The organism is Maribacter polysiphoniae (genome assembly GCF_003148665.1).
Taxonomy (GTDB): domain Bacteria; phylum Bacteroidota; class Bacteroidia; order Flavobacteriales; family Flavobacteriaceae; genus Maribacter_A; species Maribacter_A polysiphoniae.
The window spans coordinates 57,672-173,014 of sequence record NZ_QGGQ01000011.1; the positions used below are offsets into that span (position 1 = coordinate 57,672).

The window sequence follows — 115,343 nt, forward strand, 5'->3', positions numbered from 1 at the left end:
ACAAATACCACTTATTTTTTTGGACAAACCCGATTTGATCAACTTGGAAGAATGTAGGGGAACCACCTTCAAAACATACCTTCCTCAACTATTCCCATTCAAAAATATAATGTTCCCGTTATTGTATATTCCAATTAAATGAGATTGAAAATGCAATCAAAAAAGTGATATCTTTAATCCTCCGAACAAGGATAAATCGGCAAGAAGGCGTTATTTTCAATAATGGTTTTTCTTTGGCAGGGTTAATTCTTAAAGTTTTACCGGGAAATATCCACTTTGAACAATATGTTTTCCGTTTTTAAAGACAACACCTTTGGAACATTTTAGTTAGATTTAGAGAAATATCAATCCAGACCAACCCTATATCGAAATGCATAAAATCACATCATTTTCAATCATCTTTCTTTTTGTTATCCCGACGTTGGCAATTTCCCAAGACATCGATTTTAACCCAAATGATTGGCAAGACCCCGGTATTTTTGAAAAAGGCCAAACAGCGCCCCATGCCTTTCACATTCCCTTTGACACTGAGACCGAGGCTTTAACGAACGACCCTTCCCAAAATGGCAATTACCAATTACTGAACGGTCAATGGGATTTTAAATGGGTAGAAACCCCCAATGAAGTGCCCAATCGATTTTGGGAACCCGCATTCAATACCGAGGAGTGGGACAAAATACAAGTACCTAGCAACTGGCAAATGGAAGGCTATGGCCACCCAAAATTCAGGAACATAAGCCTAACCTTTGAAAGTAACCCTCCGAACATTCCCGATTATTACAATCCGGTCGGGTGTTATCGCCGCTCCATTACCATTCCCGAATCATGGGAAGGCAAGAGTGTGAAATTACGATTTGAGGGAGTTAAATCCGCAACTTATGTTTGGTTGAATGGAAAACGTGTAGGATATAACCAAGGGGGGTTTGAACCAGCTGAATTTGACATTTCACCATTCCTTGAAATAGGAGAAAATACGTTGGCCGTTCAAGTTATACGATTCAGTGACGGGTCTTATTTGGAAAACCAGGATATGTGGCGTTTATCCGGTATTTTCAGGGATGTAAAACTATATGCACAACCCAAGACCATGATCAAGGACCATTATATCGTTACTGATTTGGATGATACCTACAAAAATGCCACCCTTAGCGTGTCGGCTGTTATCGGCAATGAAGAAAACCGGAACAGAAAGATGCTTTTTGATTTTGATGTATTCGATGACAATAACAACTCCATCCTAGGAAGAAAGGCCGAATCCGGTCTCTTGAATGTACATTCGCATTCCTCCGAAAAGGTCAATATCGCCATACAGGTGCGTAATCCCAAAAAATGGTCCGCAGAAATGCCAAATCGCTATACGATCTTAATTCGATTAAAGGATGAAGCTGGGACTATCCTTGAGGCTTTTTCACAAAAAATAGGTTTCCGCGAAGTGGAGTACGACAACAAAATACTAACAGTCAATGGAGTTCCTATTAAATTGAACGGAATCAATAGTCATATGCACCACCCTGAAAAAGGGCAGGCCGTACCGTTGGCAACCCTTAGGAAGGATCTTGAGATCATGAAACAGTTCAATATGAACTGCGTAAGAACCTGCCATTACCCCCCTACCCCGGAATATTTGGACCTTGCCGATGAATTGGGTATTTACGTGGTTGACGAAGTAGGTGATGAAGCCCATAGCAACCTTCAATTATCCGAAGACCCCAAATGGACTGAAATGTACAAGGACAGAACAAGGAAATTGGTTTATCGCGACCGTAACCACCCGTCTGTAATCATGTGGAGTGCCGGCAATGAATCCGGAAGTGGGGAAAACATAAAAGCCGTTATTGAAACCGGAAAAGAAATAGACCCAAGCAGGCCCGCTTGGATGTATGGAGGGAACACTTTCTATATTCCATTTGAGGATATTGTCGGACCCCGATATTACATCCCCCTTGGATTACGTCATATTGTCAAAGGTGATATGTTGCCCAAAGGCGATATACGTTCCTCCTTCATGGATGAATATTTGGCCGCAACCGGAAACAGTTTGGGTGGATTGGATGAATATTGGGAAATAATACGACGTTCCCCACGCTCTATGGGCGGTGCGATCTGGGATTTTGTAAGTCCCGGAATTAAAACTCCCCGTTGGACATTACCCGATAAATCACCCAAGAAGAATGACGGACAAATTATGGGAAGACCCACTTTTGTTGAAGGAAAGCATGGTAGGGGACTTCAATTCACAGGACATGACGATTGGGTGGAGTTTTACCGTGACCCATCCCTTGATATCACGGGAAATGCCCTTTCCATAGGGTTCTGGATAAAACCATCGAAAATTCCACAACCGAATATCTTTTTGGGTAAAGGGAAGGAACAATACGGGATTCAAATGCAAGATCCCGAAACTTTGGAGTTTTATATCAATTCCAAAAGTGCAGACAACTACCTGATCAACGATAGGATTTCGGCAAAAGTGAAGGTTGGACCCAATTTCTATGGGAATTGGCACCATATTGCCGGAATATATGATGGCCAAAGATTGAAATTATATTTAGATGATACCGTAGTGGCAACAACCGAATTTACTGGAAATATATCAACAACAGCCTTTCCTTTATGCTTAGGTAGGGAAGCTGAAAAACAAGACCAAGGGGAATTAAGTGGACGTATGTCAAGTATGGTCTTGGACGACGTTCGGGTTTTTGACCATGCGGTAACCCTTACCGACTTGAAAAGCAAGGTTGACGATGCTGTTTTAGCACTCGATTTTGATACGGACAGCAAGGGTGAGGACTTTTATGCCGTTGGTTTGGGTGGAAGAACCTATGGGGTCATTTGGCCAGACCGTACGATACAACCAGAGATACATCAAATCAAAAAATCAGGGCAGCCGATTGGTTTTGAAATGGTCGATAGTAAGGAAGGACTTGTAAAGATCACAAATTACCATCATTTTAAAAACCTGAACCAATTGAATGGGTATTGGTCGCTTCAAGAAGATGGTAGGGAAATTGAAAATGGCATCCTCCCATTAGATCTACCGGCACAGCAATCCATGGAAGTCAATATCCCCTACAAAACAAAATCAAGCCAAGGGGAACGGATTTTGACTATCGGATTCTCCTTAAAGGAAAAGGTCGATTGGGCTTCTGAGAATTACGAGGTGGCCTGGGAACAATTCATCTTGGAAAAAGCGAGTGCACCATTCACCGAAATACCTTTTGGGAATAGCTTACAGATTAAGGAAACCGCATCGGACCTAACGATTTTCAACAAGGACTTCACCTACGTTTACAATAAGGAAGCGGGTAAATGGAAATCCATATTATATCAAGGTACCGAATATTTAGAGGGAGGTCCGGAATTTAAGATATGGCGTGCACCACTCGCAAATGACGTTGACCCTTGGGGTGCCTATAAATACAACAGTAATAAAATGACAACAGGGTATGGGCGTTCCATAGACAACCAGTTACGGACTTTAGGTCTTCGGGACATGCGTAACCTTGTGGATACGGTGCGTGTTTCCAAGAATGCCCAAGAGGTTAAAATAAAAACAAAGGTATGGTCTAGTTCGTCTTTGGATCCTCGAATAATGATGCTGGTCAGTAATGATCTATCTGCCTTTGAACGCGATGAAACATGGACGATATATCCCGATGGGACCTTGGAATTAAACCAAGAAATAACCCCCCACGGTACCATGCCGGAAATACTTCCGAAAGAAGGGCTCCAATTTCAATTGCCCAAGGAATTCAATCAAGTTTCCTGGTATGGCAAGGGACCTTTTGAAACCTATCCGGATAGAAAGACAGGTGCGAAGTTCGGAATTTACAGTTCCAATGTGGATGATATGTATGAACCCTACCTACTACCCCAGGATTATGGCAATCGTACCGATGTTCGATGGTTAAAGGTTAGCAATAAACAAGGTAAGGGACTTTGGATTTCCGGTGATACACCATTGAATTTCAGTCTGCACAAATACGATACCGATAATCTTTCACGTGCCGTTTACACCTATCAATTAAAGGAGGCCCCATTTACTATTTTGAACATTGACCGCAAAGTATCGGGAGTTGGTGGTACCGCCATAAGACAATTACAGAATTACAGGGAAAAAGCTATAAGCGGCCATTATCAACTAAAAATAAAACCATTCTAGAGGTTTGTGGAAATGAACCCATGCCCATTTTAAATCATTCCTTGGCAACGAAGACATTGGCCACCAAGGCGCCGATAATCATAAGAATACCCAACAAGCTCCATATGGTATAGACATCCCCGAACCACAAAATGCCTACGGTTATCGTAAAGATAACCTCAATATACTTTAATGGGGCCACCAAGTTGGTTTTAGCAACTTGAAATGCCTTGGTCATAAAGATCTGTCCGAAAAACCCAAATATCCCTAAACTTAAAAACAACCACCAATCGTTACCTACAGGATTTTTCCAATCGAACATACTTAGGATACCCCCGATTACAGTTCCCACGAACATGAAATAATTTACGATGATTATGGGTGAATCACTTTTCCCTATCCTACGGATGGCCACATATACCAATCCGCTAAATACCGAGGCAGCCAATATTAAAGCAAGTCCCGTATTATCTACAGCCCCATCAAATCCCTTAAGGACCAGGACCCCAAAAAAGGCCATAAAAAACAAGGGCCATTGAACTGGCTTCAGTTTTTCCTTCAATAATAAAACAGCAAAAAAGGTAGCGAATATAGGGGACAGATACCGCAAGGATACGGCCGTACCCACAGTTAAGTATTTAAGGGACATAAAGAAAAGACTCATAGCGGTCAATCCTATAATAGACCTTACCAACATTAAGGTCCTTTTGTTTCCCCATATATCAAGACCTTTCCATAAGATATAGGTGGTCCCCAAAACAAACGACCCCAAAGATCTAAAAAAGACAATCTCAAAAGTCGGAAAACTAGCCAGATACTTTACTACCGAATTCATTAAGGTGAATGAAAAGGTACTGATAATCATATAAAGGATAGCTTTTTTCACTAGTCATGTTTTAGGCTATATCAGCCTAATCCATACCTTGGATATTATTGGCTAAAATAAACTGATCTTTAAGGAAATGAAGGTTCAAAATTACGGTTAATTCCCCACTTGAATGTACTATTTCGGTTGTTTTGGAATTATGATAAAATCCCATTACTATATCTTATATATTTTAATAAAGACAGATGTTGTTTGACAAAAAGACAATCTTGTCCAAAGGGATATCCATAAAAAAGCATCTTTCTAGGGTCAAATAAAAATAAAAAACAATGAAGAATCATCTTAATGGCAACCCCAAAACCTTGATTTTATGGAACAACCAATCTATGGCCCCTAAAAAAACCATTCCGCTTGGCAACCAGTAATATATTTTTTTATTGCTCTTGATATGGGTGCCCAAGATCATCACAGGCTCTTTTCAAACTATCCCTCCAATAGGGTATTTCAATTTGAAGCACATTTTTAATCTTGGATTTATCGAGCACGCTAAAACTCGGTCTTTTAGCTGGAAGAGGATAAGCTTCCGTACGTATTGGCAATAGCTGGACAACAACGTCATTGATATCGAAAATGGCCTTAGCAAAGTCGTACCAGCTCGCTACGCCTTCATTACTATAGTGATATATCCCATAATCATCAATTCTATTCAAAACAAACAACAATATCACTTCCGCAAGGTCCTTCGCATATGTCGGTGTTCCGATCTGGTCATAGACGACGGAAAGGCTCTCTCTTTCCCTACCATATTTCAACATTGATTTCATGAAATTGGAACCATATTCTGAATACAACCAAGAAGTTCGAATGACAAAATATTTTTTACACTTGGATACAACCGCCTGTTCCCCTTTTAACTTTGAACTGCCGTAAACCCCTAATGGATTCGTTACTGCTTGTTCCGTATTCGGCGTACTCTGACCTCCATCAAAAACAAAATCCGTAGAAATGTGAACCAAGACCACATCGTTTTTTTTACAAGCTTCCGCTATATTTTTAGGGCCAACTCGGTTTACCAAATCCGCTTTACCTTGATCATTTTCCGCACCATCGACATTTGTGTAAGCCGCGGTATTGACGCAAAAATGATAGCCTCCCCCCTCAAACTCCTTGAAAACGGCAACTTTATCGGTGATATCCAATTCTTTGGATGATTTATATATAAAAGTCAAGGTATCCAAGTGTTGGGAGGATACCTCTTTAATACAGTTCGCCAATTGGCCATTACCACCTGTTACCAATATTTTTAGCATAGAAACCGGCTTAAGATTTAATGATGTCTTCCGTCAATTCCTTAAAAGTAGGCAAAACCAGGTCTTTTTCCGAAATGATAAGTTCCTTCTCTGGGAATTTCCAATCAATATTAAAAAATGGATCATTATATAGTATCCCGGCCTCGGAATCTTTCTTATAATAGTTGTCACATTTGTATGAGAATATCGCAGATTCACTTAGGGTGACAAAGCCATGGGCACATCCCCTCGGCATAAATATTTGGGTATTGTTTTTATCGGATAACTCCATAGCGAACACTACCCCATACGATACAGAATCAGGTCTAATATCTACGGTTACATCGAGTACTTTTCCTTGGATAACCCGTACTAATTTAGCTTGGGCAAATTCACCTTTTTGAAAATGCAGCCCCCTTAAAACACACCGTGTTGAAAAAGATTGATTGTCCTGTATAAAGTTTACGTCTTCTCCAATTGCCGCCGTAAATTTTCTATGATTATAACTTTCAAAAAAATAACCCCGCCCATCGTTAAAAACGTTTGGCGTGATGGTATAACAACCCTCTATACTCGTTTTTTTTATATTCATATGGCTAAGTTAGGGAATCTAATAATGTCTTACTAGAACCACCTTCATCCAAAGGTATTGTAAGTTTTTCATATTGTTTCTTTGTAATGAAACCCATCTTGTAGGCTGCTACCTCAATAGCTCCTACTTTAAGCCCTTGTCTTTCCTCGATAACCTGCACAAATTGCGCCGCCTGCATTAATGAATTAAACGTGCCGGTATCCAGCCAAGCTGTACCCCTATCCAAAATACTTACTTGAAGATTCCCCCGTTTTAGGTATTCCTTATTGACATCGGTAATTTCGATTTCACCACGGGCACTTGGTTTAATACTCTTTGCTATTGCTACAACATCATTGTCATAAAAATATATTCCCGGTACGGCATAGCTCGATTTAGGATTTTTAGGCTTTTCCTCAATAGATATAACCTTATTATCCCCATCAAATTCAACTACCCCATATCTTTCGGGGTCAGTAACATGATAGGCATAGATAATACCCCCATCTGGGTCTTTATTGGCCTGTAAAAGCTTTTCTAATCCGGAACCATAGAAAATATTATCGCCAAGTATCAAGGCCACCTTATCCTTGCCTATGAATTTTTCACCAATGATAAAGGCTTCGGCCAAACCGTTAGGTTCTGGTTGTATGGCATATTCAAACGTACACCCATATCGACTACCATCACCCAAAAGTTTTTTGAACATAGGAAGGTCATACGGTGTTGAAATAATCAATATTTCCGAAATACCCGACCCTATCAAAGTGGACAGCGGATAATATATCATTGGCTTATTATAAACCGGCATCAATTGTTTGCTTACCGCCAAAGTACATGGATGTAATCTTGTGCCGGAACCACCCGCTAAAATTATTCCTTTCATAACCGTTTATTCTGATGTTTTGGGGACATTGGCCCATAAATGTTTTAAAATATCATCAGTCTAATAATCCAAAGTAAGGGAGGGATTTCCCGATTTAATACCCTTTTACTCTATCCTATATTCTTTGCAACGATTATTTAGGGCCACAATTGTACCTTTGAAAAGGTACGCTTCAGCTTCATAATCATTATATAGTCACCTCAACAAAAATAACACGTATCGCTTAATGTATCCCATTAAAAATCCAAAAGTAAAAATTAAACAATTAAAATTTATTAGGCATAGGTATTTGGATATTTAGTGTCAACTTATCGCATTAGTGAATCATTGATTTCGAAAATCGATATTACGTATAATCATAGGGTTGTTTTTATGGCAGTTGTTACCAAACAAAGTATATTTGTGACCCTAGTTATTGCTACTTTTAATTAGCTCTTGAAATCGATTACCCGTTAAAGCCTGTAGATTATTGGTGATTTTCCCAATCGGCCAGTCCCACCAACTTAGTTTCAATAATTTCTCGATTTCGGTATCCGAGAATCGTTTCCGAATCAACCTTGCAGGATTTCCCCCAACTATGGCATATGGTTCCACATCCGAGGTAACAGTGGCATTACTCCCTATTATGGCCCCATCCCCGATTTGTACTCCAGGCATAATCGTGGCGTTGTACCCTATCCAAACATCATTGCCAATAACGGTGTCCCCTTTTGATGGGTAAGATTTTCCTTCCATCGCATCTTTCCAATCCGCTCCAAAGATGGCAAACGGGTAAGACGAGATGGCATCGGTCAAATGATTGGCCCCGTTCATTATAAAGGTTGTACCGGAAGCTATCATGCAGAACTTACCGATCAACAATTTATCACCGATAAAATCGAAATGATACTTAACATTCTTTTCGAAATTAACAACATCTTCAAAATCATCATAATAGGTGTAATCACCTACACTGATATTTGGGTTTTTAATACAGTTTTTCAAGAAGCAAAGACGGTTGTAACCTTCTAATGGAAATGGGTTGTTTTTGTCTGGAATACTCATAGCCTATACAAGGATTAAAGTGCTGATTGGATTTTGGAAATAGATTATTTGCCTAATTTAAAAAGAATCCATCATTCATCACGTAATGCCTCTGTGCCTTTATTGTTATTTCTTTTTTAGGGTATCCATTTCTTTCTGAAAGAAAGTGGACAAACGATGGCTGCCATATCTTGGTGCAATGGCATCTTCGGCCATTAGGGTAAGGAAGAACTCGATAGGACCATAAGTCTTTGAGGAAGTAAACGTTCGTAAGGTCCAAATAATCAATCGCCTTAACCAATGGGGTAAATGAATGATATTGATGGGATTGCCACTCGCCAAAAGGGCCATTTCGGCAACCTCATTCTGGGTCATGATATCCGGTCCGCCGATATTGATTTCGATATTTTCGTTTTCAATCGCATCTACACAGGCAATGGCCAGATCTTTCCCGTGAATGGGATTGAACTTTTGTTCACCATTTCCAAAGAGGTACACCTTTCCTTTTCGGGCCATCTCCAAAAAATCTTTCATATCGGAAAAAAAGCCGTTGGGCCTAACGATCGTATACTGCAGTCCCGAGGCTACCAGTTCATCTACAAAAGATTCCTTGGCTTCCATTATTTTAAGGTTTCTATGAAGGTTTCCGTTCAAAACCGATACGTAAATGAACTTGCTTACCCCTGAGGCCATAGCTTCTTTCAATAAATTCACATTGACCTGGTAATCAACGTCCCAATAGGTCAATCCGTCTTTTTGCCGAGTGATTCCCACTGTTGAAATCACAGTATCCACTCCGCTAAATAGCCCTTTCAAAGTTTCTGGCTTGGTAACTTCCGCTTGTATTACCGTAGCCGATTCAGAACTGAGTCCCTTTGCTTTCCCTGTATTACGAACCAGTATTCTGGTTGAAATATTGCGTAATTCAAGTTCTTTGGCAATATGCCTTCCGAGATACCCCGTAGCTCCTGCCAATAAGACTTTGGTTTTTAAGTTATCTGCCTTCATTTCCTCGTATTTATTAAATGATATGACCATTGTCATTATTAAAAAATCATGACACAAATCTATTCGTCAAATAGCATTTGGTCGTTCTGGATTATGAAACCGAACCTCTTGGAAGGGCCATTATTTACCGTAACCAAAGTCCCTCTCCCATTCTTACCAGGGTGGCCAAATAATTGTTTCTTTTATAGGCCTTCTCCTGAAACAGCAAAAGTTTGCCCGCATCTAGCAAATGTCCCCTAATAAAGACTTTTTCAGGATTCGCCAAGGTTCTTAAATGTATTAAGGGGTTTTCACAAGACAGCATAGGGTTACTTTCCCGGGGGGAGAAAATTTAGTTTAAAAATACCAAATTTCATGAAAGTATGAAGCAATTTGAAATATAGAACCCTTTTGTGATCATCCGAACTTTTATAGGTTTCTGTTCAGGTAAATTACCTTCGAAATCAACTGAAAGTATAAAAAAACCACTAAAAAGTGTGATTTTTTCTAAAAACCACGAATCATATAACAAACATTTAAAATCATCAATCATGAAACGAACAGTCATAAACTTTATTTTTCCGGTCTTATTACTCATCCCATATTTAGTAAAAGCCCAAGAAACAACAACTCAATTTGAAAAAGTCAAGATAGCGGTTATCGATCTTTTGAATACCCCGGACCCGACTTTTGAACCCGTAATCAATCCAGCACCTATGGATGCCAAAACCATGAAGGATTTGGGCTTTGAACAGATTTACAAAAACAGTCCCCATAAATTTATGATGCGAGATGGGAAACAATTGTTTTCCTATTTGTACGAACAACAAAGTGATACTACGATTCTATTGCTCCATGGCGTTCTATCAAGTGCCTATATGATGAATAAAACAGCAGGGTTATTGCGAAAAAACACCCATAGCAAAGTAATCGCATTGGATTTAAGGGGACATGGACAATCGGAAGGCAAGCCGGGAGATGTCGACTATATAAATCAGTATGTAGATGATATAGTAGATGTCTTATTATCTATAAAAAAAGACAATCCACACCAAAAAATCATTCTAGCCGGTCATTCTATGGGTGGTGGCCTTATTCTACGTTATGCTTTGGAAACAAAAGTCCCTAATGTTGATGGCTACCTTCTTCTTGCCCCCCACCTTGGGGCAAATGCACCAACCCTTAGAAAAGAACCCCTAGGAACCGAAACAGAACCTTTTATGAAAATGCATATTAATAGGATTATCGGATTAAAAATGATGAATGCAATCGGGGAAACAAAATACAACGATCTACCCGTCCTGTTTTTTAACCTTCCCGCTGCAATGCCCATTACAAAATATAGTTATCGAGCCAATGAGAGTATGTACCCAGTTGATTATAAAAAAGGATTGAGCTCAATAAACAAACCTTTATTGGTTGTGATCGGCAGCAATGACGAAGCCTTTGATGCCAATAAATATCATGAGGCAATAAGCACATATACCAATGGGGAGATACATATCATAAACAATGAAACCCATAATGGCATACGGCATAATGCCAAAACCATGGAAATTATTTCCAATTGGGTAAATAATCATAAATTACAATAGCCTCAATAGAATCGCATGGAGCTAAGCAAAAAAGACAGATTTATACAACTTATCGATGAGCATAAAAAGATCATCTATAAGATCGTGAATTCGTACTGCCCAAATAGGGTTGACCGCAAAGACCTTGAGCAAGAAATCATCATACAACTATGGAGTGCCTTCGATGCTTACAATACCGATTATAAATATTCCACATGGATGTATCGTATTGCCCTAAACGTTGCAATATCCTTTTATAGAAAGGAAAGAAAGTGGGCGTTGAAACGTGATTTTATCGATGAAGTTTCCATTTTCAATATGGAGACCAACAACCTCGAACAGGAATTGGAACGAGACCATGACATAAAGTTGCTGCAACAATTCATAAACAACCTGAATGAACTTGACAAAGCATTGATCCTTTTGTATTTGGACAACAAAAAACATAACGAAATGTCTGAAATACTCGGTATTTCAAAAACCAACGTGGCGACCAAAATTGCCCGTATCAAAATAAAATTAAAAAAAGAATTTGAAAAAAACAGAGATAATGGAAACAAGTGAATTAAATAGAATATTGGAAACCTACAATACCAAATTGGACCAAAACCTAAGTCTAAATAAGACCGTGCTAAAAAACATTCAACTTGAAAAATCAAGGAAGAAAACCCGAACAATACTCGTCTACCGAACTATTGAACTTCTTTTCTTTGCTTTCTTAGCCTTATTTGTAGGTAATTATGTTGCAACACATTGGAGTCAAACACATTTAGCGATTAGCGGAAGTATAGTCGGTGTATTTGTATTAATAGCCCTATCAGGGAGCATTGGCCAAGTGGCATTATTACAACAAATTGATTTTTCAAAGCCTTTAGTGGATATCAGGAAAAAAATAGAATTGGTAAACGTCCATGAATTGCTATTTGTGAAATTGGTTTTCCTTTCGGCTCCTGTTTGGTGGTCCTATTCACTTGTTGCCCTTGATGCTTTCCTTGGTTTTGACCTTTACCCCCATCTAGATTCTGCTTTTGTTCAAAGATATCTGGTTTTAAATGCGGTTTTGGTCTTCCCTATTATCTGGTTATTCAATAAATTGACCTATAAAAACCTGCATATTCAATGGGTTGGAAAAACAATACGGTTTATTTCTGGTACGAAAACCATAAAGGCCTTGGAGTTTTTAAATGAAATCGAGGAGTTTGAGGGGTAATATTACCTTCACTGAGGACTCTGAAACTATTGGAACAATATATTTCACGACGCCTTTCATAAAAAAGGACAATAGGATTTAATTAAAAAAGTGGGGCTTTCAACCAATAGTGGATATCTTTGAATAAAATATTGACTATTGGAAGAAGAGTTGATCAAAAAATTATCGCTGGATGATTTTATTCAGATAATGGGTGAAGAACCCCAATCTGAAGGCCTTCATGTATTTATTTCCAAAAATTTCACCCAAATCCCTATTACCTATCCTTTTAGAAATTTGGGTAACGATATCCTATTTGTTGAAAAAGGCAGTTTAAAAGTTTCAATTAATCTAATAACCCACACCCTAAAGAAAAATGAGTCTATCGCAGTTGCCCAAAAATCAGTGATTCAAATGCTAGAAATCAGTGATGACCTAAGCGTGATCAATATCAATTTCTCCACAAAGTTCATCGTCGATAATTTTTTCAAAAGTAACAGTATAGATGCCTTTAGTTATTTCACTCATAATAATGCCCCTAAATTAAAGCTCAGTAAACAAGAAGGAAAGATGTTCAAAATAATGGCACGTATCCTGAAGGATTATAATAAAAAAGAACAAGCCATATTCAAAGAGGAAATCATAAGAAATACTTTCGGTGTTATCGCCTACAAATTTGCCGAAATTTTCAAGCGAACGTATCCCGACCTTAAAGTAGAGTTGTCCAGACAAGAAGAATTGGCCATTCGTTTTTGGAATATTCTTCAAGAAAATGTAAAAATTGAGCGATCGGTCCAATTTTATGCCAACACCCTAAATGTAACCACGGGCCATCTTTCCAAAACCCTAAAGGAAGTGAGTGGCAAGACCGCTTCACAATTGATCGAAGCGGCCGTAATCATTGAAGCCCGATTGCTTTTGCAAGATCCAAAACTTTCCATTTCCCAAATTACCGAAGAACTGAACTTTCCCGACCAATCTTTTTTTGGAAAATACTTCAAGAAACAAATGGGCCTATCCCCTTCCGCTTATAGAAAGGAAAATAGAAAATAGACCAATTTTTTGTCTAAATTTCAAAATATTCAAGCTCCAAAAAGTCAACATAATCGAATTTGACCAATTTCAACTTTTTTATTACCTGTTGAGATCCTTTAAATAGTTTCAATTTTGCGCCTTAAAATAATGATAACGCAAAAGATTTAAACTTAAAAAAGGTATTTCAAAATGAAAGTCTACAATTTATTTTTTATAACAGTACTTCTCATACTTTCCAGTTGTTCCGAAAAAAAGGAAGAAGCAAAAGAATCAAAGATTCTTAAGGTTGGGGTTACCAAAATTGCTGCCAACACAGAAAATGAGACGTTAAGCTATAGTGGAACCATTGAAGCCGACAATACCGTTTCTTTAGGATTTATGGTCGCAGGAAGGGTTGCCGACATCCATGTACAAGAAGGTCAAAAAGTAAAAAAGGGACAACTACTGGCCGCTATCGATGCTACTTCCTATAAAAATGCATACGATATCGCCGATGCGGGACTCGAATTGGCCAATGACAATTACAAACGCTTAGACGAACTATATAAGAAAGGGAGCTTACCTGAACGCGATTATATCGCGGTTAAAGTCGGTGTGGCACAAGCCAACGCCAATAAGAACATGGCCGCTAAAAACTTATCAGACACTAAATTATACGCACCATTTTCCGGTATGGTAACGGCCAAACTAACCGAAATAGGTGCTACGGCAGCTCCCGGGGTACCTGCATTTACCGTTATGAAAACAGATAAAGTGTATGCCAAGGCCTCTATCAGTGAATCGGAAATCTCAAAACTCAAAGTAGGTTCCGAAGCCGAGATAGAAATTCCATCAATGAATAAAAGCTTTACTGGAAAGGTTGCCATTTTAAATCTAAGTGCAGACACTGTTACCAGAACCTTTAATGTCAAGGTTCGTGTGGACAATAGCGAAAACCAACTGCTTCCCGGAATGATTTCCTCTATCAAAATCAATACTGATAATCCCCAAGAAGTTATTAGCATACCCGTACAGTCCATTGTACGCGATGTAAATGATATTACCTACGCCTTTATCGTTGAAAACAATAAGGCCATAAAAAAACGTGTCGACACGGGAGACTTTAAGGGAAACCAAGTGATAATCACCAAAGGTCTATCAGCCGGGGACTTATTGATTTCAAAGGGATACACCACTGTAAAAGATGGTCAGGAAGTAACCTTCTAATACAAGCAAAGTAAACAAACAATGAAAAAAGTAAAGATTAATTTTATAGAGGCAGCAATGAAATACCGTGAGGTAACCATTGTGTTTACACTGCTTTTAATGGTTTTCGGACTCTATGCCCTGTTTACCATGCCACGAAGCGAAGACCCTGAAATTACGGTCAGAAAAGGGTTGGTCATTGCCGCATACCCCGGTGCGGATGAACTTCAGGTAGAGCAACAGCTCACTGCAAAAATAGAACAATACCTCTTCAGTTTTGAGGAAGTAAAAAAAGATGAAACCATTTCTGACACCAAAGCCGGACAGGTGGTCATTACCGTTGAATTGAATGAAAACGTAAAGGATAACGATAGATTTTGGGCCACCTTGCAAAATGGATTGAACACTACCTTCCGAATGAACTATACCCTGCCCAATGGAATGGTCGGCCCTATCGTAAACAGTAATTTTGGTGATGTTGTTGCCCAAATGATCACTGTTTCTGCTCCCGGCAGAAACTATGCCGAAATAGAATCCTATTTGGATAAGCTGGAAGACGGACTAAAAACGATTAATGAGACCTCAAAAATCAATCGGTATGGAGAACAAAAAGAACAAATTTATGTTACCCTGAACAATGAAAAACTAAAACAGTGCGGGGTCAATATTTCCAATATCGCGCAGATCATCCAGACCCAGAATGCCACAGGCTATGCCGGAGAAATAAAGTTACAGCATGCCAATGCCAATGTATTCGCAAAAAACCAATACAAGAATGCAACGGATCTGGGAAATCAGATTATTTATAGTGACCCCAAAGGCAAAATAGTCCGCTTGAAAGATCTTGCGACCATAGAACGCAGATACGAGGAAGAGAAAAGCTACATCCAAGTAGATAACCAACGTGTAACCATGTTGTCCGTTGAAATGCAGCCCGGCAATAACATTGTGAAATTCGGAGAAAAAGTCGAGGAAAAAATAGGCGAGATAAAACAACATTTACCCCAGGATGTTCAAATCAAGACCATTGTAAATCAACCTGAAGTGGTCAAAGAAAGCATAAATCATTTTATGCTGGAATTCATTATTGCCATTTCCGCGGTTATTGTCGTAGTGATCCTTTTATTGCCTTTTAGAGTAGCTGTCGTTTCGGCATTGGCATGTCCGATTGCCATTGTCATTACCTTTGGCATATTGAATATGTTGGGAATAGAAATCCACCAGGTTTCCCTTGCCGCTTTGATCATTGTACTCGGTATGGTGGTTGACAATGCCATAGTCGTAGTCGATAATTATATTGAAAAACTGGATGAGGGTCTTGATCGTTGGACTGCTGCTTGGCAGGCTGCCACCCAATTGATGGTCCCAATTTTCACGGCAACCTTAGCCATTATTTTCGCCTTTCTTCCTTTAGCCCTTTTCTTGAACGGTTTGGCCAAGGAGTTTATACAATCATTACCTATTGCGGTTGCCATTGCCTTGTTCACTTCCTTTTTAGTGGCCCTCTTACTAACCCCATACATGTGTTATGTATTCATTAGAAAAGGACTGAAACACAAGGTAAGTAAGCGACCTCCAAAATTAACACTGTTAGATCGGCTGCAAATGCGTTTCAACAATTGGCTGGACTATAGTTTTCGCTATCCTAAAACCACATTGGCCATAGGTACCCTTTCGATTGTCCTTGCTTTCATCATAGCCGGAAACACCGAGCAGGAATTGTTTCCGACAGCCGAAAGAAACCAATTCAATATTGAAGTTTGGTTGCCCAATGGCTACCCCTTAAAGGAAACCGAAAAAGTCGTCAACCGTATAGAAGAGGATATAAGAAATGATGAACGCATTGTCACTATAGCCAGTTTTGTAGGCACCAGTTCCCCGCGTTTTCATACCACCTATGCCCCGGAAGTTCCCCGTGAGAACTTTGCACAGATATTCATTACCACTGTAGGTAATGATGAGACCGATGAACTAGCGCAGGAATACTTGAAAAAATTTAATGGTTATGTTACTGATGGATATATACGGGTACGTCAATTAGCCCTTAAAGAATCCCCCGCCCCCATAGAGGTCCGTATTGTAGGTGAAGACATGACCGATCAAAAAAAGGTGGCCGAGCAAGTTAAAACGATTTTGGAAAATGCAGAAGGTACGAACTGGACCAGAACCACCTATCAAGACGATTACTTTGGAATTAAAGTGAATTTAGATGATAATAAGGCCAATCGGGTTGGGGTGACCAACGCTATGGTATCCCAGACCTTAGCAGCCGGTTTAAGTGGTTATCCCGTTTCAACCCTATACGAAGGCGATAAACCTGTAGCTATTCTATTGCGCTTGGATGTGGAAAACAGAAACGACATCGGTGATATTGGTGAAGTCAGTATTCCGACCCTATTTGGGACAAAAATCCCATTAAAGGAGATTGCCTCGATTTCACCTGAATGGCATACAGGTGTCATTGCGCGAAGAAATGGATTAAGGACCTTGACCGTACAGACCGAGACCCAAATGGGAATCAAGGCCTCAACCATTATGAAAAAGATAAAACCTGCTATAGACGATCTGGAACTCCCCGAAGGAACAACCCTTCATTATGGGGGCGAATATGAAAGCTCTGCCGAAACAATGCCGCATATGGCAACTTCCTTAGCGGTTAGTTTGGTTCTTATCTTTTTGGTCTTGTTGTTCCAGTTCAAAAACTTCACGAGGGTTCTTATTGTCTTGGCAACATTCCCTTTAAGTATACTGGGTGCATTCCTGGGGCTACAGCTTACTGGCAACCCCTTTGGTTTTACAGCCTTTATGGGTGTTATAAGTTTAATCGGAATTGTGGTACGGAACGGAATCATTCTAGTGGATTATGCCGATGAACTGGCCATTGACCACAACTATTCCATAAAAGGAGCTGCCAAAGCCGCCGGTAAAAGAAGAATGCGCCCCATTTTCTTGACCTCCGCTGCAGCCGCAGTGGGAGTGATTCCAATGATTATTGGCAAATCCCCACTTTGGGCACCACTCGGGAGTGTATTGGCCGTAGGATTGATCGTGTCCATGGTTTTGACCCTGTTCATCATCCCTATTCTATATTTCAAATTCGCTAAAAAGGAATACCCACGGGACCATGCCAGACCAACGAATGATGAGATTCTTTACAAACCAAACCATTTCAGTAAACTAAAGATGAAACTACACAAGATTATGCCACTGCTTGTGTTCTTTATGGTTATTCCGTTCAGTTTTGGGCAAGAAAAGCCTTTGAGCTTAGAAAATGTCAAGGCACTTGCCCTTAAAAACAACAAGGAGATAGTCAAGGAACAATACAATCTTGATGCCGCCAATGCAGCTCAAAAAGCAACACAAACGGCCGATAAACCATTTTTGGATGCCAGTGCCATGGGCATATACCTCGACAATCCCCCATTGGGACTATTACCCGATTACACCCTATACTCATCGTTAGGGGTTTCCCAAGTGCTTTACGCCGGGGGCAAGGTCAATACGGCAAAAAAATTGGCCAAAACGGGCGTAGCCCTTCAAACTTTCCAAAAACAATTGACCCAAAGTAATGTTTTATTACAAGTGGAAAACACCTATTGGCAACTTGTAAATGTAAAAGGTAAGGTAGATCTGGCTCAGAAATATCAAAAATTGCTGAACGAACTATTGAACGATTTAACCAATTTGTACGACGCCGGGCTCACCTATAAAAATGACCTCTTGAAAGTGCAGGTCGAATCGAACCAGGCCGAACTTAATTTAATAACCGCCTATGACAACCTTCAGATACTCAAACTTCAATTGGCCCAATTGGCCGGATTGCCCAACACCAATTTTGAGGTTGATGGTTCCACGAATGAAGGGCTGGGTTTGGTTGAAGAAACCTTGATAGATACAGCCGTTGAAAATAGAGCTGAAATAGCAATGCTGCAAAATGCCGTTGAACTGGGCGAATTACAAACCAATTTGTTACAGGCCGAAAGAAAACCCACTTTGGGCATTAGCTTTTCTGGGTCCTATTTATATGGAGACAATCTGAACGCCACTGAGGCTGAGGACCATTTGACCAACTTCGTGGGATTGGCAAGCCTTAATATACCCATTTTCGATTGGGGCGGACGAAAGCAGAAGGTGAAGGAACAGCGATTTAAGGTTGAAGCTCAAAAAACAGAATTGGATAGGACCAAGGAATTGGTGGCTATTGAAATTCAAAATGCCTATTTGGAAATGCATCAGGCTATTAAAAGGGTTGAAATCGCTAAAAAATCGATGGAGCAAGCCGATGAAAACCTAAAACTGCATCAAGACCGATTCGATGCCGGAACGATAAACGGAAGCGATGTATTGGAAGCCCAGGTATTATGGCAAAAAGCCTACTCTGATTTGATTGATGCAAAAGCCAATTTCAATATTCGCAAGGCAACATATGTCAAAAGTATAGGGGAATTAAATCGTTAAGAAGGTATGGAGACGGCGTCCTACAGTAAAAAGTATATCATTTTAGAAAAGGCATCCCTAATGTTTACCAAATATGGTACCCAAAGCTTATCCATGGACGATATTGCAAATGAATGCGGTGTTTCCAAAAGGACAGTATATAAATATTTTCAGAATAAGGCAGATCTCATAAATCAAATTTTTGGAATAAGGATTACCCGGTTCAGTGAAAATTTAGGGGATATTACCATGAAGTCGGAAAATGCCGTTGTAGAACTCCATTGGTTTTTTAAGTACTACAAAGAAGTAATATCCTCTTATTCACCAACGTTTATCCGTGATTTTAAACGCTATCACCTTCAATTTTTCCTAAAGTATTCGAAGGTCAATAACGAAATCATATTACCTTTCTTTTTTAAAAATATTGAAAGGGGGCAACTTGAGGGACTTTATAAGGAAGAATTGGATCGGGAAGAACTGAGCCCATCCATAATGAACATGTTAGGCTACATTTTCAATGATGATTCATTGACCAATATTGAAAATGCCCATGGCACCTTGGATTTCTTTGGAAAACTATTGATGCATAGATTGGTAACGGTGGAAGGATTGGATGAGTTAAATTCACAGAATTTATAAACCATCTTGTAGAATTAACAATATACTTACCCAAAGCCTTTTCCTGATAAAAACCCCTTGTATTCTAATCATACAAGGGGTTTGGTTTTTATTTATGACCCTGCCTGGTCGAGCATGGCTAAGCTCCCTTTAGTTCATCTAATCCCAAAAGGCATTTCTTTATTTCAGATTACATCCTTAATTTAATGAACACCTCGTGTGTGCCATTCGATTGTGACGCGATCTCGTTATCGAACGGTGCCTCATAGGCATAGCCCATATTGATCCAATTGGCCGCATTGAAGATAAACAATCCCCCTATTCCTTCTTCATACCTATACGTGGGGCCTATCTCAACCCTATCATTAAAACTGAACGCTGCGGTAATATCCACAGAAAGCGGGGTAGCCTCTACATACCTGAACATGGTGGAGGGCTTGAACATTATACCCTTGGAAAGCTCAAAATCATACCCCCCGGCCAAATACACATGTGTCTTACCTGCCGCATACGTTGCCAGACCTTCCTCTTCCTCTAACCGGTCATTGCTTAATAGTGCCGGTACCGACAGGGATGCAAAAAAACGTTCCCCTTTGAGCAATGCCCCGGCACCTATGTTCGGTTTAAAACTACCATCGATATTGTTTAAATTTGGATCAGATCCAATACCGAATGTCGTTAACCCCGAAAGATTGGCATCATAGGAATTGGCCCCTGCCTTTACCCCGAAATAGAGTTCGGTTAAGGCCGATAGTTGTAATTTATAGGATACATCCACATTTATGGTGGTGCTTTTCTCAATGAACGTTTGGTCATTGATAATAGACACCCCCAAGCCCAGGTTCTTGCCCATTGGGGTCCCGAAAAACACACTTTGACTTTCCGGCGCACCTTCTACACTTACCCATTGACTCCTTATGTTCAGCCCCACTTCGGTGCCCTGGGATACCCCAGCACCCTCAACACCCAAAGCGGCACCCGCATAGGCCGGGTTCACCAAGTTCATCGTATAACGGTAAAAGGCTCGGTTGGGGTCTTGTTGCCCCATGACACTCACCAGTGTTAAAAATCCCAGTAAGCATAGAACGGTTGTTTTGATCGTGTTTTTTCTCATATTATATTTTTTCGTTGCTTAATGAAGGCCGGACTTTTTTGTGGGAACACATTTTGACCCGACCTTCACCGATGCAACAGTATTGGTTTTTTGTTTTTCTTAGTAGTTGATAAAAATCCAGCCGTCTTGTGGTGCTGAACCATCATTTAAGTTAATGATGTAATAGTAGGATCCCGTAGGTACCTTCTCGCTCTTATTGTTATAAATAGCGCCCCAATCATTTTGGTAACCTATTGCCGAGAATACCTCATGGCCCCATCGATTGTACACTTTTACGATTGAGTTCGGGTAATTTTCGATTCCGTTTATGACCCAACCATCGTTGATACCATCGCCGTTCGGGGTAAAGGCCTGTGCCGAAACAACAGTTGCCGGTATTTCAATGCTATCGTCTTCTTTCTGACTATCGGAACAGCCCTCCGCATCCACGGTTTCACCAATACGTGTATCGGCACATTGATCCACATCGTTAGGAACACCGTCCGCATCATCATCTTTCTGAGCATCCGAACAACCATTGGCATCCACTGCTTCATCTTCTGGGGAATCCGGGCATTGGTCCTCGGCATCGCTTACCCCGTCAAAATCGGAGTCTTTTTGACTTTCGGAGCAGCCTTCCGCATCTACCGTTTCCCCTGTTGGGGTATCTGGACACATATCCAGGGTATCGTTGATACCATCACCATCGGTATCAGCATCTTTTTGACTATCGGAACAGCCATTGGCATCTGTAGTTTCGCCTGCCGGTGTATTTGCGCAAGTATCATTTTCATCTAAAACACCATCGTCATCATCATCGGTATCGGCATTATCCCCCGTACCGTCAGCATCGGTATCGGTATCCTCATTTGCATCCAATGGGAAAGCATCTTCGGTATCCAATACGCCATCATCATCATTATCGGTGTCGGCATTATCTCCCGTACCATCACCATCGGTGTCGGTATCCTCGTTTGCATCCAATGGGAAAGTGTCTTCCGCATCCGGGGTACCGTCATCATCATCATCGGTATCGGCATTGTTGCCTATACCGTCACCATCGGTGTCGGTATCTTCATTTTCGTCCAATGGGAAAGCATCTTCCGAATCCGGGGTGCCATCATTATCGGCATCTTTTTGAGAATCGGAACAACCATTGGCATCTACGGTTTCACCTACAGGAGTATCTGCACAGTTATCCATATCATCCGACACACCGTCTTCATCCGAATCAACATTATCGCAATTTAGACCGGCATCGATAATGGTCCAACCATAGGTGTCAATTAAAGATTGTCTTGCTGGTTCTCCTTCACAGTAGATACTATTACCGCCTTCGAATGTGATTCCTGTTGGTATTTGTGTTTCCCCTGCGGCTGTATCTAAAGTGTTCCAGCCTATTAAGGTATTGTCGTAATTCTCCTGTGATAAGCTAGTAGCATCGAACATTTCCTCCATATTCGTTACATTACTAATATCCCAACTACCTAAATCTTGGTCAAAAACGGTTGTCCCTTGAAACAATCTGGACATATTCGTTACATTGCTTACATCCCAACCACTGATGTCTTGATCAAAAGCTACAGCATTAGAAAACAAACCACGCATGTTAGTCGCATTACTAACATCCCAACCACTAATATTTTGGTTAAAAACAGTTGTTCGTGAGAACATATAATTCATCTCAGAAACATTACCGACATCCCAATCGCTAATATCTTGATTAAAAGCATCAGTGCTATAAAACATAGACGACATATCGGTCACGTTGCTCACATTCCAACCACTAATATCTCCATTAAATTTAGTAGCCCTATTGAACATGGATTCCATGTTAGTTACATTACTTACATCCCAGCCGCTAATATTTTGGTTAAATCCTGATGCCTCTTGAAACATATAACTCATATTGGTCACATTGCTCACTTCCCAACCGCTGATATCTTGGTCAAAATTTGAAGCACCGCTGAACATAGATTCCATATTGGTTACACTGCTTACATTCCATCCAGCAATATTTTGATTAAAAGCTGTAGCATTAGAAAACATAAAAGCCATATCGGGCACATTGCTCATATCCCAACCGCTAATATCCTGATTAAAAACTGCTGCCTCATTAAACATGGCACGCATATTATTCACATTACTTACATTCCATCTACCAATGTCTTGATTAAAAGCTGTTGCTCCGTTAAACATAGCAGGCATGTTGGTTACATTGCTTACATCCCAATCACTGATATCCTGATTAAAAACTGTTGCATTTTGGAACATATAACCCATATCGGTCACATTGCTCACATCCCAATCACTGATATCTCCATTAAATTTAGAGGCGTAGGAGAACATACTATTCATATTATTAACCAAAGAAAGATCAGGCACTTCATTGGCATTATATTCTAAATTTGAACAATTTATAAAACTACCGGACATACTTTTCCATTGTTGCGTTCCCCATTGTTCTATGGATACTATTTCTTGTGACCCGTTAGTTTTCGCAAAATTAATTTGTGGGAAGGTACCCGTAATAGTTACAGTATAAATGCCCTGTTCAGCATAAGTATGACTTACATCACCATTATAAGTTGTATTATCCTCAGAACCATCACCCCAGTCTACTGTATAATTATAATAAAACGATGAGCTTGTAGGAATTGTAATCGATTGGTTCGGGTTATCCGTTTTCCAAGTGGTAATAAAAGGTAAAGAACAATCCTTGCCACCATCGGTAATGGTCCAGCCATGCGTAACTTCTAAATTTTGTCTTGCAGTTGCTCCTGTACAATATATACTATTACCACCATTAAAAGTAATATCTGTTGGTATTTGGGTCTCTCCAGCAGCGGTATCCAAGGTGTTCCAGCCAATTAGGGTGTCATCATAATTTGCATTGGAAAGTCCTGCATTAGTATACATGTCGTACATCCCGGTAACACTGCTTATGTCCCAAGCACTTAAGTCTTGATCAAAAGAAGTTGCTCCTTGGAACATTCCTTGACCAATTCGAAACCCTGGTGGCATCATAGATTCCTCTACAGACCCCATATTTGTTACGTTACTAACATCCCAGCCACTTATGTCCTGATTAAAAGCTGTTGCGTCTGCAAACATGCCACCCATACCTAAAACATTGCTTACATCCCAATTCCCAATATCTTGGTTAAAAGCAGCTGCTCCTTCAAACATTCCCATATAAGCCATTGCCATCCCCATGTATGGATCTAAATAAGTTCCCATAGATATTACATTGCTTACATCCCAATTACCGATGTCCTGGTTAAAGGAAATAGCATCTGCGAACATACCGGACATATCCTGTACAAGACTTACATCCCAATCACCAATGTCTTGATTAAAACTGGTAGCATTTTCGAACATACTCCTCATATCCGCTACTTTCGAGACATTCCAATTCCCGATGTTTTGATTAAAGTTGGTTGCATCATTAAACATATCATCCATATCCTCAACAATCGATACATTCCACCCACTAATATCTTTATTGAAAGCTGTGCTATTAAACATGTTAGCCATGGTTATTACCTTGCCTACATCCCAATTGGAAATATTTCCGTTAAAAGAATCAGCCGATAGAAACATACCTTCCATAAGGGTAACGTTGGACACATCCCAGCTATTTAAATCCTGGTTAAATGTTTCAGCGCCGACAAACATTCTAGACATTTCAGTAACATTACTAACATTCCAGTTATCTATATTTGAATCTATTAATTTTGCGTAACCGAACATACTCTTCATATTGGTCACTTGCGTAAGATCGGGTGCGTCAGAAGCATTGACTATCATATTGGAGCAATAGTAAAAACTCTTTTCCATGGATTCCCATACTTGATTTCCCCATTGCTCTACAGTAAGTAGTTTTTCACTATCTGTATTATAATCATTTCTTAAATGCGGAAAATCCCCGCTGATACTTACGGTATACGTACCGGCAGAGGAATAGGTATGGGTCGTAGAACCGGTATACACCGTGGCATCTGTTGTTCCGTCGCCCCAGTCAACCGTATAGGCAAAAGAGCCCGTACCGGTGGGAATGGTTATTTGATTATCGTTGGAGGCCCCTGTATTATCGGTTTTCCAGGTGGTGATAAATTCTCCTTGGGCCTGCAATAATCCGAAGCTTAAAAACGCTAGCAGGATAAGTAGGGGATGTGTAAATTTCTTTTTCATAAATGATTTAATTGGTTGTTAATTGATTTGCACATACTTTATCGGCATTACATTCTATGTAGGAAAATGCCGATAATTTTTTTTAATGGGTTTAAAACGGAGTATAAAAGAGAATGATATATAGGGAACTTGGCGAATATGGGCCAACATCCGATTTGGACACCGTCATAAGCCCACAAAAAGAAAGAAAAGAAAGAAGTTTCTTACAATGTAAAACATTGTAAACAAGTAATTTAAATGTCTATTCTACCACATGTAAAAAAGAAACATTTTTATGAGCTCGATGTCTTAAAAAATTATTCATAAATATGTGTCCAAATACGATATGGACACATAAATAGGTATATGAGCGTCAAAAATGAGTGGATTGACGTGTTTATTTTAAGCGGAACCATATGATAATCCAAGGGCATTGTTTCGATATCAGGGCAATAATTATTGGTCTTATCTGCATCTAATAGGGTACTTTTTACGATAGTTGTTAGGTGGTTATTGAGGTCTCGACTGCGCTCGACCTGACAAACCTCGACTGCGCTCGACCTGACAAACCCCGACTGCGCTCGACCTGACAAACATCGACAAGGATATTTGATTTGTAGTATTCCTAAAAAATATTGATTGGTGATCCTGCCCGGTCAGTAGAAATGGATAACATACCGATGAGGTCTCGACTGCGCTCGACCGGACATACCTCGACTGCGCTCGACCGGACATACCTCGACTGCACTCGACCTGACAAACATCGACTGCGCTCGACCTGACAAACCCAAACCAAGCTCGACTTGACAAACATCTTCTTCTTTTGGATTACAATCGCTATATCATCGTTGGTTTTTACGCTTTAAAAGTCTTATTATTTCTATAAATTATTAAATTACATGCATGTCCGGTCGAGCGCAGTCAAGACCTTTTAACGGGTCAGCCCTAACCAAAAAAACTGGATCACCTTTCTTTCACTGTCCATAATGGCATATAATTAAAAAAGTCATTAACTTATAAATCTGTCCGGTCGAGCGCAGTCGAGACCTTTTAACGGGGCAGCCTTATGAAACCCTATTATGTATACATACTTCTTTGTTCCGACGGATTAACCTATACCGGTATCACAAATGATGTGGCAAGAAGGTACCACGAACATCAAATGGGATTGAACAGGACTTGTTTTACATTTAAAAGGAGACCAATAGAATTGATCTTTGAACAAGAATTCAATGATGTTGTACAAGCCATATACTTTGAAAAAAAGTTGAAAAAATGGAGTGGAAAAAAGAAATTGGCCCTAGCTAACGGCCCATTTGACCTACGCCAAATTTTATCGGAATGCAGGAATGCCACACATTCCGATTATAATCCTGAGAAAGACAATTGAGGTCTCGACTGCGCTCGACCTGACAAAACCAAACAGCGGTACGGTTGAAAAACCTTCTACAGGAATAACCCAACACAATTATTACTTAAAAGAAAGGGCTTTTATCGACTATTAGCGCTAAATTCGGTAACGTTCATAGAGGTAATCTTTTTAAACGTTTTACTAAAAGAACTTCTATTGGCAAAACCACATTGCTGTGCAAGGGCTTCCATCGTATTCCTCTCCAAATAACCGAGGGTTATAAGTGTCTTTCCTTTTTCTATACGTAGATTGTTCCTATACGCCGAAAAACTGAGCCCTAAGTGCTGATTTAGAAAATAGGATAAATGATGTGGTGGGATTTCCAATGCCTTGGCACAACTGGTCAAATCAAAATCCTGTTCATAGAACGATCCACTTTCTTTTATAGCATTTAACTGACTTAACAATCCATCAACATCCAACCCAAACTTCAATTCTTCTTGCCTCGTTGTGGTTGATAATACTATTTTGTTTTTTTTGCTCCTAGGATATCCATACAAAATAGAAGGAAAATATATGGGCATTATACCAATTGCGAATAGCACCACATAAAATACAAAATTGACGGTCCGTAATATTGGTCCCGTAGAACGTAAGAAATCGATCTTCAGCAATTTTTCAAATGCGAACATTGTCGCCAATATGGACATTAAAATAAATAGGACATATAAGAAAATTACCCAAATAAGCAACTTACGATCTTTTTCCTTCAATAAGTTTCGAATAAAATCCAACAATAAAGGCAATAGGCTGATCAAGGCCAAAAACTGCCATAGAAAGCGCATTGCATAATGTTGGTTTATATTAAATAATCCATATTGCACGGCAAGTCTTTCCCCTGGTTTTGCATACGCATTTTCAATAATAGTATCATATACCTCTTGTGGTTTGACATAAACATTCACAACATCTACAAAACCGATTATAAAGGGTATAAACACTAGCAAATACCTCCAACGCCAAACAAACCCATCTTTGATCAGGGTTAAAAAATAAAAAAATATGGGTACGGCTATTAAATTATACAAAGGCAATGGCCACACGTAGAACCATTTAAACTTCAACAGTAAACCGGATTCAATAACGTAGGTTTGAAATGTATAAATAGAGAATATCGCATAAAATGCCCCTAAAAAGAAGGTAGAATATCTATTAACGGACTTTCTCGCAAAAAAGGAAATTGCCAATACCATTCCGAAAACACCGAGAACTAAGAAAAAATTTTGCAAATTGTAGGTTATTACATATTCGTGGTAATAATCGTAAAATTAATTTTTTTTCAATGCAAACAAACTACCCCTAACATTTTATTTCCGTTTTTTTGTTTTACCGAATTCGGTTTACTAAAACCCCAATCGTATAAAATACAATCTCTATAAATATCAAAACGCGAAAATGTATGCTGTTTCTTTCATTTGAATTTGACAAAACGCATAATCGACAAACCTTTTTATACCTTAAAGTAATATCCCGTTGAACTGAACAGATTTAAACTATCGATTTTATCGAATATTGGCTTTTATATAGGTAGGCATATAATCAGTCTAATCACAACTCTACTAAATATCTAAAAACAAGCCAATTACAGTAAATTGTGATTTAAAAGTAAAACCTTTGTTATTGTCTTCTTACTTTTCAATATCCACGGAATAAATTAAACCAGCTTTCATGTCTGGCAACAACAATCGGCCTTTATCCTCTTCCAGATAAAAATCGGCGGCGGACTGAAGGCCTTCTATCAAAACTACGGCCTCTTCCGTTTCTCCATTGATTTTCCAGACTTTACCTTCGACCCAACTGCTTATATAATAATTCCCCTTACTATCCTGTTCTACCGCATCACCTCCCCGAAAAATCCCTTTCAATGGTCTGAATTCGCCATCTTTATGCACCAAAAAATTACCCAGAAAAAAAGCACTGACCATAATGTTTCCTCTATTATCGACCCCCACACCATTTGGATTCAACATTAACGGGGAAGTATCCTGTTCAATGGTGATTTCACCTTCCATGGTAATATGGAATATACGCCCCAATTGGGGTATTTTTTTCGCTTCTTCACTTTCAAGAGGCCAAAGATTGCCGTTGTCATCACGCATATAATTTGAAGCCCCCATGTCCGCAACATAAATTCCTTTTTTATCCGCATCCAAAGAGACATCGTTAAGATATAAGGCTTCCACCGGAAATTGATCTTTTGAAACAAAAATGCTTGCCTTTCCATTTTTATCAACTTTCCAAATACGGTTGATATCGGAAAAGTATAGATGGTCGTCCAAATAAACGATTCCTTTGGGTTCATCAAATCCTGTCGCGAATACCTTAACACCTTCATTAGAAATTTCAACCACTTCACCATCCCCCTCTTCCTTACCGTTCATTATGGTCACATAATAGTTACCCTTAAAACCCTTGGTTATACTTTCCGGTTTCACCCCTACTTCTATAGGGAAGGTAATTTGGGGTGCTTGGCCATAACCAAATGTTAAACATAATAACAATAGAAAAAAATTGATTGACATCGTTCTTGCTTTAAACCCTAATTTTAAAGTGTTCATGGTTTTATGTTTACTTATTATTAATGGTCATTTTATCCTTGGGTCCTCATACCTTCATAAATCAAATTAGACCATCCCGAACCACCTTCTTTATAAAAGTAGGTAATTTGCCTATTTTTCAATATTCATTATTCGCCTCTTTGCCATTTACAACCCAATAGAGTCCGCCATAAATATGCTCTAAGAACATTTGGCTTAAAAAAACTTCTGGCTTATGCCCCAAGGACGTGTAAAAAGAACGGCCACCATCGTACTCTTGATACCATGCCACTGGGTGCACTTTACCCATCCCCATAAGTGGTGTTTCATCATAACCTAACGTAGTGTTATAAGAACTTTCATCAACGGTGAGCACTACACGAAATGCTTGACTTTGTAAATGGGTGAAATTATACCATTCATCGCTCCAAAGGAATTGTTCGGGCAAATGTAGATTGGACGGAAACAATGGTGCCACATTATGCACTATACCCGTTTGTAATTTTGGGTGATCTTTAAACACCCCTCCAATAAGTTTATCGAACCATGGTTTTCTTATATCCCCATTGGAACAGGCATGTATACCCACAAATCCGCCCCCGGCATTCATATATGTTTTAAGTCCGGCCAACTGTTCCTTCGTTAAGCTATCGGCATTCGCATTTAAGAACACCACTGCGCCATAGGACGAAAGGTCTTGGGTAAGATCATCTGCATTTTGGGTCCATGAAAAATCGAATTGATGCTGTTTAGACATCTTCCTGAAAGCTTCAATGGCCACAGGAATGCTCTCGTAATGCCAGGCATCTTGCCTAGTATACAATAAAACTTTAAACTGATCTTGGGCCCAAGCCCCATTAATAAAAGCCATAAGGAATATAATCGAAAAAATATTCTTTTTGTTAGGATAGTACATTGATCTATAGATTTACAAAATAGAATAGTAAAGATAGCTCCAAGCGCGTTCCACACTAAAAAGTGGTGGAAAACTATAGTCCTCAACCTCGGCAACAACATATTGAAGTCCAGCGGTATCCGCATATTCAAAATAGCGGGAAAAATCCATCTTACCACTTTCTCCGAGCTCTTGGTAATCTTTAACGTGCCAACTAAAAAACCTTCCTGGAAATGCCTTTAAATAATCGACAGGGTCGGCTTTACCCACATGCATCCAATAGAGGTCTGCCTGAAAGGAAACCACCTCGGGATCGGTGTTTTTTAAGAGAAAGTCATAAATAGTCTTCCCTTCTATTTTTAGAAATTCATCTGCATGGTTGTGATAGGCAAACTTCAATCCTTTTTCCGCACACATTGTACCAATGATGTTATAATAGCGACAATAGGCCCTTAATTCTTCCAAAGAATCCAAATCCTTTAAGTTGGTATTGGAGGTGGTTAAGTATTCAACCCCTGCGGATAAATGATCATCAATACAATTGGCCCACCATTGCAATGCCTTGTCCCAGTCCTCCCCATTCTTTGGTAAATCATAAAAAGTCATGGACCCCCTGAACTCCAAATGGTTGTCATTTACCATTTTTCTAAATTCACTGGGGGAAAACCCATAAAAACCACGGTCTTTATAGACAAATGTCTCTATAAAACTATAGCCCAACCGATCTAATAACCGTAAGATTTTGTCAGGATTCAACTGCATTTGCTTATGTACGGAAACCAATTGGATACCGATATTCTTGTCCTTGGGATTCTGTTTAACGTATCGGGTAGACCAAAGTTTTTTATGTTCTGGCGTTGTACCTGTTACCAATACATCGGTTTGATCATAGAATTTAAAGTCGACAAGCAAGATTTTGTTATCAAGCATATCGGTATCTTCCATATGCCAATTGTCTGGATTTGAAAAGCTTCCTTCACCATGGAACATTTCCCCTAACCCATTTTGACCTGTTGCTATTATTGCATTAGTCTTAATATCATACCCAATGAATTCTGAGAGTATGGGATCATAGGTGCCATCTTTCCATTGTTCTACGGTAACGAACATGGCACTTTTATCCATTGTTGGGGTGTTGGTCATCCTTAATAATGGATTCGCCGCGATACTGTCCGTTTGGGCATCGATACTACTATACCAAAGCCCCGAATACTGTTGCAACATATCCTTTTGACGCTCCAATGGTTTTTGGGGAAAAAGAGAGGCTATATAAAGAAAGGTGCAAATTGTAGTAATAAAAAAACGATTGTTCAAGGAGGAAATGGATACGGTCATCATAAATTGTTTTCTAAATACATAATACTCTCAAAAATATCGATTTATAACAATGTCATTCTAGGAGAATGGAAGCAAAAAATATAACTTTTGATGCATTGGGCGATTGAATTACAACTCTGTCCAATAATTTATGAATATCCCTAACCGGAATTCTATTCGAAAGGATTCAAGTCGTATCGATTATAAACCATTGTTAACCGGAAAGGCTAAATCCCTTCCTCTTTCTTGGCCGGCAGGATTAACATCGGGATTTGTTGTAGAATTGAGAAACTGTAAAGCATCCTTCCCGTAAGAAGAGGTAAGAAAAAATAGCGGCCAAGGGAACCGAAATCAACTTTTATATCAAGGCCGCTATTTACAAATACTATAATTTACTGACTTTTAAAGGGTTATTTATTTTTTGGGCAAAATCCTTTAGGTAAGCATTCCAACTTTCCTTAGTGGTAAATTGTCCACTTTTTTTCCAACCAAAACCAGCGTAATACGTTACACGGCCATCAGCAAATGCACCAGATTAATTATGGTATTGTTTTCCCAATTCCCAGGGTTTTCAGCGTAAGGGCCCAATCGTTCAGAGATATCCCAACGTAAAAGAAATTGTCTAATATCAATATCCCCACTCATACTCCCGGCAACACCCCAGATATCGGTATGCCTAAAAGCTAGATATAGCGCCCTATGACCCCCCATACTCAAAACTGATATTGCTCGATTATTGTTGGTTGCCCGTGTGTTGTAGGAGGCATAGATTTTTGAAACCAGTTCTTTTGATTTATAGATCCCATACTGCATTGTAACATCAATAGGACTATCAAAATACCAACTCGTTTTTAGCCATCGGGACAAACAATTATAACATTATACAGGTCGGCATACGATTTAATATTCGGGGCTTTTTTCAACCAATCCTTATGATCACCACCTGCTCCTTGCAACAAATACACCTCCGAATATCCTTTACCTTTCTTGGAATATGAATCGGGGGTAATGACCACATTTTTAAGGTCTTTCCCCATAGACGCACTATGAACCACAAGCGTATCGACCCGTGAGGCGTACGTAAACGTCGATATGCCTAAAAACAGGATTAAACCAATAGCTTATTTAACTGTCATCGTCATACTTTTCAATTATTTCTTCATCAAGATTATTTTCTCCAACTCTTCCAAGGTTTTCCCTTTGGTTTCTGGCATCATAAAGGCTACAAACAATAATTGCAGTACCATCATTATTGCAAAACAAAGGAATACGACTCCAGGCCCTATCATGGGCTGATTGAATAAATAAGGGATCAACGAAGGGATTAGAGCTGCCAAAATCCAATGCGTGGAACTACCGAAAGACTGTCCTGAAGCCCTTAAATGATTTGGGAATATTTCGGAAATAAACACCCATATTACCGCACCTTGACCAATGGCATGTGCCGCTATGAACATAAACAAAAAGATAGGAACAGCCATTCCCGACCAACCTAAAAAGAATGCCGATGACACTAAACTTAGGGATATGATATAGCCTATCGAACCTATGTACATCAATGTTTTTCGCCCTAGTCTATCAATAAGGAAAACCCCCAACAACGTAAAAACAAGGTTGGTCACACCTATTCCCACACTGCTTAACAAGGCGGTACTTTCGCCCAAACCGGCTTCTTCGAAAATTCTTGGGGCGTAATATAAAAATGCATTGATTCCTGAAAATTGATTGAAAAAAGCGATCAAAAAAGCCAATGTCAAAGGAAATCGATACTTTTTCATAAAGATAGTCTCCGTAGTATCCGTTTCTTCGCTATCACTATGAAAAGCCTTTAATTGCTCATCCACGGGAACATCGGGATTGATAATCGCCAATACCTTTTTTGCCTCTTCAATTTTGTGCTTAGCATACAACCATCGTGGACTTTTAGGTACTTTAAGTGCAAAAAGAATATAGAGCACTGCGGGTATGGCTTCAACACCCACCATCCAACGCCAATCATTTTCCCCAATACCACTTAAAAGGTAATTGGATAAAAATGCAATCAAGATTCCAAAGACGATATTGAATTGGTACATCGCCACCAATCGGCCCCTATTTTTCGCAGGAGCAATTTCCGAGATATACGCCGGTGCCGCAATGGTCGAGGCGCCTACCCCGACACCTCCTATAAAACGAAAGATCGCAAACATCCATGGCCCTGTGGCTAGTCCCGAACCCAATGCTGAAATGGCAAATAAAATACCGATAACGATCAATGTATTCTTTCGCCCGTACTTGTTGGTCGGTATACCTCCGAAAATGGCACCTATTACCGTACCCCAAAGTGCCATACCCATGACCACCCAACCATGATAAGCGTCGGATGACTCCCATAAGGCTTGTAATTTTTTATCAGCTCCGGAAATAACGACTACATCAAATCCGAATAAAAATCCTGCCAGTGCTGCGGTTATGGACCATAAAATTATTTTCTTGTTCATTTTTATATTGATCTTTGTTGGTTTATAAGTGATTAAAGTTATTCTATTGTAATGGAATTACCATATTCCATGTTTTTTTACCGTTACCAAAACCTCCAGGACCATCCATGGTAGCAAAAAATATGTGGGTGAGCTTCCCCTTCTCGACAAAGACAAAGGGCCTTTCCAACCGTCCTTGGCGAATGGTTTTACCATTATCCCATTTAATTGTTTTGGTATATACTTTCGGATTTTTATCTATGAACCAATCAATATCGTTTTTTGAATGTGCTAAAAGTCCATCGCCTTTGCCCACCGTTATTTTCCCCTTTGGTCTTTTGCAATTATATGATCCCCTGCATCGTCACGCCAAAGGTGGGGGGCTCAATTTCACCAAAACGCTCCATGGAAAACAAGGGTTCATCACCTACGACGGTATATTCCCCATTGTATTTGGGAGCCGTTGCCACACCGATACCCATATCACTATGTTTTATGCCATCTTCCTTATAACTTCGCCCCTTAAAGAGTAGCACCACTAAGCCATCTACCGTATCTAGATTCTCAAATTTGAAGTTGTTGAATTGACCTATCCCAAAAAAGTGTGTTGCACAACATAGGACAAGCATATAAATTCTCAAGCTCATTTATCGTTCAGTTTCTAGTTTTTCCCATAAAAATCAGTATTTGACCAACAATACGATTAAAACCAATAAAACCTCAAAATAGCGAAAATTGTCTGATCCATTATGGGAAGCACCTTAAATTTAACATTCCTTTCCCCTAGAAGACCCAACTGTTTAAAAAGAATTGAAAATGTCTAATCAATATTGTCAAAATTCGGGCTTTGCCTATTTTATAAATAACGTTTCATCAATAGGGCGGCTCCTAGTGCACTGGCATTTTTTATTGTAGGGAATTCAATTTTTTGTTCAGGCATCATTTGAGTGAGGTTTTCAATAAAAATATCGTTTTTGTTGAAGCCTCCCGTGACGAAAACCTTTTTAAGATCACTATCTGAATCCAAGATAAGCTGAATACCCTCATATACAAAATGACTTATTTCATAAATCAATTGATGGTATGCCGATTCAAAATTATCGTAATGTTTCAATTGGTCCAAATCTGCCATATAATCATTGGGAACGTTATTCGGGAAAAACACCCGCTTTGCCTCCACTATGATATCTTTACATAATCGTTTGTCCAATGCAACATTAAGAAAGTAATTTTCAGGAAGATCGAAATGGGTGCAAAATGCTTTTGTATTAATCTCATGAACATGCCCTAAAAATTGCATTGACGATTTTACTTGTTGCCTTGATGGCGTCATAAAACACAAACAATTGTTCTTAAGCTGATGCGCTGTCAAGGTTTCCTTACTGAACGGATTCATGGTAATGATCCAAGTTCCTGTCGAAAGCAGCACAAAATCCTCATCCCCACTGCTCTCCAACATCGGGATCAAAGACGATGAACTATCGTGTAAACCTGACCCTACGGCAATAGCCTCCCCATTGACCTGTGCCATTATCGCCTCTTTGCCATTACAAGGTTCGGGTAGCACAATACCTTCTTCCTTCAACCACGTATGGTATCGCATATTGTCAAAATCCCATATGACAGTATGTGCCCCCAGCGAAGTGAAATCTGCCGTTATTTCCTTAGTAAACAGGTAACTTAAATACTGCGGGTAGTGTAAAATCGATGCTACATTTTTCCAAACACTGGGCTTTTTGTTTTTCAACCACAACATCTGTAGACCAACATTCAACATGCCATACGCCGGAGATGCCGTTTTCCTTGAAAACTCGGCCACCCCCCCATTGGCTTCATACAAATAGTTATAATCGGCCAGATCCAAAGGTTTCAAGTAATTGTATAGTGGGGTTAACCGTTTTCCATTTTTATCCAAATAAACCAAGGAAGCGCCATGTGTGGAAAAATTTATGGCCTTGATCTTATAATGTCCACCAACCTGTATTTTATGGATTTCCGATAAAATCCATTTTTCAATCGCATCCAAATCATCGCAGGGAAAGCCGTCATCATCCGCTACTTCCTCAAATTGAATATAGTTTTCATATACGACCTCAAAAGATTCATCAAATAAAAATATTTTTTTATTTGTCTTACCAATGTCTATAACTGCTATTACTTTCTTCACACTTAAAAACTTATAGATGAAAAAGTTCCCCTCTTAATCGTTTTAAAAAACAAGAGGGGAAAACTTAATCATCGCTTATGGAGGAAAATCGGTGCTTAAAAACTAATTCAAACTAATATAACTCAACATATCGCACCTATTTTCTTTCCATATTCCTTATCCTTTAAAACCGTATAGTGGTCCATAATTCTCACAAGCCCGATAATCGGCCCCTTCAAGACCTTCACCGAAAGCAGACCATGCACTAGGCCTAAATACATCATTCTCATCAACGTTGTGCATGTTTACGGGTATTCTTAACATTGATGCCAGGGAAATTAAATCAGCCCCAATATGGCCATGGGAAATTGCACCGTGGTTAGCTCCCCATTTAGCCATTACAGTATATACATCCTTAAAGAAACCTTTTCCCGTAGTTCTTGGCACAAACCAAGTTGTTGGCCAGGTTGGGTCGGTTCTTTCATTCAAGACTGTATGAATATCCTCTGGCAATTCCACACTCCATCCTTCAACCAATTGTAAAACCGGTCCAATCCCTTTAATCAGGTTAACGCGACACATGGTTAACGGCATAGTGCCCTTAGTTAAAAACTGGGATGAAAATCCACCGCCCCTAAAATATTCAGTGGTAGCTGGTGGCCATTTGGTGTTATCCAAACATCTCTGAACATCTTCTTCCGTAATATCCCAAAATGCTTTCATGGTTGGGTTCCCATCAGCATCCAATTGTTGGGCCGTAGCATCTAAAGTGGTAGAACCCGAGTTAATCAAGTGAATAATACCATTTTCGGCAAGACCCGTTAATTTTTTTCCTGTTACACGTTCAACAGATTCCGGACTCCAATAGGTACGTACATCGGAGAACAACTGTGCTTTGTTAGTCAATAAATGACCAAACAACATGGAAATAGCGTTCAAACAATCGTTTTCTGTAGCGAATATATAGGCCTGACGAATACCGTTCCAGTCAAAGGATGAGTTTAAAATAGACTCTGTAAAATCAGCATTGGGTTGGTAATCGGTCCATTGACGTTGTCCTTGGAAACCTCCCATAATGGCGTTTCGTCCCTTGGATTCCTCACCAAATCCCATCTCTTTCAACTTAGGGTTTCCGTTCATTAAATCTTTACAGATTAAAGTCATTTTCACAACCTTCTCCCACTCTTCATCTTTTTGTTCACGGGATTTCTGACTTTTAGGATTGTTCCTATCTTCACCTTCCTTACAATTTTCTTTGGTCCAGGCGAGTGCTTTTGCATACTCCTCTTGGTCGAAAATATTATTTTCAATTCGTCGCAAAAGTTCAACAGATTCCACAAACTCTGCCCTAACCCCTAAATAATCCTGTAAAAAGTTCACATCGACCATGGAACCCGCAATTCCCATAGAGCTATAGCCTATGGATAAATACGATTTCCCTTTCATTTGGGCAACCGCCAAGGCACCCTTTACGAAACGGATAATTTTTTCAGAAACATCTTGAGGAATGGTTTTATCGCCACCATCCTGAACCTCTTTTCCATAAATTCCAAAAGCCGGTAATCCTTTTTGGGAATACCCCGCCAATGCAGCAGCCAAATAAACCGCTCCTGGCCTTTCGGTACCATTAAATCCCCAAACCGCTTTCGGTATTAAAGGATCGGCATCCATAACTTCGGTACCATAGCACCAACAAGGGGTTACCGTTAAAGAAACCTCTACACCTTCCCTTTTGAATTTATCCGCACAAACTGCTGCATCGGCAACACCACCAATGGTAGTGTCTGCAATAACACATTCTATTTTTTCCCCACTTGGAAAACGCAATGTGTCCTGTATTAATTTTGCAGCCGCTTTGGCCATATCCATACATTGAACCTCTAAAGATTCCCTAACTCCTAATTCACGTCCGTCGATTACAGGACGAATACCTACTTTTGGCAGTCTGCCTATTAGTCTACTCATATTTGGATAAGTTTTATGTTTCTAGGTGAATTGTTCCAATTCCACCAACTGTTCGTTCGATAATCCTGCAGGTTTAAAACCTGCTGCCCAGCACATCATTAACAATTTTGCGCCTTTGTTGGCCACGTCTAAAAAGTCCCAAGCTTTCATAACATCCGGGGCGGTAGTGGTTGCACCATGCTTTTCCCATAATGAAACATTCCTGGTTTTGAAGGCTTCAATCGTCACTTTTGCCAATTCTGCCGTACTGGACAAGGCATAAGGCGTACAGTGAATACCTTTAGGTACGAATACTTTTACCTCTGGACACATCATCCAAATTTGTCTATTCAACTCTTCCTCATCATCGAACAACTCGTGGTGACTCATACAGATCAACTCCAACGGATGCGTATGTACTACCGCTAAGTTCTCTGGGTGATGTTGTGAATTGAACAAATGAATACTGGCATGGGAGATCAACTCGCAGGTAGGCCCAAAATTCTCCTGTTTTCCGCCCCAAATAATCGAATAGGCCGTAGCATCCTCATTGATGTAAAGAATACAGGATACTTCATCAAGTTTATCTACTAAATCGCGTAAATAGCATCCAGTTCCTGTTATGTAAATAACAAACCCCGCCGCTCCTTTGGGAAAATCGAAAGCCACTTCCGTACCAATTCCCTCAACTTCTTCCTTTGTAAAAAAAGATGTTAGATTCATCGATATATTTCCAGCGTTTCGCTCCGCCCATTCGCGTTGCCATAAATAGCCTGCTACTTCTGAGACCTTTTTTAATTCTGTTTCTACCTGATTGGGGAGTTTTAAGGTTTTCATACTTTTTAAATAAGCTTTATACTAACAAAAATACCTAAGCAATAAGGTTTTAGAAATATGTAAAACATGTATTTTTGTATCTGATTTAAACATTGGGCACAAATGAAACTTGTTAAGGACATTGAATTGGGCGACCCATCATCCAACAAGCAAAATTTCATCGGCCTTAAATTGAACCTGTTGTGCTGCAGGTATTGGCTGCTGGACCTATGGGATTGCCACGATATGGTTTTCCCTTTTTGGAGGCTTTATTGGAATAAGAACGCGGGCGGTGAGTTAATACACCAAAACAAGGTGTACACCATGACCCCCAACTGCCTGTATATAATTCCCCCATTCACCTCTTTCTCATCCCATTATACCAAGAACCACAGGTACAATGACGGCATTCATGTTTCTGGGAAACACCTTACAAACGACTACATTGAAAAAGAATACGAAGACAACCATTTGATACACTTCTTCGTCCATTTTAACCTAGGTGTCCCCTTCGACAATGTATATCCCGGAGTTTTTAAAATTGAATTAACTGATTATCTTGAAGATAGGTTGCATTACTTGATAGAAAGGTTAAAAATAGAAAACAAGGATTTCAAACTAACCTTCAATTTGAAATTACACGCTTTCATAAAAGAATCACTCACCAATATCGGACCTGAACTATGGAAGGTCATCAATATGGATGAACGGGTGTTGAAGGTCATTCGCTATATTGAAATCAATATTGAACAAAAACTGAGCAACCCTAAAATGGCCGAGATTGCAAATATGGCCCCAAACTCATTTGCCCGACTATTCAAGGAAGAAATGAATATAACCATCCAGAATTTCATTCAAAACAGAAAAATGGCAAAAGCCTGTGATATTTTTGAGCAAACCAATGATTCCATAGAGGAGGTTTCCTTTAAACTTGGTTTTTCCGACAGGTATCATTTCTCAAGGGTGTTCAAATCCGTAATAGGATTGACCCCAGCCACTTATAGATCGGGAAGATATACCTAATCACCAAAAAGCCAAGTCCTTCATCCCCTTCCACAGCCTATACCCCTTCGGGTTACCCCCCTATGGAAATCACATATCCCAATCCTTTCCTTTCAACAATTGAATTGGGATAATCGTTCAATTAATTAGAATACCGACCAGGAAGCCCCTTGTTTAATGTTTGAATTCTTCATATTATTGATTGTAATAGATAAACACAAATATTGTGTGATAAATTAAATTTGTTAAGCCTTTTATTGCCAAATAATTGAAGATTCTTTATTTCATTAGGATAAAAGCATTAAAATATATTAGTCAGTTGCCACTTCGTGCCTGACGATTAACTAAAAACTTAACAAATGAAAGAATTCAATCAATTTATAAACGGAAAATTCGTGAAATCGACTTCTACCGAAACGATAGAGGTTGTAAACCCTTGTACCGAGGAAGTACTGGCACTTATTCCCAAAGGCTCTGCAACAGACGCCGAAAATGCACTACAGGCGGCCCAAGCCTCCCAACACGCATGGAAATCCTTGACGGCTATTGAAAGAGCTGGCTTTTTGAATAAAATGGCCCATATTATTCGCGAGAATAGGATCTTTTTGGCAGAGACCCTAGCTTCGGAACAAGCCAAAGTATTAGGCTTGGCCCAAGTTGAAATCGATGTGACTGCGGACTATTTTGATTACAATGCTGGTTGGGCCAGAAGAATAGAAGGCGAGATAATCCAAAGTGACCGTAAAAAAGAGCACATCTTTTTACATAAGGCCCCTATAGGGGTTGCTGTAGGTATTTTACCATGGAATTTCCCTTTCTTTGTAATGGCCAGAAAAGTAGCCCCCTCCTTGGTAACAGGGAATACCTGCGTTATAAAACCAAGTTGTGAGGCCCCTAATACCGTAATGGAATTTGCCAAGCTGATCGCTGAGATAGGCTTACCTGCCGGTGTTCTAAACTTTGTATGTGGCTCAGGAAGTATTGTGGGAAACACGCTTACCAAAAGCCCCATCACCGGAATTGTCAGTTTAACGGGTAGCGTATATGCCGGACAAAAAATAATGGAGGCCGCAGCTGAGAACATTACCAAAGTTTCTTTGGAATTGGGAGGGAAAGCCCCCGCCATTGTATGTGCGGATGCCAACATGGATTTAGCCGTTGAAGCTGTCGTATCATCAAGGGTCATATTTAGCGGCCAAGTATGTAACTGCGCCGAACGTGCCTACGTGGAAGATTCCATCTATGATGAATTCATGGATAAGGTTGCTAAAAAAATGTCCGAACTTAAGGTTGAGGATGCTTTTTCCACAAACAGTCCAGATATGAGTAGTTTGGTATCGAAAGATCAAGTGGACAAGGTTTCCGAAATTGTTGAATATGCCAAAAAGGAAGGCGCCCAAGTTGTTGTCGGAGGTACCCGTTCCAATCAATTTGACAAAGGTTATTTTTACCAACCAACATTGCTCACCAATGTTACACAGGATATGCAAATTATTAAAGAGGAAGTTTTTGGACCCGTACTACCTGTCATGAAATTCAGTAGCTTAGACGAGGCAATTGCTTTGGCCAATGATTGTGAATATGGCTTAACATCCTCGATATTCTCTGAAAACTTCAATAAGGTAATGCATGCCTGTGAAGAACTCGAATTTGGTGAAACCTATGTAAACAGGGAACATTTTGAGGCCATTCAAGGTTTTCATGCTGGATGGAAAAAATCGGGACTAGGAGGCGCGGATGGTAAACACGGCATGGAAGAGTACTTACAGACCAAAGTCATCTACGCACAATACAGATAGATGTACCCATAAGTTAAGAAACAAAAAGCACTTGTTAATTCAAAGATCCCCCAATCTATTTTCAAAACAGTGCTTTTTGTCTTTTTATCCTTAACCCAAATATTAAACCAGTGTTAGAATGAACGATACCAATAAAATCCCCGTAGTATCCAAAGAGGTGCTTTTACCTTTTATCATCATCACCTCTATATTTGCCTTATGGGGTTTTGCCAATGATATTACGAACCCTATGGTGGCCGCATTTGGCACCGTGATGGAAATTTCAACCGCCAAAGCCGCATTGGTTCAATTTGCTTTTTACGGAGGTTATGCGACCATGGCAATTCCAGCAGCTCTTTTTGTTCGTAAATACAGCTATAAGCAAGGGATTATCTTAGGGTTAGTATTGTACGCCATAGGGGCATTACTGTTTTTCCCTGCTGCGAAGTTCGAGGTTTTCGGTTATTTTTTGGTCTCCTTATATATCCTAACCTTTGGATTGGCCTTTCTTGAAACAACGGCAAACCCCTTCATACTTTCTATGGGTGACCAACAAACGGCTACGAGACGACTGAACCTAGCCCAGGCCTTCAATCCAATAGGGTCACTTTGCGGTATGTTCGTGGCTTCCAAATTCATTTTGACCGCCTTGGATTCCGATAAGAGAAATGAGGCTGGGGAGCTTATTTTCAATACCTTGGATTCTATTGAAAAAGCCGCGATAAGAACCCATGATTTGGCGATAATCAGGGATCCCTATGTGATTCTTGGTTTTGTGGTGATTGGTATGTTGATTGTTGTTTCGATAACCAAAATGCCCAGAAGGGAACACAAAGAAAATCAATCGAGTGCCCTTTCCTCTTTTAAAAGATTATTCAAAAACGGAAAATATAAAGAAGGTGTAGTTGCCCAGTTATTCTATGTAGCCGCACAAATCATGTGTTGGACATTCATTATCCAATATGCCGGAAACTTGGGAATACCAAAGGCCGAAGCCCAGAATTACAATATCGTGGCCATGAGTATATTTCTTCTCAGTCGATTTATCAGTACGTTTTTAATGAAGTATGTGAACTCAAGAAAACTTCTTATGATTTTCGCCATTTGTGCCATGGCAACGACAACAGGGGTTATTTTAATCGAAGGCATCTTAGGTTTATACTTTTTGGTCGCCACTTCGGCTTTTATGTCATTGATGTTCCCTACTATTTACGGTATCGCACTCAATGGTTTAAAAGAGGAGGATACATCACTGGGAGCTGCGGGATTGGTTATGGCCATCGTAGGTGGGGCTTTAATGCCTCTTTTACAGGGAACCCTTATAGATATGGAAAATATCGGCCCCTTTTCTGGCGTTAATTTTTCCTTTATCCTTCCTTTTTTATGCTTTGTTTTTATAGCGATCTATGGCTATAGGACATTAAAGGTTTATAACTAGATGCTATTAAATACACTCCTTAATCCGTATAGAAACGACTTCATGAAAAAAGCATATTTGAAGCTTTAAAACCTTTACAATCGTAACCTATCGGAATAAGGCCCGTGCACATAAAATTAATTTGTAATCCACGAATATGAAAGTAGGATTGTTCATTCCATGTTATATCAACCAATTATACCCACAGGTAGGGAAAGCTACTTTGGAACTTTTGGAAAAACTAAAGGTTGAAGTCGTGTACCCTTCTGGTCAAACCTGTTGCGGGCAACCCATGGCCAATTCGGGTTTTGAAAATGAATCTGAGGGGGCCTGTATTAATTTTGTCAACAATTTCAAGGATTTCGATTATATCGTCACCCCTTCGGGAAGTTGTGCCTATCATGTAAAAAAGCATTATAATATTATTCAGCAAACGGATGAGGTTGTGAAAGTTCGGAAGAATGTTTACGAATTATGCGATTTTATCGTGAACGTTTTAAAAGTAAAGCAGTTAGGGGCCTCATTCCCTTACAAAGTCGGTGTACACAAAAGCTGTCATGGCCTAAGAGGCCTGAGGCTGGGCTCTTCCTCGGAACTCGTAACGGCACCATACTCCTATATTGAAGCTCTGCTCAAAGAAGTAAAAGGTATCGAATTAATGACCTTGGACAGAAGCGACGAATGCTGTGGATTTGGAGGCACCTTTGCTGTCACCGAAGATGTTGTTTCCGCAAAAATGGGAAAGGATAAAATCCAGGACCATCTTAGAAACGGAGTAGAGGTCATTACGGCAACCGATGTGTCTTGTTTAATGCATTTAGAGGGATTGATCACACGAAACAAACAACCCTTACAAGTGCGCCACATCGCCGAAATCCTAAACAGCACGATCGAATCGAAAGTAGCACACCCCAAGGGTCAAAAACACTGAAATGAGTCATTCAAAATTAGCTGGCATTTTCAACAAAGATGAAAAAAAGGTCGATTGGCATGATAAAGCCTTATGGTTTGTCAGGCACAAAAGAGACCTTTCGGTTCATGAAGTAAAGGGTTGGGAAGAATTAAGAAACCTCGGACATGGCATTAAGGCCCACACACTATCCCATTTAGATGTATATCTAGAACAGTTCGAAGCCAATGCATTAAAAAACGGCGTACAAGTGCACTGGGCGGCCAATGGGGATGAGCACAATCAAATTGTGCATGGAATCCTAAAGGAGAACCATGCCAAAAAGGTGGTTAAGAGCAAATCGATGCTTACAGAGGAGTGTCATTTAAATCCTTTTCTTGAAGCAAACGATATAGAAGTCATAGATACCGATTTGGGAGAACGTATTGTCCAATTGGCGAAAGAACAGCCAAGCCATATCGTATTACCCGCAATTCATAAGAACAAGCTTGAGGTAGATGAATTGTTTCAAGAACATTTGGGGACAAAACCTTGTAATGGAGACCCTCAATACCTCACAGGAGAGGCTAGAAAGCATTTGAGGGAAAAATTCATCCATGCCGATGCGGCTATTACCGGGGTGAACTTTGCCATCGCTGAAAATGGCGGTTTCGTTGTTTGTACCAATGAGGGTAACGCCGATATGGGCGCGCATTTGGCAGCCGTACATATCGCCTGTATGGGTGTCGAGAAAATCATACCCAAACAGGAACATTTAGGCGTTTTTCTACGCCTCCTTGCAAGAAGTGCGACGGGACAGCCGATCACTACCTATTCCTCTCATTTTAGAAAGCCCCGAAAAGACACTAAAATGCATATCGTTATCGTGGATAACGGACGTTCCGAACAATTGAGCCGACCCGATTTCAGGGCCTCGCTACATTGTATTCGATGTGGTGCCTGCATGAACACCTGCCCCATTTATAGAAGAAGTGGCGGACACAGTTATGATGCCACTATTCCTGGACCCATTGGCTCCATACTATCCCCAGGTAAAGATTTGACAAAATACAGCACCTTGCCATTTGCCTCTACCTTATGTGGATCATGCTCCGATGTTTGCCCAGTGAAAATCGATATCCACACCCAATTATATAAATGGAGGCAAATCATTGGCAAAGAAACACCTCAACCTTTTATAAAAAAGAAATCAATGGCCGCGATGGGGAAAATTTTCTCAAAGCCTTCCCTTTATGGAAAAGTAGGTGCCGTGGCGCATTGGGCGTTAAGAACCCTTCCTAAATCATTGATCAACTCTTGGCCAAATATTTGGGGCAAGACAAGGGATTTACCTGTAGGGCACAAACAGAGTTTCGATCAATGGTACAAAGAGCGGGAAAACAATAAAAAGGACGACCAAAAATAAAACTAGGAAATGGACAGCAGAGACACTATTTTAAAAAAACTTAAGGCCAATAAGCCGGAATTTATAGCGTTGCCAAAAATAAACCTTGATATTTTCGATGAAAACATCGATATGGTCAAGGAGTTCATCCGTAAGGTAGAAGTCGCCGGAGGCAAGGTATTTGAAGTAACGGACAACAAGGAGGTCCTATCCAAAACACAAGAGGCATTTCCCGACACGAAAGTCAATTTTACGAACTTGGATGATTCCGGATTTTTCAACACCATTGATTACGAAACCTTAAAAAACCCACATAAACTTAACGACCTTGATGTTTTGGTTTTGGAGAGTACATTGGGCGTTGCCGAAAATGGCGCTGTATGGTTAACCGACAATGACATTCCGGTTCGGGTCATTCCGTTTATAACCAAACACCTGGTCTTAGTCCTTCCAAAAGAAAATATAGTACCCTATATGCATCAAGCCTATAATGCGTTAGACCCTGAAGTTTTGGATTACGGAATATTCATATCAGGACCTTCCAAAACTGCCGATATTGAACAATCCCTGGTTATTGGTGCCCAAGGTGCCATGAGCATGACGGTATTTTTGGTATAGACATAAGAGGAAGTATATGTCCTATAAAGGGTTCTTGTACCCCATCAATTTAGGATAATAAGCAGCGGATAAACCTATTTTCAGATATAATTTCCTTTAACAACCAATTGGTCCCCAGAAAATCGGATTTCATTTTTTTTGTGCAATCAAGATAAACAACGGATATTCCCTACCGTTTTCCTTGGTAATGGTATACGGTCTATTGTAGTACACGACAGAGAACCCATGCGTTTTGAGTTGGTCACATAATTTGGTTTTGGCAAACCCATGATGTCCATCAAAATTCAATTCGGGTTTGTGAAAGGTCCCATCTTCCTCAACGAGATCGGCAATACATAAATAACCATTCGGGTTTAGAAGATTATGGAATACGGAAAAAGCTTTATCCAAATCATGAATGTGATGCATGGTCATTAGCGTATAAATAACATCAATATCCTTAATATTGGGGTTATCTTTTAAAAGATCCGCCAATACGGGACTAAAATGGGCAATCTGTTGTTGTGCAATTTTTTCCTTTAAAACATCGATCATACCCACAGAAGTATCCACCAAGGTGATGTTTTTAAAAACATCTTTCAAAGCAAAGCTTAGCAAACCCGTACCACAACCAAATTCCAGTGCATTCAACTGCTTGTTCGGCTGCATAAAAACATTGATTTCGTCAGCGAATACTTTTGCCCGTTGTTGTTTGTCCAGATTAATATCCCATGTTTTCGCCTTATTGTCAAAATGATCCATTGCTTCTCTTTTTGGGTTATCAAAGAATCCAAATTACAACAATATAAAATTTTGGGGAGTAACTTACCTCACCATTTAAATCGATTTTTTCTGTTATGACCCCAAAACCATATTAGAAGACCTTTGGAAAGGCCAATCCGGAATTTCTGTTTAACACAAAAACAGCAACATTCAATTAGGTTAAACCCATTGAACGAGCCCTATTATGATAAAGAAGGTATTTCTCAATAAAAAAACACCCCTGCATAACTTTATTTATAGGCACTCGTTTCTTTAACCAACCATAAAGGATGAGTCAAAACCCTGGTTTCTTGCCTGTTAACATAGCAATAAATATTGCCGATCTATTAGAAAGTGTTGTTGGTCGATAAATTTTACAATTCCCGCCCCAATGCCATAGATTGCTATACGATTCCCTAAAGCATAAAAATGCATTGGGTGGTACTGAATATATAACAGCCTATCATCCTTGGTATCATAAATCTTGGTTATTCAAAAAAACAATAAATAAATGAGCAAAACCCTGAGTCTATTGTCTTTAGTCTTATGTATAGCGGCATGCAACCGACAGGAAGATCTCCCTGCATATAAGAACGCGACCTTGGAAATAGAAACACGCGTATCCGATTTGGTCTCCAGAATGACCTTGGAAGAAAAGGTTGGGCAACTGGATATGTATTCGGCGAATGACCTGGTTAACGACGGTAAATTATCGAAAGAAAAAACAAATGAGATCCTTCAACAAACAACCATTGGCTCCGTGCATGATTATTACCCAGAATCGGCAGAACTCTCCAATGAACTACAGCGATATGTAATTGAAAATAATCGTTTGGGAATCCCTGTTCTGTTTATCGAAGAGGCTTTACACGGATACCAAGGGAATAAATCCACTGCCTTTCCCGTACCGATTGGCATGGGTGGTATGTGGGATATAGAACTCATGGAAAAAATAGGTAAGGCTATTGGTGCAGAAACACGCTCGGTGGGTGTACACATGGTACTATCACCTGTATTGGGTATCGGTAGAGAGCCACGCTGGGGACGTGTTCAGGAAACCTATAGTGAGGATCCCTATTTAGCGGCTCGGAACGGGGTTGCCTTTATCAAGGGTATGCAAGGCGATGATTTATCAACTGATAATGCCATTGTCGCAGAGCCAAAACATTTTGGAATCCATAGTATTCCTGAGGGAGGAAAAAATACAGCCCCTGTTTTTATTGGTGAACGTGAGGCTCGGTCGAACTTCCTATATGTATTCGAAAAAGCATTCAAAGAGGCAGGTGCCTTAGGTGCCATGGCCGCATATCACGAATGGGATGGTGTACCTGCCGCTGCCGACCCTTGGTTGCTAAAGGAAGTGTTGCGGGACGAATGGGGTTTTAAAGGAATGGTTCTTTCGGATTTGGGGGCAATTGCCAAGCAAAATAATTCCCATTATACTGCAAAAACACCCAAAGAGGCTATTGCCAATTCCATCCGGGCGGGATTGGATATGCAATTCTATGATTATAGCCATGAACTTTTTCAGCAGTCGATCATAGATGCCTTAGATGACAATTCATTGGAAATGAGAGATATTGACAGGGCAGTTTCAAGTGTATTGTATGTAAAATTCAGTCTTGGGTTATTTGATAGCCCATATATCAATACCGCTTTAAAAGCTAAGCGATATCATTCAGTACCCCATCAGGCATTGGCTCTGGAATCGGCTCATAAATCAATTACCTTGCTGCAGAACAACAACGCCCTTTTACCCTTCGGGGATGATATTAAAAACATTGCCGTTATTGAGGAGTTGGCCAATAAAGTGTTGTTAGGAGGGTATTCCCCTAAAAATGTCGATGGTGTTTCAATTATGGATGCCTTTTTGGAAACCAGCTATAATGTGGACTTTGTCAATGTCGTGGTGCCCAGCAATGGCATGGAGGAAATTGACGCTCGCTTTCTAAGAACCCGAACTGGAGAAGAAGGTCTTGTGGCGGAGTATTTCAACAACACTACTTTCTCAGGTGAACCGGCCTTAACAAAGATTGAGACCCGATTGACACAGTATTGGCATAACCTGAGTCCGACAGCCGGAATTTCAAGCGATAATTTTTCGATTCGATGGAAAGGATATATCGTTCCTGAACTGACCGGCACCTATGGGTTTCAGCTTTGGGCCGATGACCTAGGAAGACTTTCCATTGACGATAAAGTGCTTATTGATAGCTGGGACCAGGAAAAGAAAAACTCATGGGCCAATCAGCAAATACGTCTGGAAAAAGGGAAGAAATCAATACAAGGAAAGTGGGGAATTCCGTTTTTCGGTCTTTATTATCGAATTCAGCCAATGTTCAGCAATAGACATCGCAACACTACTATTTTGTATATCACTTGAATTCGCTTAGGATCGATTTTATAAAGATACTATCAAACTATAACCTATAAAAAACCCAATTTACATCGGTCAACCGATCAACACTTATGACACTGTATTTTTTTGTTTTGTAATAAGGGATGTTTCCTACATTTTGGCTTCCATGAATGGATACTTTCACAAAGTTCCATCCTGCTTCAAACGAAAGGTCAAATTCATCGGTGATCTCGATTTGTTTTATAATCTCATTATAGTCCGTTGCCTCTATGTTTCGGGTGCAATTGGCCTTTACTGAGGTAGGGCCTTCAATATAAAACAATGCTATCCTAAAACCCGAATCACCTCTATATTTGCCCGCGGGTGAGTTGTTAAATGCCTGTTGTTTTGATGTTGCCATACTTAAGACCCCTATTTCCTTACCGTCCTGCCTAACACTGAAATAAGCAGGTATCGCGCCCATGTCAGGGTTATCGTGTATTGTTCCGATAGTTTGGCTACCCTCACATTTGAAAAAATCCTTGATTGTCCTGTCAAATGGTACCGGTTTCGATTTTTTAATAGAAAAACGCCCATCATCATTTATTATACCGACTTTTATTTCCGACCGGTTTTCCGGTTTGTAGGGCTGCGTTACCAATAGTATTTCCGCATTTCCATAGCCCCAATCATCAAAGACCATATCGTTTCCTGAACTTATTAGATAATTGGACAAATGTGCCTCGGTAGTTTCTGGTTGCGCAGCTTTTTCAGGTGTAATTTTTTTAGTCGTTTTTTTCATGCGCATTTCTTTGTCCAGCCTATCCATCTCATTCAAAATGCTATCCATTTTTTCTGGATGTTCGCCTAAAAACTGTGCCAATTGCTGTGATTTTTCAAAATACATCCTTTCATCTTCCGGGGTCATTTGTGCCCCTACAATCACTGGGAGGCAAATCAGAAATAACCATTGTAGTTTCATTGAGGTTCTCATGTTTTCTATTTTTTATTGGTGTTTTCTTTAAACAAATTGTCGTTCATTAGCACTGTCAACTTTCTAATGCTGTCGGGTGGTTCCTCTCCTTCAAAATTAAATTGATAAATCGTGTCTTTTGTAGCTATAATCAATAACCCCATAGGTCCATCATCACATCCTGGACAACCAAATGTTTTGGGTAAATTCTTTAGTTCTTCCAAAGAAAATGAAGCAAGCAACAAGTTCCATTCGCTAGGTCTTAATAAGCTTACCGTCCTTTTTATGTTATTCTCATTCTTCGATTCTGCGATTGTACCCGGAATTTCCATCATTACCTTTTTATTTTGGTTGGCAGTATACTGCACTGTGCAGTACCCTTCACATAGGGGTGAAAAATAGCGTACTGTAATGCCCAATACAGCAGTTGAGTTTGTTTTCAAATTGCAAAAACCTACTTGTAAGAAAAATAGGGTGGCTAAAAAATAATTCATTGTCGCTTTCATTTTATTTGGGAAAGGCCTTTTAGTTGACCCTTAGTTTCCTTCTATTTTGATAATAATCTGACCTTTCTTGCTTGATAACACCTTGGCTTTTGCTTCACCCATAATTTGTGGATTGGCAATGGACCATTCTTCCATCGGAAATTCATCTTCCACAAACATTTGTTTATGCGTGTATATGGTGACGACGGTATCGTTCAAAAGCACTATGGTATTATCATGTCGCCTATAGGTTCCTTTTAATAATCCCATGTAGAATTTTTTGTTGGGATAGGTATCCAATATTTTCTTTCGATCCATTTTTTCAAAATCCCCGAACAGACCGATTCGTTCAATCCCATTGGTTTTTGAGTCTATTACAATCACCACTTTGGTCCCTGTGGTTGAAAGCTCCTGGGCTGACACTAAGGCGGTCAGAAATAGTAAAAACGTGATTAGGACATACAATTTGTGTATCATAACTTGGCTTCTGATCATTAGATATTTCTATAATCCAATATTTCGGGTTTTTAATCGTATTACAAAATCACCTCCCCGCTAAAACAATCGTCAATTGAGATCAATGGTTCTCGTTGCATAATGCCTTATACATTGCGAACAGTATTATTGCTTGGTCATTCGGAACAACTATCTTCTATACTCCGTGTTGTTGCCCTTTTCTTTTTTGGTATAGCTTACATCCTAGATAAAGACAGACGCTATATCTATTTTAACAAAGTTTATTTATTTACTATAGGGATGAATACCCATAAAGTATTACTTGGTATTTCGTCTACAACAGACCAACCTCGTTCTATGAAGTGATAGGACTGACCCACCAAAAGGTTGTCGATAACATGAACATCAATCTGGTTCAAGCCTTTTTTTAATTCATAATCGAAGTATTCGTCAACAGGCACCTTGGTTTTAAAAGCAAAACCTTTACCATCTTCCATTTTTACTTTTTTAATGCAGTCAAGTTTTACTGTTGCATCACCACTGGCATAGATCGGCAAATAATAATGGCCTAAATGACCGTTGTTCATGATTCCACCACCCATGGTATTATAAGACGTTTTTACCGTGCTGGCAGGTATGATATACCCTATGAACCTATTATTCTGGCCTACCATTATGGAAGCCGGTGAGATTGTTACGGCATCATTTTTCACAATAGCCTCTTCTTTATTGGTGCATTCCGAAATAAAGGCCCGAATTGGTACTGAAGTACGTATGGAATCGGGCATCTGATAACTGAAACTGCCATTCTCCTTAATGCCCCCAATTCGTTCCGTACCTTTTTGAGTACTGTCCGAAGGGTGAAAAGACAGCACGATATCAGCCTCCCCAAGATCCCATTTTTTAAAAACCTGATCGTTTTCACTCACAAACATTCCTTTGAGCAATCCTTCGTGCTGTTCTTTCCCCAATACTTTTCCTTTTAGTTTTTTAAGGAATTGGGCGTTCCCGGCATGGGGAAATGCCATTGAAATGGCCAGTACAACAATCCATTTTTTCATTTTTAAAGTTTTTAATAATTACGCTACTTTCTATGCTTTTTTAACCCCTTGTTCCCATACGTTTCCATTGTTGTTGGCTACAGCGGAATGACGTGCGGTACATTCTTTGTTTTATTCATTATTGCCTTGCAAAATAATAGCTCCTTGAAGTATCGGTTCTGTTTGACGACTTATAATCGTTCTTCAAAGTGACCTTATATCGCGTACGTCTTGTTCGGTGTTGATAAATGGTTACCTGTCGTTCCACAAAGGATTCATTGATTTTAATAGGATGGTAATAGGGGATCCAATTGCCCTTAACCCGTTGTAAATATTCTGGGTAACTGATATCTTTCCGGGTTAAGAAATTCCCCCAAAAACAATCGTTTGGAGTACATTCTGCCCAGATTCGCACATAGACCCTATTTGCATTATGTTCTTCAAACTGCATTTTTGTGATTCCATTTGTGTTCGAATCTTTGTTGATTATGGTGTATTTGCTTTGGGCATTGGTTATAAAACCGACCAGCATAAAGAAAATGAAAGGCATTTTTTCCATCTTTTATTTTTTTAGTTACATGGAAAAGGACTGCTTTCTGGTGCAACCATTCCAATTAAATTATCCAATCCCGACATAATTTCACCGGCCTCACCAGTTGTCGCATACACCACTTCCTTGGCTACATTACAGGCAAATTGGGCCAACTCGGCCCTTATTTTATCATCCATACCAGAGGTATCCATGATCATAATGGTTTCGGAAACAATGCCATACAAGCGCACTAAAGTTTGCCCGTACATGGCCACCACACTTAGGGCAAACCCCCCAATAGGATTAAGAACACCTACACCGGATAGTTTTTCCATGATAGCTATTAAATTAGACAAGGCAGTATACAGATTGCCGAGTTTATCGGCATCATTTTTTGCGTCATCCGAAGCGCCTCCACTTCCATTATATAGAATACCATATAATTCCCCAGTGGTTTTATTGACATCCCAAAAAGCTTTGGATTGTAGGTTTTTGTCGAAAATCCGCAATGTTGCTGCGCGGTCAATTCTTTCTCTCCAATAAGGAAACTCGTCTTTAGATACCCCGCTTAACCAATTGTTTTTTCGTGCAGTCAACAAATTGGTCCATAATTTATCAGAAAGCTCAGTCAATGTACATGTATGGTACATTTTACTTTCCCGTATGGCCATCTGCGCCGTTTTCAAAAGGGTTGTTTTAAAGTTCTGTTCTGGATTCCTACCTAGGGTTGTATACTGGGAGGTCTGCAAATAATCAAAAAGCGAATGATACGTTCCTGTGATAAAGCCTGGTTTAAGTGTCTGCATACCCATTCGCAAGCCACTGGGGAACGTAAAAGAATTCTTGGTTACTGCATTTGATAGAGGTGCCATTAATGTCAAGGCACTTCCCGAAATATTCAATTGACCATTGGCAAGGGCTTTCTCTGCCTCCTTTACTTGGTTGTTCAAGAGTGCCTCGCCCCATTTTCTGGTGCTTAATTTTGCTTCCAACAAATCGGATAGGGCACTGGAAAAAGTGGGTCCACCTCCTTCAAAATAAAGCTGTATTCCCCCCAGCATTAAATCGTTGACGTCATTTGCCATTTGTTGGGTAGGTGCTTTATGTCTTTCTATAGTTGGCTGCCAACCTGCCAAAACCCGGTATACCCGATGGCCTGCATAATTAATGTATAAATACAAGCCAATAATTCTTGGGCCAATACTAGTTGGAGCTACTATTGATTTAAACTGATACGTGGCCTTTCCCAACACCTTGTTATTGTCTACACCTATGCTCACGTTTCTTTCATTAAGAGTACCTGCAGACCAATACGTAAATGTATAGGGCTGAATTTGAAGGTTTTTTAGATAGGCTTCTATTCCCGTCAAAGCAGCTTTCTGATCTTCTACGGCCAAATGAAGGCCCTTGGTGAGTTGTGCCATATGATCGAATGTTTTGGTTCGTCTAGCATTGGAAGTATTGTAAACATTCAGTATAATGGCTGGTGGGCCACTTTTATACAAATCCTCATTTTTAGGGTCAAAATCATCATTGTTGTCCCCATCGGTAGCAAAAATGATAAGGTCATTATCAGTTTGTGATCCTTTTAGAAGCCAAGTATAGAGTGCGGATGGGGTCTCCCAATACTGTACTATCGCAGCTGGATATTGACCTAAGATATTAGATTTCAATTCGTTAATGAACTGCACCATTCCTTCATTTCTATATTCGGTAGGCATGCTCATGGAAACATCGGCCATGATCAGGATTTTCGGAGTTCGTTGATTGGTTTCCATCACAGCCCGTACAGGCTTGCCATCCTCAACTATTGTGAAGTCACTGGCCGAAAGGCCTTCAACCAAATTTCCTGAGGCATCTTTTGGCGAGATACTTAATTTTACTCCTGGATACCCGGTAGTGGTTGCAGTTGCCGTTATCGTTTTTACCTGTTTTTGAAGATTCGGGTCCGATTTATCCAAAAGTGGCATCGCTATACTGTTTCCCTTATCCAATTGAAAACGTTTTCCCTCTAGGGTTATCGGGTTTGCCAAGATGGAGCGTTCCGACATATAATCTTCTGATTTCCCAATCGCCTGAAGTCCTAGCGCCGGTGTAAAAGTCCTAATGTTCGCGATAGGGGTTATCCGTAATTCCTGTGGGCTAAGGTTGTTTAAGAACATAACATCAACTTGTCTACCCACCAAGTCACTGGCCAACCATTCGTTACCAATAAGTTCTTTTTCCTCCAATGGTTTTATGGAATCCCGATAGGTTAGCTTTATGGTTACCTTTTCTTCATTGGGCTTTGGAAGGCCCGCCTCGCTTACTTTATTTTGCTGGTTGCGCAATTTTCCATAAGGTACTTTCGGATCGATAAGATGCGCATATCTAGTATTCCCCTCCCATTGAAATTCAACGGTAGGCGTTCTGGAATTGTCCCATCTGAAATCAAAACCACGATACTTATAGTCCTCCTTCAAATCCAATGTATTCCATATTTTCCCACCTAATTCATTGGCCAGTTCCAATTCGTCCTCAAAAATGACATCAGGTTGATATTCCATGTTCTCCATACCCATTTCTACCCCCCATTGCATTAAGGTGCGATCAGATATATTGGGAGAAAAAGGTCTTTCTGTAGGTCTAAAAAAGAATGTTGGAACTTCCTCTGGGGAAATGTTTGTATGTTCCCATACTATTTTGGCAGGAATATCCGCTTTGTTATACATGCGCTGTAACAATTCCGCTTTTTCCATGGCCGTTGCCATACCGCTGCGTAGGGCATAATCCACACCCCATTTCGTGGCATCGGTTCTACCAATGGACTTTTGGGTCATTGGCATTAAATAAATCTGGTCTCTTACAAAATGAAACATAGCCTCTGGATTACCCTCGACAATAAGCCTTTCCATCTGACCTTTAAGATGATCCGGACTGGTTTTCAATTCATGAAGAATCTCTTCCCAAATTTTATAGGGCAGTGCACCACTCCCCCTAAACCTCGCTTCTTTTTCACTACATCCCAAAACCATCGGCGGTAGTGAAGTCGCCAAGGATGCCATTACCAATTTAACGAAAAAACCCCTTCTACTCGGTATTTCTAAAGCTGTATTTATTTTTTTGACCTTCACTTATAAACTTATTTAGGAATGTTATAATTGTATGTCTATGCTACCGCTGATCGGGTATATTTTTGAAGCATCCAACGAGGGACCTCCCACACCGTCGAAGCTCATTTGTAAACGGTCATTTTTTAGATGCGCCTCAAGCTCCCCGGTTCTAAAAGTCCATGCCTCCCTACTTTTTCCTTCTTCTTTTACATAGAGAATGAAATTGATTGAGATGGGAAGTTTTCCCCTATGTATATCAGGCAGTTTAAAGGTGCTTTGTGCTGCCAACGATTCCTTCACTTCGGGAAACCGAAATTTAAGCTGTGGCATTCTTTCCTGAACAAGTGAAAGTCTAATGTTATCATCATATTTTACACGGCTCTTTTCCCAGTCTATGTCATCATATTGATAGGTTTTACCATCAATAACAAGCTTCATGGTACCATTGAAGGCGGTTTTCGTACGCTCTTTTTGGTCGAGTGGGGTTGAGTTTTCTGGATGATTTTTATCTTCTTTACAACTTAGGGACAAGAAGGTGATTACAAGTAAAAGTCTAAATGAAGTCATGATTTGTTTTTGTAAATATTAGTCCAATAACCCGAAGTGAATCCATGCTGCAGCTTTATTGCCCGGCTTAGCTAGTCGTATAGGCCCTTCCAAAGTTCCTCTATTGGTGTTACGTAGCCACATGGATTGTCCTGCGCTACCGAGAGGTTTAAAACTAATATTTGGAGCTATTGCATGGTCATAAAACTGTTCAGTAAACTGCCATGAAGAACCATCGGGATCTAAGAGATATGCTATAACTTGGTTAATATCAACATCGATACGCTCTTTTTCGGCGATTACCAAATCATTGTTCCCTGTAAATTCTTTCAACCAGCTATAAATACTGAAAGTTGTATTCTTGTCTTGAAAATCTTCTGGACTTACGATGAACGTGAGTGAGTTGCCTATATTACCATTTCTATTCACATTACTCTCCTCTACATGAATCTGATTGGTTTTATCACTGCATATGAGTATATTGGAATTATTATTAACACCCATATGATTGTTACAGTTGCTTAACTTTGGAAATACTTTAAGATCGGAATCTGCATAACTTTTATTTCTACCCTTGGACTTATATATAATCCACTGTTGAAAACCATAATCTTCTGGGTTGCCCTTACCATCCCTTCCGTCAATACATTGAAGATCGGTAAGGGTTACTTTTAGTTTTACTTCTTTGGTCAACGGTGGTACACAGGTCTTTACTGTTTGTTTAAAAATACTGCGCATACCAATACTTTCATTATTCATATTTTTGAGTTCATAAGCTATAGGCAATGCATAACTTGGATTTCCTGATTTTTTCTCTAAATAATCACTTAATTCGATTATATTTTTTTCTATAGTGGTCTGGGCTGAATTAATGGCCCCCGAGGATTCACCCCCGTAAAATAATGCCTTCACTTTAAAATTCTCTTCTTGTTTTAGGTAGTCAAACCCCATTTGTATACTGCCCTTTTGTATAAGACTCTTTAATTTGACATCTACGTTAGCCCCAAATTCTTTTAAATTCAAGTCTGATTCAACAACTACAATACCCCTTCTTCCATAGACCACCCGTGATACATAAACTAAATCTGAAACAGGTTGACTGGCATCAACAAATACTTCTGTCTTGTTTTTGGGATCAACATCAATAAAGAACATATTCTGAAAAAAATCGATCATATAATAATGATGTTTCTTCACGCTTCCATATTGCATTCCTAAAGTAGCAGATATTCCAGCAACTGAATTCGAATATTTGCCATTGACCTGAAACCCAAACTCTTCTAACGAATGAATTTCTTTATAATCAAAGCTTATATTAGCAGCGATGGTTCCTTTTATGGATTTAAAGGAATTAACGGCTTCTTGAAGATTGGAAATACTTTCAGGATGTTCTATTGTGATTGCTTTGCTACCCGTTATGTTGGATGAAAATATTACTGGATGCCTTTTAGACAAGACAGGGACATAAGATCCATTCAAAAACCCGGATGCCTTCAAGATCACTCCCGGTTTCATCCAATCAGGTGCCCCAGATGAGGTAAACTCCATAAACGATTTTGTGCTCGCTTTAATTTCTATTGGGGTTGTAGTACATACTTCTTTCGAATTTTCTTTAATACTACTACTCACTTCTTTTAAGTCGAAACGCTCTTTGAATGAATTATTTATGATTTCCAATTTCTTATATCCAGTTGGCCCAGAAGCGGTTCCACTGCTGGCAGTTTTAAAACTTTTTGACGCCAAATAATTCTGTATTGCCTGCCGCTGAGCTTGTTCCGAAGGTTTAACAGGCGTTTTTATGGTGTTTTCGTTCATTGAATTGATTTTCGAGGCTTTTTTATCCACCTTTTCAAATGTGGGTAGCTGAGCATAAGCCCTAGTGGATAGAATCACTATGATTAAAACTGTAATAATTTTTACTTTATTCATGATTTCTTGTCTGTAATTAATAAACATTTTGATTTTCCTCTTAGGTCTTTTTTCCACTTTTCGTATTTCAAAAACGCGGCAGGCAAAGTATATACCCATTGTATGGTTTAATATTGCAACACAGGTCATGGTACCAGTGCATCTACTTATCTTAGGTTAGGTTGGTGTCTTCCTCTCCTTTTGACCATAATGGCCTATCTCCCCTTTTTCCTCTTAAACTCTTGGTACAGGCTATTATTCAATGCGCCTTAAATTAAGATCTGTTTTGGTGTTCGAAACAATTTCGACTCTTGCTGCCCCAATATTAAAATGATCTCCCGGAAAAAAATGATCTCCCGGAAAAAACGGATCTTCCTCAAAAAATGGGCTATCCTTATGCATCATTATCAAAGTATTTAACATCGGTAAAATGCCTTTCTTGGTGATTTTGTATTTCCCTTTTAACATGCCTGTGTAAAAACTTGAATTTGGAAATGTTCTGACCGCTTTTCTTTTCATCAAAGGAAAATCACCATCCAATACAAGTTGGGAGACTTGTTTCGATTCGTTATTGACCACAAAGACCACCTTGGTTCCCAATAGGTCATGTATCTCCATTTTCTTGTTTACTTCACTGGATTTTCTGATCTGTGAATGTGTACCGTATTGTACTCCCCATATCAACATTACCGTTAGCCATATAATTTTTGTTTTCATAACTTTATATTTTAATAATCATCCTGATTCTCATATTCAGCCTTTTTTGCCCCTTTTTGGAATTCAAAGGAATACTCGGCGACTGGTATGTTTTTGGTTTCATTTTCCAAAGCCACACAAGTCATCGTGCCAGATAGCTTGCTTTTCTTTTTATTGGTATAGGTCATCTCCATCATTAGACTGTTGCCCCCAACCTTATCCAACCATTTTTCATTAAACCCTTTGGGTAGATTTTTGGACATTACCGCTTTGTAATTATTAAAACTCACAGGCGTATCAAATGCCACAAACATGACGATATGGTATTCTTCACCATCCATTTCAAAACCTTGGCAGGTGTACCCCAAAATTTCCTTGGTACCGATCTCATTAAAGGCAACCTCCGAAAAATCCTGTTCCATTTCTATTTCGTCCATTTTTGGTATGCCCATGGCCATTCCTGTTTTTTCCGAACCATTGTCCATGAACAGCACCATTAACTCCTTATCCATATCAAATACCATAAACATATTGCCCATTGATCCTGGACCTTTATCATTCGGAATTTCCGGTTGGTTGCCAAAATAATCGGCACCCTCGTTTAGATAGTAATGCATTTTAAGATTTCCTTCCTTGGTAGCCATTTCTAGGGTATACCGCCAATTAAAATCATAACTTGGGGGTAAGACCGAAGGATCTACCATTTTTCCTTTCCCCAGTCTCATATTGAAGATCTTCTCCATGGTCTGATCGGTCTCTTGTGCCACCTTTTCTTCTGATTTTCGCAGAATGGTTTCTTCTGCGGCATCTTTAGCCCGTTCTTTTAATTTTTTAAAAAATTGTGCTTGTGTGGTTAAACCCATTCCCATAAAAAGTAGGAGCAGTACTATTGTTTTTGTCTTCATAGGATGATCCATTTAAAGGTTCTTCTTCGGTGTTCTTCGAATTTCTAAACCAAAAGTATTGGACTGCCCCATATAAGGATACCACGTATGTAACAAAGCATGGAAGAAATGTATCCTTAATTTTAGATTACTGATTTTCAGCATCTTGCATGTATTCCAAGGGGGGTTTTTTGTACGTTTCCTTAAAACATTTTATAAAGTAGGAAGGTGTATTAAACCCTACGATGTACGCCACTTCATTAATGGTGGTATCGGAAGTCCTTAATATTTGTACCGCTTGTTTCAGGCGTTCAGAGCGTATAAAAGCAGTAGTGCTCAACCCGGTATATGCCTGTAGTTTACGATGTAGCTGCATACGGCTCATATGCACTTCTTTACAGAATCTGGCCGCGGTGAAATCAGGATCGAACAAATGCTTGTCAATTACTTCTTGGATCTTCTTCAAGAAAAGTTCATCTGTAGGTGTAACGGCAATATCCTTTGCCTTAAATATGTATTCTTGACTATATCTATTGCGCAATGCCCTACGGGTCGCTATAAGATTCTCAACCCGCTTTTCAAGGACCTTTAACTTAAAGGGTTTTGCCACAAAATCATCGGCTCCGGAGTGCAGCCCCTTTAATTCGTTCTCTTCGCTGGAATTTGCCGTAAGGAGTATAATGGGAATATGGCTGGTACGGACATCGGTCTTTAGGCTATTACACAGGGCTATGCCATCCCCATTGGGCATTTTAATATCTGAGATAATAAGATCCGGTATATTCTCCAATGCCTTTTCAATTCCTTCATTACCTGTATTGGCTTCCAATACGGTATACTTTACTTGCCATACGGATTTTAAGAAATCCCTGATTTCCTTATGATCTTCAACGATCAGTACAATGGGCAATGCCGAGGTAGCCAATTTTGACCTGAGGTCATTTTCATCCTTATCTTCCATATACGCCCCGGCATCGATAGTTTCTTCAAAAATAAACTTCGATTTGAAATTCGATTTTGCAACGGGCAGTACTACGTTAAATTGAATTTGATTCCCTTCTACCTTGGCGGTAATCTGCCCTTTGTACAGTGCTACCAATTCTTTAACCAAAAACAATCCAATCCCTGCGCCATCTGTATATTCGTCTTTTTGATAAAATCGGTTGAACAACTTGTTGGTATCCGAACTTAGATTCCCAGCCACAGAATTGATCACTACAATATGGACGGTATCATCCTCCCTCGTTGCCAAAAATTTACAAATACCCCCCGAAATGCCATGCTTAAAGGCATTTGAAAGGAGATTGGTCACTATCTTTTCAATGGCATCTTCATCATACCAGGTATCTCCCAAGTCATCTATCTCAATCCCATAGGTCATTCCCGCTTGTTCGGCTTGAAACTCAAATGATTTGGCAATGAGGCCCAAGAACAGTTTTAGGTCCGAATTGGTAACCTTTAACTTAATTTTTCCTTTTTCCAGTTTTGCCATATGAAGCAATTGATCAACCAAATTGACCAACCTCTTGGTATTGCGTTTTATTGTAGCGAAAATGGCATAATCAGTATCCGTAAGGCCTCCTGCCCCCAATTTGGCATCAATGGGTCCTGCAATTAGGGTTAAGGGTGTTTTAAACTCATGGGAAATATCGGTATAGAGTTTTGATTTTAACTGATTGAGCCTTTTAAACCTCAACGCCTCCGCTTCTTTCTGCCTTAAATCAAATTGCATTTTCAATCGCCATTTTAAATAATTGTAGATGGCAAATCCCAGACATAGCAGTAATAAAGCATAGAACGACTTTGACCACGAATTAAAATACCATGGGGGTGAAATGGTAAAATGGAACACCTCCGGGGTATCGTTCCAATATCCATCATAATTACTCGATTTTACTTCAAAACTGTACGCCCCGGGCGGAAGTTGGGTGTACCTTACAAAATTGGTATTTCCTGCCTCTACCCAGTTATTTTCATAATCAACAAGTCTGTATTTATATAGGTTTTTGTGTGGGAGTGAATATTGCATACTCGAAAACTTAAAGGTCACCGTGTTTTCATTGTACTTCAAACGAAGTCCGGATTGAATTTTTCGAGGTTTTCCAACAACGTTTAGTTCTGTAATGGTTGTTTTGGGGCTTATAGTGTTTTTTCTTATTTCATCTGGTTTAAACCAATAAAAACCTTCAAGGCCCCCAAAATATAATTGCCCATCCGGACCCGAAAAATAGGCTCCCGTATTGAATTCCGATGCCAAACCATCATAGTTTGTATAATTTATGATTGTTGGTGCCGAAGCGAGGTTCCTGCCCGGCGTGAATTTTGTAATACCCTTGTTTGAACTGAGCCATAAGCCCCCCCTCTTATCAGGTAGAATACCATAAACCACATTATTTGCAAGACCATCATGTTGATCGTAGTTGTAGAATGTATTCGTAGCTATGTCATAAACGTCCAGACCTGCTCCATATGTACCAATCCACAGTACATTATTAGGGGCGTAGTAAAGACTTTTGATACTATTTATAGATAATGAGTTGGCTATCGAATCATGTTGGAACATTGAAAATCTACCTTCATTTATATCAAATTTTGCGATACCGTCAGCATCCGTCCCCAGCCATAAATTTCCATCTCCATCTTCCGTTATGACCCTAATGTTCTTTAAGGCCATGCCTTTGTCTTTGTTAAGGATTGTATCATACTTTGCCATAATACCCCGTCTCTTATCGAATTGAACAAGCCCCTCTTCACCGGTCCCCAACCAAAACCTACCATGACCATCTTTAAAAATGTCCCATATATTGATAGCCTCTACCCTTATTTCCATATTTTCAATATAGTTGGTAATAGTTCCCTTCTTATCCAAAATAGACAGCCCCCCCCCCTGTGTTCCAATCCAGAGATCACCAGTACCGTCTGCATGAAGGCTAATAATGCGGTCAGAAAGAAGTGAATTGCCATTGGGATCATCTTTCCTAAAGGTTCGCCAACTATTGGATTGTGGTTGATATTGCGTCAAACCCTTCCCCGATGTCCCAATCCAAATAAAACCAGAAGCGTCAACGGCAATAGACCGAACCACATCAATATTGATATTCTCGGGAATTTGAAAATTGGTAAAGGAGTTGAACTTTTCAAGATTCACGTCATAATAACTTAGTCCTGCACCATCTGTTCCAAACCAAATGGTTCCTGTATAATCTTCATAAATACTTAGAATATCGTTATAATGAAGTGCCTTGGGATTGTACTTTTCCACCATGAATTGCTTGGCCGTATAATTCTTTAGGTCTATCAAAAAAAGGCCTTGACCATAAGTACCAATCCACAACCTTTCTTTGGAGTCTAGGTAAAGACATAGAATAATTAGATCTTGGGGTAGCGGTATATTTAAGGGTAATTCAGAAGAGCTGCTCAGAAATGCTTCCCCAGTGTCCCTAAAATACAGTCCACCCCCATAAGTACCAAACCACTGCCGACCATTGCCATCTAATACAATTGTGCTGAATTTATGGTCAATCCTTACTCCTTGAAAATTACTAGGGAAAACTATGGTGGACTTTGAATTCGATTTATTTACCTCAAAAATTCCAACATCGGAGGTAATAATCACCTTTTTACGTTTTTCGGCAATTGCATAAATACCCCCGGGGGCAGCCCCCAAATCAATCTTTTGTATTTGAAAATTCTCAGGGTCCATTTTATAAAACCCATTGGTGTAGGTGCCAATCCAAAAATTAAGTTCAGTATCTTGAAAAATGATACTGGCATTTTTTATTTCGGATATTGTTTCAAATTTATTGGTTGCCCTATTAAGTTTTTTTAGAACTTGGCTCGCAGGTATGCACCATATATTATCCCGTCTATCTACATATACTTTCCCTAAATGACTATAGGTTGGCCTAGTAATATCGATGAAATTAAACGGGTATACCTCGAACTTTTTACCATCATACCTATTTAGCCCATCTTGTGTCGCAATCCAGAGATAGCCAAGACTGTCCTGGTTAATGGATATGGCACAGTTCTGTGAAAGTCCATCCTTAATCGAAAGTTGCCTGAATGTTATTTGATCTTGGCCATGTAAGTATATCGTGAAAAGAACGGTTACGACATAGAAAAATGTCTTTGTTCGTTTCATGTTAAGGAAATTCGGCCATGGGTAGTTTTTCATACCCTAACAAAATAGTATCTTTATATGGGTACGTATTGTAAAAAAAGGACATTGTAAATGTCTAGGAAGCAACTTAAACTTATATAAGATGATCAAGGCTTTCGCTGAAAGACCAGAATTTGAAATTCCGGAGAACCTAAAACCTTTCTTGATTTCAGCTATTCACGGTCATACTGAAGATGCAATTCATTTAAGTTTTCCGAATTATCCTAATGGCTTCCCCGTATTCATCAATGTTTATGGTAGCTATCCAATATTGCATCTTAATGGTCGGGTTACAAGGGCTCCCTCTACATTGAATCTCGCGGGTCAGATATATGGGGAGATTCCAAAGATTGAAATACAGGGACGATTTGGACAGATAGGCTTTCTAATGCACCCAACCACTCCATATTACCTATTCCATTTGCCAGGGAATTTATTATTGAATAGTTGGTCTGCAATAGAGGAAATTTCCCCAAAAAACACAACTGAACTTTTTAAAGCATTGGATTCTTGTCAAGACCCATTACATAGATTACCCATACTAATGCATTATTTAGAACAACTTATTCCATGCAGATTGTCTCCAGTTCCTTGGCTCGACCAGTCCTTGACTGAGATATATGAATGTGATGGTCTTTTAAGCATCAAGGAACTTAGTGAAAGGGCTGGTTTGAGCTTGCGACATTTCAGAAGACTTTTTATAAAAATTATAGGAATACCTCCTAAATTTTTCTGTAAAGTGGTACAACTGAACACTATTTTTGAGAGTATAAACAATGCGAATACAGAAAAAATACATCATCTGGCCTATGACTGCGGATATTATGACCAGGCACATTTCATTAATGATTTTAAAAAACTGATTGGGGACAGCCCTGAAAAATTCTTGAACAGCAAATATGCCTATGTAAAAACCTATTTGGGCCGAAAAGGGTCATAAAACGCAAATGGCCAAGGGCTATCTGGCTTGATGTATTTTCCCCTCAATCGACTTAATATTGGTGCATTGACAAAATTGGGTTCGACCCAAATAAGGTTATAGGTAAAGTCTGTATTTATGATAAAAAATATCAGCTAGAAAATCCGGAAACATTTGAAATAAAATGGAATGCAACTTTCTAATGCTCCCTAACATCCAATATATATTTACCAATCCACTTACCGGGCTGGCTGGATATTTTGATTTACCCTGAAGAAATTCTCCGGATCGTATTGTTTCTTTATGGTCGTAAGTCGTTCATAATTACTTTTATAACTTGCCTTGATTCGTTCTTGACCTTCGTCCATTATAAAGTTGAGATAGGCCCCACCGGTCGAATAGGGATGAAGTGCTTCCCAATAGTCCTTGCACCAATCTTTAATTTTCTCTGCATTGGCCGGATCGGGATCAACCCCAACGATAACCCCAGCATATTTTGCGTCTCGGTTGGCCCAAGGCGTCTCTTCCTTTCCAACTCGGCTAGCGGCACCACTGATTGGATATAAATGCATTTGCGAAAGGGGCGTTGGAATTTTAGACCCAAACTCCAAATGTTTGGCCCTTACTTCCGAACCTAGGTCGTCGAAGTAGTCTGCCCTCCAGTACCATTGTAGACCAGGGGGCAACATTTCGTCGAACATGGTCTGAATAGCAGGATAAGGCATTTCCCCGACATGATGAAAGATGGGTTTCATTTCTAGGACCGGTCTGAAAACTTCTTCTTGTTTCTCAGGTCCTCCCAAATAAGACCAAACTATACCGCAGAACATTTTATTATGCAACTCTTCGGGAAAGGGCGCACCGGGGATAACCATGGTAGCTATAAAACCGTTAAGATCATCCGGGGCATCGTTGATAAAGGTATGATACCATTCCATAACCTCCTCGATTCTTTCAATGGGCCACAACGATGGCCCCCCTATGATATTCTTGACTGGATGCGCCTGAAACTTAAAGGAGGTTACAATCCCGAAATTTCCGCCACCTCCTCGGATAGCCCAGAATAAATCAGTGTTCTGTTTCGCGCTTACGGTCACAAAGGACCCATCTGCCAAGACCATATCCGCCTCCAGTAAATTGTCTATCGTTAGGCCATACTTTCTAGAAAGATAACCAACTCCACCCCCTAAGGTAAGACCACCCACTCCCGTGGATGAAATAATACCTGCTGGAACGGCAAGTCCAAATGGATGTGTGGCATGATCTACCTCTCCCCATAAATTTCCGCCACCAACCCTGACCGTACTATGCTCCACATCTATATGAACAAATTTTATTCCGGAAAGATCGATGACCATGCCATCATCACAAAGTCCGAGGCCACCCCCATTATGACCGCCTCCCCTAACGGCAACCAAGAGGTTGTTCTCCCTACCAAAATTTACAGCGGATATTACGTCTGCTACGTCGGTACACATGACGAACATTGCAGGGCGCTTATCTATCATTGCATTGTAAATTTTGCGCGTTTCGTTATAATTTGGGTCTTTAGGGAAAATGACTTTCCCCCTAATCTGAGCGGTAAAAGCATCTAAAACAGAGGCTTCCAATTCCTTAATCTTACCTTTTGTTGACATGATTGTTTTGTTTAATTAATGATGATTTGATTGTTGTTATTACTTCTATTTTTTGAGAAGTGTTTATTTCTCAATGTGCATTGGACTTCATCGTATCGATTACAAAATCCAGTGCAGTATTCCAAGCTTCCATAGTTTTTAACGTCTTGTACCCTCCCAATACTTCATCAATGGTTTCGATCATCGCTTGTTTCACCACAGGGTAGTATTCGGCCTTTACACCATATTGGATATGACTTTTACCCAATTTTGCCAGCCCTTTTTTGAGATGTTCCGGTCTAGATAGGGAATAGACGATTCCACCTAACATATGGGTAAGTAACCGCCCCTGATCGGTCATGTTATTACTAAATAACGCCCTGACAAAAGGGGCTATTTCAAATACTTTATCATAGAATGTTTTGGCGAATTTATCCTCGTCCTCCAACATAATGTTCATTGAAGCCTGTAATTCAAGTTGAAGATCCATCGCTTTAAAACCTTTCAATTCGAATAAATTCAAAGGATCTTCCTTCCCTGCCAATTTGTTGCAGAACTTGCGCCCAATTATCACTGTTTCTTTATTTACATTGTCCAAGATCGTTTCCGATATTAGAATATCCGTATTCGTTACCTTGGTTTCATTTTGGATACGACTAGCCACGTTTACTGGGTCTCCAATGACCGAGAATTGTTTATGTGTAGGATGTCCAAGATGACCTAAAAAGGCGGTCCCGAAATTGAGACCAATTCCTGATTTCAGTTTAATCTCTATGTCCTTTAAATCAGACCTGTTGAGGGAATCAAGGGCATATTGCATTCCTAATGCAGCACGTATTGCATCTTCACAATTCTTCTCGGCTGTACCACCGGTGGTACCAAATACACCGACAATCTCGTCTCCAACATATTGGTAGATAACACCATTGTTCATCAATATGGGCTCCCCTAATGCGGTATAGAACTTATTGAGCATATAGGCTATGTCATAATTGAGGTTTTTGGAAGAGAGGTTCGTGAAATTTCTTAAGTCACAGAAAAGAATGGCAATCGGTCTTTCTTCTGCCCTGCCCGTGGGGACTAATTCTTTTTGTAGATTGTTGACTTCTCCACTTGACCAAATCAGGCGTTGTAGTGTTACATCACCTTTAGGTCTTGCCTGACAGGCCAGTCTTATAGATGGATCCCACTTTCGGGCCTGGCTACTAGACTTTTCGAATTCTGTTTTGGGACTAAGATTACTTACCCCATCCAGGACCCTTACCCTGCAGGTGGTACAGATACCATTTCCACCGCACTCATGCAAGTGGGGAATTCTGTTCGCTATTGATAGGTCAAGTAGTGTATTGGTATTCGATTTGAACGTTACCTGTCGATTGATTGCCGAGTATGTTAAGGTTTTGACCATTTGATTTTGTTTTAATATGGTTGATTGGATAACTATTTGGCATTGGTCAAAATTAAATTTGAAGATTGATTTTTTTTACACCCTATTCTATGATTTATAAAAATCACACTTTAGCTAGAGACACTATCACACAATTGTGTGATACTGATAATCATTGTTTTAGGTGTTGTAATACACGTAGAATTGGATAACTTTGACAAAATGTAATCTTTGGTTGGGTATATCCGAATAAACCATTGGAATCATTGGAAGTTTGATTTTTGTATCACGAAAATTATTGACATGCTGGGTAAACAGCTATTCTTTTTATTAATTATAATCGGTTTCAAGTTCGCGACGGGACAACCTAACGAGTTGGATAGTCTGAAGACGGTAGTAAACCTGATGCCAGAGGATTCTTTGAAATGCGAGACCTATTTACGCATTGCCGATCTGCTATATTCAGGTGAGGAATCTGAATGGTATGCCAACAAGGCATTGAGGCTTTCCAAGAATTTGAATAGCCCTAGACTTATCGGTAGATCATATCATAGACTGGCTTGGTGTCATGGTCTGGATGAGATGGATAAGAAAACCGCCTATTTAGACAGTGCTACAATCCGGTTTACTTCGATAGCCGATAATTACGGTCTCGGAAGTGTATATGATACCAAAGGGACAATCCTAATGGCCTATGGTTCAATCAGCGAGGCTTTGAAGGCCTATCAACAAGCCTATGATTTCTATTCAAAAATACCTGACTCTGAACGACAGGCAGGTGTACTGAATAATTGGGCGATTGCAGAATATACTGGCGGAAACACAAAAGAGGCACTTTATAAATTTCAAAAGGCTCTGGACTATAGAATAACTGAGAAACCGATTTCGCATATCGATATCGCACGCCTCTATCAAGGCTTGGGGGAGTGCCATAGAATAAATGGGGATATGGAAATGGCGGCAACAAATTATCTCAAAGGATATGAGCACAGGAACGCCGTAGAAAATATTGGTGTGGTAGAATCGATGCTCAGTTTGGCTTCCCTGATTTATGAGGCCGCCGAAAGAAAAATGGATACATTGGCTATTGTAGGGCTAGTGAATGATTATGGGTTTGTTAGCTCGCTACACCTTATAGAAAGTGCAGAAAAGACAAGGGGAATAGCGGATAGAATTGGGATGAAAAACGCTATCATGGATGTGAGACGTCAACGTAATATATTGAATAAGGATTTTAAGGCTGCTTACGAAATTCTGCTGAAACAGAAACAACTACAAGAAGAGTATAAGCTCAGTGAAAGTAGTTTGGAGGCTATGGCCGATATGAAGGTCAAGTTCGAAAAAGACCAATTAAAGATCAAACTACTTGAGGAAGAGGTAGTCAATCAAAAAAGCCAAGATCGCATGACTATGTTATTATTTTCCCTCGGGGCGTTGTTATTAATCGCTATAATAGGGCTGCTCTATTACCAAAATCGTGTAAAGACGGGTCAACTCAAACTTAATGAAGCTCATAGGGAACAACAGATCGTCTCTATGCGTTCTATGTTGGAGGGACAGGAAAAGGAACGTTCGCGTATTGCCCGCGATCTTCATGACGGCCTTGGAAATTTATTGTCGACCCTGAAGGTGAACATAGGTAGCCTTCAAATCAATTTCGATGATAAGAATTCAAAAAAGATTTATGGTTCGGCCAGCCAAATGATCGATGAAGCCTGTATTGAGGTACGAAAGATCGCCCATGAGATGATGCCACAGGCGCTCAAGAAATTAGGACTCCGAAAAGCTTTGGAAGATCTTGTTTTAAAAATGGACGCCATACATGAATTCGATGCGGAATTCCATGTTCATGGAAAGGAAAGAATTTTTGATGACAGTACCAATGTGATGCTCTTCCGAATCGTACAGGAAGCATTGAACAACATTGTAAGGTATGCCAAAGCGAAAGAAGTCTCAGTGCAGATAACCTATAGTGAGGATTGGTTCGACCTCACCATTGAAGATGATGGAATAGGTTTCGACCCCAATGCATTGGATACCGACAAAGGAATGGGCTTAAAGAGTATCGCCTTCAGGACCGAATTCATTAAGGGCACCTATGACCTTACCAGTCGCCCCGGTGTGGGAACCTTGGTAACAATAAACATACCCCTGAACAATATTCCAGAAGCCTAGTATAATCAATCGAATATGACATGGAGATGATAAAAGTATTATTAGCCGATGACCATCAGATAATGCTCGATGGATTAAAAGCAATTATAGCCAAAGACAGATCGCTCAAAGTAGTCGGTACGGCTTGCAATGGACTGGAAGTACTGGAGTATCTTAAGAAAGAACCTGTTGATGTGCTGTTACTTGACCTACAGATGCCCGGCATGGATGGACTCGAGACCACTTTGCATGTTAAGAAGTCCTTCCCGAATGTAAAAGTAGTCATGCTTACTACAAATGACGAAGGAAGTATCATTATGTCCTTGTTCAAGGTGGGTGCCACTGGATATCTATTGAAGAATGCCTCAAAGGAATACCTTATTCAAGGGATCAAGGATGCACATGCAGGGAAAAGAGTTCTCAGTTCGCATCTTACGGAAAAGATGATCGAAAGCCTTACCGAAGAGCCGAAAATCAAAGAAGGAACCATACCCAAGATCACCAAACGCGAGATTGAGGTGATAAAATTGATCGCGCAGGAATACACCACGCAAGAGATTGCAGATACACTATTCGTTAGCACCAATACCGTGGCTACCCATAAACGGAACCTATTTGTTAAAATGGAGGTAAAGAACTCCGTAGGTATGGTCAAAAAGGCTTTGGAATGGGGACTATTAGATCAACGTTAGAAATTTGTTGACCCAGACACCCTTTCTTAAAGGTTTCTTTATAGGGAATATAAAGAAGCCCCTCAATGATATTCTAACGAGATTATCCACACAATTTTGCAAGACAGATTATGGGTTCAATTGCGGGTATTTAAAGCTACCATAGGCATGGTAAATCATTTTATCAAAAATCTACAAATGCATTTTAAATTTTGAATTCCCAATAAATACCTGAATTTAATATAACAACGATAGTTAAAATCGGTAAAAAGGCCTAAGTGCTCGTGCGCTTTTAATCCCTAATTTCCAGTAGCATATAAAAGTAAGCTTCCATATTAGGAAAAACAGATACCTATCTTAAAAATCTATATTCCCTTGGAATTTCACCAGAGATGTATTTATCGTTATTACAACTCACTCCTATAATAGTTTGATATATTTATTATTCCTTTATCCAAATGCATAACAAATTAACACACTTAAATGCCTTTGACCCAATAAATCAATGACACCTAATCATTGAACTTTCCCTAGATTCATAAGTGTCGATCTACTGCCCTACCCTAAATGTCATCACCAAAAGTGATGACATTTCGTTTTTAAAACGATATCCAATAAAACAACCTTTAAAAAGTATCAAATGAAAGCATACACCGTCCTCCTTATTTTTATTCTATCACTACTATCGGCTTGCGGAAATAAAAACTCAAGTCGTGCCAATACAAACTTTGACGACTATGGCAATGGGTATGAGGAAGGGTTCACTACCGAATCCAATTTCGAAAATGAACCTAACGAAACTGAACCAAAATCAGGCATCTTTGAAAAGTTTGGAAAAAAGAAGTTGAAGACCCATCAATTTCGGGATGCGCGAACAGGTCTTGTCGTGAGCAGCTCAAACTATCCATCCGAATGGACGGTAATATCGAAACCCAGTTACACCATTGACCAAAAACTCCCGGTTTTTTTGACACAGATTGAAGGTCCGAACAATCTAAAATCTTTCAATACGCCAATGAGTGTGCATATTTCATATCAAAACCCACAGACGTATCAGTTTATGAAAAATTCCGTTGCCGCCAACTTGCACCGGGCCATGGTAAGCAATCAACGTATTCTTGAAGAAGAAGTATCGCCACGAATGCAGAACAGTGGGTTCAAATTCATAGAGAATATCAGACTGCCCAAAATGGAAAACTACCTCCGGGAAAAAATAAGTGCAGAAAGTGGGGGGCAGGTTCAATTGGACATCATGGCAACGGTCTGGAAAAACAATAATGGCCAAAAAGCATTGGCCACAGTAGGTAAAATTTACATGCAACAGCCATTAAGTTTTATCGATACCATGACGCTCTGGATGTACAGTACCGATTATATGTTTGTCGATGAGACCTACTTTACCGAGACCATCTCAGCTTTTGAGGATGCGCTGATCACCTCAAAAGAAAATCCGAAATGGAAACAGTATGTCACACAGTTGAATCGGTTACGCGCACAAAAGGCAGCTCAACGCCATCAGCTAAATATGCAGAACAGGCAAGCTGCATTTAATGCCCATCAAGAGAAAATGAGGGGGATTTGGGCGGCACAGGATGCCAACCATGCATCGTTCATGAACCGAACATTTGGTCCTGGCAGTGATACGTCCCATAAAAATTTCCTCAATATGATAAACGAAGAGGAAACCGTTTACAACCCCCTTGACAGGAAAAATTATCAGGTTGATGCGGGGTCAACCCAATATTGGATGGATAGTGACGGTAATTACATTAAAAACAATGACCTATTCTACAATCCCAACGGAGATATTAACCTTAATAATAGGGAATGGATCAAAGTTGGAAAGGCCTTTTGATGACTTTTTAGCATTAAAATCCCATGTGGATAAAATCAAAACAACATTAAGAAATAGTAACCTCTTTAACATGCCAAACATGAAAATTCCATATAAAGATTTCATATTGCCCCTTATTGTCCTTGCCATCGTAATTTCCTGTAGTTCAAATGATGGCACAAATGAACCGATAACAGATGATGATATTTACCAAGGCGATGAAAATCCCACGGGCAGTACGGTTGAAATGGTTGATGTACAAATCTTGCTGCCCGAAAATTCCAGCGTGGACTTTACAACTGGAACCTTGGTTTCACTGGGGGCCAATTCGGATATAGATACCAATGGGGCCGGAAATCTGCCCTTAAACAGTGGAACCATAGAGGTTGGATACCTTCTGGATGCGGACAACAATGTTTTACTCGCTGGATTCATTTCTGACGAAAGAAAAGAGCTATCCGTTGAAACCACAGCTGAAATTATACTGTATTATGCCTTAGGGTATTATTTGTTGCCTGATAGCGCAAAAAGTGCCTTTTTAAAAAGTATTGGGCAAAATCCAAGCTTTCCCAATTTTGTAAAGGAAATCCAAACCTTGTTCACAAGCGATCCCTTCTTCTATAGTAATGGTGGTTATGAACCGGCTCTACAAAACTTTTTAAACCAAATAACTTCAAAAAGTTCAACCGGTATTGAAAATCGAATTTATTTTAACGATGAAGACACCAAAAGCGGTGTAACACTGTCCAGTGTTGATTCAACCCACATAGTGTTGCAAAATTCCCTACCGAGAAGATCTAACGTCATCATTTACAAAAAGAGTTATAGCGACAGAAACGGTGATCTTTTTGAAATTCCAAACTACACCTCCAGTACTTTTGAGAGTTTTGAATTGGAGGCAGGCAAGACCAACAAAATAGAAACTTTGGAATTGGGAAATTCGGTCCAACAAATAAATGCACAACAGGCATCAATTGACAATAGTATAAAAACAGACCCGATTTTATTGCCCGTAAATCCCGCCTCTGAGTTTGTGGCCGAATACGAAGTTGTCATTATTGGTTCCGGTCAGGCCAATTCCGATGAAAGAAACATGACCGAGGATGAGCACAATATATATACCGAGACCAATAAAAAAACGTATGTCATCGACTATTTTTTACCAACGCTTCTTGATATCAGTGGCAATAAATCATTACTGCCGCCATTTGGCAGCAATAAAGAAAATGCACTGCTCAATGCTGTCCTCCCGGTCCTTGAGCAATATCCCGAGGTAATTGAAGAAGTCGTGGACAACGAGTTCAAGGAAGCAACGAACATTTTTCTTCCAGCCTTGTATGGGGATGTTAGATTGAGCAATGATTTGCGTAACATTTTACAGGAAGTTTACAATATATTGTCGGGCAACGGTGACTTTCCCAATACCTTTATACAGGACCATGAACTAATTGAAACCGGTCATCAAAGAACAAAGATCATACTTGCCACCATAGACAAAAACATAAAAGCAACAAATAATTATTCCAATTTCGGTGGTCTGCGCACAACGGCTTTTAATTTTGAAAGTTGGGACGTTAGATCTATCGATGCTGTTGTTGAGATGCAACGGGATAATGTTGAACTCTGTTTGGGGCAAGCCACCGAGCTTCGGGTAACCGCAATTACCGATCTTGAACCTGACTTGGAGGAATTTGAATTTCATTGGAGTACATCGAACGAGTATGGAGGAAGGGTTCAGGATATTGGTGATGATCCCAACAATTTTGGTGAATCAATTATTACAAAAAAGAATTATGTATCGTACATCAGCACCGCACTGGAGTCCGAATTAGGGAGTGGTGACAATAAGGAAACAGTAACGGTCATTCTGTACATACGCAATAAAAACACCGGTGAATTATCGGAGGCCGGACGGGACACTATGACCATGAACAACAAGAAAGGCTGCGAGTCTATTACCGTGTCCTTTACAAGACAATCCAACCTTAAGGAAATCCCTAACCCAGGGTGTCCCAATAACATCAGTTATCAGGCCTTTAGCCCAATTCCTTATACTGCGGATTTTGCAGCTGTTGAAGGTGCCACTGGTTATAAAGGGATCATTACCTCTAGTAATGGCGTAGTGAACAACGAAAGAGTTCTTGATGAAAGACAATTAGAGGATATAGGAAATGGAATCTTAAGGTATACATCAGGTGTAGGAAGCATTATTTTTTATGATAGTTGTGATCAATCCCAAGCCATGGTGCGTGCACAAGAGCTGGTTGAAAATATTATTGTTGAACCAATAAGCATTGAAATTATTCCAATATTTAATTAGTGCGTGAACTATATCGAGATAAAATGTACTTTAATCTTATAAATTCCAAAAGAAAATGAAAATTTGTAAATTCCCAGTGTTTTCAAAAAAATATGGGGAATACCTTACAAAAGACCAATAACCAGCTCGTTACCGCTTTTAAAAACAATGATCAGAAGGTTATGCAAGAGGTATATCAAAATATATTTCCCAAATTCAGGAGCCATGTTTTTAAAAACAATGGAGGTGAAGCACAGGCCAAGGATGTATTTCAAGAATCTTTTATTGCTTGCTGGCGAAACGTCAAAAAAGATAAACTTAAAGAGAATAGTAATCTAGAAGCCTATCTTTTTACCATAGCCAAAAACAAATGGACGGATTATTTACGTTCTGCCCATTTTAAAAAAACGGTTTCTGATGACGGGGTCATTGCCATGCGGTCCAATGGCGAAGATCAGTGGAATGAAAAAGAAGAGGAAAACAAATTAAATGCCCTTCATAGGGCCTTGAAACAACTAGGAATATCTTGCAAAAAGCTATTGACCCAATTCTATTTTGAGCGAAAGTCTATGGATGAAATTGCAAAGGACCTTCAACTTGGATCAGCATCGGTACGGAACAAAAAATACCGATGCATGGAAAAATTAAGGACATTGGCCATGGAAACAAAGAACAATGGATAAGTACCCAGGCTACATAACCCAAGAACAGCAAGAAGAGTTTGAAAGCGTACTCTTGAATCAAATGGATTCTAAAGAAAAAGCTGTGTTCAATCACAAATTGAACAGTGATACAGAACTAAAAAAACAGTTTGAAGAGTTTAAAGAACTGTTCTTAGCCATTGAGGAAGAAGGTCTCAGAAATATGATGGCCACCTTCCATAATAACCTTAAAGGGGAATCTAGCACAATAACCAGTACAAAGAGTAAATTCCATTGGTACCGAATAGCGGCAAGTATCGCCATATTGATATCATTGGGCATATGGTTTTTCAACAAACAAAGTCCTAACGAGAAACTTTTTAAACGTTATTACTCTGTAGATCCTGGTCTTCCAACCGTCATGGGCAACAATGATAATTATGCTTTTTATGAGGCAATGGTCGATTATAAGCAGGGGAATTACGATGTGGCCATCAATAAATGGGAAAAGCTTTTGCTTACAAATCAGGATAGCGACACACTGAATTATTTTTTAGGAAGTGCTTATTTGGCAAATGGGAACACTAACAAGGCCATTATTCTTTTTGAGAACACCTTGAACTCCGGCGCACCAACTTTTAGCAAAGAAGCCCATTATTACATGGCTCTTGCGCTATTAAAAAACAACAATATCGAAGAAGCCATCAAACACCTAAAAATGGTTCCGGATGAAAAGAGTCAGGAGTTACTGAAAAAAATCCGAGAATGAAATTCACAAAGTCGCATGTATTGGTTTCCATACTTTGTATTGTACTGTTTTGCAGTGTCAACGCACAACAAGGTGATGTCTTGGATAAAATAGACAGCCTGATCGCCACCAATGACTTCGTTAGTGCCCAATTGATCCTTGAAAGTGAAATGGACAATCCAAGAAGTCCTTTATTGGGACAGCTGGTCTATCCTTTGGGAAAGATGGAATTCTTACAAAATCCGGAAACAGATTTTATAAAAGCCTTGGACTTGTATGCCCAGATAGATTCCAGAAAATTAAGAGACACCATTGCATACGGGGCCAATTTAGGAATGGGAATCCTGTACATAGATCAAGGCACGCCATCAAAAGCACAAAAATTTTTAAGAGAAGCAAACAGTTTGGCCAAAGAATTAGGCGATATCCATCGAATGGTCGAATCTGAATTTCATTTAAGTGAATTGGGCATTAAATTGGGCGATTTCAGTTTATTGATAGCCCACACGGACAACGCTCTTGATTTAATTCAAAAAAACGATTCCAGAAATTTCCCTTTGGCACCCCGAATATACAATTACAAAGGTGCCCTAATGCATTTTAATGCAAAACCTGACAGTGCCGATTACTATTTTAAAAAGGCAATCAATGCTTTGGACAAAACCGATAACGACCCAGAACAAACCGATTATCTTCCGGGCACCATCTACGGCAATTGGTTCATGGTCAAACAGTCCTCGGGCAATTTTGATGAAGCCATGCGATTCTCACTAAAAACAATAAACCATTACAATGCTTTTTTGAACAAAACCAATAACCATCCCTTAACGGAAAAAGTGTACGGAAACCTAATTATCTCCTATAGAAATTTGGGAAGCCTGTATTCCGATTTGGGGGAGAAGGAAAAGGCAAAAAGAATTGCCATGCTAGGGTATAACCATGCAAAAAAACACTTCCTAAAAAACACGATACAGTATTTTGGTGCCGCTTTGATGGTAGGTGAATCTTTACTGTACAATAATGACCTAGAAAAAGCAAAAATTTATCTGGAAGAAGCTAAATCCTCTTTAAACTCAATCAAAGGGGAGAATTATTCATACCAAGCCAACCTTTACGGAGTATTGGGCGACTTAGCTTATCAAAAAGGTAATTACCAAGAAGCCGTGGACTATTACCATAGAACGCTTCAAGCGTATAAAAACAGTAATGGACAAGGATTTTCACAAAATGAGGTTTATATAAATATCAACCTGGCCAAATCTTATTCAAATCTGAATGAGTATGCTGAAGGCATTCGTATAATCAATAATACCCTTGCCGAGGTTATTTCCGTACATGGAACAGATAGTTATTTGGCAAATGAGGTGCGAATAGCCAAAGTCAAAATAATTTTTGATCAAAAAGATTATAAAGGCACTATTGAACTGAGCAATCAAATTTTGGGCTCATACAAAAGCCAATCGTTCAACAGTATAATTTCTGAAGAATTTTTTAGCCCAAACCAACTAAGGTTATTGATTTACCTCACCAAAGCCCAATATGAAATGGACACGGTCAAAACAGTCGAGAGTTTGAGTGAAATCACCAACGTTATAGAGAACGCCATCCAAAGAATTGAAAGAAAAAAGTCACTGATCACTAACGAGGATGATATCAACGTGCTTTTAGAAAACAGTCGGGAATTGTTTGATTTTGGTAAAAAAGTCTATCGTAAATTGTTTGATGTAGCAGGTAACAAAAAGTATTTGGAAAAAATTATCGAACTTCACGAATCTTCCATATATCACCGAATTCGCACACGACTCAATCTAACCGAAAATAAGCTTACCCCAGAAAATATTAGGGTGGAAGAAGAATTATTGCGCAAGAAAATCAATTCATTTTTTGATACAGCCGAAGAAACTCAATTTAATGTCGAAGATTGGAAGGCTTATGTCAAGGAGTGGGATGAATACCTTTCTAAATTAAAGACGGAGTACCCCCAATATTATGAATTAAAATATAGTACTGTTTTGACACCTTTGGGCAATCTACAGAAAAATATTGATGGGTTGAGCACCGCGGTACGATATCTGTTCATTGAAAATAAGCTTGTTGCCTTCATCATAACAAATGACGGTATGGAGATGGTCTCTTTACCTTCCAATTTACCGTTGGATTGTATTGCCAATATATCGGATTACCGAAAAAACAGTTCTGAAGTCTTTGAGTGCCTCTCACAGTTATACAAGGCTCTTTGGAAACCAATTCAAAACAAAATTAAGACTGAAAATGTTATTATATTCCCCGACCAAGAATTGTTCAATCTAAATTTTGAACTCCTTACTCCCGAAAAAATCAATTCCTTCGAAGATTTGGCAAATAATAGTCTTTTGGCCAAACATAATATTTCATACAATTATAGCTTACTACTGCTGGATGATAAGCGAAAGGCACTGGATTTTAAAGATGACTTTGTAGCCTACGCACCTACCTTTGACGAGGGTATGAAGCGAGCCTATAAAATAGCTATCAACGATTCTATCAATATTGATAAGACCTACTTGACCTTATTGCCCCAACCTTTCAGCGCAGCCATTGCCGAAAGATTTTCCAAACGTTTTGGGGGGAGGTCATTTTTAAATCAGGAAGCCTCTAAAAATATTTTCAATAAAACGGCAAACGAGCACAAGATCATACATATCGGCACTCATGCGGAATCAAACAATGTAAACCCTGAACTGTCGAGATTGGTCTTTGCAAAGAACATTTCCGACACGACCCTTATCAATGATAATTACTTGTATACCTATGAGATATACAATCAAAACCTAAATTCCAAACTAGCCATCTTAACAGCCTGTGAAACGGGAAAACCGAGCTATCAACCCGGTGAGGGCATGATTTCATTGGCACATGCTTTCAACTACGCAGGTAGTAAAAGCATCTTGACCAGTCTTTGGCAAATTGACGAGCAATCAAGTGCTGAAATCCTGGATAACTTTTATGGTTATCTTGAAAATGGCCTTCCTAAAGATATGGCATTAAGAAATGCAAAGTTGGATTATTTAAATCATGCAGAGGGAAGAACACTCCATCCTCAATATTGGGCAGGTTTAATTTTAATGGGAGATACCCTGCCCATTGAATTATCATCTTCAATGGATAACTACTGGCTCATAAGTATAGGGTTATTATTGATAGTTGTAGTATTCTTAATAATTTGGAAAAGAAAAACCTCCGGTTCCCTCTGAACCGAAGGCCCTGCCAAAACTGAGCAACTCAAATTAGCTTTGATGTCTTACATTGGGATCATTATCATCTGGATCTAGATGTGCTGGGCTACCATCTCCATCATTATCTATAAAGCCCCCACCATCGGGCCGAACATAAAGCTGAAAATTAAAAGGTAAGAAGGTATCTAAAGTACGTGCATCGTACTCAGCCGAAGGTGCCGCAGAAATTTGAATTGCGGAATTTACGGTTCCCAAGCCTGGAACAATCGTTGAACGCACCCATACAATCCCTGTAAATTCTCCAAATTGTATTACCCTACCATTAAAATTGACTAATAAACTTTCAAAATTTTGACTTTCGTTACGAGAACATATAGGTTCAAATCCATTGTTCGGATCATAACCCACCTCGGCAAACATCGTATTGATTTCTTGGGCTATGATTTGATTGAAATCTGAAATACCAACTAGGCTTACATTGGGAATCCAACGAAAAAACACCCTATTGTCAAGCCGCTTTATATCAATCCCTATCGGAAAGTTTTGTACATCCCGTATACCGGTTCCGGTATACCCCTCTGGATATTCAAGACTTAAAAGGGGCTGTTCTATAAATGAAACGCGGCCTCCTGGGTTTTTAATTATGGGCACCTCATCCAATGGCAAGAAAATACCATTGGCCATGTTCCAATAAGCAGCACCCGGTCCTGAATAATCAGTACAAAATTGGGCTTGGACATTTTGTAAATTTTCAGTTGTGGCATCGTCTTTACTACATCCTAGTACTCCTATCAAAATCATTGCAATGCTGAGGTATTTTATTTTTTTCATCTTGGTTATTTTCATATATATCGGAATAAAAGGAAAATGTCATCAAAATTATTTCACCAGGGTTATGTGGATAAGGTTCTCACAACAATTTACATTTGATGCAGGTCCGGAGACAACTGAAAGTAGCCTCAATCATATAAAGAACAAGTCTAAGTGCTTTGAATAGCGTAAAATTAGGCGCTGACAGTATGGCTAAATTTTATTATTGTGGGGAGTATTCCATGATAGACAGTTAACAATCACAAAAATCCACTAACCTATAATTAATCCCTAAATAAAGCTTGTAACCTAAACTAAGTGCGGTAATGCAAGAGGGTAACACGCTGAAGCGTATGTTACAATTTGTATCGTATACAATTATCAAATATTTAAATTCAAAGAAACTAAAACCTCTCTGGATTTTTACGACAAAAGACCCCGAAATCACCATTTTTAGGCAACTTTTTACAGCAATAAAAGAATTCAAGATGTGTCTCTGTTGCCAAGTTGCCTTTTTTTTGAAAACCGTTTACCTACCTATTTAAAGTAATCGCAAACAGCTACCTGCTAACAAATGTTTATTATCGGATTATTCCAACCAAAAATTATGGTATTGGCAATCTGCCCAAAAGCGAAAGCACTATGAACCCTGATTCTAACTTCATCAATAGATTACCAATATCCTATCCTTACTTATCTTGGACTACACTTCCTTGGTATAAATCTGCATGGTGGACAATTTGTTATGACATAAAAGTTTTGTTACCGCTTCAATGGAAACCCTATTGGACATCATGACGGTGATGACAAAAGTATGTCTCTCCAGATGGTAGGAATGATCACCAGTTCATCCGTTTTTTCCCGTTTGGCATAAACTAAATTTCGGTTGTCTATCCCCTTGGTGATCTTATCCCATATAAGCTCCTATACATCCACATAAGAAAGTCCAGTTTAGCACGAAAAGACAAAACAATCCTTTACATATTGAAATCTGTCCTGTTTGAATTCCGTTTCCTCTATCCGTCTTAATTCCATTTGGGTCAGAAACACACGGCAGACCTTTTTGAACTTCAATTGGAACAGGTCTTTCTAGCTTTCTCTGGACGATATCTTAAAAGGTATTGTTCAAAATCAATTATAAATCGATAATTCAATTGTTTCAAATAAATGTCGGGGGTCTTGAATTTGTCGTTTAAAAACTTGTGTAAATAACGCTCAGTGGAATAGTAGTTTTTCATAGTCCCATATTTCAATACGGAATCCATGTTTGTATTGTGATAGGCAATCAGTTCCTTCAAGCTCTTATACCGTTCGTCTTGCCCTAAATAACGGGCTTTGATGGCATGCGCTGTAATCATTTTTCCTTCGGAAAGTAATTGCTTGTGCGCCTCCATAATTTGCACGTACACCTCATCTAAATAACTATTGAGTAGTCGTGCTCTTTGGGTCGTGCCCGTAACCCTTCCCTTGGAAGCATCCCAATCATTCACCGGGATATAACGTTTTAGGCTGATTTCCGCCCGTCTTTTATCAACCGTGATACGGGCATAAATAGTGAGTTTTTCGGGATTGTAAATGATGTCCCGAGTAAAGATAAGTACTGACAAGGTGCTGTTGTTGTGCATGATAAACGTCTTTTAAGTTAACAAACTACGTTTGCAATGACGACCTTAAATACCCCTAAATGCTACTTAAATTTACAACAACTTGTGTATTAATCCATTCACCGAACCATACACCAATTATATGATATCAAACGATATCATCTGATACCATATAAAATGAAAAGAGCTACCAATCAATAGATTAACAGCTCTTTAGTCCCACTTTAAAAGTGGTTCGTCGGGGTGGCAGGGCTTGAACCCAAACACATAAAACTTTACATACCAACAAGTTACATTTCAAAAAAACTTAACTGTTAGCCGATTTGTTGACGATACTTAAATGAACTTAAAGTAAAATGCCTTACTTCTGACGTTACGAATATAAAATATGTTAATTATTAAAACAACCAATTTAGCAGCAAATCTTATAATAATCCATGTGTTTTATATTGTAAATCAACACAATACTTCTTTTAATGAGACAACAAATTTTTCATGTTTCTCAGGATTGGCATTTTTGAGTTTAACAAGATTCCGTAGTTTCCATTGAACGGCGGGAAAACGTTCAAAATCATAGATAGCCCAATTGGGAGTCCCCTCTCCAAAACTTAGTAAGAACTCTTTGTCTTTATCTGTTAGATTTTGATAGATTGTTTTTATCAATTCCTTTCTGTTTTTTTCAAAGTCCTCATAGGTAAAGGGTTCTGGACTCATACCGTCAAACTGGTTAATTAAGGTTTCTCTTTGGTCAATAAAATGGGGATGCAACATTTCGTGCAGGGGCCTGTTGCTGCTCAAAAGGAACAATATGAAACCTTTTTTGATTTCTTCGGTGAATCCTTCATTTTCCAACAGGTATTTTACATCGAACAAATCCCTGGGGTGCTGACGGTCCAATGCAGCGCAGATCTTTCCACCATACAATTGCCCTAAAGGAACTACCGGTATGGCACAGAAAGCATCAAACTCCTCTTGGGTCTTTTCGCATAGCGGTAACCTTACTGTATCATCCATGATACCCCTGTTGATTTGGTTCACTTCCAATTTTATCTGTGCCTTTACAGTAGTGATTTGAAGTTTCAATTTGTCCCTTTTTAAGGTAATTGAAGCTTCTAGTAACATTTTTTCGAGTTGTGTCTTTATACGGTCAAGACCATCAATAATATTCTTAAAGGATGTCTTTCTGTCCTCTATGGGAATATAGGTCAAATCAATATCCACAGACAATCTGGGCATGTCCCGTACAAAGAGGTTGATAGCCGTACCCCCATGCAGTGCGAAAATCGGTTCCTTTGCCACTTCTGGCAATACCTGTAACAATAGGGAAACCTGTTGCTTATAATTACTCATAATTTTCCAATGCTTTAGGGACTGTAATTTGATATTTGGATATATAAACACCGTCCTTTAACAAAGAACGTTTTCCTTTTCCAAGGTCTATATTTTCCAAACTCATATATTTAAACCAATCGTGCCCTGCCTTTTCTGCCATATACAGGAAAAGTCGTTTCACTTTTACCGAGGTACAAGCTTCCAAAAATCCCTGTACCTGTTTCGGCCTAAGGTTGTTCAATCCCTCCATGATTTCGTAGCACTCGACCAGTTCTTGCTTTTTGGGCGATAGGTACAGACATTCCATTAAAGCTCTTGCCGAGTTGGACACCAACAAACTGAAAGCTCCTTGTTCCAAAGTTTGTAGTCCTATATTGGGAGGCAGAAAAGAGGAACTAAAGTAGTTTATTTTTACCTCCCAATTGTATTTTGAAAACCAAGCGGGTAATTTTTCTTCGCTTCCCCCAAACAACGTTACCTGCTTTGTGGATAGCTCCAGATAATGGGTCTTTCCCAATAAGGATAAGGCCGTTTTACCTCCTGGATGGATATTCTGGTCAGCTTGTTCTTGTAATGCAAACAATGCTCCCTGATAGGTAGGTTTATCACCCACTCTCATCCAAGCTCCAGGGCCTATGGAATATATCCAATTGCTCTTTTTATATCGATTAAGCAATTGTGTGGAGAACCCCTTTTCCGTTAACCATGAGCTTAAATAGACAACTCCCGGAGGCTGTGAATTAAGAAGATGGTTTATTTTTTGTTCTTTTTCCAAACTAATAATTTCTGTTTTTAACTTTTTTTAAACCACAAAAAATTCATATAGTTTATTTTGTTTCAAATATACAAACTAATAGTTTGTGTATTTACTTTTTTTTAAACTTTAATATTCAACAAAATTCAGCTTTATTTAAGCCAAATTTGACATAATCACTATTCGGCACAATTAATTTTATATTTTGGATAATTTGAAAGTGCTTTTCCTATTTTGAGAATTTTTGATTTAGAAGAAATAAAAAGAATTCTTGAATAACGCCCCTAGCGTGAAAAAAAACAGTAATAGTATACTACCCACGCCGGATGAAAGAGAACCACTGAAAAATCGATTCTATTTGTAAAGAGCCAAAAGTCTTTTTTTTGTTAAAAAGATAATGGCCAACAAACAAATAGACATGCGAAAAGTAAAACAGATATTCAAGTTGTACAGCGAGGGCGTGAGCAAGCGCCGGATAAGTTCACGGTTGGGACTTTCCCGCAATACCATCATCAAGTACATAGCCTTTTTCAAGCGTGGACTTTCAACAAAAAAGTGGACCATTAGATCAGCCAACATGTTCTTTTCTTAATATCAAATCAAATGTAGTAAGTCCAGATCATTACATAAATAATGTACTTAAAATTAAACATATTTTCACCTTGAATTCTCTATCTTTAATCTGTCCATATTAACCAGAAGACGTCAATAATTCTATATTCAACAAATTAGACTTTTTAATGAAATTTTTTCATGTAACTTTATTAATACTGTCAAACTTTTTTTTATCCGCTCAAGAGCTTATCAAATTTCAAGTTGAAACGGGTAAATATGACCGTATGGATTGCCCTATAGCAGTATGTATTTCACAAGAGTCAATTCTTAAAGGCAACTACAATCTACAGCTAATTGAACATGGAACCGATGATAACACTCCTTTGGCTGCCCAACTTGATGAAAAAGCAGGTAAGTTATATTTTATTTTAAAGGGTTTTACCCCAAAAAATACCACTAGAAAATTTTCCTTAATCCATAGCAAAATAGAATTTAATTTTCCTGAAGTTGATATGTTATGTAGCGAAGGATCATTACAATTATCCTATAAAAACCATCCTATTTTGAACTATCAATATGATCTTGTTTATCCTCCAAAGGGCATAGATTCAATATAAAAAAAATCAGGATTTATCCATCCATTGTGGACACCAGGTGGGGAAGTCTTGACTAGAATACAACCATCCGATCACTTTCACCACTACGGAGTTTGGGGGCCATGGACAAAAACTAAAATCGATAATCGTAATGTAGATTTTGGAATTTAGGAAAGGGAGAAGGGACCGTGTTATTTAAAAAATTCATCTCTAAAAAAGTAGGTAATGTTTTTTCTGAATTCACCGCCCTACAAGAACATATGGATTTTGGTTCCAAAAAAGAAAATAGAACCCTCGTCGATTCCCAGTTCACATGCAATTTCGGACACTCCATGTCCCTATTCAATTTCTTTGAGGATATTAATGCTCTGGCACTCGCTAAACGTACTTTTATTTGGGAGTTAAAATCTAAAATAAATTCGAATTCCATACTGTCCGATGTATCGGAAGAGGGACAGGATATCCTAGAAAATTACTTTTGGACCTATAAGATCAAATTACATCTCCCTGATTATTGTAGGGCTTCACGTACTTTCCTTAACCCATATGTTGTTCGGTCCCAATTTCCCCCCCTTTTGACGAAAAAATCATTCAATATTTCAATAACCACACAACCTTTGTAACAAAACAAACCCCTGTTATATGAAAACAATTTTACTTTTTAAAGTTATCTATTTAGAGACATTCAAGAACATTCAAAATTACGTCGTAAGGCACTATCTCAAAGCTTTTACCTGGTTCACCTTGGCCATGTTCGCAATGGTGCTCTATGTCTTTTTATACAGACTATTTACGGACTTCCAATTCTCTAACCTTTAAACATGTATAGAAAAGGACGGGATGGGAAAGTGTTGATTATTTCCGGTGCCTTTTTTGTTGGCGCTATACTCCTTTTGGTCATTATCATGACCTTTGGAATATAAAGGAATTCCTTTATTAATCAGTCAGTGCTACACTTAAATGTAAAAACACCATAATAGTACATATAGTCGTCGATGGTTACCCATTACCCCTTTAAAAATGATAGGATCTTATTAAAGGATTTAATTGGTCACCCCAGTAATATGTGATAAATTTGACGAGATATCAAGCATCAATATTACTACAGAAATATTTCCCATAAAGAATTTTAATAATTTGATTTTAATACCTGATTATATTTTACAAGTATCAACTAAAGGTATGACTTGATTCATTCATTAGATGAGCAATTACTAAATTTCTATAATAAACTTATGGTAGCTGATTTTTAGTTAATGGATAGTGTTCAAATGCTCCATGAGGTAAAGGGCTCCATAAAATGGAGCCCTTTTTTCAATAATTACAATTCAACTTGTTCCATATGTGTCAATCTAGGGACAATGGTTATCCTTGGTAAAATCGAATCGGGATTAAAAATGTATTTTACTCCTATTTTAGAACCATTCCCAATCAGAAATCCGAATGTCTTTCACTCTAATATTTATGCGTTCACTATTTACAAGGATAATGATTTGTTCATCCTCCTATTTATTAAAATGACTCACCAACATAAATAGAGGCGACGATTACAACTATAAAGAGCCTTTCAACGGGCTGGAAAATATACCTCCCTTGAAATATGCGGAACTCAATTCTTTTGGAACGGGCCCCAAAAGAATTTAAAACGACAACTTTTATAACGTTTTAGAAAAATAAGCGATTCTATCTAGGGGAGCTTAGTTTAGCAGATATGTTGTTTTAAAACTTCTTCATAATTATTACACCTCCAATAATCAGAATCATACCTACGATTCTACCTATACTGATCGGTATTTGTTGTGCTCCCATAATATAAAAGTGCTCCATCAACATTGATATTAATAATTGTCCTGTAACTACTAACCCAAAAGTTAATCCTGGTCCTATCTTAGGAAAGGCAAGTACAATAATTGTAACATAAAAAGCTCCCAATATTCCACCTATCCAGGCATAAGTCGGAGCGTCTTTTATTCCTCTCCAGGAAACATTCTGAGAAGTTAAAAGAATGTAAAGTACTAATGCCAATAAACCTATGGCAAATGATATCATTGAGGCATGGACTGGACTACCACCCGTTTTAGCCAATTTGTTATTCATGGCGGATTGTATAGGAAGAAATGATCCAGCAAAAAAAGCTAATAGAATCCAAATATATTTTTCCACTTGGTCTTAGTTATAAAGTTTAATGGGTTCTTTGATATTGTCTCTGTTAAATTGGATTTCTCCTAATTCAATGACCGTATTAGTTAATAAAGGCATTATCCTCCATTTAAGCCTCGCTTAGCTTCCATCTTCTATGACTCCAAAGCCACATTTCTGGGGATTGGACAATAGTATTTTCCAAACATCTTGCATACTCGATTACAATATTATATCCTTCCGTGCGTGATGGAAATTCCTCAATCAGGTCAAAATGGAGTTGATAGTTCCCCCTCTTAATTTTTATGAATCTAGGAAAGAGAACAACATCATTGGTTTTCTTAGAAATAGTGTTAGCGCCAAGGTAGAATGCTGTTTTCCTGTTCAAAAAATCACACCAGTGGATTGCACTTTTCCTTCTTGGGCTTTGGTCGCCAATGATACAATTCATTACTACCTCGGGATTGTTTTTTTGTGCAATTATCGTCCGATATCCCTTGAATTCCTCAACACATCGTACACCGAACCGCTCCCGTATCAGAAGAATAAGTCCATTGAAATAACGATTGTTTAGGGGACGGTAAAACGTATTGGATGGATAAGTCAGCATCAAAGGTAAATATACAAGCAACTCCCAATTCCCTTGATGGGCTGCGTACAATAGAACATTTCTGCCACTTTCTAGAAAATCTTCAATAATTTCAGGGTTATTCAGACTTAGTCGATTTCTAGCTTCTTCTTTGGATATCGTCAAGGTTTTAAGTGATTCAAAAATGATATCACAAAAGTGCCGGTAAAATCGTTTGGAAATTTTCCTAATTTCCCTTTCATTTTTTTCAGGGAAGGCTTTGCTAAGATTGTTAAAGACTACTTTTTTTCGATATTGTAGGATATAGTATACTAGACTATAAATAGCATCAGAAAAAAAATAAAGCAAACGCATCGGCAATACTGAAAGCATATAAAACGGAAGATATATTAAGGTCTTAATAAATTTCATATTTATAATAGTAAATAGTGAACATACGTATCACTTTGTTCTAAAATCGATTATTGTTAGTACCCCTCTTAGGACTGGGATTAAGTTCAATTTCAAATCTAAATTTACTTTCCATAAAAACTGGCCTTTATTGGACTTCAGAAAGATTAGATTTTAAATATCTCTTTTACTTGGCTAAAATTAAAGAAGTACCGTCATCATCTATCTTGACAACAACAATCTGCAATCAAACGGACTTACTTTTTTATTCCCGTGTTTTATCAGTATTCAAACACCAAAACTGGAATTCCCCTGTTATAGACTTCCTTCAAAAATATCGTTCTTACTAAACTCAATTGTTTAAGAAAATAATACATCAAACGTATTCTTCGATACGAAAATTATTTTTACTTAATGAAATTGAAATCTCACTTTTGAGAATCTGACTCATCCCCTTTTAATCAAGATATTTGGTCAATTCCTTAATGACTCCTTTATTTTCTGTATGACAACTTATAACAAACATTAGTAATATGTGTCCCCTTACGACCATCTCTCAAATGATACCGCTCTTAGTTTTCCGTCTTGAAAAACATTCGATCTCATCTAGAGATTAATAACTTGTTTTTGATTTGACCGAACCGCTTTTACAATAGAATCTTGTCCTCCAAAATCTAAAAATTTGGTTTTGTCAGACCCCTACTTCCAAAACTTCAACATGGGTTTTGCCAACATCGGATCTTGATAGGCTAAAGCTTTTGTTCAATTTGGCCGAGCTCGATTCTACCCTTGCCATCTTCATTTGTCAATTGCTTCGGCCTAAGGATCCAAAATATGTTAATTTAAAGCTATTCCCTTTGTTGATAGTTTGATTCGAAAATCCGGTACTTGAAAAGGGCCACGACCACTGCACCACCAATTCCATTTCCTAACAAAGTAAGTAAGAGAAACCAGAGGTAGTTTACAAAGGAAATGGAACTGGAATGTAAAAAAGCTCCAAAGACTTCTATATTACCCACAATACTGTGGTGAAATCCACCAAACCCGATGACTCCTGTAATCATTACTATGAGCAATACTCGGGTAAGAGAATTCATGGTACTGTTTAACAACCAGGTCAATAATCCCATTAGCCAGCCTGCCACAACCGCACTCAACAAAAGCAACGAAGAATTCTGGTCAATTACATGGCTACCTATTTTTACCATAGTTTCTTGCGTAAAAAGATTTAGATGCGGAGCAAGGGAACCAATGAAAAACGCGAATATCATACCTCCTATGATATTTCCAAGAATGACAATGCTCCAGAAACGCAACAACTCCCAAATACTACGCTGGCCGTTGAGCACTGGTAAAGTCAACACGGAGGTCTGTTCAGTAAACAGAGCCGACTTGCCAAGAATAACCAGTATAAATCCGACTGGATATACCACACTAAAAAGCTTGAAAATAATATTCACATCAAAAGTACCATCCAACAGGAAATATAAAGCACATACAAGAAAATAACTAAAACCTATTTCCAGGCCAGCAATTACGGCACTGAGAAACATCGCTCTATTTTTAATCCTGAAATTCTCTTCTCCCTCATGAATGACGCGACTTAAAATATCAGAGTATTTCTTGGCCCCCCTTACTTCATTGGATTTTTTCTCCAAATCTTTCTGGTGCTCTTCTTGTCCTTTATTTTCTGTTCTCATTCGTGTCTTTACGAACCGCTTTTTCAATAGTAGTTTCACCTTCCAAAAGCTCAAAAGTTTGATTTTGCATAACGCCACTATCCAAAACTTCAACTAAGGTTTTAGCTACATCAACTCTTGAAATGCTACCGCTTTTGTTCAATTTGGAACCGAGCTCGATTCTACCCATGCCATCTTCATTTGTCAATTGCCCTGGTCTAACGATAGAATAATCCAAACGACTTGCACGCAAATGCTCATCGGCGTTTTGTTTTGCTTTCAGGTAGGCTTCAAGCTCTTTATTTTGGGATGGATTATCGGCTCCCATTGAACTTAGCATCACGAATTTTTCGATTCCGGCTTGTTTTGCTGCATCGATTAATCGTTTAGCTCCTTCTTGGTCTACACCAACTACGTTTTTGCCTTTTGACCCAGCAGCGAAAATGATTTTGTTAATTTGGGCGACCACTTGGCTCAAGTCCTCTCCTAAATCTGCCAGTACCGTCGTAACATTTTCGCTTTCAAAATGTTCTTTTTGCTTTTGTTTACGAACCATGGCAACCGGTTTATAGGTGTCTGATTTTTGAAGTATATCAATAATGATCCTTCCTGTGGTGCCATTAGCACCAGCTATCAATACATTTTTTTTCGCATCATTCATTTCTTTCGTTTTTAATAGTTATTTTCTGGGATTTCCCCTTTCATATTGTTTAGGCCAATTTGGGATAATATGCATTTGATCTGCTCCTAGTAAAGCAAAATAGGGATTTCGTAACATCTCCCTACCAATAAAAATTAAATCGGCTTCATCTTTGTCCAAAATATCATCGGCCTGAAAGACATCCGTAATTAAACCTACAGCACCCGTCGCGATGTTTACTTCCTTCTTGATTCTTTCGGCAAAAGGAACTTGATAGTTTACTTTAACTGGGATATTTTGCTGCCTTACCACTCCTCCAGAGGAACAATCTATCAAATCCACACCGTTTGTTTTTAATACTTTTGAAACTTCCACGGACTCATTTATGGTGTGACCTCCAGATGCCCACTCTTCGGCGGATATGCGTACAAATAGAGGCATTTCTTGCGGTATTACAGAGCGGATACCTTTAGTTACCTCGATCAATAGACGCATGCGATTTTCAAACGAACCACCATATTTATCATTTCTTTTATTTGTTAGGGGCGATAAAAATTGATTCAACAGATACCCATGTGCAGCGTGTATCTCAATGGTATCGAAACCAGCGGTCACTGCTCTTTTCGCAGCTTTTACAAATGATTTTATGATGACTTGGATTTCTTCGATCGACAATTCTAATGGAACCAGAACTACATCACCCTTATAAAATGGTATTGACGAAGGAGCAACAGTATGCCAACCTCCAGCTAATGGGCTAATTTGTTTTCCACCTTCCCAAGGTGGTTGACAGCTAGCTTTTCTGCCTGCGTGAGATAACTGGATGCCTGACGACACACCTTGTGCTTTAATAAAAGTTGTGATTCGTTTTAAAGGTTTTATATGTTTATCCGACCAAATTCCCAGATCCGAAGGTGATATTCTTCCCTCTGGTAAAACTGCGGCTGCTTCCGTAAAAACGAGTCCGGCATCTCCAACTGCACGCGAACCTAGATGTACAAGATGCCAGTCATTGGCCATACCATTTTCTGCACTATATTGGCACATCGGTGATACTACAATTCTGTTTGTCAATTCCAAACCTCGAAGGGTATAGGACGAATATAATTTTGACATATCATTTTTAGTTTTAGTAGAAAACTTTTCCAAAGAGGAGACTATTTTAGAATAAATTTTCCTGTTATTTGAAATCAGATTTTAGCGGACAATTGATTAAAGAATAGAGTTGTAGATCGCTTTCAGAAAGTAGTCGACTACCGCAGTCAAATAAAACCTAAACCTATCGGAATTCTATAAACAATAATAAAAAAGCTCTCAGCCGTTATTTATATATTTATTGGACTATACTTTCGGCAGCAATTGGCATATTTTATTTACTTTCATTCTAAAAAAAGTCTAAATGACTTTTTTGTATATATTAATTTCAGCCTTTTTTCTCAAATACTCAGCCATCTGAGGAACTATTCTTTTAAAATGTTCTGTAGACATATGCTTGTTTAAATCTTCTTCTGTTTCCCATTCTTCTAGCATTACTAGTTCTGTTGGCTCGTTTGTATTTTGGTACATTTCATACTTGACACAACCTACTTCTTTTACTGTTTTTTCTACTAATTCCTTTGCCAGTTCTAAAATTTTATCAATTTTATTTTCTTTAGCAAAATTTTTGGCTACCACTTTTATCATAAAATAAATATTCTTTTTTATAATTTATTAATGATTCTGAATTTAAGTCCCTATTCCCTCCTCTTCTCGGAAAAGGAAGGAAGAAACTTCTAATAATTACATCAGAGTATGACCAAAACAACCTATTTTTTAGGTTCTAATTTGGTTAATAATAATTCTGCCACTTTTTGAGAAGAGGCTGGGTTTTGTCCTGTGATGAGCAATCCATCTTCCAAAGCATAGGCCTCAAAATCATTTGATTTGCTATATATGCCTCCTTTTTCCTTCAACATGTCTTCAACAAGAAATGGTACAACATCGGTAAGACCGACCAGTTCTTCCTCTGAATTTGTAAATCCAGTTACTTTTTTTCCTTTCACGAGTGGTTCACCCGAAATATTTTTTACATTTTTCAGGGCTGCAGGAGCATGGCATACAAAGGCGACAGGCTTATTGGCGTTATAAAAGCTCTCGATCAACCTCGCCGAAACTTCACTCTCTGCCAAATCCCATAAAGGACCGTGACCACCAGGATAGAATACTGCGTCATATTCCTTGGTAGATACCTCGGATAGTTTAAGCGTTTTACTTAGTCTATCCAGTAATGCCTCGTCATTTTTAAACCGTTTTGTGGATTCTGTCTGATTTTCCGGTTTATCACTTGTTGGATCGATAGGAGGTTGACCTCCCTCTGGTGATGCCAGTGTTACATTGACATCATTATCAATTAAATAATAATAAGGCGTTGCAAATTCTTCTATCCAAAATCCGGTTTTCTCCCCGGTATTTCCCAATAATGCATGGGATGTTAATACGATTAATATTTCCATTTTTTTCAATTTTATTAATTATTAAATTTATTTCAATTGTTCCAAAAGCTGTTTAGTCCCTTGCAGTTTTTCTTCAGAATATGAAAACCAAAGTGCTTCGGTGTCTTTCTCTCCACTGTCTATTACCATACCTTTATAATTCGCGAATAACTGCAGACCTATTTTACCATGATAACGATTGATTCCAGAGTTTTTCACACCTCCAAACGGTATTCCCGATACCGCATAATGAACCAATACTTCATTAATGTCTACAGAACCTGCCAGTAACTGATTTGCTATTTTATGGGCTCTTTCCATATTACTACTGAACACATAAGCATCTAGACCATATTCAGAATCATTAGCCAATGCTATGGCTTCTTCATCATCCTTTACGATTTGAATTGGCAATATTGGCCCGAATACTTCTTCGTGCATAACACGCATACTGTGATCTACATTAGTCAAAACCGTTGCTGGCCAGAATAAAGTATCGTCATTCTCGGGGAAACCACCTGCAATTAGTTCAGCACCTTTGTCTAATGCATCTTGCAATTGCTCCCTCAAGGTATTGACACCCCTGCCATTAGCCAATGGACCAACATCATTTGATGGGTTGGTATATTCCCCAGAGGTAAGTGCTTCGACTTCCTTTTTAACATTTGCAATAAAAGTATCGGCAACTTTTTCATTAACATAAACGCGTTTTACTGCTTCACATATCTGCCCGTTATTGGAAAAACGTCCGAATACAGTAGCTTTTGCAGCACGAATTAAGTTAGCATCATCTGTAACAATTAAAGGATCACTACCTCCAAGCTCTAACAAAGAAGGTGTTAAGTTTTCTGCCAATTGTTTTTGAAGTTGACGACCTATTTGTGTAGAACCTGTAAAGGCAACAAAATCTATCCCCTTGGTTGTGGCCAAATCACTTCCCAAACTACCTTTTCCATGAACAACTTGTGCCAAGCCATCAAAATCAGAAAATGTATCGTTGAACAGTTTTTCAATTACCTTTCCTATCATTGGAACTGCAGACGTTGGTTTTAAAACCACTGAATTTCCTGCCGCTAGGGCTGTGATTACAGGGGACATTGCTAGACCAAATGGAAAGTTCCATGGAGCAATAACGGCTACCACTCCACGAGGAGTATAACGTACAAGTGCTTTTTTATTTTCTCCAAGATATTCTGGTGTCGGTACATCTTCATCCGCCAGATATATTCCTGCTTTTTCACTATATTCTTCTAGGTCTTCTGCCACTAGGTTAACACCAAACAAATATGATTCTACCAAAGGTTTTCCCATACCTTTTGAAATGGTTTCTGCTATTTCTTCAGCCCGTTCGATAACGAGATTTTTTAATTTTTTTAGATATATACCTCGTTCTTTGTAGGTTAGTGCCGCCCATTTCTTTTGAGCCTGCGCAGCCTTTTCTACCATTTTTGGAAGTTTGCTTTTGGGCGTACTCTCAACATGTTCAAATATCTGTTGCGATGCAGGGTTAACTGCATCTAATATTTCATTTTTCATTTTTTCTATATTATAAGATCTTATTATAAGTTTGTAAATTTCATTCCCATATCATTGTAGCGTTTGCCAGCCACCGAAATGTAAGTATCATCTAAATGCTGCATCTCATCTTGAGTAAGTTCGACGTCAACAGCTTTCGCATTTTCAATTAAGTATTTCTCATGCTTGGTACCGGGAATAGGAATTATATTTTCTCCCTTATTTAATAACCAGGCCAGAGATAATTGTGCAGGTGTTATCTTTTTAGTATCAGCAAGCTGCTCAATTCTACTTAAAAGTCGTTTGTTACTTTCAAAGTTTTCTTTTTGAAAGCGAGGCACCGTATGCCGGTAATCATTCTTGGATAATGCTGAGGTGTCGCCGATCTTACCTGTTAGAATACCTCTTCCTAATGGACTGTAAGGCACCAATGAAATCCCCAATTCCTCAATAACGGACATTGTTGTTTTTTCTACATCCCGAGACCAAATGGAATACTCGGTCTGTACCGCGGTTATAGGGTGAACTTCATTGGCACGCTTTAGCGTATCGCCTGAGACTTCTGAAAGCCCTATATATCTAACTTTTCCTTCTTTCACTAACTCTGCCATTGCCTCAACTGTTTCCTCAATAGGCGTATTGGGGTCTACACGATGCAAGTAATACAAATCGATTACTTCGCGACCCAATCGTTTTAAACTTGCTTCACAAGCACTTTTTACGTACTCGGGTGAACCATTTCTTTGTCGTCCTTCAGGGTTTTCCTTATTTCTCACATACCCGAACTTTGTAGCCAGCACCAAATCATTCCAACGGTCACTATAGGCTTTACGCAATAATTCTTCATTATCACCTATGCCATAAACATCTGCCGTGTCTATAAAGTTGACTCCAATGTCCAATGCTTTGTGCAAAGTTTTAATACTTTGTTTCTCATCGGTTTTCCCATAGAATTCAGACATACCCATAGCTCCTAGGCCAATGGGAAATACTTTTAAATCACTTTTTCCAATTGTTCTTGTTTTCATTTTTTCTGGTTTAAAAAAAACTACTATAAATTAGTAAATTTCATTCCCATATCATTGTAGCGTTCGCCAGCCACCGTGCTGTATGTATCATCTAAATACAGCATCTCATTTTGAGTAAGCTCTACGTCAACAGCTTTGGTATTTTCAATCAAGTATTTCTCTTGTTTGGTACCGGGAATAGGAATTATATTTTCTCCTTTGTGTAATAACCAAGCTAAAGACAATTGTGCAGGTGTTACTTTCTTCTTATCAGCTAACTGCTCAATTCGGTTTAAAAGTGTTTTGTTGCTTTCAAAGAATTCTTTTTGGAAACGCGGCACGGTATGTCGGAAATCATTCTCGGATAGTTCTGATGTGTCCTTGATTTTTCCTGATAGAAAACCTCTGCCTAAGGGGCTGTAAGGCACCAATGAAATACCCAATTCCTCAATAACGGACATTGTAGTTTTCTCTACATCACGAGACCAAATGGAATACTCGGTCTGAACCGCAGTAATAGGATGAACCTTATTGGCACGTCTTAGTGTGTCTCCTGAGACTTCAGAAAGTCCTATATATCTAACTTTCCCTTCTTTAACCAGTTCTGCCATAGCTCCAACTGTTTCCTCAATTGGCGTATTGGGATCTACACGATGCAAGTAATACAAATCGATTACATCACGACCCAATCGTTTTAAACTTGCCTCACAAGAACTTTTTACATAATCAGGTGAACCACTTAGTTCTCTCACCTCCGGATTATTCTTATCTCTTACAAATCCAAACTTTGTAGCCAGCACCAAATCATTCCAACGGTCACTATAGGCCTTTCGAAGAAGCTCTTCGTTAGCTCCTATACCGTAAACATCTGCTGTGTCAATAAAATTGACTCCAATATCCAATGCTTTATGTAATGTTTTAATGCTTTGTTTTTCATCAGTTTTTCCGTAGAATTCCGACATGCCCATGGCTCCCAGGCCAATGGGAAATACTTTTAAAGCACTTTTTCCAATTGTTCTTGCTTTCATCTTTTCTAGGTTAAAATGTTAATAACTCATTTCTATAATTTTTTCGGCATCGGAAGGGGTTAGGGTTTTATGTTCCCCTAGACCAGTCCAGCCACGATCTGTAAAGCGTTTTGAAACAATACTTCCCGTTTCGGAATATTCATCGGTGTATTCCGAAAGCTTAGTGTTAATCCCTAAAGAGTGAAAAAATTCTTCTGTTTTTTCAATTCCTATATTGGCCTTTTCCTCGACTGTTCCTTCTACAATGTTCCAGATACGTTCCGCATACTGCGCCAATTTCACTTTTTTACTCTCGAAATTATATCGATAATGGTTTGGACCCACAATCGCCAATGTTCTTGCATGATCAATGCCATACAATGCTGTTAATTCATGACCCATGGCATGTACCGCCCAATCCCCGGGAACACCTTGTTGGATTAGTCCATTCAGAGCCATCGTACAGCTCCACATAAAATTGGATGCCGCGTTATAGTCAGCTGGATCCTTCAGAATAGCAGGTGCAACTTCAACCAATGTTTGCAGAATACTTTCAGCAAAGCGATCCTGTAATAGCGCTCCTGTAGGATACGTCATATACTGCTCAAGAACGTGTGTAAAGGCATCCGTAATCCCGTTGGCCAACTGGCGTTGCGGAATGGATCGTATTACTTGCGGGTCAAGAATTGAGAATACAGGGAAAAGACCCGGCCCTCCCATGGCCAATTTCTCCTTTGTTTCTTCCCTTGTGATGACCGCCCCGGAATTCATTTCAGAACCAGTAGCAGGCAGGGTCAAAACCGTGGCAAAAGGCATCCCCTCGGTTATTGGTTTATTATCTGTCAATAGATTCCATGGACTGTCACCTTTGTAAAGAGCTGCTGCCGATAAGAATTTTGTTCCATCGATGACAGACCCTCCTCCAACGGCCAATAAACAGTCAATGTTTTCATTCTTTATAAGTTTTAGGGCTTTCATCAAAACGCTGTATTCTGGATTTGCAGGAATACCGCCAAACTCCACCACTTCATAATTTGAAAGAGCTTCTTTTACCTGATCGTAGATTCCGTTTTTCTTGATACTTCCACCTCCGTAAAGCATTAGTATTTTTGAGTTTTTGGGAATTTCCTTTGATAGGTTCTCTATTTGGCCTTCGCCAAATAATATTTTTGTTGGATTTTTAAATTCAAAATTGTTCATGTAACTTCTGTTTTAGATATTTATAAATTAGATAGTTTTTGTTGGTTGCTTTTTTAGAGGCAACCAACCTGTTCTCGCCATCAGTCCTTTCCAAAGTGGAGTGGGTATCTTCAATACATCTTGAGCACTTATATCCAGTTCCGTATTGATTTGATCAACTTCATTGTTTTTTACTTTAGTCAACCAATACGGTTCCATTAAGAGTTCCCGGCCCATTGCTATTAAAGGGATGTTAGCAGAAAGAACTCTATCTACTTCTTCTGGTGTATGGATACTTCCTACACCAATAACAGGCAGTATATGACCTACTTTAGCTGCAATTATCATTGCACGGGCTGCTGTATCATTTTTATCCCGCATTGAACCTGCCCAAAAATCCATCACAGAAACATGTAGATAGTCTAATCGTTTTTTTGAAAGTGCTGCCACGAAATGAAGTGTATCTTCCATTGTGATACCTGGATTTTCCATTTCCTCAGGTGAAATTCGATATCCAACAAGAAATGGATGCAATGAAAGTGTTGCCGCTTTTATTACAGCATCAACTACGGCAAAAGGGAAAGCCATTCTCTTCTTCAAATCTCCTCCCCATTTATCTGTTCTACGATTTGAATGAGGTGAGAAAAACTGTTGTAATAGATACGTGTTTGCACCATGTATTTCTACCCCATCGAAACCAGCCTCTATTGCCCTACGGGTAGCTTCACCAAAAGCCACAATAGTTTCTTCTATTTCAGTTGCAGTCATTTCCCGTGGAACTTGTGCCCCTTCTCTCTCGGCTGCAACAGCACTCGCACTGATAGATTGTCCGTCGATGAGTTCTTCGGGAGGCGACATCCTTCCTCCATGATATATCTGGAGCACAGCTTTATTTCCGTTTGCTTTCAAGGCATCAGCTATTCTTTTCAAGCTTGGAATCAAAGCATCAGAATCGGCACCTATCTGACCATGAAACCCCTTGCCATGTCCAATTACATAGGCACAAGCGGTAATCAAAAGCCCAGCCGATTCATTTCGTTCACGATAGTAAGCCACTTCGGCATCTGTAGTTGTTCCATCATCATTACCAGAAAAGGTGGTCATGGGAGCTAGCACTATCCGATTCGCAATTTCTACACCAGAAACGGGAAAAGAGAAAGGAGAAATGATCTTTTTATATTTTGAATTCATATTTTTTTTGTTTAAATAATTCAATCATGTTATGACTATATTTTTACAATCATTTTACCCGTATTCTTTCCTTCAAAAAGGTCCATAAATGCTTGGGGGATTGTATCAAAACCTTCAACAATGGTTTCTGTATAGGTCAGCTTTCCTTCCTGAAGCCATTTTGATAATTGTTTTATTCCTTCCGGAAACTTTTCTACATAATTTCCAATGATGAAACCTTGCATGAGGACACTTTTCCTAATCAAAAAATGTTCTACCCTAGGGCCTGTTGGCACAGAGGTTTCATTATAGGCAGAAATGGCACCGCAAACGATAATTCTACCAAACCTATTAATGTTGGCATGTACATTATCTGAAATATCGCCCCCAACATTGTCGAAATAAACATCAATTCCATTGGGACAAGCAGTAGCAATTGCTTTCTTTATATCTTTAGTTGTGTTATAATTGATTGCATCATCGAAACCAAATTTTGATTTTAACATCGCAACTTTTTCATCAGTACCTGCAATTCCAACTACGTGGCAACCCAGTATTTTTCCAATTTGACCAACAACACTACCAACCGCACCAGCTGCACCAGACACCACTATGGTTTCACCTTTTTTTGGCACTCCAATTTCCGTTAACCCTAAATAGGCCGTTAAACCAGTCATTCCTAAAATTCCTAAATAAGTGGATAATGGGGCTATCGACGCATCTATAGTTAAAAGTCCTTTGCCGTTTGAAACTTGGTACTCTTTCCAATCTAAAGAACCTGATACAAAGTCTCCTTTTTTGAAGGATTCATTTTTAGACTCGACAACTTCGGCAATACAACCAGAGGAAATGGGCTTATTCAATTTGAAAGGCTCCACATACGATTCTGCATTGCTCATTCGTCCTCTCAAATACGGATCCACCGACACGAATTTAGTTTTCAAAAGAATTTCCCCCTTGGCTATCTCAGGCTTATTTTCATCTGTAAATTTAAAATCGGAAGCCTGGGGTTTTCCAGTAGGGCGATTGTTTAAAAGGATTATTTTATTCATATTGATAATTTTTATAATAAACTTAAATTAACTTCAATGTTGCCCCTGGTTGCATTGGAATAGGGACACACTTGATGCGCCTGTTCAAGTAATTTTTGTGCAGTTTCTCGTTCTATTTCAGGAATGGATACGGAAAGATCGACAGCAAGGGAAAAACCTCCATCATCATTTTGTCCTATACTAACGGATGCAGTTACTTTAGTGTCTTTTAGCTTTATTTTCTGTGTACGAGCCACAAGGTTTAATGCACTATCAAAACAAGCTGCGTAACCTGCAGCAAAAAGTTGTTCTGGATTGGTAAATGCTCCACCGCGTCCTCCCATTTCCTTGGGGATCTCAACTTTAAAATCCAACACTCCGTCATTCGATTTGATACGACCTTCTCGACCACCCGTTGCAATAGCATCAGCTGTATATAATTTTTTCATGATTATTATTTTTTTTAGTTGATTATTAAATTGTTTTGTTTCTTAATGAACTATGTTTTACTACCTATATTTGAGTTGTTAAATAATTTGCTACACCGACGTTTTTTATCAAACTAATTTGTTGTTTTAACCATCTAGTATGCAAGTCTTCGTCCTTTAGGAAGTCCTCGAAAACCATTCTGGTTGCACTGTCGTTTTCAGATAGTGCTATTAACTCCTCCAATCGTTTTATGGCAATAAGCTGTTCGGCGAGCTCTTGTTCGAGCTGTTGCGCTACTTCCAAATGAATAGGCAAGGTTTGATGTTTCGTGTTTGGTGTTCCTCCCAAATTTAAAATTCTGTTCATCAGAATCTTGGTATCCGAAATTTCATCTTCAAATTCTGACCGCATACGTTGAGCCAATTTTGGGAACCCGTTGTATTCGTTGATAGTAGCATGTGCCAAATGCTGTTCGGCACCAGCGAAAGTTGCAGAAAGCACTTCCTGTAAACCGTTTAAAAGTATTGTTTTGTTTTCCATTGTTACATATTTACGAATGAATATTCATTCTTTTGTTTTGGTAAAATTTTTTATTGTTTTATAGCGTCCCAAGTCGCTTGAAAAATTTCGTCCCGTACCTTTTTGGGTAATCCACAAAGATTTCTCTCTTGCATTGCCATTAAAAATGACAAGGGATATATCGTATAAGCATAAAGTATAAAAACTGAAAGAGGCTTTATAATACCTTCCTTTTTCCCTCTTTCCCATAAATCAAGTAAGGGTTGTAAATGCTTTAGCCCTTCTTTCCTAACCCCTTCGTCTATCATAGGTGTATTATCACATTGCGATAAGAATGTAGCTTCATCTATCTGATTCAATTTATAGTCGGCAACATTATACCAAATTATTTCAAATCCTTTTTTAACGGGCAGATCCTTATTGTACCCCTTAAAAGCACAAACACTGAAGGACGACTTCACCTCGAGATAAAGGGTATTGATCAAATCTTGCTTATTTTCAAAATATAGATAGATAGTGGCTGGCGCCACTCCTGCGAGTTTAGCAATTTTCGACATTGGAGCATCATGAAATCCGTGATCATTGACCAACGTTAGCGTAGCTTTCAGTAGGGCTCTTTTTTTATCCGTTATTTTGTCTTTCTTGGCCATTTCGCTGTTCACATTATATTTTCTTAGTAGACAACACACCATAGACTTTTCCCGCCAATGCAATTAACACAAATTGGACAGGAAGCCTAATCAAAGCCGCGTTATGACTGCCTATCGCAGGATTTTCAGAAAACACATCCCAGATATGTATTGGTAAAAATAATATCATTAACAACAGCACTCCTAAAGCTCCAAATTTCGCATATTTTTTGTTCAATAACAAAGCTACGCCCAGAACAATTTCCACGAGGCCAGAGATATAAACTATCACCATAGCATAAGGTAAAAAGGAAGGGACAAACGGAATATAAAAATCTGGTTTCACGAAATGCTGTATTCCACCATATACCATAAAGATTGCCAATAATATTTTTACCACGGCCAATATTAGATGTTTCATTGATATAATTTATTGAGTTGTACAGTGCAAATATACAAATATGAATGAACGTTCATTTATTTTTAATGATTTTAACAATATTTTATAATGTGTGGATGTTATTTCAAAGTAATTTATTTATAGACTTTCTGCATTTGACTGGACATTTAGATAAGAGCATGTTGGCTGTTTGAATTAACTTTGAAAACATTTCAAAACCAAAAAGAGAGTACACAACGGAGTTCAAGCAAAAGGCTGTCGAATTGAGCTATGCCAGAGGCAATGCTGCAGAGGTATGCAGGGAACTGGGGCTGAACCGATCGGTCTCGGTATTGGGACGTTGGCGCATGGGGGCAAAAAATACCGAGAGAACAGTTTTTGACCGACGAGCAACGTGAGATAGCCGAACTCAAGAAAAAACTAAGGGAGGTGGAGATCGAGCTCGATATCCTAAAAAAGGCGATAGACATCTTCTCCTAGGGCAACAGGATAAATATAGGCTCATAAAACAACGCTTTTATGAACTTTCAACTTTATTTTCCTGAATTATGTCCTAATCCATTCTGACCATCGCAAACCCAAATTAAAGCTGATAGATTAATGCCCCTGGTTTAAGTGAAGCATGAAAAAAAGGTAAGACAACATAGCCCTTTGTCTAAAGAATTATTTTCTGAGTTGGGGACTATTTAGGCAATTCGTTTGTCAAACAACTCAGATGCAATACGACGGAACTTTATTAAACTTTTCAGAGAACATTTTTTTATGACTCTATGATACCGTAAGCCCGCTGTCTTTTTTCAATGGTTAATGTTTGAAATCCTGCATACGACATGAATGAACTGCAACTTATGATTAAGGATAAAAGCTATGTGTAGATTATTAGGGATTTTAAGATTCCTTGAATCAAAGATCATTTAGGATTATAATAAATAATGGATTGTTTCGCTTGGGGTTCTCTACTTCCAGAACAACCTAACTATCCCCAATTACTAAGCTGTAAATAATTGTATCATCTGTTTTATTCATGACAACAGTAAACATGGAGCCATCTGTGTCTTTAAACGTGGTACTTTCTATGAAACTCACACTTATTGGTATACTTACCCGTATCGCTTCTGGACTTATGAACCTTAAATAATAACCTATGGAGTAATTCGTGGACGTAGATAGTAACTCACCCGTTTTCGTATCGACCTGCACGGAGGCAAAGAATATATTCCGAACAAGGTTTGAACCTCCTGTTACATCCATTCAAATATTCTAATCGGTCCACCCCTATGACACCACTTTTGAAATCTTTGATCATAGAATTGCCCTAGCATTCGGCATTGATCCTATACTTATATTAATTTGGGTCAAATTTTTCGTTATACCCTATATATAATTGAATATCAGTATTTCAATTTCAAATAACACTATAAGTTGCTGTGGTCCGTAGAGGACACTATTAGAAACAAACTAACCTTTTAACGTATATATCTATCACACGTTTTTACATCGTAGGAACCAAACAATAATTCTATATAGTTCACCCTTATTGCGATTTTTTGTCAGAACTGGAATATCTGTAATCTATTATCGTATCGTCAGCATATAGCTTCCCATTTTTCTCTGTTATTACCGTATTTTGAGGGACTAATATCAGTAAGGAAGAATTTTCTTTATCAACATTAAACGAAAAACTATCTTTAACATTTTTTGCTATAAACGCCCTTTTGACTGCATCATATATTTTCACTTCTTTAGAACCCACAGAAATAGTTACTTCCATAATTTCGGGATTTGGATTGTAATATAAATAGCTAGGATACGCCTGATCTCTATAAAAGTCTGTAGCCAATAAATCCAATTGAAGTATATTTTCAACATTGGTCTTAGCAATTATGGCGCCTGCAATTCCAACATGCCCACTCCCATAAACACTGAATTGGGAAACTTTAGGGTTAGCTTTATTCCACTTCATTCCATCCCCTATAGCTATTGGGGCTTCTAAATCAAGATATAAGCCTTCTTCTTCATAATGCGAACTTTTTATTAGGCCCTCATAAGCAATTACGCCTTTAGTATGTTCTTTCTCTTCTGGAATCGTTTGATGGTCGTCCGGTATTTCGTATGGGTAAAATAACCTAGAAGCGTTAGCCGCATTGAGCATCCATTTTCCGATGGTATTGGCATACCGCTGATCATAACGCACCATAGGAACAAGTGGCCACATAGTGTCGTATGTATTCATTAAAAAAGCAAAACCCCCATTATGTTTGGTGCTCCCCACTAGCCCGGAAACGTCATACCCGTTCCAATTATCCACAAGGACACCCCAGCCCTCCCGGCAAGTGGAATTGCCATCAAATGTCCAATCCAAAACTTCTGAATAATCATAATCGGTCCCCTGCTCCGCATTCATTCTAGCAGATACATAAGCTCCAAAGGGCATCAAAATTTCATAAAAATAGTTCTCCTTCTGATTTAAAAGTGCTTCCAATGATGATTTGGCCCCTTTCAGATATTTTGTATCCTTAAATTTTTGATAAGCCGAATACAGCACATAAGCATGACCTGCCGCTGCATCCTGTTGCGTACATATCCATGTCTTATTGGGTCGCATGGTAGCATAATCAAAAAAAGAATAATCGTAGTTACCGTTTAACACGGAGTCGGCTGCATAAAACTTATCTGCCACTGACCTGAGAATAGGATCGTTTTCTGTTTCCTGCGGATAAAGGTCAGCAACTGCAAAGAACATTACATTGGGATAAACATCATACCACCAATCCCTAGCATAGCCACCTCCTAGCTGAGCCACTTCGGGTCCGGTATTGTTCATCATTATGTTCCAATTGGTTTCACTATTGTAATAGTTCTTTAACATCCCTACATAGTTGTAATCGTTTTGGTTGGACTTATCAATGCCCACTAAACTTGCTCCCAGTACAGATCCAATACTAGCAAGCGATTCGTGAAAAATACCATCATAATGTTCCTTGCCCTGTCTAACATCACCCATGGCAGTATAGATTCCATAAGTTTCTTGGTCAAAGTTTTTTCTAGAATTATCCATCCAAACTAAAGGCCAATATTCCCCCGTTTGATTTTCATCGTAAACCTTTTTGTCATAATCTTTTGCCAAACTGTTAAATTCCAAAATTTTGAAGGGTTTTGGCAGATTAGGCATGGAATCGATCCTTTGAACACCTAACTGATCAATAGGATCAGGAACGTCAAATAGATGCTCCTTACTCGCTTTTTCACATGAATCAAGTCCAAGGCTTAAGGTTAATAAGAGGACGATACAACGATTAAATATTTTCATTTTCTAGTTTAGTTTGTTGTTTTAACAATTGTTTTGCGATCAATATGGCCAAAAGCTGCAATGTCCCTATTATTAATAGAGCATACCGTAGCGCAATATCGGCATCTCCAAAAAAGGCGATACCTAGGAATGTACCTGCCCCTATAAGCCTCCCCACGTATAACCCAAATTCATGATTTAGGATATAGGCAAATTCGTTTCTGTTCTCTAGTTTAGACAGTATATCAATTACTTTAAGTTGGATTGGAAAGTAGGCAATATCCAAAATGGGTCGGGCAATCAAAAGTAAAAAAATAAAAATTATCACTCCGGTAGAATTAAACAATACGGCATTGAACAAGGATGCCAAAAAGAAACAAATAAGACCAAAGCTAAAAATTTTCAGTCGATGCTTTGGCTTGGATAATTTTCCTAAAATGAGCATTATAATGGCTGCAATTATTGCACCGATGGATTGGGCAGTACCCAATGCTCCTTCCGATGAAAAAAATTTCATCATTAGAATGGCCGGTGCAGTAACTATAAAACCTTGAGCCAATCCTTTTAACAACGCCATTTGAAGCATTTTGTTCCAAAGTTTGTGAAACTTGAAATAAAGGAACTTCTCACTCCTTGGCTTTTCGTACTTCCCAAAATGAAAAATAATTGAAGCGATAATGGTAAAAACAAAGACAGCTGCTGTTACTACCTTATACCCTGAATTTACCCCTTCATTAGAACTTCCATTGCCTGTCATTAGATACCATCCTATTACAATTGGTACTACAACTGCTGTGGTTGTATAAAAAAACGTGTCAAGTCCATAATAAAAATTTCTAGTTCTATCAGATGTGGTCGCAAGTACCAAATAATCCCTATTTGACCAATACAGACCAAAAGACATTCCCATTATAAGACCGGCCAAAACCAAACCCGTATAAGAAATCTCTTTTAACGACATCATAAATATCATGGACACCCCACTTAAAAGCATACCCAAAGAAAATAACCTTTTAATATTTACCCTGTTAAGCAAATACCCATTAATGAAAAAAGTAATGGGTATACCTGTGTATATTGCCAATTGATACAACATTACTTTTGAAGGGTCATTTGAATTCCTCATTATGTAGGATGCAACAAAAATATCTATTACAGGCATAACAAATGCATAGACCAAATTTGTTAAGATCAATATTTTTGCACTCCTTGAAAAATCCTTTATTCCTATTTTAGCAACAACTCCCATTATTTCTTAAGTGATTTTAGTATAGATTTAATAGAAAGGGTTGCTAGACATACGTGCTCATCGGAAGCTCCGTAGTATAAGCTAATCTCGTCTCCATTTACAGAATGGCCATTCGTAAAAACGACATTGCCAAAAAACCCGGTTTTTTCATACTCGGCCAAAGGTTCCATTATGGGTTCCTCTGACCTCGCAATTACGATAGAGGGATCGTTTAAATCCAATAATAAAGCACCTAGACAATATCTATTTTCATCTGTTGCCCCATGATAAATTGCTAACCAGCCTTCTACTGTTTTAATAGGTGAAGCTCCCGCCCCAAGCCTTTTCCCATCAAATTTAAAAGCCCTAGTTTTAGAAATACATTTGTGATTTCCCCAGTGGACGCCATCAGGTGATTCAGCAATCCAAATATAATTCCCGCCTAACTCCGGACTACTAGGTCTATGTAATGCATAAAACTTATCATTTATTTTTTCTTCAAAAATGGCGCAGTCTTTATTATGCGGACTAAAAATCATACCTTTCATTTCAAAATCCTTCCAATTCCTGGTAGTTCTCAATCCAACTCCGACCCCATTAGCCGATACCATAGTATAAGTCAAGTAATAGATATCCTCTATTTTTGTAACCCTACAGTCCTCGATACCGTAACTTTCATATGCTCCTACACCAAAAAGTGCAGGATATTCCTCTGACTCCGAGAATATAATTCCATCGTCGCTAAAAAGAATTCTTAAATGGGAAATCGTCGTTAAGTAATCCACCCCATCATAATTAATGACTCTTGAGTCAGAGTTGTTTAATTTTGGATCATCCAGACTAAAATCCAAAATTTCGACCAGCCCATTATGATTATAAATTGGTATGGAAACAAATCCAGGTTTTTGCACAGTACGTTCGGCAACCCTTATCAATAGTCCAATCCTACCATTAAATTCGAATGTCCCCGGATTGAGCAAACATTCAATAATCATATTCTCATTGCTAGGCTTTAAATCTTTAGGTGATAATAATGGGTTTCCAATATATCTTTTTGCTATATCTGTCATTTTTTGTTGAATTTAGAGATGGGTGACTTTTTTAAAAGAGAAGTAGGATATAAAATACATACTACTTCTCTTTAAAAACTAAACAAACAACTCTGTTATTTAAGTAATCCGATTTATTTAATACCCTGGGTTCTGGGTAATTGTTCCTCCGGACTTATCAATATCTCTCTGGGGAATAGGAAATAGGTAGTTATGATCTTGAAAATTCCTCCCCAAATTGGACAGTACCTCTTTTGCCTTGCCCCACCTTTTCAAGTCGTTAAACCTATGGGATTCAAAACCTAGTTCTACCCTTCTTTCTAACATTATCCAATTCCTGATTTCATCCACATCATTAGAAACAGGTCTGTCCTCCAATGTTCCAGAAGGGACAATTGAACCATCTGCAGTAGTACTGGTTCTTGCCCTAGCCCTAATTTGATTAACAATCTCCATAGCCCCGTTATAGTCACCTGTTTCATTTAGCGCTTCTGATTTCCAAAGCAATACATCAGCATACCTGATAAAAATCCTGTTTCCATCATCAACCATATCAGTAGTAGAGCCTATAATCTTGAAGGAACGCTTATCGTCAGGATTCGCAGTAGTGGTATAAAGCAATCGTGGATCATTAGGTTCGAAGGAAGCTATAAAGTCATCCGTTGGTGCAAAAAATCCCCATCCGATTAAATATCTAAGTCCATTATCATTGGTAGGGATCTCATTGGAACGATGGTCATAAGCAAAAATCACTTCATCATCGGTAAACTCAAGGTTTACATCAAAGCTATCAAAATACTCCGTATTAAGGCTATAATTTCCAAGGGCATCCAATTCAGAGACCAGACTCAATACCGTTTGCCATTCTTCAGCAAAAAGAGCAACTTTTGCTTGTAATGCTATAATAGCTCCCTTTGAAGCCCTCCAAGGTTCCTCCGCATCAGGATATTTGTCATTTACCGCTATGGTCTTTGCGTCAGTCAAATCCTGATTTATCTGAGTCATGATATCATCTGAAGACGCTCTTACCGATAGCGAGAAAGCTTCCTCAAAAGACTCTGGAGAACTAAGTACGAGTGGCACATCACCAAAATTATTTACCAGATCAAAGTAATAATATGCCCTTAAGAAATAGGCCTCTGACAATAATTGGTTTTTACGGGCCTCGTTCATTCCGGCCCCTTCAACGACTTCCGCATTAGTCAAAAGGCTAATTGCAATATTGGATCTGCTTATGCCTTCATAATCATACACCCATATTCCATTAAAGGCTTGGTTTTCAGAAGTGAAACTAAAATCGGACAATTCATCCATCCAGGCCTGATCACCGTCAGCACTCCATTTTTTATTCATATCATTTGATGCAATGTCCTGTAATATAATGTCATTTCTGAAAACCGTCCCTTCGGTCCACTTCCATCCAGAAATAATTCCGTTCAGAGTACTTTTTAAAGGATCGTAGGCTGATTTTACAGAAGATTCCAGTGTAATTGAAGATGGGTCTGAATCAACTTGATCAATCGTTAAAAGTCCTATTGGGTCATTCTCAAGTTCATTCTCACAGCCAATCAAGGCTGTAAAGAAGAGTATCAAAACAATACTTTTAAATATATTTTTCATAATAATTAAGAATTTCAAGATTAGAATTTTAGATTAGCACCTATCAAAACCGACGTTGATGATGGATATGTACCTTGATCTTTCAAGTCCACCGTTTCTGGATCTAAACCTGTGTAGTCGGTTATAGTGAATAAATTTTGACCGGAAATGTAAATACGAACGTCTTTAAGCCCTTTTAGCGCTCCAATGGTATAGCCAATTTCCATGTTCTTTAGACGTAGGTATGAGGCATCCTCTACGAATATGCTCGATATCTTGCTGCTTCCGTTATCCTCAAATGTCACCCTTGGCCTGGAATTAGAGCTTCCTTCACCGTCCCATGCGCCCAAAATGGCCGTAGAATAATTGAATGGCCTTGTGTCATAATCAACAATCTGCTTTCCATCATTATATCTATCTATTCCCTGTACTCCTTGAAAAAGAAACGAAAAATCAAACCCTTTGTACGAAGATGAAAAAGCGAGCCCGTAAGTCAGGTCCGGTATTGGGGATCCTATAAATTCCCGGTCATCCGAGTTGATTACCCCATCTTTGTTCAAATCCTTGAATTTAATATCCCCAGGTTTGTCCGTGGCTCCTATAGTACCGCTTAGGTGACTATCTATCTCGGCCTGGTTTTGATAAATACCAATCATTCTATAACCAAAATAAGCATCCAATGGTTGACCCACTTGTGACCTGCTAACATCTCCTGAAATATATGGCAAGTTTGGATGAAGTTTTTCCACATTATTGGACAAGGTGGCCAAATTTGCGTTTATGCTGTATTTGAACTCATTGTCCGAATTTTTGTAATTCACGGAAAATTCAAAACCACGGTTCCTTACTTCACCTGCATTCAATATTGTAGATTCTACATCCCCAACCACTGAAGGCAAACTAATCGGTAATAATATATCTGTAGTACTTTTATTGAAATATTCAGCGGACATGGCTAATTTATTATTGAACAGGCTTAAATCGACCCCAACATTTGATTGGGTGGATGTTTCCCATTTTAAATCTGGATTACCAAAACGGTCTACGGTAACAATACCGTCTGTTTGGCTTATCAAAGTCAGGTAGGTATAATTATCTATTTCTTGATTCCCTACTTGACCCCAACTGGCCCTTAGTTTTAAATCGGATAACCAATCAACATCCTCTAGGAACTTTTCATTTGAAATTTTCCACCCAGCCGAAACCGAAGGAAAATAACCCCAACGCTGGTTTTCGGCAAATCTTGAAGATGCATCTGCCCTTAGATTCGCTGTTACCATATATTTTCTATCATAGGAATAGGATGCCGAGCCAAAATAAGAGAACAAAGCCCATTCAGATGCCGAACCCGAGTTCCAGAGATCCAAATCACTTTCACCATAATCCAAGTATCGAAATTCATCATTGGTATAGGCAAAGCGTGCCCTACTTGCACCAATGGACGATTCATAATTGGTTATGTACTCTGTACCCAATAATGCGGAAAAATCATGTTTTTCTGCAAATGTCCTTGTGTAATTTAGTGTATTGTTAAACGTAATCGTAAGGGCATCCCCTCTTTCCTCATTTAAACTACTTGGTCTATTTTGCCTGCCCAATCCCGCATCTACTTCACTTCCCGAACCATCATCATCTCCATAGTTTTGGTAAAATGCCTTATTGTGGTATGCTGCAAAATCAATTCCTACATTTGTTCTGAAAACCAGTTCTTTATTTTTCAAAAACGAATACTCGCCAAAGACATTTCCGAAAGCTCTATATGTTTTACGAACATCGTCGGTAAAGTACGCTTGTGCAATTGGATTTCCCACAACCTCATATAGCGATCTCATATTGGCCTGGTCATAACCGGTTTCTGTATAAAAAGGTAAATCGGTAAATGGATCTTCTTCTGAATACGTAGGATCATTCATATCCTTATAAACCGATGTTATAGGAGCCCTCAACAAAGCATACCGAATAAGACTCTCTCCTTTTGAGGCAACTTTGTCCTGTGCGGAGTAAGATAACTGTAGGTTGGTACCTAACTTTAGGCGATCCGTCAGGTTTGTATTAATATTGGTTCTATAGTTTATCTTTTTGTATTTATCATGGTCATAGACCACGGCACCGTCTTGGCCATAATATCCCAATGATATCAAAAATTGTGTTTTGTCACTACCTCCACTGGCCGTAAACTGCAAACTCTGTGATTTTCCATTTTCAAACAGCTCATCAAGCCAATCAGTGTCAGAAAAATCAGATCGTCCTCTATCTGCTGTATAAGGATTTGTCCCTGTATATGTATTGTTCCATGCCTTTTCAAGCGTATTGATATATTGATCGGCATTCAACATATCTGGAAGGTTGGCAATTTTGCTAAACCCCGTAAAAAAATTTAAATCAAAGTTCACTTTCCCTTTTGTGCCGTTCTTTGTTGTAATTAAAACAACCCCTCCAGAAGCCCTTGATCCGTATATTGCCGCTGCCGCCGCATCTTTTAAAACGGTCATTGCCTTAATGTCGTCTTGGTTCAAAAAACTTATATCCCGGGTGGGGATACCATCGATTACATATAATGGGTTATTGTCTCCAATGGTTCCTACACCACGAATTCGAATTTGTATTGCATCTCCTGGTGCACCAGTGCTAGAAGTCACCTGTACCCCAGCAATTTGTCCTTGCATGGCCTTAGCCACATTAGTTACCCTTGTTTTCTCCATATCGGACAAGTCTACTGTGGATACAGCTCCTGTTAAATTCGATTTTTTCCTTACCGAATACCCCACAAGGACTACTTCATCAAGAGATTTTGCATCCACGGTCATTACAACATCAATATTGCCTTTTCCATTAACAGGAATCTCTATGGTGTCGTATCCTATGTAACTAAAAACCAATATAGCATCCGAATCCACATGGTTAAAAGTGTAATTCCCGTCGAAATCAGTTGAAGTCCCGATAGAAGTCCCTTTTAATACAACATTTACCCCCACTAAAGGGCCTTGATCGTCTTTTACCACACCTGTAACTGATTGGGCATAAAAAATACCCGTCCAGAACAAGGTAGCAATAAGAATCAGTTTTCTAAAAACACCTTTTTTCTTCATAATACTTAAGTAGATTTAGTTAGTTTATTTTTTCTGTTCAAATAGTATGGTAAACTTAATTTTACGCACGTATAAACATGTACACTATTTTTTCAAAAGTGTACATTAAACCACAACAATCTGTTTTACAGGTTGTTAAATCTCTAATTAAGTTTTGGACTATATTTAATTTGGTAATTTTTAGGAGTAATATTGTACATCTTATTGAACTCCCTATAGAAGTACGATCGGTTATTAAAGCCGGATTGATAACAAACTTCAGAAACGGTCAAGGTATTTTTCTTCAATAAATCCGCTGCATGTTTTAGTCTTGTGGTCCGTATCAAATCCCCTTGCGACAAACCCGTAATTTTCTTTATTTTTCTGTACAATTGTGAACTGCTTATGCCCAATTCTTTCTCAATCAACTTTGATTGTAGGTTATCGTTATCGATATTGTCACGGATTATGTCGATTACCTTGTTTATAAAATCCTTGTCCTCATTCCCAATAGGAAGATCGTATAGGTTATCCCCATACACATCCTTGTTAAAATGTTTGAACATTAATTCCCTTTCTTCAAGAAGTTTTTCAATCCTGACCATTAAATGATCTGGATGAAACGGTTTTGGTATAAATGAATTCGCCCCACTTTCCAACCCTTTGATTCTACTCGTTACAGAGCTACTTGCCGTAAGCATTATAAAAGGAATATGGCAGGTCTTGGTCTCTCTCTTTATTTTTTTGCAAAGTTCGATTCCGTCCATCACTGGCATCACGACATCACTTACTATAATATCCGGAAGCTGGTTCTCAGCAATCTCAAAAGCTTCCTGCCCGTTGTATGCGGTAAGCACCGTATACTTATCTGCCAATAACTCTTTTAGCAATCCATGCATTTCCCCATGATCTTCGACTACCAGTACTTTTTTTCGTTTGCTTAAAATAGATTCCAACGCAGATACCTTATTTAAGGAATTATCCTTTTCGGTAGGGAGGGCTTCCAATACATTTTGAAGATAATGGGATATAAAAACCTCTCCTTCATCTGAGTCCATTTCATTTTCTCTAAACATTTCCCTGCTACACGGTAAAGAAACGGTAAAGGTTGTTTGTCTATTCTCTTTGCTAAAAACCTGTATCGTGCCTCTCATTACCTGAACCAGTCTATAGATATATGCAAGTCCAATCCCAGTTCTGAACAACTCATGCTCCGAGCTTTTCATGATATCTGTCGATGAAAATCGATTGAAGAGTGAATCCAACTTATTTTTAGGGATTCCTTTTCCTGAATTCATTACCTTAATCTTCAATTCCTTTGAGTTATTAGTTGCCCCCTCAATGGTAAATATTAATTGGATTTTCCCTTTCTCAGGAGTATACTTAAAGGCATTTGACAATAGGTTGAACACTATTTTCTCAATTTTATCCTTATCAAACCAACCTATTATTTCTGATGGTATCGTAACCACAAAATCGATTTTCTTCTTTAGTGCCCATTCATCGAACAATTCTGCAATTTGTTCAAGTACGTCAACTAGGTCAAAGCGTTTGACGGTAACATCCAAATAGTCCTCTTCCGCTTTTCTAAACTCTAAAAGCTGTTGGGTCAAAAAAAGTAATCTAGAGGAATTGCTCTGGATCATTTTGATAAATCGTTGATTTTTAGTACTTATTTCAAAGGATTCCGACAGCTTTTGAACAGGACCAATAATCAACGTTAGCGGGGTTTGGAATTCATGGGCAATATTGGTAAAAAAAGTAATGCGTTTTTGATGAATTTCCTCTTCCCTTTTTTGGAATAGAATATTCTGTCTCAATTTATTGCGTTTGTTGAAATAACTCCATATAAACACTAAAAAAAGAACTGAAAGAATGACATACAACAGAATAGCAAGGTCTGAACGCCAGAATATAGGCTTTATTTCAATATCAATGGCCTGTATAGGATCACTCCATATTCCATCGCTATTGGTCCACTTTAACCACAGCGAATAATTTTTCGGCGGTACATTAGTAAAAGAAATATTCCTTCGGTTACCAATGTTTACCCATTCGCGGTCAAATCCACTTAATTGATATGCGTACTGGCATTTTTCGCTATTGATATAAGTGAGGACCGCCAATTCAACATCGAAGTAGTTTTGATCATGATCTAAAACAATCGATGGGATACTATTGGATTCCGAAGAAACAACCAGGCTTTGATAATAAGGGATTTCTTTATTCTGACCGCTAATATCATCAATTAGAATATCTGGAACATATGTCGATTCTTTTATTTTCCAAGGCAAAAAAAAGTTAAACCCTTTAATACCCCCCATGAAAATAAAATCCGATGCTAAACTCTTATAAAAGGCCCCATCAGCAAATTCATTGTTTTGTAAACCATCATTTTTTATAAAGTTGATGAATTTGGATTCATCCAATATAAATTTTGACAAGCCAAAATTTGTGCTAATCCATAAGTTATTATCTATATCCGGAACAATTCCGTGAATTGTATTATTGGGAAGTCCTTCCTTTACGGTAAATCTTTTGAAAACCGCTTCACCGTTATCTTTGAATTCTTCCAAAAGATTCAATCCAAAACTCGTACCTACCCAAAGCCTATTCATGGAATCTGTGGACAGGCATAAAATATCATTACTGGATATACTTTCCGAATCGCTTTTTTTATTTACAAATACCTTGACAAGGCCGGACTTTTTATTTAATATATTTAGACCTCCTAGTCGGGTCCCTATCCAAAGCTCATCCTCATTTTTAGGAATAATAGAAAACACAACATTACTACTCAATGATTTTCCCTCGACATTGTCGGCTGTGTACTTTTTAAATTCGATTACCCTTAGTTCCTCACCGGACCGCTCTATTTTGAGGCGAATCATACCAAAGCCATTTGTGCCAATCCATAAGTAACCTTTTTTATCTTGATAAATGGTATATGTAGACTTAAAGTATTCGCACTCAGTGCTACCTAAAATTTTCGCCCAGCTGACCAGTTTTGACTTCTTTAAATCAAAAACATCGATTCCGTTACCGTCAGTCCCTATAAACATTAGACTGTCCCGTCCACTGTGTAACGCGAAAACGGCATTATTTATATTGCTATTGCTTTCATTGAAATTAGTATATTTTAATGAGCTATTATTATTCTCGTAAAAATCAGCCGGAAATCGGAACAACCCTTTTCCTTTGGTTCCCACCCAAAAAGAATTCCCCTTTATTTCAGTAAATGCCCTCACAATACCTTCACTAAACTCGGACACCTGATTTTTTGATATTAGATTAAATGATTTTTGTAATGGATATAATTTAAAAATCCCATCTCCATCGGTACCTATCCATAATACATTTTCACTACCGTGTAGTATCGTTGTAACCTTTTTACCTTTGAGAAATTTAATCCATGACTTTTTTACATGATTCCCAAGACTATCAACAATTATAAACTCCGATGTATTGGATAGCATAAGCCCATCAGGAGTAACTCCGATTATATTTTGAACACCCTCTTGAATAATCCCTAAAGAATCCCTATCCGTCAAGGAATGGACTTTTGCAGTACCCTTTTTTGAAATAACACATATCTTTTGATTTTGAAGTATTTCAAAATCACGAACATTATCAGAAATCAACTCACTTTGAGAAATATATTTTTCTC

At 38.8% G+C, this 115,343-nt stretch carries 90 protein-coding genes and 1 pseudogene (1 of these 91 only partly in view); 29 read left to right on the forward strand and 62 right to left on the reverse strand.

Annotation, left to right across the window (positions count from 1 at the left end; genetic code table 11):
- Positions 1-370: 370 nt before the first annotated feature.
- Positions 371-4,162: a beta-galactosidase small subunit-related protein gene (locus LX92_RS18120; RefSeq protein ID WP_109653658.1), complete on the forward strand. Its 3,792-nt coding sequence runs from the start codon at positions 371-373 to the stop codon at positions 4,160-4,162.
- Between the two features lie 34 nt (positions 4,163-4,196).
- On the opposite strand, the gene LX92_RS18125 is transcribed toward LX92_RS18120, so the two are convergent.
- The 6 genes from LX92_RS18125 to LX92_RS18150 form a co-directional block, all read right to left on the reverse strand.
- Complete coding sequence (locus tag LX92_RS18125) at positions 4,197-5,027, reverse strand: DMT family transporter (RefSeq protein WP_244915947.1); 831 nt, start codon at positions 5,025-5,027, stop codon at positions 4,197-4,199.
- 374 nt (positions 5,028-5,401) lie between these two features.
- Complete coding sequence (gene rfbD / locus LX92_RS18130; RefSeq protein ID WP_109653662.1) at positions 5,402-6,277, reverse strand: dTDP-4-dehydrorhamnose reductase; 876 nt, start codon at positions 6,275-6,277, stop codon at positions 5,402-5,404.
- Positions 6,278-6,287: 10 nt separating this feature from the next.
- Entirely contained in the window at positions 6,288-6,848 is a 561-nt protein-coding gene (rfbC, locus tag LX92_RS18135) for a dTDP-4-dehydrorhamnose 3,5-epimerase (RefSeq protein WP_109653664.1), read from the reverse strand.
- 4 nt (positions 6,849-6,852) lie between these two features.
- A complete protein-coding gene (gene rfbA / locus LX92_RS18140) occupies positions 6,853-7,713 on the reverse strand; it encodes a glucose-1-phosphate thymidylyltransferase RfbA (RefSeq protein WP_109653667.1) in 861 nt (286 codons plus the stop codon).
- Positions 7,714-8,121: 408 nt separating this feature from the next.
- Positions 8,122-8,757: a CatB-related O-acetyltransferase gene (locus LX92_RS18145; RefSeq protein ID WP_109653669.1), complete on the reverse strand. Its 636-nt coding sequence runs from the start codon at positions 8,755-8,757 to the stop codon at positions 8,122-8,124.
- Between the two features lie 105 nt (positions 8,758-8,862).
- A complete protein-coding gene (locus LX92_RS18150) occupies positions 8,863-9,744 on the reverse strand; it encodes an SDR family oxidoreductase (protein WP_211315894.1) in 882 nt (293 codons plus the stop codon).
- 530 nt (positions 9,745-10,274) lie between these two features.
- Here LX92_RS18150 and LX92_RS18165 point away from each other — a divergent pair.
- From LX92_RS18165 to LX92_RS18195, 7 genes are all read left to right on the forward strand, one after another.
- Positions 10,275-11,318 (forward strand): alpha/beta hydrolase, encoded by a 1,044-nt coding sequence (locus LX92_RS18165; protein ID WP_109653676.1) that lies wholly within the window; start codon positions 10,275-10,277, stop codon positions 11,316-11,318.
- Positions 11,319-11,333: 15 nt separating this feature from the next.
- Positions 11,334-11,861, forward strand: coding sequence for an RNA polymerase sigma factor (locus LX92_RS18170; RefSeq protein WP_109653678.1), 528 nt, complete (start codon positions 11,334-11,336; stop codon positions 11,859-11,861).
- The gene (locus tag LX92_RS18175; protein ID WP_109653680.1) at positions 11,848-12,507 is read left to right on the forward strand and encodes a hypothetical protein; all 660 of its coding nucleotides are present in this window, start codon (positions 11,848-11,850) and stop codon (positions 12,505-12,507) included. Before LX92_RS18170 ends, LX92_RS18175 begins: the two co-directional genes overlap by 14 nt.
- Positions 12,508-12,645: 138 nt before the next feature.
- Positions 12,646-13,539, forward strand: a complete 894-nt coding sequence (locus LX92_RS18180) for a helix-turn-helix domain-containing protein (RefSeq protein ID WP_109653682.1) — start codon at positions 12,646-12,648, stop codon at positions 13,537-13,539.
- 171 nt (positions 13,540-13,710) lie between these two features.
- On the forward strand, positions 13,711-14,727 hold the full coding sequence (locus LX92_RS18185; protein ID WP_109653684.1) for an efflux RND transporter periplasmic adaptor subunit: 1,017 nt from the start codon (positions 13,711-13,713) through the stop codon (positions 14,725-14,727).
- Between the two features lie 21 nt (positions 14,728-14,748).
- A complete protein-coding gene (locus LX92_RS18190) occupies positions 14,749-19,164 on the forward strand; it encodes an efflux RND transporter permease subunit (protein ID WP_146197865.1) in 4,416 nt (1,471 codons plus the stop codon).
- A gap of 6 nt (positions 19,165-19,170) precedes the next feature.
- Positions 19,171-19,782 carry a TetR/AcrR family transcriptional regulator gene (locus tag LX92_RS18195; RefSeq protein ID WP_109653689.1) on the forward strand — a complete coding sequence of 204 codons (612 nt, stop codon included), beginning with the start codon at positions 19,171-19,173 and terminating at the stop codon, positions 19,780-19,782.
- 169 nt (positions 19,783-19,951) lie between these two features.
- Here the strand turns inward: LX92_RS18195 and LX92_RS18200 are convergent, their stop codons facing one another.
- Positions 19,952-20,875 (reverse strand): PorP/SprF family type IX secretion system membrane protein, encoded by a 924-nt coding sequence (locus tag LX92_RS18200; protein ID WP_109653691.1) that lies wholly within the window; start codon positions 20,873-20,875, stop codon positions 19,952-19,954.
- A gap of 99 nt (positions 20,876-20,974) precedes the next feature.
- On the reverse strand, positions 20,975-25,048 hold the full coding sequence (locus tag LX92_RS18205; protein ID WP_109653693.1) for a BspA family leucine-rich repeat surface protein: 4,074 nt from the start codon (positions 25,046-25,048) through the stop codon (positions 20,975-20,977).
- Between the two features lie 1,045 nt (positions 25,049-26,093).
- Here LX92_RS18205 and LX92_RS18210 point away from each other — a divergent pair.
- The gene (locus tag LX92_RS18210; RefSeq protein WP_109653695.1) at positions 26,094-26,417 is read left to right on the forward strand and encodes a GIY-YIG nuclease family protein; all 324 of its coding nucleotides are present in this window, start codon (positions 26,094-26,096) and stop codon (positions 26,415-26,417) included.
- 101 nt (positions 26,418-26,518) lie between these two features.
- On the opposite strand, the gene LX92_RS18215 is transcribed toward LX92_RS18210, so the two are convergent.
- From LX92_RS18215 to rhaD, 12 genes and pseudogenes are all read right to left on the reverse strand, one after another.
- The gene (locus tag LX92_RS18215; RefSeq protein ID WP_146197866.1) at positions 26,519-27,667 is read right to left on the reverse strand and encodes a helix-turn-helix domain-containing protein; all 1,149 of its coding nucleotides are present in this window, start codon (positions 27,665-27,667) and stop codon (positions 26,519-26,521) included.
- 399 nt (positions 27,668-28,066) lie between these two features.
- Positions 28,067-28,996, reverse strand: a complete 930-nt coding sequence (locus tag LX92_RS18220) for an NHL repeat-containing protein (RefSeq protein WP_211315895.1) — start codon at positions 28,994-28,996, stop codon at positions 28,067-28,069.
- 118 nt (positions 28,997-29,114) lie between these two features.
- Entirely contained in the window at positions 29,115-29,891 is a 777-nt protein-coding gene (locus LX92_RS18225; protein ID WP_223308404.1) for a ThuA domain-containing protein, read from the reverse strand.
- A gap of 12 nt (positions 29,892-29,903) precedes the next feature.
- On the reverse strand, positions 29,904-31,208 hold the full coding sequence (locus tag LX92_RS18230) for a sugar phosphate isomerase/epimerase family protein (RefSeq protein ID WP_109653699.1): 1,305 nt from the start codon (positions 31,206-31,208) through the stop codon (positions 29,904-29,906).
- Positions 31,209-31,572: 364 nt separating this feature from the next.
- A pseudogene (locus tag LX92_RS22795) lies at positions 31,573-31,650 on the reverse strand (hypothetical protein); the annotation flags it as partial.
- Positions 31,651-31,694: 44 nt separating this feature from the next.
- Positions 31,695-32,000 (reverse strand): alpha/beta hydrolase-fold protein, encoded by a 306-nt coding sequence (locus LX92_RS18240; RefSeq protein ID WP_109653702.1) that lies wholly within the window; start codon positions 31,998-32,000, stop codon positions 31,695-31,697.
- A 38-nt stretch (positions 32,001-32,038) separates the two neighbouring features.
- A complete protein-coding gene (locus LX92_RS18245; RefSeq protein ID WP_109653704.1) occupies positions 32,039-32,224 on the reverse strand; it encodes a hypothetical protein in 186 nt (61 codons plus the stop codon).
- A gap of 114 nt (positions 32,225-32,338) precedes the next feature.
- Positions 32,339-33,667, reverse strand: coding sequence for a sugar porter family MFS transporter (locus tag LX92_RS18250; RefSeq protein WP_109653706.1), 1,329 nt, complete (start codon positions 33,665-33,667; stop codon positions 32,339-32,341).
- A gap of 323 nt (positions 33,668-33,990) precedes the next feature.
- Positions 33,991-34,293: a hypothetical protein gene (locus tag LX92_RS18260; RefSeq protein WP_109653711.1), complete on the reverse strand. Its 303-nt coding sequence runs from the start codon at positions 34,291-34,293 to the stop codon at positions 33,991-33,993.
- 209 nt (positions 34,294-34,502) lie between these two features.
- Positions 34,503-35,813: an FGGY family carbohydrate kinase gene (locus LX92_RS18265; RefSeq protein ID WP_170117888.1), complete on the reverse strand. Its 1,311-nt coding sequence runs from the start codon at positions 35,811-35,813 to the stop codon at positions 34,503-34,505.
- A gap of 156 nt (positions 35,814-35,969) precedes the next feature.
- Positions 35,970-37,757: an L-fucose isomerase gene (locus LX92_RS18270; RefSeq protein WP_109653715.1), complete on the reverse strand. Its 1,788-nt coding sequence runs from the start codon at positions 37,755-37,757 to the stop codon at positions 35,970-35,972.
- Between the two features lie 21 nt (positions 37,758-37,778).
- Positions 37,779-38,573 carry a rhamnulose-1-phosphate aldolase gene (rhaD, locus tag LX92_RS18275; protein WP_109653717.1) on the reverse strand — a complete coding sequence of 265 codons (795 nt, stop codon included), beginning with the start codon at positions 38,571-38,573 and terminating at the stop codon, positions 37,779-37,781.
- A gap of 102 nt (positions 38,574-38,675) precedes the next feature.
- Here rhaD and LX92_RS18280 point away from each other — a divergent pair, with 102 nt between their 5' ends.
- The 6 genes from LX92_RS18280 to LX92_RS18305 all read left to right on the forward strand — a co-directional run bounded on the left by LX92_RS18280 (position 38,676) and on the right by LX92_RS18305 (position 45,661).
- A complete protein-coding gene (locus LX92_RS18280) occupies positions 38,676-39,575 on the forward strand; it encodes an AraC family transcriptional regulator (RefSeq protein ID WP_109653719.1) in 900 nt (299 codons plus the stop codon).
- A 338-nt stretch (positions 39,576-39,913) separates the two neighbouring features.
- Positions 39,914-41,353 carry an aldehyde dehydrogenase gene (aldA, locus tag LX92_RS18285; protein WP_109653721.1) on the forward strand — a complete coding sequence of 480 codons (1,440 nt, stop codon included), beginning with the start codon at positions 39,914-39,916 and terminating at the stop codon, positions 41,351-41,353.
- 118 nt (positions 41,354-41,471) lie between these two features.
- Positions 41,472-42,770, forward strand: a complete 1,299-nt coding sequence (gene fucP / locus LX92_RS18290) for an L-fucose:H+ symporter permease (RefSeq protein WP_109653723.1) — start codon at positions 41,472-41,474, stop codon at positions 42,768-42,770.
- Between the two features lie 136 nt (positions 42,771-42,906).
- Positions 42,907-43,680 (forward strand): (Fe-S)-binding protein, encoded by a 774-nt coding sequence (locus LX92_RS18295; RefSeq protein WP_109653725.1) that lies wholly within the window; start codon positions 42,907-42,909, stop codon positions 43,678-43,680.
- A gap of 1 nt (position 43,681) precedes the next feature.
- Positions 43,682-45,064, forward strand: a complete 1,383-nt coding sequence (locus tag LX92_RS18300; protein ID WP_109653728.1) for a lactate utilization protein B — start codon at positions 43,682-43,684, stop codon at positions 45,062-45,064.
- A gap of 9 nt (positions 45,065-45,073) precedes the next feature.
- Positions 45,074-45,661: a LutC/YkgG family protein gene (locus tag LX92_RS18305; protein ID WP_109653730.1), complete on the forward strand. Its 588-nt coding sequence runs from the start codon at positions 45,074-45,076 to the stop codon at positions 45,659-45,661.
- A 129-nt stretch (positions 45,662-45,790) separates the two neighbouring features.
- Here the strand turns inward: LX92_RS18305 and LX92_RS18310 are convergent, their stop codons facing one another.
- Entirely contained in the window at positions 45,791-46,402 is a 612-nt protein-coding gene (locus LX92_RS18310; protein WP_109653732.1) for a class I SAM-dependent DNA methyltransferase, read from the reverse strand.
- A 511-nt stretch (positions 46,403-46,913) separates the two neighbouring features.
- Between LX92_RS18310 and LX92_RS18315 the strand changes: the two genes are divergently transcribed.
- On the forward strand, positions 46,914-48,785 hold the full coding sequence (locus tag LX92_RS18315; RefSeq protein ID WP_109653734.1) for a glycoside hydrolase family 3 N-terminal domain-containing protein: 1,872 nt from the start codon (positions 46,914-46,916) through the stop codon (positions 48,783-48,785).
- Between the two features lie 37 nt (positions 48,786-48,822).
- Here LX92_RS18315 and LX92_RS18320 read toward each other — a convergent pair whose 3' ends face one another.
- From LX92_RS18320 to LX92_RS18370, 11 genes are all read right to left on the reverse strand, one after another.
- Positions 48,823-49,734 (reverse strand): hypothetical protein, encoded by a 912-nt coding sequence (locus LX92_RS18320; protein ID WP_146197867.1) that lies wholly within the window; start codon positions 49,732-49,734, stop codon positions 48,823-48,825.
- Between the two features lie 5 nt (positions 49,735-49,739).
- Positions 49,740-50,207 (reverse strand): hypothetical protein, encoded by a 468-nt coding sequence (locus LX92_RS18325; RefSeq protein WP_109653738.1) that lies wholly within the window; start codon positions 50,205-50,207, stop codon positions 49,740-49,742.
- A 42-nt stretch (positions 50,208-50,249) separates the two neighbouring features.
- On the reverse strand, positions 50,250-50,675 hold the full coding sequence (locus LX92_RS18330; protein ID WP_109653740.1) for a hypothetical protein: 426 nt from the start codon (positions 50,673-50,675) through the stop codon (positions 50,250-50,252).
- A gap of 260 nt (positions 50,676-50,935) precedes the next feature.
- On the reverse strand, positions 50,936-51,715 hold the full coding sequence (locus LX92_RS18335; protein ID WP_109653742.1) for a hypothetical protein: 780 nt from the start codon (positions 51,713-51,715) through the stop codon (positions 50,936-50,938).
- Positions 51,716-51,833: 118 nt separating this feature from the next.
- Positions 51,834-52,253 (reverse strand): hypothetical protein, encoded by a 420-nt coding sequence (locus tag LX92_RS18340; RefSeq protein ID WP_109653744.1) that lies wholly within the window; start codon positions 52,251-52,253, stop codon positions 51,834-51,836.
- 11 nt (positions 52,254-52,264) lie between these two features.
- Complete coding sequence (locus LX92_RS18345) at positions 52,265-55,339, reverse strand: vWA domain-containing protein (RefSeq protein WP_146197868.1); 3,075 nt, start codon at positions 55,337-55,339, stop codon at positions 52,265-52,267.
- Between the two features lie 21 nt (positions 55,340-55,360).
- The gene (locus tag LX92_RS18350) at positions 55,361-55,885 is read right to left on the reverse strand and encodes a hypothetical protein (protein ID WP_109653748.1); all 525 of its coding nucleotides are present in this window, start codon (positions 55,883-55,885) and stop codon (positions 55,361-55,363) included.
- An 18-nt stretch (positions 55,886-55,903) separates the two neighbouring features.
- A complete protein-coding gene (locus LX92_RS18355) occupies positions 55,904-57,892 on the reverse strand; it encodes a thiol-activated cytolysin family protein (RefSeq protein ID WP_170117889.1) in 1,989 nt (662 codons plus the stop codon).
- Between the two features lie 135 nt (positions 57,893-58,027).
- Positions 58,028-58,489, reverse strand: coding sequence for a hypothetical protein (locus tag LX92_RS18360; RefSeq protein ID WP_109653752.1), 462 nt, complete (start codon positions 58,487-58,489; stop codon positions 58,028-58,030).
- Positions 58,490-58,500: 11 nt separating this feature from the next.
- The gene (locus LX92_RS18365) at positions 58,501-59,373 is read right to left on the reverse strand and encodes a DUF4412 domain-containing protein (protein WP_170117890.1); all 873 of its coding nucleotides are present in this window, start codon (positions 59,371-59,373) and stop codon (positions 58,501-58,503) included.
- 127 nt (positions 59,374-59,500) lie between these two features.
- Positions 59,501-63,496, reverse strand: coding sequence for a hybrid sensor histidine kinase/response regulator transcription factor (locus tag LX92_RS18370; protein ID WP_170117891.1), 3,996 nt, complete (start codon positions 63,494-63,496; stop codon positions 59,501-59,503).
- 121 nt (positions 63,497-63,617) lie between these two features.
- Here LX92_RS18370 and LX92_RS18375 point away from each other — a divergent pair, with 121 nt between their 5' ends.
- On the forward strand, positions 63,618-64,454 hold the full coding sequence (locus LX92_RS18375; RefSeq protein WP_109653758.1) for a helix-turn-helix domain-containing protein: 837 nt from the start codon (positions 63,618-63,620) through the stop codon (positions 64,452-64,454).
- 218 nt (positions 64,455-64,672) lie between these two features.
- Here LX92_RS18375 and LX92_RS18380 read toward each other — a convergent pair whose 3' ends face one another.
- Both LX92_RS18380 and LX92_RS18385 read right to left on the reverse strand, forming a co-directional pair.
- Positions 64,673-66,070 (reverse strand): FAD-binding oxidoreductase, encoded by a 1,398-nt coding sequence (locus LX92_RS18380; protein WP_109653760.1) that lies wholly within the window; start codon positions 66,068-66,070, stop codon positions 64,673-64,675.
- A 70-nt stretch (positions 66,071-66,140) separates the two neighbouring features.
- The gene (locus LX92_RS18385; RefSeq protein ID WP_109653762.1) at positions 66,141-67,457 is read right to left on the reverse strand and encodes an adenylate/guanylate cyclase domain-containing protein; all 1,317 of its coding nucleotides are present in this window, start codon (positions 67,455-67,457) and stop codon (positions 66,141-66,143) included.
- A 282-nt stretch (positions 67,458-67,739) separates the two neighbouring features.
- On the opposite strand from LX92_RS18385, the gene LX92_RS18390 reads away from it, so the two are divergent.
- The 7 genes from LX92_RS18390 (at position 67,740) to LX92_RS18420 (ending at position 79,016) form a co-directional block, all read left to right on the forward strand.
- Entirely contained in the window at positions 67,740-69,611 is a 1,872-nt protein-coding gene (locus LX92_RS18390) for a tetratricopeptide repeat-containing sensor histidine kinase (protein ID WP_109653764.1), read from the forward strand.
- Positions 69,612-69,631: 20 nt separating this feature from the next.
- The gene (locus LX92_RS18395) at positions 69,632-70,282 is read left to right on the forward strand and encodes a response regulator (RefSeq protein ID WP_109653766.1); all 651 of its coding nucleotides are present in this window, start codon (positions 69,632-69,634) and stop codon (positions 70,280-70,282) included.
- A 619-nt stretch (positions 70,283-70,901) separates the two neighbouring features.
- The gene (locus LX92_RS18400) at positions 70,902-72,116 is read left to right on the forward strand and encodes a hypothetical protein (protein ID WP_109653768.1); all 1,215 of its coding nucleotides are present in this window, start codon (positions 70,902-70,904) and stop codon (positions 72,114-72,116) included.
- Positions 72,117-72,195: 79 nt separating this feature from the next.
- Positions 72,196-74,415, forward strand: a complete 2,220-nt coding sequence (locus LX92_RS18405; protein WP_146197869.1) for a hypothetical protein — start codon at positions 72,196-72,198, stop codon at positions 74,413-74,415.
- Between the two features lie 92 nt (positions 74,416-74,507).
- Positions 74,508-75,077, forward strand: a complete 570-nt coding sequence (locus LX92_RS18410; protein ID WP_109653772.1) for an RNA polymerase sigma factor — start codon at positions 74,508-74,510, stop codon at positions 75,075-75,077.
- Positions 75,070-75,804 carry a tetratricopeptide repeat protein gene (locus LX92_RS18415; protein WP_109653774.1) on the forward strand — a complete coding sequence of 245 codons (735 nt, stop codon included), beginning with the start codon at positions 75,070-75,072 and terminating at the stop codon, positions 75,802-75,804. The genes LX92_RS18410 and LX92_RS18415 overlap by 8 nt, the downstream gene beginning before the upstream one ends.
- Positions 75,801-79,016, forward strand: coding sequence for a CHAT domain-containing protein (locus LX92_RS18420; protein ID WP_109653776.1), 3,216 nt, complete (start codon positions 75,801-75,803; stop codon positions 79,014-79,016). The genes LX92_RS18415 and LX92_RS18420 overlap by 4 nt, the downstream gene beginning before the upstream one ends.
- 33 nt (positions 79,017-79,049) lie before the next feature.
- On the opposite strand, the gene LX92_RS18425 is transcribed toward LX92_RS18420, so the two are convergent.
- The 4 genes from LX92_RS18425 to LX92_RS18440 all read right to left on the reverse strand — a co-directional run bounded on the left by LX92_RS18425 (position 79,050) and on the right by LX92_RS18440 (position 83,519).
- Positions 79,050-79,829 (reverse strand): hypothetical protein, encoded by a 780-nt coding sequence (locus LX92_RS18425; RefSeq protein WP_146197870.1) that lies wholly within the window; start codon positions 79,827-79,829, stop codon positions 79,050-79,052.
- A 1,049-nt stretch (positions 79,830-80,878) separates the two neighbouring features.
- Positions 80,879-81,433: a phage integrase SAM-like domain-containing protein gene (locus LX92_RS22800; protein ID WP_223308403.1), complete on the reverse strand. Its 555-nt coding sequence runs from the start codon at positions 81,431-81,433 to the stop codon at positions 80,879-80,881.
- A gap of 435 nt (positions 81,434-81,868) precedes the next feature.
- Entirely contained in the window at positions 81,869-82,762 is an 894-nt protein-coding gene (locus LX92_RS18435) for a nucleotidyl transferase AbiEii/AbiGii toxin family protein (RefSeq protein ID WP_109653780.1), read from the reverse strand.
- Positions 82,755-83,519, reverse strand: coding sequence for a type IV toxin-antitoxin system AbiEi family antitoxin (locus tag LX92_RS18440; RefSeq protein ID WP_223308402.1), 765 nt, complete (start codon positions 83,517-83,519; stop codon positions 82,755-82,757). Before LX92_RS18440 ends, LX92_RS18435 begins: the two co-directional genes overlap by 8 nt.
- A gap of 719 nt (positions 83,520-84,238) precedes the next feature.
- Here LX92_RS18440 and LX92_RS18450 point away from each other — a divergent pair.
- From LX92_RS18450 to LX92_RS22505, 4 genes are read left to right on the forward strand one after another with little or no spacing between them, the layout of a single operon-like run.
- A complete protein-coding gene (locus LX92_RS18450; protein ID WP_109653786.1) occupies positions 84,239-84,670 on the forward strand; it encodes a hypothetical protein in 432 nt (143 codons plus the stop codon).
- 15 nt (positions 84,671-84,685) lie between these two features.
- Complete coding sequence (locus LX92_RS23075) at positions 84,686-84,820, forward strand: DUF6807 family protein (protein WP_109653788.1); 135 nt, start codon at positions 84,686-84,688, stop codon at positions 84,818-84,820.
- A 17-nt stretch (positions 84,821-84,837) separates the two neighbouring features.
- Positions 84,838-85,272: a hypothetical protein gene (locus tag LX92_RS18460; protein ID WP_109653790.1), complete on the forward strand. Its 435-nt coding sequence runs from the start codon at positions 84,838-84,840 to the stop codon at positions 85,270-85,272.
- Positions 85,273-85,291: 19 nt separating this feature from the next.
- Positions 85,292-85,468, forward strand: coding sequence for a DUF6747 family protein (locus LX92_RS22505; protein WP_170117818.1), 177 nt, complete (start codon positions 85,292-85,294; stop codon positions 85,466-85,468).
- A gap of 900 nt (positions 85,469-86,368) precedes the next feature.
- Here the strand turns inward: LX92_RS22505 and LX92_RS18470 are convergent.
- From LX92_RS18470 to LX92_RS18550, 17 genes are all read right to left on the reverse strand, one after another.
- Positions 86,369-86,812, reverse strand: coding sequence for a DMT family transporter (locus LX92_RS18470; protein ID WP_109653794.1), 444 nt, complete (start codon positions 86,810-86,812; stop codon positions 86,369-86,371).
- 106 nt (positions 86,813-86,918) lie between these two features.
- Entirely contained in the window at positions 86,919-87,788 is an 870-nt protein-coding gene (locus tag LX92_RS18475; protein WP_109653796.1) for a lysophospholipid acyltransferase family protein, read from the reverse strand.
- Between the two features lie 827 nt (positions 87,789-88,615).
- Positions 88,616-89,467: a formate/nitrite transporter family protein gene (locus LX92_RS18480; protein WP_109653798.1), complete on the reverse strand. Its 852-nt coding sequence runs from the start codon at positions 89,465-89,467 to the stop codon at positions 88,616-88,618.
- Positions 89,451-90,107 (reverse strand): SDR family oxidoreductase, encoded by a 657-nt coding sequence (locus LX92_RS18485; protein ID WP_109653800.1) that lies wholly within the window; start codon positions 90,105-90,107, stop codon positions 89,451-89,453. The genes LX92_RS18480 and LX92_RS18485 overlap by 17 nt, the downstream gene beginning before the upstream one ends.
- 18 nt (positions 90,108-90,125) lie before the next feature.
- Positions 90,126-91,235, reverse strand: coding sequence for an NADH:flavin oxidoreductase/NADH oxidase (locus LX92_RS18490; RefSeq protein WP_317047078.1), 1,110 nt, complete (start codon positions 91,233-91,235; stop codon positions 90,126-90,128).
- A gap of 246 nt (positions 91,236-91,481) precedes the next feature.
- On the reverse strand, positions 91,482-91,769 hold the full coding sequence (locus LX92_RS18495) for a putative quinol monooxygenase (RefSeq protein ID WP_109653804.1): 288 nt from the start codon (positions 91,767-91,769) through the stop codon (positions 91,482-91,484).
- Between the two features lie 122 nt (positions 91,770-91,891).
- The gene (locus LX92_RS18500; RefSeq protein WP_109653806.1) at positions 91,892-92,578 is read right to left on the reverse strand and encodes a type 1 glutamine amidotransferase domain-containing protein; all 687 of its coding nucleotides are present in this window, start codon (positions 92,576-92,578) and stop codon (positions 91,892-91,894) included.
- 27 nt (positions 92,579-92,605) lie between these two features.
- The gene (locus LX92_RS18505; protein WP_109653808.1) at positions 92,606-94,093 is read right to left on the reverse strand and encodes an aldehyde dehydrogenase family protein; all 1,488 of its coding nucleotides are present in this window, start codon (positions 94,091-94,093) and stop codon (positions 92,606-92,608) included.
- 23 nt (positions 94,094-94,116) lie between these two features.
- On the reverse strand, positions 94,117-95,100 hold the full coding sequence (locus LX92_RS18510) for an aldo/keto reductase (protein ID WP_109653810.1): 984 nt from the start codon (positions 95,098-95,100) through the stop codon (positions 94,117-94,119).
- A 23-nt stretch (positions 95,101-95,123) separates the two neighbouring features.
- The gene (locus LX92_RS18515) at positions 95,124-96,107 is read right to left on the reverse strand and encodes an aldo/keto reductase (protein WP_109653812.1); all 984 of its coding nucleotides are present in this window, start codon (positions 96,105-96,107) and stop codon (positions 95,124-95,126) included.
- Between the two features lie 18 nt (positions 96,108-96,125).
- Complete coding sequence (locus tag LX92_RS18520; protein WP_109653814.1) at positions 96,126-97,286, reverse strand: iron-containing alcohol dehydrogenase; 1,161 nt, start codon at positions 97,284-97,286, stop codon at positions 96,126-96,128.
- A gap of 27 nt (positions 97,287-97,313) precedes the next feature.
- Positions 97,314-98,456 (reverse strand): NADH-dependent flavin oxidoreductase, encoded by a 1,143-nt coding sequence (locus LX92_RS18525; RefSeq protein WP_109653816.1) that lies wholly within the window; start codon positions 98,454-98,456, stop codon positions 97,314-97,316.
- A gap of 35 nt (positions 98,457-98,491) precedes the next feature.
- A complete protein-coding gene (locus LX92_RS18530) occupies positions 98,492-99,487 on the reverse strand; it encodes an NADP-dependent oxidoreductase (protein WP_190263558.1) in 996 nt (331 codons plus the stop codon).
- An 11-nt stretch (positions 99,488-99,498) separates the two neighbouring features.
- On the reverse strand, positions 99,499-99,915 hold the full coding sequence (locus tag LX92_RS18535) for an organic hydroperoxide resistance protein (protein ID WP_109653820.1): 417 nt from the start codon (positions 99,913-99,915) through the stop codon (positions 99,499-99,501).
- 64 nt (positions 99,916-99,979) lie between these two features.
- Positions 99,980-100,435 (reverse strand): ferritin-like domain-containing protein, encoded by a 456-nt coding sequence (locus LX92_RS18540; RefSeq protein ID WP_109653822.1) that lies wholly within the window; start codon positions 100,433-100,435, stop codon positions 99,980-99,982.
- 50 nt (positions 100,436-100,485) lie between these two features.
- Complete coding sequence (locus tag LX92_RS18545; RefSeq protein ID WP_394340352.1) at positions 100,486-101,076, reverse strand: TetR/AcrR family transcriptional regulator; 591 nt, start codon at positions 101,074-101,076, stop codon at positions 100,486-100,488.
- Position 101,077: 1 nt separating this feature from the next.
- On the reverse strand, positions 101,078-101,464 hold the full coding sequence (locus LX92_RS18550; RefSeq protein WP_109653824.1) for a DoxX family protein: 387 nt from the start codon (positions 101,462-101,464) through the stop codon (positions 101,078-101,080).
- Positions 101,465-101,652: 188 nt separating this feature from the next.
- Between LX92_RS18550 and LX92_RS22940 the strand changes: the two genes are divergently transcribed.
- Positions 101,653-101,841 (forward strand): transposase, encoded by a 189-nt coding sequence (locus LX92_RS22940; RefSeq protein ID WP_394340353.1) that lies wholly within the window; start codon positions 101,653-101,655, stop codon positions 101,839-101,841.
- Positions 101,842-102,415: 574 nt separating this feature from the next.
- On the opposite strand, the gene LX92_RS18560 is transcribed toward LX92_RS22940, so the two are convergent.
- The 7 genes from LX92_RS18560 to LX92_RS18590 form a co-directional block, all read right to left on the reverse strand.
- Positions 102,416-102,694: a glycoside hydrolase family 30 beta sandwich domain-containing protein gene (locus LX92_RS18560; protein WP_109653828.1), complete on the reverse strand. Its 279-nt coding sequence runs from the start codon at positions 102,692-102,694 to the stop codon at positions 102,416-102,418.
- A gap of 283 nt (positions 102,695-102,977) precedes the next feature.
- A complete protein-coding gene (locus tag LX92_RS18565; RefSeq protein ID WP_170117893.1) occupies positions 102,978-104,753 on the reverse strand; it encodes a hypothetical protein in 1,776 nt (591 codons plus the stop codon).
- Entirely contained in the window at positions 104,740-105,981 is a 1,242-nt protein-coding gene (locus LX92_RS18570) for an MFS transporter (RefSeq protein ID WP_109653836.1), read from the reverse strand. Before LX92_RS18570 ends, LX92_RS18565 begins: the two co-directional genes overlap by 14 nt.
- Positions 105,981-107,030 (reverse strand): glycoside hydrolase family 130 protein, encoded by a 1,050-nt coding sequence (locus LX92_RS18575; RefSeq protein ID WP_109653838.1) that lies wholly within the window; start codon positions 107,028-107,030, stop codon positions 105,981-105,983. Before LX92_RS18575 ends, LX92_RS18570 begins: the two co-directional genes overlap by 1 nt.
- 117 nt (positions 107,031-107,147) lie before the next feature.
- On the reverse strand, positions 107,148-108,629 hold the full coding sequence (locus tag LX92_RS18580) for a RagB/SusD family nutrient uptake outer membrane protein (RefSeq protein WP_109653840.1): 1,482 nt from the start codon (positions 108,627-108,629) through the stop codon (positions 107,148-107,150).
- Between the two features lie 20 nt (positions 108,630-108,649).
- Entirely contained in the window at positions 108,650-111,697 is a 3,048-nt protein-coding gene (locus LX92_RS18585; protein WP_109653842.1) for a SusC/RagA family TonB-linked outer membrane protein, read from the reverse strand.
- A 143-nt stretch (positions 111,698-111,840) separates the two neighbouring features.
- A protein-coding gene (locus LX92_RS18590; RefSeq protein ID WP_223308401.1) for a hybrid sensor histidine kinase/response regulator transcription factor crosses the window boundary here: on the reverse strand, positions 111,841-115,343 show its 3' portion. 718 nt of this gene lie beyond the right edge of the window; only the last 3,503 of its 4,221 coding nucleotides appear in the window; the start codon falls outside the window, past its right edge; the stop codon is at positions 111,841-111,843.

What these genes read in the sequence shown, in the direction of transcription:
- LX92_RS18205 (WP_109653693.1), bottom strand. Translation starts at nt 25,048, where the DNA reads ATGAAAAAGAAATTTACACATCCCCTACTTATCCTGCTAGCGTTTTTA.
- LX92_RS18320 (WP_146197867.1), bottom strand. Translation starts at nt 49,734, where the DNA reads ATGAGAACCTCAATGAAACTACAATGGTTATTTCTGATTTGCCTCCCA.
- LX92_RS18170 (WP_109653678.1), top strand. Translation starts at nt 11,334, where the DNA reads ATGGAGCTAAGCAAAAAAGACAGATTTATACAACTTATCGATGAGCAT.
- LX92_RS18220 (WP_211315895.1), bottom strand. Translation starts at nt 28,996, where the DNA reads ATGAACACTTTAAAATTAGGGTTTAAAGCAAGAACGATGTCAATCAAT.
- LX92_RS18175 (WP_109653680.1), top strand. Translation starts at nt 11,848, where the DNA reads ATGGAAACAAGTGAATTAAATAGAATATTGGAAACCTACAATACCAAA.
- LX92_RS18295 (WP_109653725.1), top strand. Translation starts at nt 42,907, where the DNA reads ATGAAAGTAGGATTGTTCATTCCATGTTATATCAACCAATTATACCCA.
- LX92_RS18530 (WP_190263558.1), bottom strand. Translation starts at nt 99,487, where the DNA reads ATGAATAAAATAATCCTTTTAAACAATCGCCCTACTGGAAAACCCCAG.
- LX92_RS18270 (WP_109653715.1), bottom strand. Translation starts at nt 37,757, where the DNA reads ATGAGTAGACTAATAGGCAGACTGCCAAAAGTAGGTATTCGTCCTGTA.
- LX92_RS18580 (WP_109653840.1), bottom strand. Translation starts at nt 108,629, where the DNA reads ATGAAAAATATATTTAAAAGTATTGTTTTGATACTCTTCTTTACAGCC.
- rfbA (WP_109653667.1), bottom strand. Translation starts at nt 7,713, where the DNA reads ATGAAAGGAATAATTTTAGCGGGTGGTTCCGGCACAAGATTACATCCA.
- LX92_RS18350 (WP_109653748.1), bottom strand. Translation starts at nt 55,885, where the DNA reads ATGACTTCATTTAGACTTTTACTTGTAATCACCTTCTTGTCCCTAAGT.
- LX92_RS18280 (WP_109653719.1), top strand. Translation starts at nt 38,676, where the DNA reads ATGAAACTTGTTAAGGACATTGAATTGGGCGACCCATCATCCAACAAG.
- LX92_RS18305 (WP_109653730.1), top strand. Translation starts at nt 45,074, where the DNA reads ATGGACAGCAGAGACACTATTTTAAAAAAACTTAAGGCCAATAAGCCG.
- rfbC (WP_109653664.1), bottom strand. Translation starts at nt 6,848, where the DNA reads ATGAATATAAAAAAAACGAGTATAGAGGGTTGTTATACCATCACGCCA.
- LX92_RS18400 (WP_109653768.1), top strand. Translation starts at nt 70,902, where the DNA reads ATGAAAGCATACACCGTCCTCCTTATTTTTATTCTATCACTACTATCG.
- LX92_RS18435 (WP_109653780.1), bottom strand. Translation starts at nt 82,762, where the DNA reads ATGAGTAATTATAAGCAACAGGTTTCCCTATTGTTACAGGTATTGCCA.
- LX92_RS18120 (WP_109653658.1), top strand. Translation starts at nt 371, where the DNA reads ATGCATAAAATCACATCATTTTCAATCATCTTTCTTTTTGTTATCCCG.
- LX92_RS18395 (WP_109653766.1), top strand. Translation starts at nt 69,632, where the DNA reads ATGGAGATGATAAAAGTATTATTAGCCGATGACCATCAGATAATGCTC.
- LX92_RS18250 (WP_109653706.1), bottom strand. Translation starts at nt 33,667, where the DNA reads ATGAACAAGAAAATAATTTTATGGTCCATAACCGCAGCACTGGCAGGA.
- LX92_RS18495 (WP_109653804.1), bottom strand. Translation starts at nt 91,769, where the DNA reads ATGATAAAAGTGGTAGCCAAAAATTTTGCTAAAGAAAATAAAATTGAT.
- LX92_RS18520 (WP_109653814.1), bottom strand. Translation starts at nt 97,286, where the DNA reads ATGAACAATTTTGAATTTAAAAATCCAACAAAAATATTATTTGGCGAA.
- LX92_RS18550 (WP_109653824.1), bottom strand. Translation starts at nt 101,464, where the DNA reads ATGAAACATCTAATATTGGCCGTGGTAAAAATATTATTGGCAATCTTT.
- LX92_RS18150 (WP_211315894.1), bottom strand. Translation starts at nt 9,744, where the DNA reads ATGAAGGCAGATAACTTAAAAACCAAAGTCTTATTGGCAGGAGCTACG.
- LX92_RS18475 (WP_109653796.1), bottom strand. Translation starts at nt 87,788, where the DNA reads ATGAAATTTATTAAGACCTTAATATATCTTCCGTTTTATATGCTTTCA.
- LX92_RS18330 (WP_109653740.1), bottom strand. Translation starts at nt 50,675, where the DNA reads ATGATACACAAATTGTATGTCCTAATCACGTTTTTACTATTTCTGACC.
- LX92_RS18190 (WP_146197865.1), top strand. Translation starts at nt 14,749, where the DNA reads ATGAAAAAAGTAAAGATTAATTTTATAGAGGCAGCAATGAAATACCGT.
- LX92_RS18450 (WP_109653786.1), top strand. Translation starts at nt 84,239, where the DNA reads ATGAAATTTTTTCATGTAACTTTATTAATACTGTCAAACTTTTTTTTA.
- rhaD (WP_109653717.1), bottom strand. Translation starts at nt 38,573, where the DNA reads ATGAAAACCTTAAAACTCCCCAATCAGGTAGAAACAGAATTAAAAAAG.
- LX92_RS18480 (WP_109653798.1), bottom strand. Translation starts at nt 89,467, where the DNA reads ATGAGAACAGAAAATAAAGGACAAGAAGAGCACCAGAAAGATTTGGAG.
- LX92_RS18340 (WP_109653744.1), bottom strand. Translation starts at nt 52,253, where the DNA reads ATGGAAAAAATGCCTTTCATTTTCTTTATGCTGGTCGGTTTTATAACC.
- LX92_RS18240 (WP_109653702.1), bottom strand. Translation starts at nt 32,000, where the DNA reads ATGCAGTATGGGATCTATAAATCAAAAGAACTGGTTTCAAAAATCTAT.
- LX92_RS18425 (WP_146197870.1), bottom strand. Translation starts at nt 79,829, where the DNA reads ATGAAAAAAATAAAATACCTCAGCATTGCAATGATTTTGATAGGAGTA.
- LX92_RS18335 (WP_109653742.1), bottom strand. Translation starts at nt 51,715, where the DNA reads ATGAAAAAATGGATTGTTGTACTGGCCATTTCAATGGCATTTCCCCAT.
- LX92_RS18380 (WP_109653760.1), bottom strand. Translation starts at nt 66,070, where the DNA reads ATGTCAACAAAAGGTAAGATTAAGGAATTGGAAGCCTCTGTTTTAGAT.
- LX92_RS18525 (WP_109653816.1), bottom strand. Translation starts at nt 98,456, where the DNA reads ATGAATTCAAAATATAAAAAGATCATTTCTCCTTTCTCTTTTCCCGTT.
- rfbD (WP_109653662.1), bottom strand. Translation starts at nt 6,277, where the DNA reads ATGCTAAAAATATTGGTAACAGGTGGTAATGGCCAATTGGCGAACTGT.
- LX92_RS18485 (WP_109653800.1), bottom strand. Translation starts at nt 90,107, where the DNA reads ATGAATGATGCGAAAAAAAATGTATTGATAGCTGGTGCTAATGGCACC.
- LX92_RS18365 (WP_170117890.1), bottom strand. Translation starts at nt 59,373, where the DNA reads ATGAAGACAAAAACAATAGTACTGCTCCTACTTTTTATGGGAATGGGT.
- LX92_RS18515 (WP_109653812.1), bottom strand. Translation starts at nt 96,107, where the DNA reads ATGAAAGCAAGAACAATTGGAAAAAGTGCTTTAAAAGTATTTCCCATT.
- LX92_RS18325 (WP_109653738.1), bottom strand. Translation starts at nt 50,207, where the DNA reads ATGAATTATTTTTTAGCCACCCTATTTTTCTTACAAGTAGGTTTTTGC.
- LX92_RS18405 (WP_146197869.1), top strand. Translation starts at nt 72,196, where the DNA reads ATGAAAATTCCATATAAAGATTTCATATTGCCCCTTATTGTCCTTGCC.
- LX92_RS18575 (WP_109653838.1), bottom strand. Translation starts at nt 107,030, where the DNA reads ATGACAGATATAGCAAAAAGATATATTGGAAACCCATTATTATCACCT.
- fucP (WP_109653723.1), top strand. Translation starts at nt 41,472, where the DNA reads ATGAACGATACCAATAAAATCCCCGTAGTATCCAAAGAGGTGCTTTTA.
- LX92_RS18535 (WP_109653820.1), bottom strand. Translation starts at nt 99,915, where the DNA reads ATGAAAAAATTATATACAGCTGATGCTATTGCAACGGGTGGTCGAGAA.
- LX92_RS18145 (WP_109653669.1), bottom strand. Translation starts at nt 8,757, where the DNA reads ATGAGTATTCCAGACAAAAACAACCCATTTCCATTAGAAGGTTACAAC.
- LX92_RS18165 (WP_109653676.1), top strand. Translation starts at nt 10,275, where the DNA reads ATGAAACGAACAGTCATAAACTTTATTTTTCCGGTCTTATTACTCATC.
- LX92_RS18225 (WP_223308404.1), bottom strand. Translation starts at nt 29,891, where the DNA reads ATGTACTATCCTAACAAAAAGAATATTTTTTCGATTATATTCCTTATG.
- LX92_RS18420 (WP_109653776.1), top strand. Translation starts at nt 75,801, where the DNA reads ATGAAATTCACAAAGTCGCATGTATTGGTTTCCATACTTTGTATTGTA.
- LX92_RS18210 (WP_109653695.1), top strand. Translation starts at nt 26,094, where the DNA reads ATGAAACCCTATTATGTATACATACTTCTTTGTTCCGACGGATTAACC.
- LX92_RS22505 (WP_170117818.1), top strand. Translation starts at nt 85,292, where the DNA reads ATGAAAACAATTTTACTTTTTAAAGTTATCTATTTAGAGACATTCAAG.
- LX92_RS18355 (WP_170117889.1), bottom strand. Translation starts at nt 57,892, where the DNA reads ATGGGTATATACTTTGCCTGCCGCGTTTTTGAAATACGAAAAGTGGAA.
- LX92_RS18300 (WP_109653728.1), top strand. Translation starts at nt 43,682, where the DNA reads ATGAGTCATTCAAAATTAGCTGGCATTTTCAACAAAGATGAAAAAAAG.
- LX92_RS18195 (WP_109653689.1), top strand. Translation starts at nt 19,171, where the DNA reads ATGGAGACGGCGTCCTACAGTAAAAAGTATATCATTTTAGAAAAGGCA.
- LX92_RS18415 (WP_109653774.1), top strand. Translation starts at nt 75,070, where the DNA reads ATGGATAAGTACCCAGGCTACATAACCCAAGAACAGCAAGAAGAGTTT.
- LX92_RS18410 (WP_109653772.1), top strand. Translation starts at nt 74,508, where the DNA reads ATGGGGAATACCTTACAAAAGACCAATAACCAGCTCGTTACCGCTTTT.
- LX92_RS18540 (WP_109653822.1), bottom strand. Translation starts at nt 100,435, where the DNA reads ATGGAAAACAAAACAATACTTTTAAACGGTTTACAGGAAGTGCTTTCT.
- LX92_RS18560 (WP_109653828.1), bottom strand. Translation starts at nt 102,694, where the DNA reads ATGGATGTAACAGGAGGTTCAAACCTTGTTCGGAATATATTCTTTGCC.
- LX92_RS18230 (WP_109653699.1), bottom strand. Translation starts at nt 31,208, where the DNA reads ATGATGACCGTATCCATTTCCTCCTTGAACAATCGTTTTTTTATTACT.
- LX92_RS18505 (WP_109653808.1), bottom strand. Translation starts at nt 94,093, where the DNA reads ATGAAAAATGAAATATTAGATGCAGTTAACCCTGCATCGCAACAGATA.
- LX92_RS18245 (WP_109653704.1), bottom strand. Translation starts at nt 32,224, where the DNA reads ATGGGGAAAGACCTTAAAAATGTGGTCATTACCCCCGATTCATATTCC.
- LX92_RS18385 (WP_109653762.1), bottom strand. Translation starts at nt 67,457, where the DNA reads ATGGTCAAAACCTTAACATACTCGGCAATCAATCGACAGGTAACGTTC.
- LX92_RS18585 (WP_109653842.1), bottom strand. Translation starts at nt 111,697, where the DNA reads ATGAAGAAAAAAGGTGTTTTTAGAAAACTGATTCTTATTGCTACCTTG.
- LX92_RS18370 (WP_170117891.1), bottom strand. Translation starts at nt 63,496, where the DNA reads ATGAAACGAACAAAGACATTTTTCTATGTCGTAACCGTTCTTTTCACG.
- LX92_RS18565 (WP_170117893.1), bottom strand. Translation starts at nt 104,753, where the DNA reads ATGAAAATATTTAATCGTTGTATCGTCCTCTTATTAACCTTAAGCCTT.
- LX92_RS18200 (WP_109653691.1), bottom strand. Translation starts at nt 20,875, where the DNA reads ATGAGAAAAAACACGATCAAAACAACCGTTCTATGCTTACTGGGATTT.
- LX92_RS18185 (WP_109653684.1), top strand. Translation starts at nt 13,711, where the DNA reads ATGAAAGTCTACAATTTATTTTTTATAACAGTACTTCTCATACTTTCC.
- LX92_RS22800 (WP_223308403.1), bottom strand. Translation starts at nt 81,433, where the DNA reads ATGCACAACAACAGCACCTTGTCAGTACTTATCTTTACTCGGGACATC.
- LX92_RS18500 (WP_109653806.1), bottom strand. Translation starts at nt 92,578, where the DNA reads ATGGAAATATTAATCGTATTAACATCCCATGCATTATTGGGAAATACC.
- LX92_RS18315 (WP_109653734.1), top strand. Translation starts at nt 46,914, where the DNA reads ATGAGCAAAACCCTGAGTCTATTGTCTTTAGTCTTATGTATAGCGGCA.
- LX92_RS18360 (WP_109653752.1), bottom strand. Translation starts at nt 58,489, where the DNA reads ATGAAAACAAAAATTATATGGCTAACGGTAATGTTGATATGGGGAGTA.
- LX92_RS18375 (WP_109653758.1), top strand. Translation starts at nt 63,618, where the DNA reads ATGATCAAGGCTTTCGCTGAAAGACCAGAATTTGAAATTCCGGAGAAC.
- LX92_RS18510 (WP_109653810.1), bottom strand. Translation starts at nt 95,100, where the DNA reads ATGAAAACAAGAACAATTGGAAAAAGTGATTTAAAAGTATTTCCCATT.
- LX92_RS18260 (WP_109653711.1), bottom strand. Translation starts at nt 34,293, where the DNA reads ATGAGCTTGAGAATTTATATGCTTGTCCTATGTTGTGCAACACACTTT.
- LX92_RS18570 (WP_109653836.1), bottom strand. Translation starts at nt 105,981, where the DNA reads ATGGGAGTTGTTGCTAAAATAGGAATAAAGGATTTTTCAAGGAGTGCA.
- aldA (WP_109653721.1), top strand. Translation starts at nt 39,914, where the DNA reads ATGAAAGAATTCAATCAATTTATAAACGGAAAATTCGTGAAATCGACT.
- LX92_RS18390 (WP_109653764.1), top strand. Translation starts at nt 67,740, where the DNA reads ATGCTGGGTAAACAGCTATTCTTTTTATTAATTATAATCGGTTTCAAG.
- LX92_RS18310 (WP_109653732.1), bottom strand. Translation starts at nt 46,402, where the DNA reads ATGGATCATTTTGACAATAAGGCGAAAACATGGGATATTAATCTGGAC.